Below are 115,343 nucleotides of genomic sequence, written 5' to 3' on the forward strand. Positions count from 1 at the left end.
TTGAGTACATTGAAGGCTTCTACAATCCAGTTCGACGTCACAAACATCTTGACCAACTCAGCCCCCTTGAGTTCGAGAGACGTCAAATTGCGCTATGAAGAGTGTCTACAAAATTGGGGGAATGCCAGTTTGCCATGTTTTTAGAGACCGCAGGTATTGCAGATGAGGCTGTAACTTATGGTCATAGACTTCCACCAGGCATCGATACAGTTGCAAAAGTTTTTCGACTATTTCCGCCAGTTAAAATTTACTGTGAAGAGCATTTTTTGAACGGCGGTGTTATTGGTGCACTCAAATACGGTGCCTCATATTCCCACGGTCATGAGGTCGTGGTACCTGCGTTGAAGTTAATCAACGAGTGAGTTGGTATCAGGATTGAATTTGAGTGAAGTTGAAGAAATGTGTGCATAAATATCTTATGCAAATGAGGTACAAACATGCAATTCAATTCTGATCTTTATTGGGCTTTGGCAGAGGTCTTTCCCAACATCACTGTGCGCTCACTAAGTAAAATGATGGGCAAGAGCGCAGGTTACTGGAGTAGCATAAATGCGCAGCAGCAATCCGTTGGCGCAAGTGCACTCGTCCATCTTCTGGACGCTTTGGAGTGTCAAAAGATCCTAGCACCTGAAGGCGGTGCTCGACGCCTACAGCTAGAGCAATTGAGTGTGATGATCACCCAAGAATTGATCTCACGCTTTAAAGCCCAAACCGGACTTGAGCCTCATGCTTTATCTGCTGCAAAATCAAAAGTTAGACTTGACAACTCAGGTGCCATGCCATTCTTGATGGCTAGTTATTACTAACGCCCACAATGTTTTGCTGATTATTTGCTTGCCAATAGTGCAAAAGAAAGTGCCTTTTCCAACTCAGACACAGCAGCAGCAGCGGCCATTTTGTTCTTGGGTGTTGCAAACTCTACGGCGACATTTTCTCCAGCCGTATTGGTGTGTACAGTGACCTTGCCAGCGGCGCCAGTAAACGTGAATGTATGTGTAACTCTTGGCAGGATCTCATAGGGTTCGCGCGCCATGCTCACATGCTGCCGACCAAGGTTTTGGACAGACTTGGGTAGATTCCACACAGCATCGAACTTGGCTTCGTTTTCCTTTATGGCCTGCTTGACCACTTCTACTGCGCCAGCACTACCCACCCGTGCGATTTCTGGAACTTCTGCGCTCAAGTCTTCTCCGCGTTCTAGTCGTGTGAGTAGACGGCGATAAAAACTCTGAGCCTGCTGACTTTCTTTCATGCCCGATATTGCCCGCTGCGCATGAGCGGTAAAGTAGTCGTGGATGTATTGAGTCATGCTGAGTATCTAGTCGTAGGTGGGCTAGGGCGCTGGTTGGGTTTATTGAGGTTGAGGTGTGTGAGATTTGAGGCGTTGCTCAAAATCTCTTACCAAGCCAGGGCTTTGCACGATCAGGGGTGTGGTCATCTCAGTGCCCAATTGCACCAGGCTCAGGATGTTGTGATTCACAGTCTGCGCTGCCATGATGGCCTTGATCTCTGCTGTCTCTGCACTACCGTCCGTAGACAGTGTGCCAGCAAACTGAGTGGCTTTCATCAGGGGTGTGAGGTGACTGTAGTGTTTACCAATCATCAGTACAGACGTGCCCATCTGTTGTGCCAAATCATGAATGGGGATCCCATCAAGCAGGCGTTGCGTAGCGTAATAGTGCCTCAGGCTGTAAAGGCTGCGTTCTTTGTCAGTGAAAGGGCAGTTCAGCAACTGCGTGTCTTCCAAGTACTGCCTAAATGGCTTGTTCCAGTTGTCCGGCTCAGTGCCATCAGCCAAACGGAACAGTTTCTTGGGGACTCGTTGACGCAGTACTTCTTCCAGAGGAATGTCTCTGAGGTCAGGACTGATCTGTCGCATGACTTCCAAAATGCGCCAGCAACTGTTGTGAGCTACGAAGTTGCGTGCTCCTAACTTGCCTTTTTGCAGGCGGATATGCAGGATGGGCTGTCCATCGCGTACTTCCACGTCAATGTGACGCCACTCAAGATTTTCTGACTCTGTGCCGGCTCGCATGCCCGTTGCAGCCAGGAAGGGCACATAGGCCTTGGCCAACACCTGCCGAATCATTCGGGTCTTATCCGTGCGCGAGTTCTCAATGAACTTGTCACCCTGAGACAGCAGCAGTTCCAGCTCTTCATGGCTGAACTCTGCACGGCGGTCACTTTCAACGCCGGTGTTCTTGGTGCTTGGACGGTTGTATTCGGTCAGGTATCCACGCTCGATGGCTTCATCCATCACAAGGTTGAAGGCGGAGTTGTGATTGTTTTGAGCGCTGCCCGACAGTTCGCGTCCCACTTTGATTTTGCGCCATGAATGAAACTCGCTGACAGTGGCTGGCTTGATACTGTCCACGTTGTAGTTGCCGTAGAAGGGTATCAAGTACAGGTTAATGGCTGACACATAGTCTTTGGCGATGGGACGGGCAGTGCCAGCTTGGATCTCTTCGTTCAGACGCCGCAGCACAACTTCCGCCACGGGCTTGAATTTTTTGCTGATGATTGGGCGACCTTCCTCATGATCGAAAGTGGCCTTCATCCACATGCGCTCTGCAAGTTGAATGGCTTTGTCTGCGTCAGTGGTCTGGACGCTTTTGCGAAACCATGTTTTAACGCCTTCTATCTTGTAATGAACTTGCCATTTGCGGCTGTTCTCGCGACGAACTATACGAATGAGTTCTGGCTTGACAACGATAGTTTGTAGGGCTGGTACGCGCATGTATGTATTTTAAGAGCGTCCAGAGTGGAAGGTCTACCGAATTTATGTGCAATATATGTGTAATTGACATAAAAAATAAAAACAAGCGCTAAGTGCTTGTTTTTATTGGGGTTCTGGCTCCTCGACCTGGGCTCGAACCAGGGACCTACGGATTAACAGTCCGGCGCTCTACCGACTGAGCTATCGAGGAATATTCGGTTTGTTAGCTTAAAAGTACACAGAAATTCAGAGTCTTTACGACTAAGAGCGACTGTGGCGTTTCGCTAAGCCTCGCATTGTAGCAAAAAATAATGCGAGTTTTCAAGGTGCAAAGGTTTTTTTCCGAAAGCGTTACAAATGATAGAGCGCTGAGGGACAGTTCATTGCGGTAGGCCTTCCTGGCGCCGTTTCTCACGAAGCATGAACAAATAAAGTCCTTCCACCTTTTCTCTTGCCCAAGGTGTTTTCCTTAAAAACTTTAAGCTGGAATTGACGCTTGGGTCATGCGTAAAGCATCTGATGGGAATCTGATGCCCAAGCTCTTCCCAGCCAAAGTACGCTTCAAGTTCGCGAACAATTGCCTCTAATGTCACACCGTGCAGTGGATTTCGAGGTTGATCATTCATACCCTTTGAAGCGTTCATGCATTCATTTTCGCTCAAATCAGAAGAGCGTTCTAACTGTCAGGCGCAAGTTTCTGGGTGCACCCGCATACAGGTAGTAATGGCCAAACTGCTTAGGTGACTCTCGCCAATAAGCGCGGTTTGTCACATTCTCCAAAGCCAGTGTCCAATCTGCATCTTGACCCGCCACCTTGGTGCTGTAATGAGCCGCCAAATCAGCTGTGGTCCAAGCTGGTAAGGTCATGACGCCGCCTTCCATCAAGTCGCGCTGGCCTTCATGGCTCAAGCGGACGGAGGTACGAAGACCTGGTATGTGGGCCCAGCGGTATTCGGCGGCAGCACGCACCACCAAGGAGGGCACGTTCAAAGGACGCTGACCGTTTTGGCTGGGGTCGATTACTGCATCCGCACGTTTGGCATTCAGCCATGTAGCGGCGGTGTCTAATTTCCATTGGGTGCTGCGATAGCCCATGCCCAATTCCACGCCTTTGTGTGCGGCCACACCATCCAATTTGCGTGTGCAAGAGTTGGCTTCCTCGCAAAGGCCTTGATCGCCCCACACAGGTCTTGTGATGTCAAACAAAGCGGCGTTCCAAAGCCATGCACCTTGTGCACCTTTGAAGCCCAATTCTTTTTGGGTGCTCTTAGCCGAGGGAAGTGCCACCCCCGCGTTGGTGTAACGGCTGCGGTTGGGTGTAACTTGTGCCTCTACGCCTTGGCCATAGCTTGCATAGCTTGTGGTGTTGAAAGGCAACTTGTGGCTAAAGGCTAACCAAGGCGTGGTGATGGTGCGATCGTCGTGCGTTGCGCGACTGCCATCTGTGCGCTGGCTGTCGCGTTGAATGTGACTAGCGCGCAAGCCAAGCCACAGGTCTGCAAACTGATTCACATGAATGCGGTCTTTGGCGCTGATCTCGGTTGAGTATTCTTGGCGGTTGGTGTTCAGGTCATAGGGCTCCGGTGCTGCTGCACTGTCGCTGACACCCGACAAGCTGCCGGTGCCGGCCCAGTTGTAGGCTTGCATGGGTGAGAGCTTGTCAATTTGACGCTGACGCAACCAAGAAAAACTCACGTCGTGTTGCAAACCAGCCAGCTGCACTTGGCCTGTCAATTCTGTTTGCAGAGCATCGTTGATGCGGCGTTCGTTCTCGCTGCGGTAGTCGTACAGGTCAAATGTTTTGTCGCTGCAAAAACGATCGTAATTGCCTTCTGCATAGCAGCCATAAGCGTAGCTGAGGCGGTCGTCTGTTTTCAAGCGCTGTGCGCCCACTTGGGTGGTCCACAACCAACCATTTTCAAGTTTCTGCTTCAGGCGCATGCTGCCTGTCAGCCCATCGAATACGCCAGGTACAGACCAGCTTTGTTTGGAGAAATTGTTTTGTCCGTAAACAGGCGAGGGCAATGTGTTGCCTGTGATGCTGGCGGCATTCACGCCCATTTGTTGACGGTTGCTGCTTTCAACTTCCCATTCAAGTCGGGTGTTGCTGCTGATACGCCAATCCATGGCCAAGGCCAAAAGTTGACGGTGACCTTTTGCGTTTTGAACATACGGGTTAAGGTCCTCGTAGGCTGCATTCACGCGATAGCCCAAAGCATTGTTGTCGCCAAATCGACCGCCTAAGTCCAAGGCAACAGAACTGTTGTTGCCATTGCCGTAACTGACTGTGAGACTTCTGCTGCCCGTTTCAGCGGCGTTGGGTGGACGCTTGACTACATAGTTGGCCAAACCACCCGGGGCACTGGTTCCCGCTTGAATGCCGCTGGTGCCTTTGAAGAGTTCGATGCGCTCTTTGTTGTCCATGGGGATCATGGTTTCAGCGCTGATTGGCAAGCCTTCGCGGCGGTAGTTGTAGCGGTTGTCCAAGGTGAAACCGCGCACGCTCAAAATGTCCCAATAAGCTGGCGAGTTGTAGCTGTCAGTGACGGAGGAATCCAAACGCAGTGCGTCTGAAATTCTTTGCGCACCCAAATCTCGCAGCGTAGCGTTGTCGATATTGGTGGCGCTGAACGGTGCTTCGCGCAGGCTGAGGTTTTCAAAGCCACTGACTTGTTGAGCGGCGGGGCTGGTTACCAAGACGGTGTTGTTTTGGGCGATGGCAGAGGCACTGGCAAGCAGCAGTGCGTGGCAAGTCAATTTTGGCAAATGGTGTGCCATTGCGTTTTCCTTCAACGAAATGGCAGGTCGGCTGGATCATTCAACGAATGTTGGCAATTGAGTGATTGCCTCGTTGTTTAGACAAGCTTCCCTGCGCGAGGATTACCTCAATCAGGTTCAAAGGGACTTTCTCAGTCTTGGCTGGTCAGCCAAAACACCCCTAGCGGATGTGGCAACAAACAAGGTTTGTTGCCACGGGTTGGATTCTACGACACGCCCAAGAGTTTGTGCAGGTGTGTGGACGTTGTGGTGTATTGAAGCAGGGTTTTTTGGTCTGGACGCAACAGAGCTGAGGCTCCAAAAGCGGCCAAAGTGGCCTCATGAAAGCCGCACAAAATCAGTTTCTTTTTACCGGGGTAGGTATTGATGTCGCCTATCGCAAAGATGCCGCGCGCTTCAGTGGCATAGGTCTCTGTATTGACCGGAAGTTGTTTGCGTTCCATGGCCAAGCCCCAATCGCTTAGAGGGCCCAGTTTGGGTGAGATACCCAGGCACAAAAGCAAAGCGTTGGCAGGCAATACCTCAGTGTCCCCTTGGGCATTCAGAATCTCAAGTCCTGTTAACTGATCATTGGCTTGAATGAGGCCCGACGGTTGGCCGGCTACAAATCGCATCGTTTTGTTGGCGCAGGCTTGACGCATGTCTTCAATGGCTTGATGCGCTGCCTGAAATTGGTCACGTCTGTGGACCAACGTGACGCTGGCTGCTGCATCAGTGCCTTCACGCCAATGTGCGCAAGCCTCTAGCGCCGCATCGTTGTCGCCTAGCACGATCAAGTGCTGGCCTTTGAAAGACGATGGGCTGGGGGCTGAGTGAAAAATTTGCTTGCCCAAAAGTTCGTCAAAGCCTGGCAAGTTGAGGCCGCGTTTGACGAAGGCGCCTACGCCGGCTGCAATGAACACGGTGGCTGCTTTGAACTGGGTGCCTTTGTCTGTTTGCACATGCCACTGACCGTCTTCAGTGGCTTTCAGATCACTGACCAATTCTTGAAGATGAAACTGCGGTGCAAAGGGTTTGACTTGCTGTTGCAGTTGGTCAATCAGCTCTTGACCCGTGCAAAGTGCAATGCCAGGAATGTCGTAGATGGGTTTGTTGGCGTAAAGTTTTACGCATTGCCCACCCACTTGGGGCAGAGCATCCACCACGTGGCAGCGGATGTCTTGAAGCCCTAGCTGAAACGCTTGGAACAGACCCACCGGGCCCGCCCCAATGATCAAGGCTTCGGTTTGAATCAACGTTGCAACTCGCTCAGTTTGCCTGTCTTGTCTTTCCAGTCGTCGGCATCAGGCATGGGCGCTTTGCGCTTGGTGATGCTTTTCCAAGTGGGCAACAAGGCCAACTCGGCGTTGAGCTTGGTCATGTGAACTTGGTCGGCGGGCAGGTCTTCTTCTGCATAGATGGCATTGACGGGGCATTCGGGAATGCACACGGCGCAGTCGATGCACTCGTCGGGGTCAATGGTCAAAAAGTTGGGGCCTTCGCGGAAGCAGTCGACTGGGCAGACATCCACGCAGTCGGTGTATTTGCAACGGATACAGGATTCGGAAACAACGTGGGTCATGTCAGTTTGAAGTGGCTAGAGCGTTAAAGAGCTCCATGGTCTTAGAGCCCGAAAATGGGGATTTTAAGGTACTTAAGGGCTTTGTCTCAATTCACCAACACTGCGCCTGAGGTCTTATGGCTGGCCGTATCGACCAAAATGAGGGCGCCCAAGATGCGAGACTTGGCAAATGGCAGGGTGATCAGGGGTTCTTGGAAGGCCAAAGTCACGTGGCCCACAGAATTTGCTGGCAATTCGGAGGCTTCTTCCTTAGCCAAGGTGTTGATGTTCAGCCGGTGCACCACGCGCTGAACCTTGGCCTTGACCCAGCGGTGCCCATGCAAAGCCCAATACAGACGACCTGCCACCAAGGGCTCGTCGTCCATCCAAGCAATGGTTGCATCAATTTGACGCTGAGCTTCTAGGCCAGCGTCTGCGGCCACAATCCAGTCGCCACGCGACACATCCACTTCGCGGTCTAGCACCAAGCCAGCACTTTGGCCCGTGACCTTGGACTTTTCTTGACGAGTGGCCGACAGCACCTGCGCCACGGTGGCTGTTTGACCACTTGGAAAGACTTTGACACTTTGACCCACGCTCAAAGTGCCCGTGGCCACACGGCCCCAGAAAACGCGGCGGCCTTGGTGCGTGACATTGGAGTCGTGGAATTTTTCAACCCATTGAACGGGGAAGCTCAAGGCCACATCGGCCTCAGCAGGCGTGCTGGGCAGTGTTTCCAAAATTTGCAGCAAACTAGGCCCAGCGTACCCACACCAATTGTCCTGCTTGTCCACCACGTTCCAGCCCTTGAGTGCAGAAACGGGAACCCAAGCTTTGACGTTGATGCCGGCTTCGGTGGCAAATTTGGCCAAGGCGCCTTGAATGTTTTGATAAGCCAAGGTGGCATCTTCAACGGCATCCAGCTTGTTGATGGCAAACACCACAGAGGGCACGCGGAGCAACTTCAAAAGCAGGCTGTGGCGTCGTGTTTGAGGCAACAGGGTGAGTTGAGCGTCGTGCCAATCGAGTTTGGTGGCATCGACCAACACCACGGCTGCATCGGCACTGGATGCCGCTGTCACCATGTTGCGGGTGTATTGCTCATGGCCTGGCGCATCGCCAATGATGAACTTGCGCGTTTCGGTACTGAAGTAACGGTAGGCCACATCAATGGTGATGCCTTGTTCGCGTTCGGCAGACAAACCATCGGTGAGCAAGGCCAAGTCTGTTTCGCCCTGGCGTTGAACACCGGCCAAGTGGTCTTGCAGCACGGCTTTCGTATCGACCAACAAGCGGCCAATGAGGGTGCTCTTGCCGTCGTCCACCGATCCGCACGTGATGAATTTCAAGGCGTTGGCATTGGGCGCGAAAAGGGGGGCTGCGTTGATCGCAGCGTCTAAGTTAGCAGTCGTGGTCATTAGAAATATCCGTCTTTTTTGCGTTTTTCCATGGAGGCGTCGGAGGTCTTGTCGTCCATGCGCGTGGCGCCGCGTTCGCTTACTTCGGCGGCCAATGTTTCAATCACAATTTCTTCTGGCGTGGCTGCGGTGCTTTCCACAGGGCAAGTGCAGGTGATGTCGCCCACGGTGCGAAAGCGCACGTCGCGCACTTCGATTTGCTCGCCATCTTTGGGCGGCGTGAGTTCTGTGACGGGCACTAGCAAACCGCGGCGGTCGACCACTTCGCGTTTGTGCGAGTAGTAGATGGACGGCAGAGCAATGTTCTCGCGGGCAATGTATTGCCATACATCGAGTTCAGTCCAGTTGGAAATGGGGAACACGCGGAAGTGCTCACCAGGTTGTAATTTGGTGTTGAACAAGGACCACAACTCGGGGCGCTGTGATTTGGGTTGCCATTGGCCAAAGCTGTCGCGGTGACTGAAGATGCGTTCTTTGGCGCGGGCTTTTTCTTCGTCGCGACGTGCACCGCCAATGAGGGCGTCAAACTTAAACTCCTCAATGGCTTCGAGCAAGGTGACCGATTGGTGCACGTTGCGTGATTCGCCAGGGTGTGCCAATCGCACGGTGCCACGCTTCATGGAGTCTTCAACGCTGCGCACAATCAGTTCAGCGCCCAGTTCATTGGCGCGAAAATCGCGGAAGTCTGTCACTTCTTTGAAGTTGTGGCCGGTGTCGATCATCAGCAAAGGGTAAGGAATGCGGCCGCCCTTTTGTTTGTCGACAAAAGCTTTTTCGGCACATTTGAGCATCACCAAAGAGTCTTTGCCGCCAGAGAACAACAGGGTGGGGCGTTCAAAAGCTGCAGCCACTTCGCGCAGGATGAAGATGGTTTCTTCTTCCAAAGCGTCAAGATGGGCATTGCTCAGGTGATGGAGCAGTTCGGGTTGCGTGCGTGCGTTCATGGTCTTCTTCAATGCATTATTTCTTGGCGTGCAAGCCACACTCTTTGGCAGCTTCGTCTTCCCACCACCAGCGTCCTGCGCGAAATTCTTCGCCTAAGCTGATAGCGCGCGTGCAGGGTGCGCAGCCGATGCTGGGGAAAAATTGATCGTGCAAGGGGTTGTAGTCCACTTGGTGGACGTCGATGTAATGCCAGACATCACCCCAAGTCCAATTGGCCAAAGGGTTGAGTTTGATCTGGCCTTTTGTGGCTTCATCTGCACGGTCAATCAACGGCACCTCTGCGCGGTTGTTGGATTGCTCACGACGCAAACCTGTAACCCACGCGCGCTGGCCTTTCAGTGCCTCGGCCAAAGGTTCGAGCTTGCGCACCTGGCAGCAGGCTTTGCGAAGTTCCAAACTTTCGTACATGGCGTCTTGGCCATGGGTTCTGACGAATGCAATGACTTTTTCAGTTGAAGGACGATAGACCTTAACGGGTGCGACCGAGTGTGCTTGTGTCCGTTCAAGCAAGGCCAATGTTTCGCGGTGCAACGCGCCTGTTTCCAAAACAAACACAGGAATGTTCAATGCGTTCTGATTGATCAGGTGCGTGATGACCACGTCTTCTGCACCCAAGCTGGAAGCTTGCGTCACCGGGCTGAATTCTGAAACAGCTTGTTTCAGCAACGCCAAAGTTTCTGTGACTTTGTCTTTAAAGTCGGCACTGGCCTTGGCATTCAAGGCGATGGCGTTGGGTGCCTTGGCGGCGTTGCCTGCGCTGATGGAGGATGTCGTCATGCTGCTGCTTTTGCAAACAAAGGCTGCGTTTCGACCGCGGAACCTTGGTAGAACGCGGGAAAGCGATCGAATTGACGTTGTGCTGCACTCGCATCCAAACCTTGGCGCAAAACAGCAACATCAAAACCCGTGCGGGCCATGGCTACCAATTGGTCAATGAGCACATCGCCAGTGGCGCGAATTTCACCTTGAAAACCCAGTCGGCGGCGAAGCAAAAAGGCTTGGCTGTAGGCTCGGCCATCCGTGAATTTGGGAAAATTCAAATCGATGCGTTTCACGCCATCTAGAGATACGGTGCGCGGATCGACATCATTTGCCAAGCTGATGGTGCTGCTGTCGAGACCCGTTGAGTGATCGTTGAAAGACAAAATTTTCATGACATTCAATCCGTTGTTCAGGCGAGCTCGGGCTCAGGATGACGCGCTGCATTGGCCACTTGCTTGAAAGGATCTTGGCCCACACGGCGCAAGGTTTCAATGAAGTGCTCGGCACGACCCTTCGCTTCTTGCGATGGCAAACGCAATTCGAGGTACTTGTTAAGGACGGCTTCAATCACGCCAGGCACTTCGGCTGCAGAGAATGAAGGGCCTACCACTTTGCCAGGACCGGCTGCGCCAGACAGATTGGACCCATCAGATCCACCCAAGGTCACTTGGTACCATTCCTTGCCATCTTTATCCACACCCAAGATGCCAATGTGGCCGCTGTGGTGGTGACCGCATGAATTGATGCAACCGCTGATGTGCAGGTCGATAGGTCCCAAGTCGTCCAACTCGTCCAAGTCTTGGTAGCGTTCTGAGATGGCTGCTGCAACAGGGATGGCTCGTGCATTGGCCAACGCGCAATAGTCACCGCCTGGGCAAGCAATCATGTCATTGAGCAAGCCAATGTTGGGGCTGGCCAAGCCCAAAGATTTGGCTTCTTGCCAAAGGTCAAACAATTGGTTTTCAGGCACCCAAGGCAGCACCAAGTTTTGAGAGTGCGTCACACGTGCTTCGCCTCGCGAGTATTTGGCCACCAATTGTGCTGACGCTTCAAGTTGCTCAGCTGTGGCATCACCAGGTGCCAAGCCCAAACGTTTAAAGGAAAGCGTCACTGCACGAAGAGATGGATTTTTGTGCGCCACCACGTTTTGATGGACCCAACGTTGGAACGCGGGATCTTCTGAATTGCTCTTAACAGCGGAATCGCTGCTGGCAGGAGCTGGCGGCTCGACAAAGCAAGCTGCAACGCGATCGAACTCGGCTTGCGTGATGGTGTGGGGGCCACCGTCTTTGTGAACGACGTCGTTGAACTCTGCTTCAACTTCATCGATGTAGCGCTGGCCTTCGGCTTTCACCAAAATTTTGATACGCGCTTTGTACAAGTTATCGCGTCGACCCCAGCGGTTGTAGACGCGAACAACCGCTTCGAGGTAGTTCATGATTTGTTGCCATGGCAGAAACTCGCGAACCAAGGTGCCGATGATGGGCGTTCTGCCCATGCCACCGCCCACCCAAACTTTGAAGCCAATTTCACCGGCAGCGTTTTTAACCAGTTGCAAGCCCACATCGTGCCAGCCAATGGCGGCGCGATCTTCCGTAGCGCCAGTGATGGCGATTTTGAATTTGCGTGGCAGAAAGGCAAACTCAGGATGCAGCGTGCTCCATTGACGCAAAATTTCTGCGTAAGGTCGTGGGTCCACCACTTCATCGACAGCAACGCCTGCCAATTCATCGGTGGTGATGTTCCGGATGCAATTGCCACTGGTTTGAATGCCATGCATGTCGACCGTGGCCAAGAGGTCCATCACATCGGCTGATTTGTCCAAGGGTATCCAATTGAACTGGACGTTTTGGCGTGTCGTGAAGTGACCATAGCCTTTGATCAGGCGAGGCGACTTGCCTGGCAACAAATCCTGTTGCGCTTGGGCTTTCGCAAAAAGTTCTGCATTGGGTTGGTCGTACTCTTTGGCAATTTGGGCCAAAACGCTCAGTTGTTTGCTTGAGATTTCGCCGTAAGGCACCGCTACGCGAAGCATGGGGGCGTAGCGCTGCACGTACCAGCCGTTTTGAAGACGGAGGGGGCGAAATTCGTCGTCGGCCAATTGGCCTTTTTGCCAACGCTCAAGCTGATCTCGGTGCTGTGCCGCGCGAAGTTTCACAAACTGGCGGTCAAATTCTGTGTATTGGTACATCTGAGGTAAGGGGGAATGCGGTCATTGCCGATTAAGTTGGGGACTTTAATGGCTCTTTATGACTAGACAAACTATTTATTCGTTTTACATATATGCTTATTGATCATAAGAGCTTGACCGTAAGGATTAAATTGTCTCCAAAGTGACTGGTTTTTAGCTTGCTGATACAGTTCCTTTTTTCAGGAGATAGGCATGAAGTCTTGGGCTCAGGTGGGAGTTGGCTTGGTTTATGTTTGGGCTGCGATGTCAGCAGGCGCGCAGACCCCCATTCGCATTGGCGAAATCAACAGTTATTCCGCAATGCCTCAATTCACCCAACCCTACAAACAGGGCTGGCAGCTGGCTGTCGAAGAAATCAATGTCGCCGGTGGCTTGTTAGGCCGCAAGGTTGAGGTGATTGCGCGCGATGACGCTGGCAAGCCAGAAGACGCCTTGCGCCATGCGATTGAATTGACAAGTCAAGAAAAAGTCGATGTATTGGCTGGTGGCTTTTTGTCCAATGTAGGTTTGGCTTTGGCTGACCATGCTGCCAAAAACAAACGTTTGTTTGTGGCCAGTGAACCTTTGACGGATGCCTTGGTCTGGGACAAAGGCAATCGATACACCTTCCGTTTACGCCCCAGCACTTACATGCAGTCTGCCATGTTGGTGGAAGAAGCAGCGAAGTTGCCCGCCAAACGTTGGGCGACGTTGGCCCCCAATTATGAATACGGCCAAAGTGCAGTTGCCAGTTTCAAAGAGCTCTTGAAAGCCAAGCGGCCTGATGTGGAATTCGTGGGTGAACAGTGGCCTGTGCTTGGGAAGATTGATGCGGGAAGCAGCTTGAGCGCACTGATGCAAAGCAAGCCGGATGCTATTTTCAATGTGACTTTTGGTGCCGACCTCGCCAAGCTGGTCCGCGAAGGCAATCAGCGTGGAATTTTTCCAAAAGTACCCGTGGTGTCCTTGCTGTCAGGTGAACCCGAGTATTTGGAAGTCTTGAAGGACGAAACGCCCAAGGGTTGGATTGTGACGGGCTATCCATGGGACCAGATTGACGCCAAAGAACATGCCGCATTCGCAGCCAACTACTACCGCAAATTCAAAGAAAACCCCAAAGTAGGTTCCGTGGTGGGCTATGCCACCATGCAAGCCATCTTTGCCGCCATTAAAAAGGCAGGCAGCACAGACAATGAAAAGTTGGTGCTGGCCATGCGGGGTTTGAAATTCAGCACACCTTTTGGCCCTGCAGAATTTCGCGCCATTGACCAACAGTCCACCATGGGTGCTTTTGTGGGCAAGTTGGAACTTCGCGGCAATCAGGGCAGCATGACGCAATGGCGATATGCCGATGGTAAAAACTACCAACCCACAGACGCGTACGTGAAGTCACGCCGACCTGCAGCAGCGCAGCAGTAATTAACCGAATCGCGAAGCGGCCATCAGCTTCGCCAGGGAAGCGGCCATAGGCAAGGGCTCGTGATTTAAATGCGCGGCCAACAGTTCTCCGCACAGCACAGACCAGCTGATGCCTCGGGCACCCATGCCGGTACAGACTTGCAAGCCCTTGAAGTCAGGGTGCTCAAATTCTCCAACGGCTGGGACTCGATCTGGTAGGGCAGATCGTATGCCGGCCCATGATCGGGTTTTAGAAAGCTCAATGCCTTGTTGGATTTCATCTGACAAGGCTGGCATCAGTTCTGCCCATTGTTGTATGTTGCTGAGCAGATCTTCATGTCGAGACGTGACGTCAAAATCATTGCGTTGAAAACTAGAGCCCACAATCCAATAGTCTTCTGCAGCTGTGCCTAGGCTTTGCAAAGTTTTGAGTTGGCTAATGTAACTGCCATGACCGTTGACCGGAAATGAGGGCAGTTTTTCCCGGAGTGTTGGCGGCAGCATGGCCATGCTGCCCAATGTGACTTGGCCCCGTAAGGCAGTGGCTGGCAGGTGAGGGCGCTTGTTGAAATTTCCGTGTGCAGTGCATTGCACTGTGTCCAGCAAAGCTTGGCACTGATGTGCATTGGCCAACACCATGTGCTTGGAGTTGGCCAAGCATTGGCCATGTGCATCGAGCGCTTGCCATTCAGAATCGATGCGTTGAAGTTGGGCCACATTGCAGCGACCTCGCCAGCTGATATTGGGATGGGACAGCTGCGCTTTGACAAACGCGGGTGTCTGAATCCAACCCGCCATGGCATGCCACAACGCGTCAGAATTTTCTTGCAACCCGCCAGCTAATTTTTGGAATGTTTCCGCCTCGGTGCTCCATTCGTGTCCCGCTTGAGGCCACAATGCCCCACTGGGCAATTGACGCTTGCCAGCATATCGGTGTTCAAGCAATTCAGACACTTGCCATTGTGTCCCTTCCAATCGCAATTGTTTTGCGCGATGCACTGTGGCGCGCACGCCATCGCGCGTTATTCGAGACAGCACGTTGTTGTCGGGAGATACGTGCGTAGCAAAGATGCCTGCAGGCAAGCCTGAAGCGCCTGCACCTAAGTTCTCGCCTTGGTCCAAGACCTCCACAGTCCAACCTCGGCTGGCCAAACTGTACGCCACGGCGGCACCTGACAAACCGGAACCGATGACCACAGCATGCCTGTTGGCAGCATCATCTTGCAGATGCGTCAGTGGCGAGAAACTTGGGCGCAATGACGTTTTGGGTGTCCATTGCGGTTGGTATACGCCGCTTTGAGGTGGGTCATTGATTTGGATGCCAAGCTGCTGCAAGTCCTTCACCATGGATTTTGTTGTTGGTGACCAGGCCAAGGCGGTGCCACGCTTGCACAGTCGCGCAATGCTTCTGGCACCCCATTCTTCAAGCGAGTCGGTATAAAAACTGTCTGCGGCAATGTCTATTTCACGCGCAACGAATGGCACTGTGCCTATGCACAATGTCAATTGGACTTTGTTGTTTTCCAGCGCAATGCGGTGAACTCCTGGTAACAAGCCAAAGAGGTGGCCTGCTATGAGTGGTTCAAAGTGGGATGGCGATTCATTTGCAAAGGCTGTGAAGAACAGCGTTGCAGGTGCATTGGCATCTTGCTGCCATGCTTGAAGGGTGTGGAGAAAGGATTCTCCACGTCCAAATGAAGTTTCAATTGCGTGCCAGGTGGTTTGCCACGCGGGTCGGTGTTGCCAATGACTCGCGTGAAAATTAGGCGCTGGGGGGTGGGACATAACCTTGGGCAGCGTCTGCACCTGTGCCAAAGAAATGGTTTTCCATTTGGCGAGCCAAATATTGACGCGCACGAGCGTCGGCCAAGTTCAGACGGTTTTCGTTGACCAACATGGTTTGGTGCTTGAGCCAAGCGGCCCATGCCTCTTTGCTGACACTTTCCCAAATGCGTTTGCCCAGTTCACCAGGGTAGGGAGGGAAGTCCAAACCTTCGGCTTCTTGTTCTAATTTGATGCATTTAACAGTACGCGCCATGATGTTCCTTGATGAAGCTTAAGATTGCTTGTCTATACAGATATAAAATTATTGTATTTCCAATACATGCGAATCAGGCCGAAAATAGCCTGTTTTGTTTTAATTCCCCTAGGTTTTATGAGTGCATTTTTAGAAGAAAAAGTCCTGAGTGTTCATCACTGGACTGATCGCTTGTTCAGCTTTACCACAACGCGTGACCAAGCGCTGCGCTTTTCAAACGGGCATTTCACCATGATTGGTTTGCGCGGCGACAACGGCAAACCTCTTTTGCGTGCTTACAGCATTGCCAGTGCCAATTACGAAGAACACTTGGAATTCTTGAGCATCAAAGTACAAGATGGCCCCTTAACCTCCAAGCTGCAACACATTCAAGTAGGCGACACGATTGTGGTGGGCCGCAAGCCCACAGGAACTTTGCTGATCGACTACCTCACACCGGCCAAACGTCTTTACCTGATTGGGACGGGCACGGGCTTAGCGCCTTTCATGAGCATCATTCGCGACCCAGATACCTACGAACGTTTTGAACAAGTGGTCTTGTTGCACGGGGTGCGTGAAGTGAAAGAGTTGGCGTACCACGACTACATCACCAAAGAGTTGCCTCAAAACGAATTTTTGGGCGAGATGGTCAGCAAGCAATTGCTGTATTACCCCACCGTCACCCGTGAGCCCTTCATTCACCAAGGTCGCGTGACAGATTTGCTCGAGAACGGCAAGATCAGCGCCGACCTGGGAATTCCTGCGCTGAATCCAGAAGAAGATCGCGTCATGATTTGCGGTAGCCCCGAGATGTTGCGTGACCTCAAAGCCTTGTGCGAAAAACGTGGCTTTGTTGAGGGCAACACCAGTACGCCGGCACAGTTTGTCATTGAACGTGCATTTGTCGAGAGCTGATCATTCAAAGCCTTGACTTCGAAAGACAACATGCCCATTACGCTTGAAGCATTGAAACAATTGCCCGCCCGCGCTTGGTTGGCCATTGTGGCGCTGGGTTGCACTTGTGTGCTCTCGTTTGGTATTTTTTACTTGCAAAATTTTTTAGGCATGGTGCCTTGTCCGATGTGCATCGTTCAGCGATACGCCATGATCGGTGTCATTGCGCTGTGTGTTGTCGGTGCACTGGGTGGCTCGGTCTTGCGAACCCTGTTGTCAACCTGGCTGGTTTTGTTTGCGGCAGGTTTTGGTGCATTTGTTGCAGCCCGTCAAACTTGGTTGCAATGGTATCCACCCGAAGTTGTTTCATGTGGCCGTGACTTCTACGGCATGATCGAGAACTTTCCTTTGCAGCGCCTTGTGCCCATGATCTTCAAAGGCAGTGGCGACTGCACCAAAGTCGATTGGACCTTCTTGGGAGGCTCCATTGCCAACTGGTCCTTCGTCGCGTTTGTCTGCATCGCGTTGTTGATGTTGGCCATTCGCTGGCGAGATGGTTGGTTCAAAACGACCGATACACATTCCAGCCCATTGGCTGATTGATGCTGCGTTGGCCTTCGGCCACTTAGCTCAGCTTTTTCATCAGCACTTGGCTGCGACGATCCCAGTTGTATTTGCGCTTACGAGCCTCTGGCAACCAGTCCGGGTCCATCTGGACAAAACCGCGTTTGATGAACCAGTGCATGGTGCGCGTGGTGAGCACAAAAATGCTTTGAAGGCCCATGGCCCGGGCACGCTGCTCAATGCGTTTCAAAATCTTTTCGCCATCCCCCTGGCCTTGTGATTGAGGTGAAACGGTGAGCGCTGCCATCTCGGCAGTTTTAGCTTCAGGGTAGGGGTACAGGGCAGCGCAGGCAAAGATCACGCCATCGTGTTCAATGATGGTGTAGTGATCCACATCGCGCTCAATCTCTGTGCGATCGCGTTTGACAAGGGTGCCATCGTTTTCAAAGGGCTCGATCAATTGCAAGATGCCGCCTACATCGTCGTGTGTGGCTTCGCGCAGCTCTTCCAGTTTTTCATCAATCACCATGGTGCCAATGCCATCGTGCACATAAATTTCCAGCAGCAGCGCGCCGTCCACAGCAAAGGGCAAGATGTGGCTGCGTTCCACGCCTTCTTTGCAGGCTTTGACGCAATGCTGCAAGTAGAAGGCATGGTCGGTTGGTAGCAAAGCTGCAGGCAATTCATTGAGCCACTTTTCGGCAGTGGCCAATGGCAACTCCGTATCGATGGGATTGTCTTCAGACTCAGGGGCTTCTGGGTTGATGCGCAGACCCGGAATTTCAGTCAAGAAAATAAGTTTGTCGGCTTGCATTTCGATGGCCACACTAGTGGCCACTTCTTCCATGGACAAGTTGAAAGCTTCCCCGGTGGGTGAAAAACCAAAGGGTGAGAGCAGCACCATGGCACCCATGTCCAGGGTTTGGGTAATGCCCGCCACATCAACTTTGCGGACCAAACCCGAATGTTTGAAATCGACCCCGTCCACAATGCCCACGGGTCGCGCAGTTAGAAAGTTGCCGCTGATGACGCGCACCGTTGAGCCTGCCATGGGCGTGTTGGGCAAGCCTTGGCTGAAGGCCGCTTCAATTTCGTAGCGCAGCTGGCCAGCAGCTTCTTGTGCGCAATCCAAGGCCACTTCGTCTGTGATCCGGATACCATGGGAATACTTGGGCTCATGGCCTTTGGCCAGCAACTGGTCGTTGACTTGCGGTCTGAAACCGTGAACCAACACAATTTTGACGCCCATGCTTTGAATCAAGGCCAAGTCTTGAGCCAAGTTTTGCAATTTGCCAGCGGCAATGGCTTCACCCGCGATGCCCACCACAAAGGTTTTTCCGCGGTGCATGTGAATGTAGGGCGCCACCGAGCGAAACCACGGTACGAAGGTGAAGTTAAAGACAGTGGACATGGGCTAGTGGTTCTCTTGAAAGGGGGCCAAGACAGCGGATAATTCAGGCCTTACGCCATCCCTGATTTTTACAGAAGTTTTGCCATTGTCCGCCACCCCCTTGAAAATCGAGTTTCCTGAGTCTTTGCCAGTGTCGGCAAAGCGCGACGAAATTGCGCAGGCCATGGCGGATCACCAGGTCATCATCGTCTGTGGCGAGACCGGATCAGGCAAAACCACCCAACTCCCCAAGATTGCCCTGGCTCTGGGCCGCGGCAAGCTCAATGCTGCCCCCGGCCAACGTGCAAAGTGGATTGGCCATACCCAACCCAGGCGAATTGCCGCCAGCAGTGTGGCCAAGCGCATTGCAGAGGAGTTGAAAACGCCCTTGGGCGATGTGGTGGGTTACAAGGTGCGGTTTCAAGACCGCTTGTCCAAGGATGCTTCAGTCAAATTGATGACCGACGGCATTTTGTTGGCCGAGACGCAAAACGACCCGTTGCTCGAAGCCTACGACACAATCATCATCGATGAAGCGCACGAACGCAGCCTGAACATTGATTTCTTGTTGGGCTACTTGCGCCAGATCTTGCCCCGTCGTCCCGACTTGAAAGTGGTCGTGACGTCGGCCACCATCGACGCAGATCGTTTTGCGCAGCACTTTGCTTCCAGCAAAGGTCCTGCCCCGGTCATCATGGTGTCGGGACGCACTTTCCCGGTTGAAATGCGGTGGCGTCCCTTTGAGGAATCGCGTGACCGCGATTTGAACGATGCCATTGCCGAGTCGGTGGATGAACTTTGGACCGGCCATGCTGCTGGCGACATTTTGGTATTTTTGCCAGGCGAGCGTGAGATTCGCGAGGCCAATGACCATCTTCGAAAGCATTTGTCGCACAGCGCTGTGACGCGTGGGGCAGAAGTCTTGCCTTTGTTTGCGCGTTTGTCTCAATCTGACCAAGAGCGCGTGTTTGAAAGTCACAACGGGCGCCGTATCGTATTGGCCACCAACGTGGCCGAAACATCTTTGACGGTGCCTGGCATTCGTTATGTGATCGATGTCGGCACTGCACGTGTCAAGCGGTACAGCCTGCGCAGCAAGGTGGAGCAATTGATGGTGGAGCCCATCAGCCAAGCGGCGGCCAATCAGCGCGCTGGCCGTTGCGGCCGTGTGGCCAATGGCATTTGCATCCGTTTGTACGACGAGAAAGATTTCAACAGTAGGCCACGTTTTACCGATCCGGAAATTTTGCGCTCCTCGTTGGCAGGCGTTATTTTGCGCATGAAGTCTTTGCACTTGGGTGTCGTGGACGATTTCCCTTTCATTGAAGCGCCGTCCAAGCGCGCCATTACCGATGGGTATCAGTTGCTGGCCGAGCTTGGCGCCGTGAACGATGCCAATGAGTTAACCCGCACAGGCGTAGAGTTGGCGAAGCTGCCACTAGACCCACGCGTTGGCCGCATGATCTTGGAAGCGCGTGACCGACAGGCTTTGGACGAAGTGTTGATCATTGCCAGTGCCTTGTCGGTGCAAGATGTGCGCGACAGACCCATGGATGCGCAAGCACAGGCCGATCAGGCGCATGTGAAGTTTGACGACGAAAAGAGTGAATTCACAGGCTATTTGAAATTATGGAAGTGGTTATCCGAGGCGCGTGGCGGCAAGTCCGCTGCAGGCTCTGAGCACAAGCTGAGCAATCGTCAATATGAACAACTCTTGCGTCAAAACTTTGTGAACGTTCGCAGAGTTCGTGAATGGCGCGATACGCATACGCAATTGCACACGACGGTTGCTGAGCATCGATGGGTCCTGAATGCCAAACCTGCGAGCTATGAACAAATCCACTTGTCGATGTTGGCGGGTTTGCTTGGCAATGTGGGCTGCAAGCTGGACGATGAAGACGTTTACTTGGGCGCACGTGGCATCAAGTTTTATCGTCACCCAGGTGCGCACTTGTCTAAAAAGCCTGGACGCTGGACGGTGGTCTCTGAATTGGTGGAGACCACACGCTTGTTTGGTCGTGGCATTGCCAACATTGAACCTACTTGGCTTGAGCAAGTGGGAGGTCATTTGCTGCGCAAGCAACTCTTAGATCCGCACTGGGAAAAGAAGTCTGGCGAGGTAATTGCACTAGAGCGGGCCACGCTTTATGGCCTGGTGGTGTACAGCGGTCGACGCGTGCCCTTTGGCAAAGTGGACCCTCAAACAGCACGTGAAATTTTCATTCGCGAGGCCTTGGTGCAAGGGCAGTGGGAAACACAACTGCCGTTCTTGGCGGCCAATCACAAGATGATTGCCAAGGTCGAAGAGTTAGAGCACAAGTCGAGACGCCAAGACGTTTTGGTGGACGATGAGCTGATTTATGCTTTTTACGATCAGCAAATTCCAGCCGATGTGTGTTCGGGGCGTTTGCTTGAAGCTTGGTATCGCAACGAAGTGAAGCGCCAACCTAAGTTGTTGGTGCTTAGCCGTGAAGAGTTGATGCGTCATGAGGCAGCAGGCATTACCACACAGGCTTTTCCCAAAACGATTCGCCTCGGTGGCACGGACTGCAATGCCACCTATCTGCACGAGCCGGGTGATGCGCGCGATGGCGTGACGGTGACCGTGCCTTTGTTTGTGCTGAACCAAGTGAGCGAAGAGCGTTGCGAATGGTTGGTGCCCGGTTTACTCAAAGACAAAATTCACGCATTGCTGAAAAGCTTGCCGCAAAAACCACGCTCTAGGTTTGTACCTTTGCCCGAGTCGGCCTCGAAGTTGGCTGAGGTATTGGGTGCTCCCGATGTTTTTGGCGCAGGCTCTTTAACCGACGCTTTATTGAAGAAGGTACGCGACATCACCAGTTTGGATGTGAAGCGCGCTGACTTTAAGCTGGACATGCTCAGCCCGCACTTGTTCATGAACTTGCGTGTGATCGATGAGCATGGCCGCCAATTGGGCATGGGGCGCAACTTGGGAGCGCTCAAGGCCGATTGGGGATCTCAAGCGCGAGGCGCATTTCAGGCACTGGCGCAGCTCAAGGTGCAACCCAGTGCGGGCCCAGTGGCAACTTCTCAGTCGGGTGCTGACAATGCGCAACAGCGTGCTTTGGGCGCGCCTGGTGCAGCTACTAAGGTCGCTGCTGCTGCTTCAACGAATCCATCCCAAAAGACACCTGCTGTCTCGCAGCAACGCTATACCGCTTGGTCTTTTGGTGACTTGCCTGAACTCATGGAGATCAACAAAGGCGGTCAAAGTCTGATTGGCTTTCCGGCATTGGTGGACTTGAACGATGCAGTGCAAATTGAAGTCTTTGACGAACCCGAGGTGGCAGCGCAAAAACACCGAGAAGGCTTGCGCCGTTTATTCGCATTGCAAATTAAAGATGCTTTGAAGTATTTGGAAAAAAACGTTCCTGATCTGCAAAAGATGGCCGTGGCCTTCATGCCTTTGGGCACGGCCGATGAATTGCGTCAACAAATCATTGAAGTTGCTTTGGACCGTGCATTTCTCATGGATCCTTTGCCTGCAGATGAATTCAGCTTCAAGAAACGCATTGAAGAAGGAAGAGGGCGCCTGACCCTGATTGCGAATGAAGTGGCGCGCTTGACCGGCATCATCTTGCTTGAATTTGCGGCTGCCACTCGCAAAATCAAAGATACCAAGAATGCACCCGACGCCACAGCCGATTGTTCGCAGCAATTGCAACGCCTGATGCCCAAACGTTTCATGGCACTCACACCGTGGACGCAACTGCAGCACTATGCCCGTTATCTAAAAGCCATCGTGTTGCGCTTGGACAAATATCGCGCTGATCCTGCGCGCGATGCAGCGAAGTTGTTGGAACTCAAGCCGCAAGAACAACGCTATTGGCGCTTGGTCGCCGAACGCAAAGGTGCTGTCGATGACCGAATGCTGGAATTTCGGTGGTTATTGGAAGAGTTGCGGGTGAGTTTCTTTGCGCAAGAGCTTCGCACACCTCAACCGGTCAGTGTGAAGCGCCTTGACAAAGCTTGGGCACAGTTGAACCACTGAGGCTTTTGCTTGAGTTCGCTTGCTGGCGTTTAATAGCGCTTTATGTCACTTTGGGCAAAGTCATCAGGGGGATGTCTTTGTCTGCTGCTAACTTCTCGAGTTGCTGTCTGGTTTTGCTGAGCAAAAATGCCGCGATGGCCTCATGGGTTGACTTTGCAAACAAGGCCTTCATGTCTTTCACCTCAATGCCTGCTGCATTGCAAAGTGACTTTGCAAAATGAGGCTCTAAGGCCGCCACTGCGACACGACCATTTTTACAGGCATACATTTTGTAGCCTGCATGGGCACCACCGACCGCACCCTTGGGCAAGGTCATGCCCCAATGTCTGGGCAACGCTAACCATGCCGCAGCATCGCTCAAGGCCACTTCGTGAAAGCTGCCTTTGCCGGAAGTGCGTTGGGTCAACGTAGCCTTGAGCACGGCTTCGCTGGCCATCATGGCGCCGCCCATGTCGGCAAACAAGCTGGCAGGCAAATCCATGCCAGGCACTAAATCGACTTCTGCTTGGTACGTTAAATCATGACCTGGAATTTCTGCCAATGGGCCAGGTGCACCCACCACGCTGACCAAGCTGAGGCCCGGGTATTGTTTGCGCAATGCTTTCCAGCCAAGCCCCAACTTATTGAGCGCGGAAGGTCTGAAAGAAGTGAGCAGCACATCGGTGCTTGCCAACAAAGCATGCAATGCTTGCTGACCTTTGGCATCTTTCAAGTCACAGGTGATTTGTTTGACACCTTTGTGCAAGGTGTCATAGCCCTGGGGTGTGTAATGCGCCATCGGATCGCCAGCAGGTGGGTTCACTTTGGTGCAGGTCGCTCCCATTTGCGCCAAGCGCATCAAGGCTGCAGGTCCTGGCAGGTTAAGTGCCAAGCTGACAACACGAACACCGCGCAACGTGGAATCTTTGGCCATGACTGAAAAGATGCTTGTTGAATGAATTAAACGCCCAAATGCTGAGCCATGATGTCGGGTTGCGATTGCAGCATCGCTGAACTGCCCTCAAACACCACTTCACCTTTGACCAAGATCACATTGCGATCGGTAATTTGAGTCACGTGTTTCCAGTTTTTGTCCACGATGATGCTGCTGATGCCGCTGTCTTTGATGACGCTGCAGATGCGCCAAATTTCGCGGGCAATGAGGGGCGCTAAACCTTCCGTGGCTTCATCCAAAATCAGCACGTCTGGGTTGGTCATCAAGGCCCGTCCAATGGTGAGCATTTGTTGTTCGCCGCCAGACAGTTGTTGACCGCCATGACCTAAGCGTTCCTTTAAGCGAGGAAAGGTTTCAAGCACCCGGTCGTACGTCCAATCGTTTTGGCCTTGTGTGCCAGGACGCGCAGCCATCTTCAAATTTTCGACCACACTCAGGTTGCCAAAAATGCCACGGCCTTCGGGCACATAGGCAATGCCTTGTTGTGCCACTTCGAAAATGGCGCGATCGTTGGTGCGAACCCCTTTGATGTGAACGTCGCCAGAGCGCGGCGTCACGATGCCCATGATGGATTTAAGCAGGGTGCTTTTGCCCATGCCATTGCGGCCCATCAGGCCAATGGTTTCGCCGCGCTTCACTTCAAAATCAATGTTGCGAAGAATGTGGCTGGCCCCGTAATAACTGTTCAGGCCCTTCACTTGAATCAATGTGTCGCTCATCTCAGTGATCCTCACCCAAGTACGCGGCTTGCACACCGGCGTCAGCACGAACGGCTGCGGGCAGACCGCTGGCAATCACAGTGCCATTGACCATCACGGTCAGTTGATCGGCCAAGGTAAAAATGGCATCGATGTCGTGTTCGACCAGCATCATGGCGTGCGATGGTTTCAGGCGCAATAGCAGCTGAACCATGCTGTCGGCTTCGGCAACACCCATGCCCGCCAAGGGTTCGTCTAGCAGCAACACTTGAGGCTCGGTGGCCAGTGTCATGGCGATTTCCAATTGGCGTTGCTCCCCATGGCTGGCGGCTCCGGCCAGGGCATGACGTCTGTTTTGCAGGCCAGCCAATTCAATGGCGCGTTCGGCACGTTCATTCACATCGTGCATGTGCTTTGCTAGCTGCAACCATGCAAATGGATTGAAGGGCATTGGTTGGCTTCGCGATTGCGCCGACAAACGCACGTTGTCCCATACCGTAAAGCTTCTAAAAATATTGGTCTTTTGATAGCTTCGGCCCAAGCCATGTCGCGAGATTTTTTCCGGCGTCCAGCCCGTGATGTCTTTGCCATTCAAAGCGACATGGCCAGAAGTGGCGGGCAGGTCGCCTGTGAGCAAGTTGGTCAGCGTTGATTTGCCTGCGCCATTGGGTCCAATGACGGCATGAATTTCACCCAGACGCAAATCGACTGACACTTCATTGACAGCCGTCAGACCTCCAAACTTTTTGGTGATCTTGTTGGAACGCAGTAACAAGTTGTGATTTGAATGTGTTTCAGTCATGCGCTTGCTCCTTGCCTTTGAACAAGGTGGCAAACAATCCCAAAATACCGCGGGGCGCCAATACCACCAGTGCCACAATGAAAAGGCCCATCCAAAGTTGCCAATGTTTGCCCAAGTTAAAACCGCCAAACTCAGGCAAGTCCTTGAACACATGCAACAAATACTCGAACGAGAAAGCGCCCACAATGGAGCCTGCAAAGTTGCCCATGCCGCCCAAGATCACCATCATGATGACGTGCGCACTCATGTGAAAACCCATCAGTTCAGGATTGACGTAGCCCGACTGTGCGCCCCATAAAAAGCCAGCCAAGCCAGCCAGTGCGCCCGCCAAGGTGAACGCGGCCAATTTATGGCTGAAGGTGCCGTAGCCCAAGGCGCGCATGCGGTGCTCGTTCACGCGGATGCCTGCCAGCGCACGGCCGAAAGGACTCCACAACAGGCGTCTTAAGAAAACATAGACCAAGACCATGAGTGCCAGTGTGAAAAAGTAAAAAATGGTTTTGTTCTCTAAATCAAACAGCATGGCATCTGGTTTGAAGTTGATGTACAAACCATCCGAGCCGCCCAAAGCCTTGTTGTCAAAGAAGGCGTAGAACACCATTTGCGCAAAGGCCATGGTGACCATGATGAAATAAATGCCATGGGTTCGGACCACCAGAAAACCGATGATCAGCGCCAGCAAGGCCGATGCACCAATGGCCACCGGCATCGCCACCCACAAGGCAATAGGCTCTCCAGGCGGCGTGATGAAGGCCAGTGCATAACCTGCCACACCAAAGTAGGCGGCGTGTCCCAGAGAGACCAATCCAGTGACGCCTTGCAGCAAATCAAGGCTCATGGCAAAGATGGCCAAGATCATCATGCGCGTGACCATTTGCAAGTAATAGTCAGAGCCTACAAATGGAAATGCCGCCAGGGCCAACAGCGCGGCACCTAGCAAGATGTTCAAACTGCGTGGCAGTGTTTCAAGTGGAGCGTGTGAGTTGCTCATGCCATCCACCTTAGTTCTTGAACAAGCCTTCAGGCTTGTAAAGTAAAACAAGGGCCATCAGCACGTAGACCAGCATGCCAGAAACTTGGGGCAGCAAGACTTTGCCGAATGTGTCGACCAATCCCACCAACAAGGCCGCAATGAGGGCGCCTTTGACAGAGCCAATGCCGCCAATCACCACCACCACAAAACACATGATCAGAACTTGCGAGCCCATGTTGGGGTAGACGCTGGAGACAGGCGCTGCCACCATGCCCGCAATGGTGGCCAGGCCAACACCGAGCGCGAATACCAGAGCATGAATCAGTTTGATGTTGACGCCCAGTGCTTCAGTCATTTCATGATTAAAAGCGCCCGCACGAATTTTCATGCCGAGGCGTGTTTTTGAAATGAGCAAGTAAAGGCCCAAAGCCAAGATCAAACAAACGCCCGACATGAACAAGCGATAAACGGGATACGACAAAGTGTCTGTGAGAGGAATCGAAGCGCTTAAGACATCGGGAATGGTGACACCATGCACATCGTCGCCCCACAAAATGGAACGCATTTCTTCAAAAATGTAGATCAAGCCAAAGGTCAGCAGCACTTGGTCAAGGTGGTCTCGTTTGTAAAAGTGTCTGAACAGCAGCCACTCCAATATCAAACCAAACAGCACGGACAGCAGGGTGCCCAACAAGATGGCCATCGTCAAGCTTTGTGTCAGAGCGGCCAGAGAATACGCGAGATAGGCGCCTAGCATGTAGAAGCTGCCATGGGCCAAATTGACCACGCCCATGATGCCAAAGATCAGCGTGAGGCCAGCAGCCAACATGAACAGCAACAACCCATACTGAACACTGTTCAGCAATTGGATGAGGAAATTGACGAAATCCATAAGGAGGAAAGAATCACACAGATGCGATGAGCATAGCGCGCCCATCTAGGCAGAAAAAAAGCGGCGGATCGCTCCACCGCTTTGGCATCGTGAGCTGCAATTAGCCCATTCGGCAGCCTGTACCAGGATCGGCCAAGGCTTTGGCTGCAACGCCGATCACTTTGTTTTCGCCTTTTTCCGCCACACGCAAGTAGATGTCTTGCACGGGGTTGTGGGATTTACTCATGGTCCACTTGCCACGTGGGCTGTCAATCACAGCGCCTTCCATGGCTTTGTAGAGCTCCGATTTCTTGGACAAATCGCCTTTGACAGCGTTGGCGCCTTGGAGCAATAACAAGCCAGTGTCGTAACCCTGAACGGCATACACGTCAGGTTGCATTTTGAAGGCTTTGGCGTATTCCAAGCGGAACTTGTTGTTGCGAGGTGTGTCCAATGAGTCGCTGTAATGCAGCGTGGTCATGACACCATCTGCTGCGGGGCCAGCGGCTTCCAGTACGCCTTCTGTCAAGAAGCCAGAACCGTACAAAGCGATCTTGCCTTTGAGGCCAGCTGCTGCAAAGTCTTTCATGAACTTTGCGCCAGAAGGACCCGCAAAGAAGCAAGCGACTGCATCAGGTTTGAGGGCCGCAATTTCGGTCAGCAAGGCCTGGAATTCAACGTTGGGGAAGGGCAAGCCCAACTCTTTGACGATGGTGCCGCCTGCTTTGGTGTAGCTCTCTTTGAAGCCTTCATAGGCTTCATCGCCCGCTGCGTATTTCCAAGTGATCCAAACAGCCTTCTTGTGACCTTTGGCGACCATGGCTTGACCCAAAGCCAATGTGGGTTGGCTGTTAGAAAAACTGGTGCGGAACACATTGGGTGCGCACAAAGCACGCGTAGCAGCATGGACACCTGCGTTGGGAATGAGGGTCAGCACGCCAGAGTCGCGTGCAACTTTTTGGATGCCCATCTGAACGCCAGAGTGAACCGTGCCGATCAACACATCCACTTTGTCGCGCTGAACCAATTTGTTGGCGTTTTCAATGCCTTTGGAAGGTTCTGATTCATCGTCAACTTTGAACCATTCGATTTCTCGACCTGCCAATTTGCCGCCTTGCTCATTGATGGCCATGCGCACACCATTTTCAATGGCCACGCCCAAGGGAGCGAAGGCGCCTGAATACGGCAACATCAAGCCAACGCGAATTTTGCCGGACTGGGCCAGCGCCCATTCAGGCAACAACAAACCAGAACTGGCAGCACCAACCAAAGCGGCACTGCGCGTTAAAACCAGGCGACGTGAGGGGGAATTAGTCATGAGAAATCTCCTTGTGAGATGCATTATGTTGCATATTGAGGAGGGGAAAAGCTAGGCAAAACCCTGATGCCTGCAATGGCATCATGAAAACAAAAGAGGGGAAAGTTTGTAGGTGGCCTGCCCGGAGGGACTCGAACCCCCGACCTACGGCTTAGAAGGCCGTTGCTCTATCCAGTTGAGCTACGGGCAGATAAAAAAGGCCCTAGAACCAAGAAGGTAGGGCCTTTAATTGAAATGAATGGTCGGAGCGAAAGGATTCGAACCTTCGACCCTCTGGTCCCAAACCAGATGCGCTACCAGACTGCGCTACGCTCCGACAAGCCTCATATTCTAATGCGGGATCGGGCCAAAACTTGAAATTGGATGAAAAAGTTCATGCATTTTTCAACATTCGCTCTGTTGCGGTAGGTAAGCGCATGGGATCACCTATCGCGTAAGTCGATCAGCTGCCGCGTGTGACAGGCATTTCAACTTCGCCTGGCATCAGCAAGTGTTTGGCCAATTCCAGCTTGGCCAAAGAGTTGCGGTGCACTTCGTCAGGACCATCGGCCAAACGCAAAGTACGCTGGTGCGCATAGGCATAAGCCAAGGGGAAGTCTTGTGAAACACCGCCGCCACCGTGCGCTTGAATAGCCCAGTCGATGATTTGGCAAGCCATTTGAGGCGCCACAATTTTGATCATGGCGATTTCAGCTTTGGCCACTTTGTTGCCGACCGTGTCCATCATGTAAGCCGCTTTGAGCGTGAGCAAGCGGGCTTGTTCAATCATGCAGCGTGATTCTGCAATGCGTTCTTGCCACACTGTTTGGCGTGCGACTTCGCGACCAAACGCTACACGTGAGTTAAGGCGCTTGCACATCAATTCCAAAGCACGTTCGGCAATGCCGATGGTGCGCATGCAGTGGTGAATGCGTCCTGGGCCTAAGCGGCCTTGGGCAATTTCAAAACCACGACCTTCGCCGAGCAGCAAGTTGCTCGCTGGCACGCGCACGTTTTTCAAAACCACTTCCATGTGACCGTGGGGTGCATCGTCGTAACCAAACACCGACAAGGCACGGACCACGGTAATGCCGGGCGCATTGGCAGGCACCACAATCATGGACTGTTGCTCGTGTCGACCCGCATCCGGATTTGTTTTGCCCATGACGATGTAAACCGCGCAACGTGGGTCACCCGCACCAGACGACCACCACTTGCGACCGTTGATCACGTACTCATCACCTTCACGGCGAATTTCACATTGAATGTTGGTGGCATCCGACGAGGCCACTTCAGGCTCTGTCATCAAGAAGGCGGAACGAATTTCGCCACGCAACAAAGGCTCAAGCCAAATGTCTTTGAGTTCTTCGCTGGCATAACGCTCTAGCGTTTCCATGTTGCCCGTATCGGGTGCAGAGCAATTGAAAATTTCTGCGGCAAATGGCACACGACCCATGATTTCGCACAAGGGCGCGTATTCCAAGTTGGACAGGCCTTGAGGTGCACGAGGCGACTTGGGCAAAAACAAGTTCCACAATCCTGCAGCCTGTGCTTTGGGTTTGAGTTCTTCCACAATTTTGGTAGGAACCCATGCATTGCCTTTGGCGCGGTTGTCCTCAATCTCCTTAAAGAAACGTGCCTCGTTGGGATAGATGTGCTCGTCCATGAAAGCCAGCAAGCGTGCTTGCATGGTTTTGACTTTGTCTGAGTATTCGAATTGCATTGAAGGTCTCCTGTTGAATTTCGATAGGGGGTGGGGTCAGACTTGGCTGGCGAAGTGCCATGCCATTTCCGCCATGGGTTTGGCGCCAGCGCCCGAAGCTTTTGCTTGTTCACTCGATGCCGTTCCGTCTTCCACGCGTTTGGCAATGCCTTGCAAAATGGCGGCGATGCGGAAGAGGTTGTAGGCCATGTAAAAGTTCCAGTCTGTGGCCAACTTTTCAGGGGTTGTAAAACCAGTGCGCTCGCAGTAACGTTTGATGTACTCGGCTTCTTCAGGAATACCCAAGGCTTTGTGATCCAAGCCGCCAATTCCGCGGAATGAACCTGGCTTGATGTGCCAAGCCATGCAGTGATAGCTGAAGTCGGCCAATGGGTGACCCAATGTTGACAGTTCCCAATCCAACACCGCCAACACTTTGGGCTCGGTGGGATGGAACATCAGATTGTCTAGGCGGTAGTCGCCATGAACGATGCTGACCAAAGATTCATCTTTGGCACTGCTGGGTATGTTGGCGGGCAACCACGCCATCAATTTGTCCATTTCAGGAATGGCTTGCGTGACCGAGGCGACGTATTGCTTGCTCCATCTTCCAATTTGGCGCTCGATGTAACTGCCAGGTTTGCCGTAGTTGGCCAAGCCTTGGTCCGCAAACTTCACGCTGTGCAGCGCGGCGATGACGCGGTTCATTTCGTCGTAAATTTCACCTCGCTGTGCGTTGGTCATGCCGGGTAAAGATTGATCCCACAACACACGACCCGCCACAAATTCCATGACATAAAAAGCGCGGCCAATGATGGCCTCGTCTTCACACAGTACATGCATTTTGGCAACTGGCACGGCTGTTCCGGCCAAACCTTTCATGACCGCAAATTCGCGCTCAATCGCGTGTGCTGAAGGCAGAAGTTTGGCCACAGGGCCAGGCTTTGCGCGCATGACATACGAACATGCGGGTGTGAGCAGTTTGTAGGTGGGGTTGGATTGGCCACCTTTGAACATTTCAACTGTTAAGGGGCCTTGAAATCCAGGCATGTTGGCTTGGAGCCATGCCTCAAGTGCTGGCATATCAAAGGCGTGTGTGCCGGTGACGGGGCGGGTGCCCACGAAATGATCAAACTGGCTCATGTGGGAGTACCGCCGTATGTAAACAAACTTGGTTTTTTGAAATCGCAGCTCAGTCGTCCGAATCCACGATTTTCAGAAGTGCTTCTCTGTCGAGAACCGTCAGGCCACCGGGCTCGATTTTGATGACATGTTCGCGCTCCATTTGCTTGAGCTCTTGGTTGACGCGCTGACGTGATGCGCCCAGCAGTTGCGCCAATTCTTCTTGCGCCAATTGCAAGCTGATGCGAATGGCTTTGGCATCCGACAGGCTGGGCACACCGTAGCTGCGCAGCAAGTGGTTCAATTGTTTGGCCAGTCTCGCGCGCAATGGCAAGGTGTTCAAGTCTTCGACCAAGCCAAACAGCTGGCGGATGCGCCGAGCATGCAGCCGAAGCATGGCGTCGTAAAGTTCGACATGCGAGGACAGAATTTTTTTGAAATCCGCTTTGGCCACGTTGAGCGTGGTGGTCTCGCCGTGTGCATACGCATCGTGCGTACGTCTGTCGCCATCGAATATCGACACGTCGCCAAACCAAATGCCTGGCTCGACGTAGGTGAGGGTGATCAGTTTTCCCGAGACCGATGTGGAACTGACGCGCACTGCGCCCTTGGCGCACGCGATCCATTGCTCCGGCGGCTCGCCGCGGGCTGCAATCAGTTCGCCGTCTTTGTAACGCTTGACGTAGGCACATCGAAGAATGTCGTGTCGGAGTGAAGGTGAAAGGGTAGAAAACCAACGCCCTGCGTTGATTGATTCTCTTTCCTCCATCGTAAGAATGGGTTCGTCCATAGTCTGTCTTTTGCGTGACTGGGTTGGTGAAAATTGTCGCCTGTGAGACCCGGTCTTATTCGTAGCGCGGTGTTTCTTTGTTCAAAAAGGCTGAAATGCCAATGCCAGCGTTGGCATGGTGCAAATTTTTCACGAAATGATCACGTTCTTGGGCCAATTGGTGGTTCAAGCTTGAACCATCCGCTTCGTTTAACAGTTCTTTGATGCTGGCCAATGCATTGGGTGCACGCTGGTTCAACTTGCTGGCCATGGTGAGTGCTGTGCCCAAGGCTTGCCCAGGCTCACACAATTTGTTCACAACGCCTAATTCGTGCAATCGCTCGGCGCCCACTCGATCACCCAACATCAAGAGCTCTGTGGCCAATTGACGGGGCATGACGCGCGACAAGCTCCATGTACCGCCGCCATCCGGCGACAAAGCGATGTTGCTGTAGGCCATGACAAAAATGCTGTTGCGTGCTGCCACAATCATGTCACAGGCCAATGCCAATGAAAAACCAGCGCCAGCAGCGGGTCCTTCAACGGCCGCAATGACGGGTTTGGGAAAAGTGCGAATGGCTTCGATCCAGTTGTGCAAACCCTCAATGCTTTGGGCTTGGTGCTCTGGCGGTTTTTGACGGTTGTCGTTCAGGCGCTGCAAATTGCCACCGGCACTGAACAAACCACCGTCACCCGTGATCACCACACTCTTAATCTCTGAGCTGGACTCGGCCACGCTAAGCGCTTCGACGCCGGCTGCATACATTTCTGGGCCCAGTGCATTCCTGTGTTCAGGATTGCTGAGGGTCAAAATGAGTGTGGCGCCTTCGCTGGTGCTGAGCAGTTGTGCTGACATGAGATCAGTCCTCGGTTTGCAAAAGAGACAAACCAATGGCACCACGGCGACGCAACCATGGACTCGGGCGATAACGTGGGTCGCCATAGACGGTTTGCAGGTTGAACAGCACTTCTAAAACATTGGTGGGGCCTAGCTTGTTACCCAGGGCCAGTGGGCCCACAGGGTAGCCCAGTCCTAAGGTGACAGCAATGTCCAAGTCTTGCGGTGTGCACACGCGTTGTTGGCACATGTCGGCTGCAATGTTCACAATGTTGGCCACCACACGTTGTGTGATGAAGCCACCGCTGTCGCGAACCACACTGACGGCTTTGCCATCCTTGGCAAACAAGGCATGGGCTGCGTCGCGCATGTCGCTGCGTGTGGCAGGATTGGTGGCCAAGACGCGGCGCTTGGTGGCTGCATCGTCAAACAACATGTCGATGCCAACCGTGCGGGCAGGGTCCAAACGCTCAACCACAGCCACGGTGGTGACATCAAAGCCCAATGGCGCTACAAGCGTCAGCGCTTGTGGAGAAGGCGATGCCCCTGTTTCAATGGTGGCACCCAAGTCCTTTAGCAGTTGAAGAAGCTCAAGCCTTCTGGAGGCGCGAGGCGAAACCCAGACAGGTGGGAATTCTTTAACCTCGGGTACTGGCGGTTCGGGCGCAATCACGGGCTTGCCTTCTACATAAGTGTAAAAACCTTCACCTACTTTTTTGCCAACGACACCGCCTGCAAGACGCTGGGCTGTGATGACGCTGGGTCTGTAGCGTGGTTCTTGGTAGTACTGGTTGTAGATGGATTCCATGACAGGATGTGAGACATCCAATGCCGTTAGATCGAACAGTTCGAAAGGGCCTAATTTGAAGCCGACTTGGTCTTTCAAAATTCGATCGATGGTGGCGAAATCGGCCACGCCCTCGGACACAATGCGCAGCGCTTCAGTGCCGTAACCACGGCCCGCATGGTTGACGATGAAACCAGGCGTGTCATTCGCTTGGACGGGTGTGTGGCCCATTTGCGTTGCAAATACAGTGAGACGTTCGCAAACTGATGGGTTGGTTTTCAAACCTGCGATGACTTCCACAACCTTCATCAAGGGAACAGGATTGAAGAAGTGATAACCCGCAAAATTGGCTGGTCGCTTTAAGGCGGCTGCAATGGCCGTGACGGACAGTGAAGAGGTGTTGGTGACCAGTACGGCCGTCTCAGGCAACAAGTTTTCAAGTTCAACGAACAAAGATTTTTTGATGTCTAAGCGTTCAACGATGGCTTCAACAACCAATTCACACGACTTCAAATCATTCAGGTTGCTGGCACCATGTAAACGTGATTTGTAGGCATTGACGGTGTCTGCATCCAGTCGCCCTTTGGTGGCCAGTGTGTCCCAGACTTGGAAGACGGCTTCTTTGGCTTTTTGAATGGCGTCTGCTTGCGTGTCATAAAGCCAGACTTGGCTACCTGCTTGTGCGGCAATTTGAGCAATACCGCGGCCCATAGCGCCTGCGCCAATGACGGCCACTTGATTGAATGCGATGGTCATTTGTTGAATTCGAATTTGTAAAAAAGTCACTGCATTCAAGCAGTCTGTTTTTCATCGACGAACTTGAAGTGCGCCGGGGTTGACGATGTTGGTCGGTGTGCCTTTGATGAAGTTCACGACGTTGTCAAACGCTGCACCAAAGTACAACTCGTAATTGTCTTTTTCGACGTAGCCAATGTGAGGTGTACAGATGCAATTCTCGAGACGCAGCAAAGCATGACCCTGCAAGATGGGTTCATGTTCAAAGACATCAATGGCAGCCAAGCCAGGACGACCACGGTTGAGTGAACTGATGAGTGCATCGGGTTCAATCAGTTCTGCGCGCGATGTATTCACAATCATGGCGCTGGTCTTCATGCGTGACAAGTCGTCGAGCGTGACGATGCCGCGTGTGGCATCGTTCAAACGCAAATGCAAAGAGATTACATCACTTTGTTCAAAAAAGGCTTCACGTGTGGTGGCTGGAATGTAGCCGTGCTGTGCTGCTTTTTCCCTTGAGGCTTCACTTCCCCAAACCACAACTTGCATGCCAAAGGCCTTGGCGTAACCTGCGACCAGCTGGCCAATCTTGCCGTAGCCCCAGATGCCCATGGTGCGGCCGCGCAAAACCGTTCCCATTCCAAAATTGACAGGCATGGATGCAGACTTGAGGCCTGATTGTTGCCAAGCACCATGTTTGAGGTTGCCAATGTATTGCGGCAATCTGCGTGCCGCAGCCATGATCAGTGCCCATGTGAGCTCGGCCGGTGCGTAAGGTGATCCGGTGCCTTGGGCCACAGCAATGCCTCGCTCGGTGCAAGCTTCTAAATCAATGTGAGAGCCTGCATGGCCAGTCTGTGAAATGAGTTTAAGTCGAGGCAACTTTTCAATCAGTTGTCTGCTGAGGTGTGTGCGTTCGCGAATCAAAACCAGAATGTCTGCGTCTTTAAGTCGCACAGACAATTGGCCCAAACCCTTGACGGTGTTGGTATAGACCTTGGCGCTGTAGGCATCCAATTTGGACGCGCAATCTAGTTTTCGGACGACATCTTGGTAGTCGTCAAGGATCACAATGTTCATAGGCACTATTGTGCCTTGCCCGAAGGCTTCTATGGACTTCTGAATTCAAATTTTGAGCACCAAAATGCACTGCATAAATGGCAGCAATGGTGCAGGGGGATTAATGGGGCAGGGAAGGCTTGCTTTTGGCTTCTAAAGCAACCAAACGGTCGAGTTCGGCGCAGACGTCGGCCATGCGGCCAGAAATGACCATTCGACCTGCGCAAGAGGCGGTTTCGCCTTGCTCTGACACGCGAAGGACGCGAAGTGCACGTTGTTGTGCTTGTCGAGGACCCAAGCTTGCACTTGGACTTGCACCAGAAATGCTGACTTTGTGACTTGGCTGGGCCTTTTCAAATGGGTTGTCCAAGTTCATTGAAGAGCTGAGGAACTTTTGAAAACCGTTGTAAATGCTTGTGATGCCGAGGAGTGCGATGGTCATATCTAACCTTTGAAAATGGATGAGCGATGCAAAAATGATGTTGACAATGCAATGAGCGATTTACATCAGCAGCGTGTTGCGGATGAGACCCACAGCCAAACCTTCAATGTCAAAGGGTTCGCCAGGTTGAACCAAAATGATAGGGTAGTCGGGGTTTTCGGGCAGCAGTTCAATGCGATCGGATTGGCGACGCAAGCGCTTGACGGTGACTTCTTCACCAAGGCGTGCAACCACAATTTGGCCATTTCGTACCTCTTTGGTGGCTTTCACGGCCAGCAAGTCGCCGTCCATGATGCCTGCATCGCGCATGGACATGCCACGGACACGAAGCAAATAATCGGGTTGCTCTTGGAACAGGTGAGTTTCGACGTGATAGGTGCGATCGACATGTTCTTGGGCCAAAATAGGTGAGCCGGCAGCAACACGTCCAATGAGTGGCAATGCCAATTGGGCAAAACCTGGCAATGGCAGGCTGAACAGGTCGCCAGAGTTGCGCAGGCTGTCTCGTGAGTTGCCTTTGAGACGAATACCGCGGGATGTACCGCTGACCAAATCGATGGCGCCTTTGCGTGCCAAAGCTTGCAGGTGTTCTTCGGCTGCATTGGCAGATTTGAAACCCAATACCTGTGCAATTTCTGCGCGTGTTGGCGGTGCGCCAGTTTCAGCGATGGTTTTTTGGATGAGCTCCAAAATTTGTTGCTGACGGGCTGTGAGCTTGGGTTGATCGATCATGGTGCGGTCCTTGAAAGGTGGCTGAGTTGACAGACAACTGTTTTCTTATCCAGTAACTGTATTTTTAACCAGTCTTTTTTGAAATGCAAGCAAAAAATCAAAAAATTGTTGTTTTAGGCACCGGCGGCACGATTGCGGGCGAGTCCAGTTCGGCTTCTGAGGGGCTCAGTTACAAGGCTGCTCAGAGGGGGATTGATGTCTTGCTCCAGTCTGTTGCAGAAATCGGACAGGGTCTTCCAGAGGCCTTGAGCGGCTACCAATTTGAATCTGAACAAGTGGCGCAGCTGGACAGCAAAGACATGGACTTTGCCACTTGGTATCACTTGGCTCAGCGTTGTGAGGCTTGGCTATCGCAGGATGATGTGGCGGCGGTGGTGATCACCCATGGCACGGATACGCTGGAGGAAACGGCTTATTTCTTGTCCCGTGTCATTGCCAATGAAAAACCCATTGTGCTGACTTGTGCCATGCGTCCTGCCAATTTCAAAGATGCCGATGGCCCCCAAAATTTGCGAGACGCATTGACGTTGGCATCAGTTGCCAAAGGCGCTGGTGTTTGGATGGTGGCAGCTGGCGAAATACACCACAGTCAGCATGTTCAAAAAGTACATCCCACGCGGTTGAATGCCTTTGACTCGGGCGAAGCTGGCTTGGCAGGCACAGTCATTCAGGACCAAGTGACATGGCGTTCAGAGTTTGCGCCAGTGGCTCAGCCCAACAAAATCAAGCTTTCTCACTTACCTGATCCCGCATCATGGCCATGGGTTGAAGTCATCATGAACCATGTGCAAGCCAGTTCTAAGCTGGTAGATCTGCTAATCAATGCCGGCGTACGAGGCATCGTGCTTGCAGGAACAGGCAACGGCTCTGTCAGTACCGATTTGAAGGAAGGGCTGCTGCGTGCGCAAGATGCGGGCGTGCAAATTCGTGTTGCCAGTCGGTGCAACCAAGGGCCTGTGATCGTGACGGCGTCACACATCTTCCCTGTGCTGTCAGGATTGAGCCCAGTCAAATCAAGAGTGGCTTTGATACTGGACATGGTGTCCAAGCCAACCGACTGATTTACCCAAAAAAAATCCGGCCTCAGCCGGATTTGGACATCGCACGTGCGCGTGATCAGGCAGCGCCCAAAGCTTGCATGGCGCGCTTGGTAATGTCCTCCACTGAGCCCATGCCGCTGATGGCGCGGTACTGAGGCGCAGCGTGTGCTTCAGCTTTAGCCCAATCGGAGTAATAGGCCACCAAGGGGCGTGTTTGTTGGCTGTAGACGTCCAAGCGCTTTTTGACGGTTTCCTCTTTGTCGTCTTCGCGTTGAACCAAGGGTTCGCCGGTGACATCGTCTTTGCCTTCCACTTTGGGTGGATTGAATTTGACGTGATAGGTGCGGCCAGACGCAGGGTGTGAGCGACGTCCGCTCATGCGCTCAATGATGGCATCAAAGGGCACATCAATTTCGAGCACGTAGTCGAGTTTGACGCCTGCGGCTTTCATGGCATCAGCTTGGGGAATGGTGCGAGGGAAGCCATCAAACAAGAAGCCATTGGCGCAATCTGCTTGCGCAATGCGTTCTTTGACCAAGTTGATGATGAGGTCGTCGCTGACCAGGCCGCCCGATTCCATGACGGCTTTGGCTTGAAGACCGAGCGGGGTGCCCGCTTTTACAGCGGCACGCAACATGTCGCCTGTGGAGATTTGCGGGATGGAAAATTTCTCGCAAATGAAGGCCGCTTGCGTACCTTTGCCCGCACCAGGTGCGCCTAAAAGAATCAGTCTCATGGAAGTTCCGAATAGTTGTTAAATCTTTCGCCACAGCCTGCATGGCTCTCACTGGAGAATAGCATGGGAATCCCAAATTTTCCTGACGCCAGCCCTTCGCGGGGATCAGGCCTTGAAAAGTTCACGAACGCGTGCCAGGTCTTCGGGTGTATCAACGCCTGGGCCTGGGGCTTTTTCTGTGACGTGGACTGCAATTTTGTGGCCATGCCACATGGCGCGCAACTGTTCCAGTGCTTCGCAGCTTTCAATGGGAGCAGGGGGCAACTGGGGGAAGGCTTTTAAAAAACCCACTCGGTAGCCATAAATGCCAATGTGCCTGAGTGGCGCGGGGGACGGCAGTTGTTGAATGCCTTGGGTGTTGCCATCGCGCCACCAAGGAATGGGCGCACGGCTGAAATACAAGGCCAGTTGCGCCTGATCCAGAACCACTTTCACCACGTTGGGGTTGGTAAATTCTGCAAGTTGGTGGATGGCATGGGCTGCGGTGCTCATGCTGGCCGAGGGGCGTTGAGCCAGCAAAGAGGCAACTTGGTCGATCAAATCTGGGTCGATCAGGGGTTCATCGCCTTGCACATTGACCACCACATCGTCGTCTGTCAATCCGAGCAAGGTGCTGGCTTCTGCCAACCGATCGCTGCCACTGGGATGATCAATGCGGGTGAGCAAAGCTTTAATGCCATGAGCTTCGCAAGCAGAAACAATGTCTGGACTGTCTGCTGCAACCACCACTTGCGATGCGTTGGACAATGCAGCACGCTGCGCAACCCTGACCACCATGGGCAAGCCTTGAATGTCTGCCAAGGGTTTGTTGGGTAGCCGTGTTGACGCTAATCGCGCGGGAACCAGGACTGTGAAAGAGCGACTCATGTCAGTGGTCGGGCTGTTTAGACCAAAGGCGTACGGGGTTTAAGTGATTCCAATTCTTCGTCACTGAGTGTGCGTGCTTCGTTTTCTAGCAAGATCGGAATGCCATTTCGAATGGGGTAAGCCAAACGCGCACTGCGCGACCACAGCTCTTGCAATTCGCGTTGCACATCCAAATGGCCCTTGGTGACTGGGCAAACCAACAGTTCGAGTAATTTCGTGTCCATGGCTTCAATGATAACGGTGACGGGTGTTGACGAGTGCATCGAATGCCTGCCAGAACGACAATTCTGGCTCAAACAGCAGAGGAACCGCAAAAGCTTCAGGGTGAGTTGCCCAAAGCTTGATGGCGTCTTTCTCTGTGCACAGCAATTTCAAATGGGGATGGGATGCGTGCCAGTTTGAAAAGTTGGCGTGATCGGGCAGGGCATGGAATTGTGCAATTTGAATGCCGCGCTCTTCCAGCATGTGGGCGAAAGCCTTTGGTTTCGCAATACCACACACCACTTCAACAGATTGATTTTGGAGCGCAGTCAATTCGATGGATTGACCCAAGCCATTGATGGCCTGCGCACTGAGTTGGCGAGTGGACTCGAAGCCTTCAGCCAAAGTTCTGCGCTGCGTGTGAAGCAACAAGTCGACAGTTCTGGGCCAAGACTCTCGCAAGGGGCCGGCCGGTAGCAGGTGCCCATTGCCGATGCCCATGCTGTCCATGACGCAAATTTCGATGTCCCTTTGAAGCGCTGCATGTTGCAAGCCATCATCGCAAACAATGAAGCGGATGTTGGGGTACTGATGCAAGAGCTGCTGTGCCGTAGCGACGCGATTGGCGCCTACTGCGACGGGGACTTGGCACTTCTGAAAAATCAACAAGGGCTCATCACCTACTTGATCGGCTGAACTTTGCGCGTTGACCAGCTGAATTTGATCTTGCGTGCGTCCGTAGCCTCTGGACACCACACCCACTTGATGACCTTGTTGTGTCAAGCGTTGCACGATGGCCATCGTGAGCGGGGTTTTGCCGCCGCCTCCCGCCACCACATTGCCCACCACAATGACAGTGGCATCAAGCTTGTGTGTTTGAATGAATCCCAAGGCGAACAATGAGCGCCGAACAAACCAGGCCAATTTGTAAAGCAGTTCGATGGGCCACAACAAATAGGTGATGACTGAAGTGGTTTGCCAATGGCGTGGCAGTTGATGAAGCCATTGCATGGTGCGTCGCTCAGCGAATAACGCTTATGGCTTGGTCAAGTTGTTGCCAGACGCATTTTGCGTGGCAAACGAAATTTTGGAAATGCCTTGCATGCGCGCTGCTTCAAGGACATTGACCACGGCTTGATGAGAAGCGGATGCATCGGCTTTGATCAACAAGGTGGCGTCGGATTTGTTCATGCTGCTGAGTGCCGTGCCAATGTCTTGCGGTGTTTTGCCTTCGAGTTTTGCACCATTGACTGCGTACATGCCTTGCGCATTGACTGACACCACCCAAGTTTGGGGTGTGCTTGAAGACTGTTGCGAATTGGCTGATGGCAAGCTCAAGTTCATTTCATTGAACTTGGACCACGTGGTGGTGAGCATCAGAAAAATGAGGATGACCAGCAAGACATCAATGAACGGGATCAAATTGATGTCGGGTTCGGCTGGTGCGGTGGTTTTGAATTTCAAGGCGGGCCTTTTGAAAAATCAATCGCGCATGGCGGCCAAATGTCTTGCAAAACGCTCGGATGCCCACTCCATTTGGAGCACCATGCGATCGACCTTGGCTTTGAAAAAACGCCATGCCATGAGGCAAGGAATAGCGACCAACAGGCCCAATGCCGTGTTGTACAGCGCCACCGAAATGCCGTGGGCCAGTTCAACGGGTTGTTGTTGTCCAGGCGATTGCAAACCAAACAATTCAATCATGCCAATGACGGTTCCCAACAAGCCAAGCAAGGGTGCCGCAGACGCCAATGTGGCCAAAGCGTTCAGGTAACGCTCAAGTCCTTGCGCCGCCATTCGGCCTTCCATTTCCATGCTTTCTCGCACGTCTTGGTGACTGGCGGAGGGATTGAGCGCCAATGTCTGAAGGCCCGCTGCAAAAATGGGTCCAACGGAACCCATTTGGGCCAATTCTTGAAGGCTTGCATCGGAGGGGAAGCCTTGTCGTGTGCTGTCGATGGCTTTGGTTAGCGCGTTTGCTGGCAGCACTTTGGACGTTCGCAAAGCAAAGATGCGCTCGAAAATGATAGCGAGTGCAAAAATGGAGCAGAGGATCAAAGGCCAAATGGGCCAACCTGCGGCTTGTATGATGCTTAACAAAATCAATCTTTCTACTTCTGGTTTCAGTTTTGATTATGGCTGATGGAATTGTTCCGTCATTCTGTGGATAACTTTGTGAAGAACATGGCCAGAACGGCCTTGTAAACCGCATGAATCCTGGGTTTCTTTTGACTGCTTATTATTTGATCAATATTTTTTTCAATGATATCAATGACTTACAAGAATGAATGCATTTGTTTGGCCGTTTATTCAGTGAACCGCCTTGCTAATCCGAAACTGTGGACTGTTTCGGATTGAAATTAAAGGCTTGGCTGTAGAAATGCTTCTAAAACCCGCCAAAAATAAGGCTTTTTTGTCATGCGCGTAGATTCTGAGCCACGTGTTTGGTCGGTTGGTGCTTTGTGCCTTGCAATTGCAGACACTTTGAATGCGCGCTTCAATCCTGTTGCGGTCAAGGGCGAAATTTCTGGCTTTGCGCGCGCAGCCAGTGGCCATTGTTATTTCAATCTCAAAGACGACAGCGGGCAAATACGCTGTGCCATGTTCAAAAGGGCCGCCAGTGCTTTGGGCTTTGTACCGCGCGATGGCGAGTTGGTTGAAGTTCGCGGCAAATTGGGCGTTTACGAAGCCAGAGGCGACTTGCAGTTGATTGTCGACAGCATGCAGCGGGCTGGGCAAGGCGATTTGTTCGCCCAGTTTCTCAAGCTCAAAGCCACGCTTGAGGCAGAAGGCTTGTTTGAACCATCTCGCAAGCAAGACATCCCCGCGCAACCTCGTGCCATCGGCTTGATCACATCTTTGGGGGCTGCGGCATTGCACGATGTGGCCTCAGCCTTGCAAAGGCGTGTCCCGCACATTCCTGTCATTTTGGCGCCGGCCTCAGTTCAAGGTGCCAACGCCCCCTTGGAGTTGCTGCGCAGTCTTCAGCAGTTGGTCGGCTGGCAAGGTCCGACAACAAACGCATCACCCCAAGGGCTGGCCGTGGATGTCATCTTGATGGTACGCGGTGGTGGTGCCATGGAGGATTTATGGGCCTTCAACGACGAGTCTTTGGTCCGAGCGATTGCCTCGTGCCCGATTCCCATTGTGTCGGGTGTCGGTCATGAAACTGATTTCACGCTCGCAGACTTCGCCGCTGATTTACGCGCGCCAACGCCCACAGCAGCTGCTGAAATGGTGGCCACTGAAAGAGCCCAGTTGTTGGGGGAACTGGATGCATTCCAAGAAGAACTCGCGTCTGCACTGAACCTCACTGTCGACAGAATGAATCAACGACTCGATTGGATAGCAGGGCGTCTAGGTCGTCCTTCTTCGCGCTTGAGTGACCAAACCCGCCGTTTGTCGAGAATTTCTCAGGCCATGATGTTTGGCCTGAAAGGCCAGGTTCAACGCAATCAGCAAAAATTGCAGCGACTGGCGGAGTCCATGCCCCGAGCGCGTCAACAAAACCTGAACGATGCGCATCGACAGCTTCAAAATTTCGAAACGCGCCTTGGGTTGCTAGACCCCCACTTGGTTTTGGACAGAGGCTATGCGTGGCTGACGGATGAGGCGGGACAGGCCTTGACCAAGGTGGGCAGTTTTCAAACTGACCAGCGTGTGACGGCCACCTTGGCTGATGGCGAGGTGCTACTGCAGGTTAAATCCCAAAGCTAGCACCCCGTTAGAGGCAACCCTTGAAGGCGTGAGCTTTTTGCGGGTCTGACGCAGACAAATGTGCCTGATCAACCTACAATAGTCTTTTGATTTTTATTGCACTTTTACGAGGACACCATGGAACATACCCTGCCAGCACTGCCTTATGCCATCGACGCATTGGCCCCTCACTACAGCCAAGAAACTTTGGAATTTCACCATGGCAAGCACCACAACGCTTACGTTGTGAATTTGAACAATTTGCAAAAAGGCACTGAATTTGAATCAATGTCTTTGGAAGAAATCATCAAGAAATCCAGCGGCGGTATCTACAACAATTCCGCTCAAATCTGGAACCACACCTTTTTCTGGAACTGCATGAAGCCCAACGGCGGTGGTGAACCTACAGGCGCTTTGGCTGCTGCCATTAACGCCAAATTTGGCTCCTACGCTGCGTTCAAAGAAGCTTTCGTCAAAAGCGCCGTGGGCAACTTCGGCTCTGGCTGGACATGGTTGGTTAAAAAGGCTGACGGTAGCGTCGACATCGTCAACATGGGCGCCGCAGGCACACCCCTGACAACAGCCGACAAAGCCTTGTTGACAGTGGACGTTTGGGAACACGCTTACTACATTGACTACCGCAACATGCGTCCTAAGTTTGTTGAAACATTCTTGGACAAGTTGGTCAACTGGTCTTTCGCAGAAGCCAATTTCGCTTAATTTGCGAATTGCCAAGCTGCAACAAAAAACAGCCCCTTGGGGCTGTTTTTTTTCGTACGCTGAAGCTCAGCGAATCATCATGCCACCATCGGCCACAATGGTTTGACCCGTGATGTATTTGCCCGCGGCACTGGCCAGCAAAACGGCAATGCCGCCAATGTCATCGGGTTCACCAATGCGGCGCAAGGGCGTTTCGTTTTCAACCATGCCCGCTTTCACGGGGTCGTCTGTTAAGGCTTTGGCAAAGTCAGTGCGAATGAGGCCTGGCGCGATGCAGTTGACGCGAATGTTGTCGGGACCCCATTCAACCGCCAAGTTGCGAGCCAGTTGCATGTCGGCTGCTTTGGAAATGTTGTAAGCCCCAATGACGGCGGAGCCGTGCAAACCACCGACCGATGACACCAAGACAATGGCGCCATCTTTGCGAGCCTTCATGTCTGGATAGACCATGTTGCAAAGCCAAGTGCTGGACAACACGTTGTTGTGCATCACTTTGTTGAAGATCTCATCGCTCATGCCGGTAGCAGGGCCGTAGTAGGGGTTGCTGGCGGCATTACAGACCAAGATGTCGATCGGTCCCCACGTTTCTTTGGTTTTTTGAATCATCGCCTGCAGTTGGTCCTTGACTGCAATGCTGGCGCTGATGGCCATGGCCGTGCCGCCTTCGGCTTGAATTTCCTTGACCACCGCTTCGCAGGCGTCCAATTTACGGCTCGACACCACCACTTTGGCGCCTGCGCGGGCCAATTGAAATGCGATGGATCGGCCAATGCCGCGGCTGGCGCCTGTGACGATGGCAACTTTGCCAGTGAGGTTGAACAGTTTCATAGGTCTCCTTGGATGTGAAGGGTTGATGTCCCAAACCAAAAGTGTGCCTTTAAATGGGCCATTGAACTGTCGTGCGTGTGTCAGCGACAATGGCGTTTGAACAAATGCAATGAGCAAACTAAACCATTTGAGCATGTCAATGGATCGAATACAAACAGTGGTGATCGGGGCTGGGGTGGTGGGCCTGGCGGTTGCGCGCAAGCTGGCGCTTGAAGGTCAAGAGGTCCTGCTGCTCGAGTCTGCAGATGCCTTTGGCACAGGCACCAGCTCGCGCAACAGTGAAGTGATTCACGCCGGTATCTATTACCCCCAAGGGTCCCTCAAGGCGCAACTTTGCGTGCAGGGTCGCCAACGTCTTTATGCCTACTGTCATGAGCGCAACATTGCGCACCAACAGTGTGGCAAATTGATTGTGGCGACTTCGCCCGAGCAAGTGGCGCAATTGAGTGCAATTCAAGCCAAAGCGACGGCCAATGGCGTTGTGGGGGCGGATGCGCTGCGGCTGTTGACTAAATCGGAAGCCTTGGCCAAGGAGCCGGCTTTGAATTGTGAAGCCGCCTTGTGGTCGCCTAGCACCGGCATTGTGGACAGCCATGCTTTGATGCTGAGCTACTTAGGTGATTTTGAAAATGCTGGCGGTTTGTTGGCACTGAATTCGCGCTTTGAATCCGCGCAAGTGTTGCAGCAAGAGGGTGCCACTCAGTTTTTAGTCCGCACCGTCGATGGCACTGAGTTGTTGGCGCAAAGTGTGGTCAACGCAGCTGGTTTATCAGCCCCCGATGTGGCTCGGAAATTCTTGGGCATGACCACCGCGCATTTGCCCAAGGCTTATTACGCCAAAGGCAATTATTTCAGTTTGTCTGGCAAGTCACCATTCAAGACGCTGATCTATCCGGTGCCCGAAGCAGCAGGCTTGGGTGTGCACTTAACTTTGGACTTGGCGGGCCAAGCGAAGTTTGGACCCGATGTGGAATGGGTGGACTCTCCTGATGATTTAGAGGTTGATCCGCGCAGAGGGGATGCGTTTTATGCCGAGGTGCGAAAGTACTGGCCTGGCTTGGCCGACGGCGCTTTGCAAGCTTCTTATGCCGGCATACGGCCCAAGATCAATGCGCCTCATGAAGCCGCGGCAGACTTTGCCATACTGGGCCCGCAAGCCTTAAAAGTGAATGGATTGGTTCACTTGATGGGCATTGAGTCACCCGGCCTGACAAGCTCATTGGCCATTGCTGAGCGGGTGTGTACTTTGCTTCAGCGGTGATGCTGGTTAAGACTTGCTCAATTGCTGCAAGGCCTTGGCCACTTCATGGACCAATGCAGGGCCTTTGTAGATGAGACCCGTGTAGATTTGCACCACATCGGCACCGGCTTCAATTTTACAGACGGCGTCGTAAGCGCTGAGAATGCCGCCCACGCCAATGATGGGAAATTGTGAGCCTAAGTGTTGCCTTAACAATCGAATGACACGGTTGCTGCCTGCCAACACAGGGGCGCCCGACAGGCCGCCCATTTCATCGCCGTGCGGCATGCCCTTGACGGCATCGCGCGACAAGGTGGTGTTGGTGGCAATGACGCCGTCAATTTGATGTTTGCGCAAACTGTTGGCGATAACGGCCACTTGTTCGTCGTCTAAATCGGGTGCGATTTTGAGGAACACGGGAACGCGTTTTTGATGCTTCTCGGCCAAGGCTTGTTTGCGTTCGTTGAGCGCCGACAAGAGTTGGTCCAAAGCCTCGTCGGTTTGCAATGAGCGCAAGTTTTTGGTGTTGGGACTGGAGATGTTGACCGTGACATAGTCGGCGTGTTCGTAAACGCCGCTGAGGCCAATGAGGTAATCGTCGGTGGCGCGTTCAATGGGCGTGGCGGCGTTTTTGCCAATGTTCAAGCCCAGCAGGCGACCTTGGCTTCTGAACCTGGACTTTTTGACGTTACTCACAAACGCGTCCAGACCTTCATTGTTGAAGCCAAGCCGGTTGATGAGGGCTTTGGCTTCGGGCAGTCGGAACATGCGCGGCTTGTCGTTGCCTGGCTGGGGGAGTGGGGTGACCGTGCCGACTTCGACAAAGCCAAAACCCATGGCACCCAGACCATCGATGCACCGGGCATTTTTGTCTAGACCTGCAGCCATGCCCACGCGGTTGGGAAATGTGAGACCCGCCAGTTGGACAGGGTCGGCAATCCATGGCTGGCGGTAGGCACGGTCTAGAAAAGTGTTTTGGGTTCGGGCCAACTGTTGCAACGTGAGGTCGTGCGCATCCTCGGGGTCGAGGTTGAATAAAATTGGGCGGGCGAGGGCGTAAAGGTTCAGGGACATTGGATAATCTCGTTCAATACAAGCATTGTCTCAAAAAAGCATATGACGCAAGACGAATTGAAAGCATTGGTAGGCCAAGCCGCATTGCAATACGTGGTCCCTGGTGAAATTGTGGGTGTGGGAACCGGCTCAACCGTGAACAAATTCATTGACGCATTGGCCTCCATGAAGGACCAAATTAAAGGTGCTGTGTCGAGTTCTGAGGCTTCTACGGTTCGCCTCAAAGCGCTGGGCATTCCCGTGTTTGACAGCAACGATGTGGCCGAGTTGGCGGTGTACATCGACGGTGCGGATGAAATCAATGGTCAAGGCCACATGGTCAAAGGCGGCGGCGCTGCGCTGACACGTGAAAAAATTGTGGCCGCGCAATCGAAGATGTTTGTGTGCATTGCCGACGAATCCAAATTGGTCGATCACTTGGGCACATTTCCATTGCCTGTTGAAGTAATCCCCATGTCCAGCGCCCGCATCATGGCGCAATTTGCCAAGATGGGCGGCCAAGCACAAGTTCGATTGAAAGATGGCCAGCCACTGGTGACAGACAACGGACAGCACATCATTGATGTGAAGGGTTTGACCATTTCAGACCCCGTGGCCTTTGAAGCTGAAGTCAGTCAGTGGCCAGGTGTTGTCACTGTCGGCGTGTTTGCCTATCAGAAGGCCCAGGTTTGTTTGCTAGGCACTTCAGCAGGCGTTAAAACACTCAAGTTTTAAGTTTTTAAACTTGAAGCTTGCGGTGCCATCATGCCTTGATGGCGAAGCAATGCATTCAAAGACGGTTCACGGCCTCTGAAGGCCACAAAAGAGGCCAATGCAGGTCGGCTGCCGCCAGCTTCCAAAATGGCTTCACGGTATCGTCTGCCTGTCTCCAAGCTAGGAGAGCCATCAGCTTGTGCCGTTTCCTCAAATGCTGCGTAGGCATCTGCTGAAAGAACCTCCGCCCATTTGTAGCTGTAATAACCGGCTGCATATCCACCGGCAAAAATATGGCTAAAAGTGTGTGCCATGCGGTTGAAATCGGGCGCTTGAATCACAGCCACTTCAGCACGAACCTTTTGCAACACGGGCATGAAATCGTCTTGCGGGCGGTGCTCGCTGTGCAAGAGCATGTCCATCAATGCAAATTCAATTTGACGCAAGGTCTGCAGACCACTTTGGAAGTTTTTGGAGGCCACCATTTTGTCGAACAATTCACGCGGTAAAGCTTCCCCTGTTTTGACATGGGCTGACATGTGCTTCAGTACATTCCATTCCCAGCAAAAGTTCTCCATGAATTGACTTGGTAGTTCCACGGCGTCCCATTCAACGCCACTGATGCCAGACACATCGCGCTCGTTCACTTGCGTCAACATGTGATGCAGGCCATGACCAAACTCATGGAACAGCGTGATGACATCATCGTGCGTTAGCAAGGGAGGCTGACCATCGACGCCCTCTGCAAAGTTACACACCAAGTGCGCCACGGGCGTTTGCAATTGTTGCGTGTCGGGCCTGAGCCAACGCGCACGAACATCGTCCATCCACGCACCGCCTCGTTTGCCTGCACGTGCAGGCGGATCTAGGTAGAACTGGCCTACCAATTGACCATTGCGTTCAAGGCGATAAAAGCCCACGGCAGGGTGCCATACTGGCGCTTGATCTTCTCGAATGCTGACTTCAAACAATGTCTCAATGATTTTGAAGAGACCTTGCAATACTTTGGGCGCTGTAAAGTATTGCTTCACTTCCTGCTCGCTGAAACTGTATCGGGCCTCTTTCAGTTTTTCCCCGATGTAAGGCCAATCCCAAGCTTGCGGATTTGGCATGCCCAAGTGGTCTGCGGCAAATTGACGCATGTCTGCCAAATCTTTTTCTGCGTAAGGACGCGCACGCTGAGCGAGATCGCGCAAAAAAGCAATGACTTTGGCAGGTGAGTCAGCCATCTTGGTGGCCACTGACACTTCCGCGTAATTTTGATAACCCAAAAGCTTTGCTTCTTCTTCGCGCAGTTGCAAAATTTCTTGAATGATGGCGCTGTTGTCTAGCGCTGCAAATTCTGCGGGTGCTTGGTCTGAAGCCCGGGTGACATAAGCGCGGTAAAGCTGATGACGCAAATCGCTGCTTTTGGCAAATTGCATCACTGGCAAATAACAAGGCATTTTGAGGGTTAACTTGTAACCTGCCTTGCCTTCTTTTTCTGCAGCTTCGCGTGCTGTATTTTGAACATCTTCCGGCACACCCTCTAATGCCTCTTTTTCGACATAAAGTGAGAATTTGTCGGTGGCATCCAAAGCGTTTTCACTGAATTTTTGGCTCAATTCCGCCATGCGCTCTTGGATGGCTGCATACCTGGTTTTAGCTTCACCCTGAAGCTCGGCACCGCCCAGAACGAAATTGCGCAATGCATTCTTCAGTGCTTGCTGTTGTGCCGCATCCAATGACGCTGGGTTGACTGCTTTGTATTTGGCATAAAGGCGTTCATCGGCGCCAAGCTTTGTCCAAAATTCAGTAACCTTGGGCAAGACTTCGTTGTAGGCCGCACGCAACTCGGGGGTATCGGCAACGCTTTTCAAATGGCTCACGGCGCCCCAGGCGCTGCTCAAGCGCTCGGTGCTGACATCCAAGACTTTGGCAATGGCTTGCCATTGCGCTGGAAACTCGGGGGCGGTCACTGTTTCAAGTGCTTCAGATGCAGCTGTCAATAAAACGTCGATGGCTGTGCTGACATGTTCGGGTTTGATTTGGTCAAACAAAGGCAAGCTGCCCAGTTGAAGCAATGGGTTGTTTGCGTGAGAAGAAGTTGTCATGGCGTGGTTAAATTTTGGTTCAATGCTCAAGCCGCAGTACGTTCAGCAGCTTCTAAAGTGTTCACCAACAACATGGTGATGGTCATCGGGCCAACACCGCCTGGCACAGGCGTGATGTAGCTGGCAACTTGCTCAACGTCTGCAAAGTCCACATCGCCACACAACTTGCCTTCGTCATTGCGGTTCATGCCAACGTCCAACACCACGGCACCCGGTTTGACCATGTCAGCGGTTAAGACGTTTCGTTTTCCAACGGCAGCCACAATGACATCAGCCTGAAGCGTCATGGCTTTGAGGTCCTTGGTTGCACTGTGGCAAATGGTCACGGTGGCATTTTTTTGCAAGAGCATCATGGCCATGGGTTTGCCCACAATGTTGCTACGGCCAATGACCACGGCATGTTTGCCCTTCAAGTCGTAGCCAATGCTTTCTAACATTTTCATGCAGCCGTAAGGCGTGCAGGGCCAAAAGCCTGGCATGCCTGTCATCAGAGCGCCGGCACTTGCAATGTGAAAGCCATCGACATCTTTGGCGGGTGAAATGGCCTCAATGACCTTCTGTGCATCAATGTGCGCAGGTAAGGGTAATTGCACCAAAATGCCGTGAATGCTGGGGTCGTTGTTTAGAGCTTGAACACGTGCCAATAAATCGGCTTCGCTCATGCTGTCTGGGTATTTTTCTAAAACTGAATGCAGGCCGCTGTCGTGACAGGCCTTCACCTTGTTGCGCACATAGACCTGGCTGGCAGGGTTCTCGCCAACCAACACCACGGCTAGACCTGGTGTGATGCCTTTGGCTTTCAGCGCTGTTGTGCGCGTAGCAACTTCTGCACGCAGTTGTTGGGAGAGGGCGTTGCCATCAATGCGTTGTGCGGTCATGTTGTGTCTCTCAAAAATTGAAATACCGAGTTTGAAGTAAAAACGCCCGCGATTTGAAAATTCACGGGCGTTGTAAAAGCGCTGAAGCCTTTAAGCTTTGGGTGCGTTTTGTCCCAATGCAATTTTGAGCAGATCTGCCACTGTGTTGGCATTCAATTTTTCCATGATGTTGGCGCGATGTGCCTCAACTGTTTTGATGCTGATGCCTAAGTCGTCGGCGATCTGTTTGTTCAAACGACCCGCCACAATGCGCTCAAGGACTTGGGCTTCACGACCGGTCAGTTTAGACAGCAGCGCATCACGATTGGCAGCGTTTTGATACTCCGAGAAAGACTCACGCGCGCTGTCCAGCATGCGTTCAACCAAACTCACCAATTCGTCTTCTTTGAATGGCTTTTGAATAAAGTCCATCGCACCTTTTTTCATGGTGTTGACTGCCATGGGCACGTCGCCGTGGCCAGTGATGAACACAATGGGCAAAGGAGAGCGACGCTCGACCAGCTTGTCTTGCAATTCAAGACCCGTCATGCCGCCCATGCGGATGTCAACGATCAGGCAAGCAACCTCACGCGGGTCGTAGCGGCTGAGAAATGATTCAGCAGAGTCAAAGCATCGAACACGGTAATCTTTGCCTTCTAACAGCCACTGAAGTGAATCGCGAACGGCCTCGTCGTCGTCGACAACGTAAACAGTTCCTTTTTTGGGTATCAAACTCATGTGGGGTCCCAATGTTACTAAATCAAATCAAAGTCGTTCCGCCGGATGGGATCCAAAAGGAAAAACAACATCCAACTACCTCGTCGGCATTGTAGAGGTTCTCGGCGGCAATTCTGCCTTTGTGAGATTCCACAATGGTCCGGCATAAATTCAGGCCAATGCCCATGCCTTCCGATTTGGTTGAGAAAAAGGCCTCGTAAAGCCTGTCCATGACCTCAGGTGGCAGGCCTTTTCCGGTGTCGGTGACAGAAAAATAAACCGTATTTTGTTGGTCTACTACCTTGGGAACCACACGTAGCTCAACATGGCGCTGTCCAACGGGGCGTTCAGCATTGTCAATGGACTCTGCTGCATTTTTCATCAAGTTGACCAACACCTGTTCAATCAGGATGGGGTCGACTTGAAGCTTGGGCAAGCGGGACGCGACGTAATGCGAAAGTCGCACATTACGGCGTCTCAATTCAATTTCAGCCAACTCAACGGCTTCATTGACCATGGTTAGGACGTCAGATTCAGTCCTGTTCGGTTCGCTGCGTTTGACGAAGGATCGAATGCGATGAATGATTTGACCCGCACGTTGGGCTTGGTGTGCTGTCTTTTCTAGGGCCCAAACCAGGTCTTTCTCTTCAATTTGCTGGCCTTTGATGCGTGACAACATGCCATTGCAATAGTTTGTGATGGCCGTCAGGGGTTGATTGAGTTCATGGGCCACACTGGAGGCCATTTCGCCCATGGTGATCAGTCGGCTAGCATTTTGCGCGCGTTCAGCTTGTTGTGCCGCCAATTCTTCGGCTTGCCTGCGTGTGGTGATGTCCGTTGCGATGACCAATTGCGCCAGTCGGCCATCAGCCCAGTTAATGTATCGCGTGCGAATTTCAAGCCATTTGCTGAGGTGCGAAACATAAATTTCGGCCCGTTCAGCTGGGGCGACCGTCAAGCTTTCAGTGGGTAATCCCGCCAAAGCGTCAACATCATCCAATTCGAGTTCGGCATTGCGAATGTCTAACATGCCTGCTTTTTCAACCAAACTCAAATGGCCATTCGTGTCTGTGCCAAACCACTGGCGGTAAAGTTTGTTGGCAAACAATAATTCTGCACTGCCAAGAGGTGCAACAGAGACAGACGCATCCAAAGCCTCCAACACAATTGTGAAGCGTTCGTAGGAAGCTGCCAATTGCTCTCGGACTCGGTTGGGTTCCGTGATGTCGGTCATGGAAGTCATCCAACCGGTTTGTTGGCCCATGGCATCAATCAATGGAGAGACGTAAAGACGGGCATCAAAAATGCTGTTGTTTTTGCGTTTGACGCGAACTTGAAAACCACCGGCAATTTGTTTGCCACTCATCTCCTCTTCCAATCGGGCCATCAGTTGGTCGCGGTCTTCATCGGGCCAGTACGGAAAGGGCGCCACGGCGCCAATGAGTTCGTTTTCTTGCCATCCGGTCATTTGACAAAAAGCCAAATTGACATACGTGATGCGACCTTCCATGTCGAGGGCACGCATGCCCGTCAGCATGGAGTTTTCCATGGCGCGGCGGAAGTTGGTTTCTGCCATCAATTCTTTTTGTGTTTGCTGACGCTTTCGTGTGTGACGCCAGTTACCGATCAACATCCAAGCCGTGAGCAAGCTCAATGAACTGACCAGCCAGAACAAGCCACTGCCCACCAAATCTTGCGAAGTTTTCCAAGTCTGCGCACGCAAGATCAACCCATTGCCAACAGGTGAGACAGGCACTTCAAACTCGTTGTTTTGGTTCACGATGCCTGGCACGAAATTCCAGATGCTTGTGCGCTTTGGAATGGTCTGACCTGCAATCAAATTGCCTTCGCTGTCGAGCAATGAGACGGCGTACTTCGCCAAAATTTCCGTTGGCACGCCATAGCGCAGCAAACTTTCAACGGCATATTCCGCCATCACGACACCATTGAATCGGCCTTGTGAATTGGTCAAAGGCGTGTGAAGTTGCAACACCACGTTGCGCGCATAATTTTCTTGTCCGGCTCCGGGGCTTCCGATGGACAAGCTCCCGTCATCTTCTTGCGAATAAACAGGCTGCATCAAATCTCGAGCCAAGCTGTAGCTGTTTTCGGACTCACCCCATTTCAGGACTTCGCCAACGCGCCACTTTTGACTGACCAAAACGCTGGGGGCGGTTTGACTGGCCAAAATTTTTCGTTTGTCATCGACCCACGCCACAGTTTGCAATTCAGGGTTTTTCATCACCAAGGATTCAGCCCTTCGGGTGAATTCTTTGATGTCGATGTCTTTGTTGGATGCGTCTCTGGCCAAACGCATGATTTGTTCTTGGCGTTCTAGCAAACGCAAACGCAAGCGTTGTTGGCTGTATTCCACATCGCGCTTGACGGCTTCTTGTTCGCGGTCAATTTCCTCTACACGCAAGTACCAAAAAGAAAAAACGATGGCACTCAAGAACAGCAGAACAGAAGCAATAGGGGCCAAACTGGCAAAACGGTCTTGGCGAACTGGATTCTGGCGTTTCCACCATCGACGCCACCAGTTGGTAGGTTTCATCGCCTTTAAGGTTATTGCTGCGTTTTGCGACTTCATCCCCTAGAGTTTAGGGGAAACCCTTTTTAGTAAATTTCATAATACAAAATATAAAAGCACAATTTGAAATTTATAAAACTTTGTGCGAGAATTCCGAAAAAATAGATCAACCACGGCCTACAAAGGAGACAAACATGTCAGCCGTTCAGCCTAATAACGTCCTCAATGACTTGGACGCCATTGAAACCCGTGAATGGATGGACGCACTGTCCGCCGTGATTGAAAAAGAAGGTGGTGAACGCGCCCACTTCTTGTTGGAACAACTCCTTGAACATGCCCGCGAAAACAGCATTGACATGCCGTTTTCTGCCAATACGGGTTATGTGAACACCATCGAGCCTGATCAAGAAGCCCATTGCCCGGGCAACATTGAAATTGAAGAGCGTCTGCGTGCTTACATGCGATGGAACGCCATGGCCATGGTGGTCAAGGCCAATCGCCACAACCCTGAAGATGGTGGTGATTTGGGCGGCCACATTGGCTCTTTTGCTTCATTGGCCCACATGTTCGGTGCTGGTTTCAATCACTTCTGGCATGCTGAAAGTGAAAACCATGGCGGTGATTGCTTGTACATCCAAGGCCACGTGTCACCAGGCGTTTATGCCCGTGCCTATTTGGAAGGCCGCTTGACCGAAGAGCAGTTGCTCAACTTCCGTCAAGAAGTAGACGGCAAGGGTTTGTCGAGCTACCCACATCCCAAGTTGATGCCTGAGTTCTGGCAGTTCCCGACAGTGTCGATGGGCCTTGGCCCTTTGATGGCCATTTACCAAGCGCGCTTCTTGAAGTATTTGCATGCACGTGGCATTGCAAACACTGAAAACCGCAAGGTGTGGGTGTTCTGTGGCGACGGTGAAATGGACGAAGTGGAATCCTTAGGTGCCATTGGTTTGGCTGCGCGTGAAAAGCTGGACAACTTGATCTTCGTGGTCAATTGTAACTTGCAGCGTTTGGACGGTCCTGTGCGCGGCAACGGCAAAATTGTTCAGGAGCTGGAAGGCGAATTCCGCGGTTCTGGCTGGAACGTGATCAAGCTCCTGTGGGGCAGCGAGTGGGACAAACTCTTGGCGCGCGACAAAGATGGCGCACTTCGCAAAATCATGATGGACACCTTGGATGGCGACTTCCAAGCTTTCAAAGCCAACGATGGCGCCTATGTTCGCAAGCATTTCTTTGGTCGTGATCCCCGTACCTTAGAGATGGTGGCGCACATGAGTGACGACGAAATTTGGGCGTTGAAACGTGGCGGCCATGATCCACAGAAGGTTTATGCGGCCTACCACCAGGCTGTGAACCATGAAGGCCAGCCCACCGTGTTGTTGATCAAAACGGTGAAAGGTTTTGGCATGGGCAAAGCCGGTGAAGGCAAGAACAACGTTCACCAAACCAAGAAACTGACAGACGAAGACATTCGCTACATGCGAGATCGCTTCAACATTCCTGTGCCTGACAGCGAATTGTCCAAGGTACCTTTCTACAAGCCAGCCGATGACACACCCGAGATGCGCTATTTGCATGAGCGCCGCAAAGCATTGGGTGGCTACTTGCCACATCGTCGTACCAAGGCGGACGAAAGCTTCACAGTGCCTTCTTTGGATGTGTTCAAGTCGGTGATGGAGCCCACCGCCGAAGGTCGCGAAATTTCCACGACACAAGCCTACGTGCGCTTCCTCACGCAACTGTTGCGTGATCAAGCATTGGGCCCACGTGTGGTGCCTATTTTGGTGGACGAAGCCCGTACCTTTGGTATGGAAGGTTTGTTCCGTCAGGTCGGTATTTACAACCCTGCGGGTCAGCAATACACACCGGTCGACAAAGACCAAGTGATGTACTACAAAGAAGACAAAGCAGGCCAGATTTTGCAAGAGGGCATCAATGAAGCGGGCGGTATGTCTAGCTGGATTGCTGCGGCGACCAGCTACTCCACCAGCAACCGCATCATGGTGCCGTTCTATGTGTACTACTCGATGTTTGGATTCCAGCGAATTGGCGATTTGGCCTGGGCAGCTGGTGACATGCAAGCTCGCGGTTTCTTGTTAGGCGGCACATCAGGCCGTACAACTTTGAACGGCGAAGGCTTGCAACACGAAGATGGTCACAGCCACATCTTGGCGGGCACCATCCCCAATTGCATTAGCTACGACCCCACCTTCGCGCATGAAGTGGGCGTGATCTTGCACCATGGCTTGAAGCGCATGGTGGAAAAGCAAGACAACGTTTTCTATTACCTCACTTTGTTGAATGAAAACTACGCCATGCCAGGCCTCACGCCCGGCACGGAAGAGCAAATCATCAAGGGCATGTACTTGTGCAAAGCGGGTGGCAAGAACAAGACACGTGTTCAATTGATGGGCTCGGGCACCATCTTGCGTGAGTCATTGGCTGCGCAAGAATTGCTGGTCAAAGATTGGGGCATTGCAGCCGATGTTTGGAGCTGCCCAAGCTTCAACGAGTTGACGCGTGATGGCCAAGACGCTGAGCGTTTTAACATGTTGCATCCCTTGGAAACACCCCGTGTGCCTTTCGTCGCACAACAGTTGGCAAAGCATGACGGCCCCGTCATTGCCTCCACTGACTACATGAAAAACTACGCTGAACAAATTCGCCCGTTCATTCCCAAAGGCCGCACATACAAAGTGTTGGGCACCGATGGTTTTGGCCGCAGCGATTTCCGCAGCAAATTGCGTGAGCACTTTGAAATCAATCGCCACTATATCGTTGTGGCTGCACTCAAAGCCTTGAGCGAAGAGGGCGCAGTGCCAGTTGCCAAAGTTGCAGAAGCTTTGAAGCAATATGGCATCAAGACCGACAAGGTCAATCCTTTGTACGCTTAATCACAAGACTTGGAGACACACATGGCATTGGTAGAAGTCAAAGTTCCAGACATCGGTGATTTCGATGAAGTGGCCGTCATTGAACTGTTGGTCAAGGTGGGGGACACCGTGAAAGCTGAACAGTCCTTGATCACCGTTGAATCCGACAAAGCGTCGATGGAAATTCCATCCTCAACGGCAGGCGTGGTGAAAGAACTGCGCGTGAAGTTGGGCGATAAGGTTAAACAAGGCTCGGTGGTGTTGATGGTGGAAGCCAGTGGCGATGTCGCTGCGTCCTCAAGCGCATCTTCAGCAGCACCTGTCGCCGCACCAGTGGCTGCGACGCATCCAGCTGCGCCTGCCGCTGTTGCCGCTGCATCTGCAGTCAGTGGCCCCATCGAAGTTCATGTGCCTGATATCGGCGATTTCAAGGACGTTGCCGTCATTGAAATTTTCGTCAAGCCCGGTGATGCCATCAAGATGGAGCAATCGCTCATCACGGTGGAATCGGACAAAGCTGCGATGGAGATTCCATCCTCAGCGGCCGGCGTGTTGAAAGAACTGAAGGTCAAGATTGGCGACAAAGTCAACATTGGTGACTTGTTGGCTATTTTGGAAGGCAGCGTTGCGGCTGCAGCACCTGCTGCTGTTTCTGCTGTTGCTACCAGTTCAGCTGCACCTGCCGCAGTTTCAGTGCATGTCGCTGCACCTGCCACTTCAGCTGCCTCAGTGTCTGCTCCAGCGCACAATCCTGGCGCATCCACCTTGGGCTTGCCACACGCATCGCCTTCCGTGCGCAAATTTGCGCGCGAATTGGGTGTGCCTTTGGAAGAAGTCAAAGGCAATGGCCCCAAAGGTCGCATCACACAAGACGACGTTCAGGCTTTCACCAAAGCAGTCATGGCAGGCGCCACGCAAACCAAAGCACAAGCTGCCAAAGCACCAGCGGGTGGCGATGGCGCTGCATTGGGCTTGATCCCTTGGCCGAAGGTTGACTTCGCCAAGTTCGGCCCCATTGAGCGCAAAGAAATGGGCCGCATCAAGAAGATCAGTGGCGCCAACTTGTTGCGCAATGCCATCATGATTCCTGCGGTGACCAACCACGACGATGCCGACATCACTGAGTTGGAAGCCTTCCGCGTGTCGACCAACAAAGAGAACGAAAAGTCTGGCGTCAAAGTCACCATGTTGGCTTTCTTGATCAAAGCTTGTGTGGCTGCACTCAAGAAGTACCCCGAGTTCAACAGCTCCTTGGACGGTGACGCCTTGGTCTACAAAAACTACTGGCACATTGGCTTTGCGGCCGATACGCCCAATGGTCTGATGGTGCCCGTGATCAAAGACGCCGACAAAAAAGGTATTTTGCAAATCAGCCAAGAAATGGGCGAGTTGGCAAAGAAAGCTCGCGATGGCAAGTTGAGCCCTGCAGAAATGACAGGCGCAACCTTCACCATCTCCAGTTTGGGTGGCATTGGCGGCAAGTATTTCACGCCCATCATCAACGCGCCTGAAGTGGCCATCTTGGGTGTGTGCAAAAGCACACATGAACCCGTTTGGGATGGCAAACAATTTGTACCGCGCTTGATGTTGCCTTTGTCATTGACATGGGATCACCGTGTGATTGACGGCGCAGCAGCAGCCCGCTTCAACGCGTACTTGGGTCAAATCCTTGGCGACTTCCGCCGTGTCTTGCTTTGAGAGGCTGAACCATGGCATTAGTTGATATCAAAGTACCAGACATTGGCGACTTCGACGAAGTGGCGGTCATTGAGTTATTGGTCAAGGTGGGCGATACCGTGAAGGCCGAACAAAGCTTGATCACAGTAGAGTCTGACAAAGCTTCAATGGAGATTCCTTGCTCACAAGCTGGTGTGGTCAAAGAACTCAAAGTGAAGTTGGGCGACAAGGTCAAACAAGGCTCTGTGGTGTTGGTGTTAGAAGGTGAGGCTTCATCTGCCGCAGCAAGCGCTCCAGCTGCTGCGCCTTCACAAGTCAGTGCACCTGCTGACAAGCCCGCAGCACCTGCAGCAGTTCCTGTTGTTGCCAACATCCCCAATGCATCTTCCTACAGCGGTGCGGTCGACATTGAATGTGACTTGCTCGTTTTGGGTGCTGGCCCTGGCGGTTATTCTGCAGCTTTCCGCGCGGCCGATTTGGGCCTCAAAGTGGTCATCGTTGAACGCTACGCGACATTGGGTGGCGTGTGCTTGAACGTGGGTTGTATTCCCTCAAAAGCTTTACTTCACGTTGCAGCCGTCATGGACGAAGTCAGTCACATGGCCGATTTGGGCGTCGACTTTGGAGCCCCCAAGGTCGATATTGCCAAGCTTCGCACGCACAAAGAAAAAGTCATTGGCAAATTGACTGGTGGCTTGGCTGCCATGGCCAAGATGCGCAAAGTGACCACAGTGCGTGGTGTGGGTGAATTCGTCAGCGCCAACCATGTGGTGGTGGAAGAAACAACGGGCACTGGTCAAGAAAAAACTGGCGCGAAAAAAGTCGTGTCTTTCAAGAACTGCATCATTGCAGCGGGCAGCCAAGCGGTGCGCTTGCCTTTCATGCCCAACGATCCCCGCGTGGTGGACAGCACCGGTGCACTGGCACTCAAAGAAGTGCCCAAGCGCATGCTGATTTTGGGCGGTGGCATCATTGGTTTGGAAATGGGCACGGTCTACAGCACGCTGGGCGCACGCTTGGATGTGGTGGAAATGATGGACGGTTTGATGCAAGGTGCTGACCGCGATTTGGTCAAGATCTGGCAAAAAATGAATGCGCATCGTTTTGACAACATCATGCTCAAAACCAAAACTGTGGGTGCCAAAGCCACTAAGGCTGGCATTGAAGTGACCTTTGAGTCTGCAGAGGAGGGCGTTGCGGCCCCAGCACCTCAAGTTTATGACCTGGTTTTGCAAGCTGTGGGGCGCACACCCAACGGCAAAAAAATTGCAGCTGACAAAGCGGGCGTGAACGTTACCGACCGTGGCTTCATTCCTGTTGACATTCAAATGCGCACCAACGTGCCCCACATTTTTGCCATTGGCGACATCGTGGGTCAGCCCATGTTGGCGCACAAGGCGGTGCACGAAGCGCACGTAGCAGCAGAAGTCATTGCGGGTGAAATTCAAGGCAACAAAGAATTGGCGGCCAGTGCCTTCAATGCGCGTGTCATTCCAAGTGTTGCTTACACGGATCCCGAAGTGGCATGGGTCGGCCTCACAGAAGACCAAGCCAAGGCTCAAGGCATCAAGGTCAAGAAGGGCTTGTTCCCTTGGACGGCTTCGGGTCGCGCCATTGCCAACGGACGCGACGAAGGCGTGACCAAGTTGTTGTTCGATGATTCACCCGAGGCGCATGGCCATGGCAAGATCTTGGGCGGTGGCATGGTGGGTACACATGCAGGCGACATGATTGGCGAGATTGCACTGGCCATTGAGATGGGCGCAGATGCGGTGGACATTGGTAAGACAATTCATCCGCACCCCACATTGGGAGAAAGCATTGGCATGGCTGCCGAAGTGGCCCATGGCAGTTGTACTGATTTGCCACCTTCAAAGAAATAAGCTTTGAACAGGTCTACAAAAAAACCGCCTGCGGGCGGTTTTTTCATGCACTAGATTTCTGTCAATTCTGTGCGGGTTCAGCTTGAAGCTTGTCGGATTGAACCCTGCGAGCACCATTGAAACGCTTTTGCCAATAAGCTTCGCGCATGTCGTCGACACGCACGGCTTTACCAGGTCTGGGGGCGTGAATGAACTTGCCGTCGCCAACGTAGATGCCGACGTGGCTGAAGGTGCGTTTCATGGTGTTGAAGAACACCAAGTCACCTGGCTTGAGTTCACTGCGATTGATTTCTTCGGTCACTTTCGCTTGTTCTTCGGCCCTGCGAGGTAAGACCAAGCCGACAGACTTTTCAAACATGTGTCTCACAAAGCCGCTGCAATCAAAACCTTTTTCTTCGGACATGCCGCCGCGCTTGTACGGGACACCCAGTAAACCCATGGCTTGAATGACCAATTCAGAAGCTTTACCGCCAAAGGTGCTGCGGGCTGTTTGTAAGGGGCCGCTAAATTGATTTGAGATTTGTTGAGACAATTGATCGGTGATCTGATTGATCAAACCGCGTTCTTTGAGCATGCGGTCGAGGTCGTCTTCAACGGGCGCCGAAACGGCGACTGTTGTCCAGATTACCAATCCACATAGAATCCATCTCATAGTTGCTCAGTTTAATGCCTTCAAACGGTATTCGCGAGTGAACCCGTTTTTCCTAAGAAAGTTGCACCATGTTGCTAGAAGTCGAAGCTTCCCAATTGGTTTTGGTGGATTACCAGATCAAACTGATGCCTGCCATGAAAGACGCACAAGCTGTGTGGCAGCGTGCAGAGTTACTGGCCAAAACAGCCAAACACCTGCAAGTTCCGGTTTGGGCCACAGAGCAAAACCCATCAGGTTTGGGTGAGACAAGCCCTGAAATCAGACAACATTGCAAACGTGTGCTTTCAAAAATGGCTTTCAGCGCCGTTGAAGAAGGGCTTGGTGAATGGCTGAGCCCGCCCGCGCCGGCTGTTCCCAAAGGCAATGCCAGAAGTTTGCCAAGACATTTGCAAAAGCCCGTTGAGCCTGAGGTCGGTCCCTCTGTTGTCATCGCCGGTTGCGAAGCCCATATTTGTTTGTTGCAAACCGCTTTGGATTTGCTAGAAGATGAGTTTGATGTGTGGGTGGTGACCGATGCTTGTGCGTCTCGTTCAGACCGAGACCGTGACGCAGCGTTTGACCGCTTGGCAGGCGCAGGCGCTGAGCTGCTCACCACCGAGATGGTGATCTTCGAATGGCTTCGTTCTGCAGAAAATCCTGACTTCAAAGAAGTTCAGTCTTGGGTCAAAGCGCTGACTTAAAGTCAGTTTGCCGCAAGTCCCTCATGAATAATTATGAATTCAGAAGGCGAGACCGGCTGACTTAAAGTGTGTCCAAAGCTCGCCAGCAATGTATTGCAGCTTGCTGCGATTGAGCGGCTTTAGGAGACACCATGGGTCAATATGCAGAGTTTCACAAACGTTCCATTCAGGACCGTGATGCGTTTTGGGCTGAACAAGCCAAGCAAATCGATTGGCACAAACCGCCTCAAGAAATTTGCGATTACAGCAATCCACCCTTTGCCAAATGGTTCAAGGGGGGCGAAACCAATCTCTGCCATAACGCAATTGACCGGCATTTAAAAGACCGTGGCGATCAAGCTGCTTTGATCTTTATTTCTACCGAAACAGATCAAGAAGTCACCTACACCTACAAGCAATTGCATGCCGAAGTTCAGCGCATGGCTGCTTCGCTCTTGTCATTGGGCGTCAAAAAAGGTGATCGTGTTTTGATTTATATGCCCATGATTGCAGAGGCTTCCTTTGCCATGTTGGCTTGTGCGCGCATTGGCGCCATTCACTCCGTGGTATTCGGTGGCTTTGCGTCGGGTTCTTTGGCTTCTCGCATTGAAGATGCCAGCCCCAAAGTCATTGTGAGTGCCGATGCAGGCTCACGTGGGGGCAAAGTGGTTGAATACAAGCCCTTGTTGGACGAAGCCATTCGTTTGTCTGCTCACAAACCCAACTCTGTTTTATTGGTAGACCGTGGCCTTGCCAAAATGGCCATGACAGAGGGTCGTGACTTGCTTTGGGCGAACTTGCGCGACCAACATTTGAATGATGTGGTGCCTTGTGAATGGGTGGATTCGACGCACCCAAGCTACACCTTGTACACATCGGGTACAACCGGCAAGCCCAAAGGTGTGCAGCGTGACACAGGTGGTTACACGATCGCATTGGCTTCCAGCATTCCCAATATTTTCTGCGGCAAACCCGGCGAAACCTTTTTCTGCACCAGCGACATTGGTTGGGTGGTCGGCCACAGCTACATCATCTATGGTCCCTTGATTGGAGGCATGGCCACCATCATGTACGAAGGTCTGCCCACAAGACCCGACGGCGGCATTTGGTGGAGCTTGGTTGAGAAATACAAAGTGACCGTGATGTTCAGTGCACCCACAGCCATTCGCGTTTTGAAAAAGCAAGATCCTGCGCTGCTGAGCAAATACGACTTGTCCAGCTTGAAGGCATTGTTCTTGGCAGGCGAGCCCTTGGATGAACCGACGGCCAAATGGATTTCAGAAGGTCTGGGCAAACCCATCATCGACAATTACTGGCAAACCGAAACGGGCTGGCCCATTTTGACGGTCTGTAACGGCATTGAAAAAACGCCCAGCAAGTTTGGATCACCTGGCAAAGCGGTCTATGGCTATGACGTCAAACTGCTGGACGATCAAACGGGTGAAGAACTCACGCAGCCCAACCAAAAAGGTGTGGTTGCCATTGAAGGTCCCTTGCCACCCGGGTGCTTGCAAACCGTGTGGGGTGACGATGATCGTTTCGTCAAAACCTACTGGACCACAGTACCCGGCAAGATGGTTTACTCCACTTTTGACTGGGGTATCAAAGACGAAGACGGTTACTTTTTCATCTTGGGCCGTACTGACGATGTGATCAATGTGGCGGGTCACCGCTTGGGCACACGAGAAATTGAAGAGAGTATTTCTGGCCATGCTGCTGTGGCTGAAGTGGCTGTAGTGGGTGTGGCCGACAACCTCAAGGGTCAAGTGGCCATGGCGTTTGCGGTGCTCAAAGATGGCTCTCTGTTGAGCGATGCCTCGGCATTGTTGAAGCTCGAAGGCGAGATCATGAAGGTGGTTGACAACTCATTGGGCGCGGTTGCAAGGCCCGCTCGAGTTAGGTTTGTGTCTGTGCTGCCCAAGACGCGTAGCGGCAAACTGTTGCGACGTGCGATTCAGGCGGTTTGTGAAGGTCGTGATCCCGGCGACCTGACGACCATGGACGACCCAACGGCCTTGCTTCAAATTTCTGATTTGGTCAAAACCTAAGAAGACTTTTGAAATCGTGGCTGACATATGACTGACGGGGAGGATGCAAATTTTCCCCGTTTTCACATAAAAACCACCCGCGGACCAAGAATCAATGTGATAATCCGCGAGTTACTTAGGCCCTTCCCATGCCACAGTCGCATCCGCCAACCGGTTCAGCCGTGTCGCGGAAGGTAATTCAACCAACTAATGTTCCCTGAAGGGGAGCGAAGGTCAGCGAAATATGAGTGAGACTAAATCCGTCTACACCGCCTACCAAGGCAATACCTATCTCTTCGGAGGCAATGCGCCTTACGTTGAGGAAATGTACGAGAACTACCTGGCCAATCCAGGCAGCGTTCCCGACAGCTGGCGCGAATACTTCGACGCCTTGCAACACGTTCCTGCAGTCGATGGTTCATCTGCCAAAGACGTTCCCCATTTGCCAGTCATCAATGCTTTTGCCGAACGCGCCAAACAAGGTGGCACCAAAGTCGTCATGGCCAGTGCCGATGCCGAAATGGGTCGCAAGCGGACCGCTGCACAGCAGTTGATTGCGGCTTATCGCAATGTGGGCCAACGCTGGGCCGATCTTGACCCCTTGAAGCGCACTGAGCGCCCCAACATTCCCGACCTCGATCCAGCCTTCTATGGCTTTACCGATGCCGACCAAGAAACCGTGTTTGACACCAGCAACACTTTCTTTGGTAAAAATTCCATGCCCCTGCGCGAATTGCTCAATGCTTTGCGCGAAACATATTGCGGCACTTTGGGCGCCGAATTCATGTACACCACCGAGCAAGCTGAAAAGCGCTGGTGGCAACAAAAGTTGGAGAGCATTCGCAGCAAGCCCAACTTCAATGCAGACCAGAAAAAACACATCCTCGAACGCTTGACAGCGGCAGAAGGTTTGGAGCGTTTCCTCCACACCAAATATGTAGGTCAAAAACGCTTCTCATTGGAAGGTGGAGAAACTTTCATCGCCGCCATGGATGAACTGATTCAAGCCGCTGGTGAAAAAGGCGTTCAAGAAATCGTCATTGGCATGGCCCACCGTGGCCGCTTGAACGTGTTGGTCAACACCATGGGCAAGTTGCCCAAGGATTTGTTCGCTGAGTTTGACCACACAGCCCCCGAAGATTTGCCAGCAGGTGACGTGAAGTACCACCAGGGTTTCAGTTCTGACATCAGCACACGCGGTGGCCCTGTTCACTTGTCATTGGCGTTCAACCCTTCACACCTTGAAATTGTGAACCCTGTAGTTGAAGGTTCTGTGCGTGCCCGTATGGACCGCCGTGCCGACCCACTGGGCAAGCAAGTGCTGCCCGTGTTGGTACACGGTGATGCTGCGTTTGCAGGTCAAGGCGTGAACCAAGAAACATTGGCGCTGGCCCAAACCCGTGGTTACTCTACAGGTGGTACGGTTCACATCATCATCAACAACCAAATTGGTTTCACCACATCTGATCCACGCGACATGCGCTCTACGGTGTATTGCACGGACATCGTGAAGATGGTGGAAGCGCCTGTGTTGCACGTCAATGCAGACGATCCAGAAACCGTTGTGCTGGCCACACAAATTGCGCTCGAGTACCGCATGACCTTCAAAAAAGACGTGGTGCTCGACATCATCTGCTTCCGCAAACTGGGTCACAACGAGCAAGATACGCCTAGCCTCACACAGCCGTTGATGTACAAGAAAATTGCAGCACATCCCGGTACGCGCAAGTTGTTTGCCGATCGTTTGGCGGCACAAGGCTTGGGTGACACATTGGGTGATGACATGGTCAAAGCCTGCCGGGCAGCTTTGGATGCGGGCAAGCACACCGACGAAGACGTTGTGTTGACCAACTTCAAAACAAAGTTCTCTGTGGACTGGGCGCCTTTCTTGAATCAGAAATGGACTGATGCTGGAAATACGGCAATTCCATTGGCTGAATGGAAACGCATTGCCGAAAAAATCACCACCTTGCCTAGCACTGTGACACCTCATCAATTGGTGAAAAATGTGTATGACAACCGCGCCGCCATGGGCCGTGGCGACATCCCAGTCGATTGGGGCATGGGCGAACACATGGCCTTCGCCTCATTGGTGGCCAGCGGTTACCCCGTTCGTTTGTCTGGAGAAGATTGCGGCCGCGGTACCTTTACGCACCGTCATGCTGTGATTCATGATCAGAACCGTGAAAAGTGGGACACAGGTACTTATGTGCCTTTGCAAAACGTCACAGAAAACCAAGCGCCCTTTGTTGTGATCGATTCGATCTTGTCTGAAGAAGCGGTGCTCGGTTTTGAATACGGTTACGCCTCCAACGACCCCAACACCTTGGTGATCTGGGAAGCCCAGTTCGGCGACTTCGCCAACGGCGCGCAAGTGGTGATCGACCAGTTCATTGCATCAGGTGAAGTAAAGTGGGGCCGTGTGAATGGCCTGACACTGATGTTGCCTCACGGTTATGAAGGTCAAGGCCCAGAGCACAGCTCTGCACGCTTGGAGCGATTCATGCAGTTGGCGGCCGACACCAACATGCAAATCGTTCAGCCCACCACCGCCAGCCAAATCTTCCACGTGTTGCGTCGCCAAATGGTTCGCAATTTGCGCAAGCCACTGATCATCTTCACACCGAAGTCTTTGCTGCGCAACAAAGATGCCACATCACCTTTGTCTGAGTTCACCAAGGGTGGCTTCCAAACCGTGATCCCCGAAAACAAAGCACTCAAGGCCGACAAGGTCAAACGTGTGTTGGTGTGTTCAGGCAAGGTCTACTATGACTTGGTGAAAAAGCGTGAAGAATTGGGCACTGACGACACGGCCATTTTGCGTGTCGAACAGTTGTACCCATTCCCACACAAGGCTTTTGCTGCCGAAATGAAAAAGTACCCCAACGCCACAGAATTGGTGTGGACGCAAGACGAGCCACAAAACCAAGGTGCATGGTTCTTTGTTCAACATTACATCCACGAGAACATGACAGAAGGTCAGCGTCTGGGTTACTCCGGTCGCGCGGCTTCCGCATCGCCTGCTGTGGGTTATTCACACCTCCACCAAGAGCAGCAAAAAGCCTTGGTCGACGGCGCATTCGGCAAACTCAAAGGCTTTGTGTTGACCAAATAAGGTCTGACGCAAACATCGATTGAACCTATTTAGAAAGAATTGAAATGGCTATCGTAGAAGTTAAAGTTCCGCAGTTGTCTGAGTCCGTGGCTGAAGCCACCATGCTGCAATGGAAAAAGAAAGTGGGCGACAGTGTTGCTGCCGACGAAATTTTGATCGAGATTGAAACCGACAAAGTGGTACTGGAAGTGCCAGCACCTTCTGCTGGTGTGTTGTCTGAAATCTTGGTGGGCGACGGCGGTACCGTCACCGCTGAGCAACTCATTGCACGCATTGATACAGACGGCAAAGTGGCTGCTGCGGCACCTGCCGCCGCAGCTGCGCCAACACCTGCCGCCAGCGCACCTGCCGCCAGCGCACCTGCTGCAGCACCCGCTGCTCAAAGCACCAGCATGGCGGGTGTGGCAATGCCTGCCGCTGCCAAGCTGATGGCCGACAACAACTTGGCCGCTGGCTCTGTTGCCGGTTCTGGTAAAGATGGCCGCGTCACCAAGGGTGATGTGTTGTCCGCAGTTGCCGGCGGTGCTAAGCCTGCTGCGCAAGTTTCTATTCCTACTGGCGTGCCCACATCGTCATTGCCACAAGTGGCGGCACCTGCAGTCAACTTGGGTGATCGCCCAGAGCAGCGCGTGCCCATGACACGTTTGCGTGCCCGTGTGGCCGAGCGTTTGTTGCAATCGCAATCGACCAATGCCATCTTGACGACATTCAACGAAATCAACATGGCGCCCGTTATGGAAATGCGCAAGCGCTTCCAAGACAAGTTTGAAAAAGAACACGGCATTAAGTTGGGCTTCATGAGCTTCTTCGTCAAAGCTGCGGTTCATGCTTTGAAGAAGTTCCCTGTGCTCAATGCATCCGTTGACGGCAACGACATCGTTTACCACGGCTACTTCGACATTGGTATTGCTGTAGGTTCACCCCGCGGTTTGGTGGTACCTATTTTGCGCAACGCCGATCAAATGAGCTTTGCCGACATCGAAAAGAAAATTGCTGAATTTGGCGCCAAGGCCAAAGACGGTAAGTTGGGCATTGAAGACATGACCGGCGGTACGTTCTCCATCTCCAATGGCGGCACCTTCGGCTCCATGATGTCCACCCCCATCATCAACCCACCCCAGTCTGCCATCTTGGGTGTGCACGCCACAAAAGATCGCGCCATGGTTGAAAACGGTCAAGTCGTGGTTCGCCCCATGAACTATTTCGCCATGTCTTACGACCACCGCATCATTGACGGCCGTGAAGCTGTCTTGGGCTTGGTGGCCATGAAAGAAGCGTTGGAAGATCCATCACGCTTGTTGTTTGACATCTAAGAACTGATTAGGAATTAGCATGAGCAAACAATTTGATGTGGTCGTCATCGGTGGCGGCCCCGGCGGTTACATCGCCGCCATTCGTGCAGCCCAATTGGGTTTCCAAGTGGCGTGCGTCGACGAATGGAAAAACGCCGCAGGGGGCCCGGCCCCTGGCGGTACGTGCACCAACGTTGGTTGCATTCCCTCCAAAGCATTGCTGCAGTCTTCTGAGCACTTCGAGCAAGCCAACCATCACTTTGCCGATCACGGCATTGAGATGAAGGGCGTCAGCATGGACGTGGCCAAGATGATTGCCCGCAAAGACAACGTTGTGAAGCAAAACAACGACGGCATTTTGTACTTGTTCAAAAAGAACAAAGTGTCTTTCTTCCACGGCCGCGCCGCGTTCAGCAAAGCCGTTGAAGGTGGCTATGAAGTGAATGTCACGGGTGCAGCCAACGAAACTTTGGTGGGCAAGAACATCATTGTGGCCACAGGTTCCAATGCGCGCGCTTTGCCAGGCACACCCTTTGACGAAGTCAATGTGTTGTCCAACGACGGTGCTTTGAAAGTTGGTGCAGTTCCCAAGAAATTGGTGCTCATCGGATCTGGCGTGATCGGTTTGGAAATGGGTTCTGTCTGGCGTCGTCTGGGCTCAGAAGTCACCATCCTCGAAGGTTTGCCAACCTTCTTGGGCGCAGTGGACGAGCAGATTGCCAAAGAAGCCAAAAAAGCATTCGACAAGCAAGGCCTGAAAATTGAACTCGGCGTCAAAGTCGGGGAAATTCAAAACGGCAAGAAGGGCGTCAAAGTGGCCTACACCAATGCCAAGGGCGAAGCCCAGAGCATTGATGCAGACAAGCTGATTGTCTCCATTGGCCGTGTGCCCAACACCATTGGTTTGAACGCCGAAGCGGTGGGCCTCCAATTGGACGAGCGCGGTGCCATTGTGGTTGACGCAGATTGCAAAACCAATTTGCCAGGCGTTTGGGCTGTGGGCGACGTGGTGCGTGGTCCCATGTTGGCGCACAAAGCTGAAGAAGAGGGCGTTGCTGTGGCCGAGCGAATTGCGGGTCAACACGGTCACGTCAACTTCAACACCATTCCTTGGGTTATTTACACCAGCCCCGAGATTGCTTGGGTGGGCCGAACAGAGCAGCAACTCAAGGCGGATGGCGTGGCTTACAAAGCGGGTACGTTCCCATTCCTGGCCAATGGCCGCGCACGCGCCTTGGGCGACACCACCGGTATGGTCAAGTTCTTGGCTGATGCTAAGACCGACGAAATTTTGGGTGTTCACATCGTCGGCCCCATGGCCAGCGAATTGATCTCTGAAGCCGTTGTGGCCATGGAATTCCGTGCCAGCGCAGAAGACATTGCCCGTATTTGCCATGCGCACCCCTCCTTGAGTGAAGCCACCAAAGAAGCTGCTTTGGCAGTGGACAAACGGACCTTGAACTTCTAAGTTTTTGAAGTCTCGTTAAACTACGAAGCCCGGGCCAGTCCCGGGTTTTCTCATTCCAAAGAACCCTTCAAACAAAGCATTTGCCCATGTCCGTTCGCTCAGCCTATGACCAAGAACTTCTGAACAGAGGTTATCAGGCGGACCCTGCACAACTCCGTGCCGTTGAGGCTTTAGAGCGTTGCGCACAGGAATGGGCGGCTTATCAAGAAAGCATCAAAAGCCCGCTGAGGTTTTTAAAGAAAAAACCTGAGCTGCCTCGTGGCGTTTACATGTTTGGTGGTGTAGGTCGTGGCAAAAGTTTTTTGATGGACTGCTTCTACAACGCGGTGCCCGTCAAAGATAAAACGCGCTTGCATTTTCACGAGTTCATGCGCGAAGTTCACCGTGAGTTGGCCTTGATGCAAGGCACGGTAAACCCCTTAGACGAATTAGGTCGCAGAATGGCAAAGCGGTATCAACTGGTTTGCTTTGATGAGTTTCACGTGGCCGACATTACCGATGCCATGATCTTGCATCGGTTGTTGGTATCACTTTTCGAAAATGGCGTGAGCTTTGTCACCACCTCCAATTTCAAACCCGACAACTTGTACCCCGATGGTTTGCACCGCGATCGATTGCTGCCAGCCATTGCGCTCTTGAATCAGCGCATGGAAGTGCTGAATGTCGACAATGGCACCGACTATCGTCGCCGTACCCTAGAGATGGTGAAGCTTTACCACTGTCCATTGGGCTCAGAGGCTGATGCTGAAATGGCGGAAGCTTTTACAAGACTGGCCAGTGGCCCTGATGAAGATCCGATTCTTCACATTGAAGCGCGAGAAATCACCAGCAAACGACGCGCCGGTGGCGTGGTTTGGTTTGACTTCAGAGCTTTGTGTGGCGGACCACGTTCTCAAAACGATTATTTGGAAATTGCCACCCAGTTTCATACCGTTCTTTTGAGTAACGTGCCCATGATGCCGCCCCGCTTGGCATCAGAAGCAAGAAGATTTACATGGTTGATCGACGTTCTTTACGACCGTCGTGTTAAATTGATCCTTTCCGCCGAGGTAGAGCCTGAAGCGCTCTACACCGAAGGACCTTTGGCCCACGAGTTCCCGCGAACCATTTCACGCTTGCATGAAATGCAGTCTTCTGAATTTTTGGCACTGGAACACCGAACCGTCGATACGCACATCACATGACATTGACATTTCCACTGCGTCACCTGATTGGCATGCTGGCCTTGTTTGGCGGTGTTGCTGTGTGTGCACAGTCAATCAATGTCACAGCACCAGAGCTTGGTGACATTCAAGCGCAGCGGGCTGCCATTGAGCAAGAGAAAAAGCAAGTTCTCGATCTATTTCAAAGCACATCAAAAGCCTGCTGGCAAAAGTTTGCGGTGAACGACTGCTTGGCGCTCGCCAGACGCCAAAAATACCAAGCCTTGGCGCCTTTGAATCAACGCGAGATTCAACTCAATGCCAAAGAGCGAGAGTTGAAAGAACTAGACCGTCAACAACGCTTGTCGGACAAGGCCAGCAGCAAAGGCGCTAATTGATTTCTTACTTTGAATCAGTTGCCAGTGCCTTCACGCCAACAGGCGTTTTGGCGAATGCCAATTCGCAATTCAAACCGAGGGCAGGGCAAACAGAGATGGCCTTGGCTGTGGCTGAAACCATCGCCGCAGGGGGCGAGTTGGTTGTTGAAGCAGGTACCGGCGTCGGTAAAACTTATGCTTACTTGGTACCAGTTCTTTTAAGTGGTCAGCGTGCCTTGGTGTCCACGGCCACCAAAGCACTTCAGGATCAACTGTTTTCACGTGACATTCCCAGACTGATTGATGCATTCAACCTGCCCATCCGAGTGGCCTTGCTCAAAGGTCGTGGCAGTTATTTGTGCACACAGCGCTTGTCGCAGGCGCGGCAAAGCAGCGATGCCTCCTTGCGCGTTCATGCGCATGCACTCAGCAAAATTGAAACGTGGGCTCAGTCCACGCGCACGGGCGATTTGTCAGAACTGTCTGGCCTAGACGATCGATCACCTGTTATTCCACTGGTCACCTCCAATCGCGATAACTGTCTGGGTTCGCCGTGCCCTCAATTCAAATCTTGCCATGTGAACCTTGCCCGCAAAGAAGCAATGGCAGCCGACGTGGTGGTCATCAACCACCATTTGTTTTTTGCAGATTTGAACGTTCGCGAAACCGGTATGGCTGAACTGCTGCCTTCTGTTCAAGCTGTGGTGTTTGACGAAGCACATCAACTCAACGAAATTGGCATCAATTTTTTAGGCAGGCATCTCAGCACCAGCCAACTGCTGGAGTTGACACGCGATATTTTGGGTGCGGGTGTGCAATTGGCCAGAGGTTTGGTCGATTGGAATCTCATTTGCAGTGTGCTGGAAAAGTCCACTCGCGATCTGCGCCTGACGGCGCAACACGCCAGACCCGGCTCTCGCTTGCGATGGGCAGAGCCCATTCCCGATGAGATTGAAACGGCAGACTGGCTCACAGCCATGGCGCAATTGGAGGTGGCCTTCAATGCCGCACAAGCAGCCTTGGACACTGTCAGCGAAATGGCCCCCGACTTTGTGCGCTTGCATGAACGGGTTGGTTTGCAATTGAAGTTGTTACAAGATTTCCAAGCGCCTTGTGCTGAAGGTTCAGTTCGCTGGGTGGAGGTCGGTACTCAGATGCGCTTGGTCGAGTCTCCACTGGACATTTCGCGGGCGGTTCAGACGCACATGATTCAGCGTGTTGAGCAGGCTCCAAACCTTGAAGAAACGCAAGATGCAGCCTCACCAACTCAAGCGCAACGTGCATGGGTCTTCACGTCGGCTACTTTGGGTGAAGATGCGCAAATGCGCTGGTTCACCGAGCCTTGCGGACTTGGGGATGCGCGCAAGCTTCGAGTGGCCAGTCCGTTTGATTATGAGTTGATGTCTGCACTTTATGTGCCGCAGGGCATGCCCAAACCCAACGATTTCAACCACATGCGCAGCGTGGCCAGTTGGGTCGAAAAATACGCCAGACAATTGGGCGGCCGCACCTTGGTCCTCACCACCACCTTGAATGCCATGCGCAATATTGGTGAAGCCCTCACTGCTTCTTTAGGGCACAGTGGTGAATTGGAAATTTTGGTGCAAGGCCAAGGCCCTAAACGACGCTTGATGGAGCGATTCAGGGAGGGCGCCAGCCAAGGCGGCTTGGGTTGTGTGTTGGTCGCTTCAGCCTCTTTTTGGGAAGGCTTTGATGTGCCAGGAGACGCACTTCAATTGGTGGTCATTGACAAACTGCCGTTTCCACCGCCCAACGACCCTTTGGTTGAGGCGCGTTCACAGCGCCTTGAACTGATGGGGAAAAGCTCGTTTTCAGATTACAGCGTGCCAGAGGCTGCAGTGGCATTGAAGCAGGGTGCTGGTCGTTTAATTCGAAGTGAAACCGACACAGGTTTGCTGGTGGTGTGTGACCCCCGCCTGACGGGCATGTCCTATGGCAAACGACTGTTGGCTTGTTTGCCACCCATGCGCAAAATCAGCAACGAAGCAGATTTTGAATTGGCATTGACTCAACTTACCAAAATTTCCACCACGATCCCGACTTCTGATTCACAGGTGTAGGAGGCGTGGGGAAATTTTTGTCCAACACACGTTGTGCATCTTCCTTGAGGTTTTGCATTCCCAATGCGTCATAAGACTTGATCAAAATTTCCAAGGCTTCTTTGATCGCAGGAACGCCCGGGTAATCTGTGATGGCCAATTGCGCACGGTTCACGGCGGCCACATAAGCACCTTTGCTGTAGTAGTAGCGCGCCACATGAACTTCGTAGGATGCCAGTGAATTGACGATGTAGGTCATTCGCTGGCGTGCATCAGGGCTGTATTTGGAATCAGGAAAGCGCGTGATCAATTCTTTGAAAGACTCAAAGGAATCTTTGGCAGCCTTTTGGTCACGCTCGGACAAGTCTTGTTTGGTAATGAAAGAGAACAGTCCCAAGTTGTCGTTGAAATTAACCAAGCCTTTGAGGTACAAGGCGTAATCGACGGCGGGGCTGGCGGGATGCAATTTGAGAAACCGATCCAGTGTGGCAATGGCCTGCACTTTTTCTGTGGCGCGGTATTGCGCATAAGCTTTTTCAATTTGAGCTTGCTGCGCCAATGGCGTACCTGCAGCGCGGCCTTCCAATTTATCGAATAACATGGCTGCGCGGTCCCATGCTCCGGCATTGACCTCATCACGGGCCTCGCTGTAAATCTTTTCGGGGGCCCAAGCCGCCGTGGGATCAGCAGGCGTGCTTGAACATCCTGTCAGGAATGTGGCGGCCAAGCCAACAAGCGTAAGCGCAAGCACCGATAATCTGATCTTCAACATCTGGCAACCTTGGAAATAAACCAAATTGATTATATCGAGCCCCTCAGATCTAGACGAGACTGATGATCTTGTGGACGAAGCCTTGGCGGAGCAGGGTGCTCATATGCCGCAAGTCGAGATTCGCGACATCGTGGTGGGCCCTGATTTCCATGGGCAGCGGATCGACCGCCTGTTGGTTTCTGCTGTGCCTGAGTTTTCCAGAAGTTATTTGCAGCAGCTATTAGAGGATGGTGCCGTCACCCGTGCTGGCCAGACCGCCCTGAAATCATCGCTGAAGGTCAAAGCCGGCGAGGCTTGGACCATCGAACTCAGGGCCACGCCCCAGTCTCAGGCCTTCAAGCCAGAGCAAATGGATCTGAAAGTTGTCTATGAAGATGCCCACCTCCGGATCATTGACAAGCCTGTGGGCATGGTGGTTCACCCAGCGCCTGGGCATTGGTCAGGGACATTGATGAATGGGCTTTTGGGTCTTGATTCCCAATTGATGGATTTGCCCAGAGCGGGCATCGTGCACAGGTTAGACAAAGACACCAGTGGTCTGATGGTGGTGGCCAGGACGCGCCAAGCCATGGATGCCTTGGTTAAAAAAATAGCGGCACGGGAGGTGAAACGTCAGTACTTGGCCATCAGTGACAAAGCTTGGTCAGGTTCTAAACAAAAAACTGTGGATTTGCCCATCGGGCGCGATCCTGCGCAGCGCCTTCGCATGGCGGTGGTGGATTTGGCCAAAAACTCGGGAAAAACTGCCACCACCCATTTCCATGTGCTGGCCCAAAGTGAGCAGGGCGTCTTGGTGCGTTGCATTTTGGAGACGGGGCGTACGCACCAAATTCGGGTCCACATGGCCTCTCTTCAATTGCCTTTGGTCGGCGACAGCCTTTATGGCGGTAGCGCAGAGTCCTTGATGCCAAGGCAGGCCTTGCATGCAGAGCAACTGGCCTTTGAACACCCCATCACTGCTGAAAAGCTGAGTTTCCAGTCCGCCTTGCCCCCTGATTTTCAAGATTTGCTGAAGGCTTGGTCGCTCAGTTACAATGAAAAAACCTGATTCCAGGCCCGAGTGGTTCTTCTGAATGGCTCGAATTCTTTTGATGTCTCGCACCGAGTGGCCTTGTGCCCTTGTAGGTTTAAAACCTCTCACCGTGTGCGTTTCAGTTCGCGCTCTATGCGCATTTATCCCGGAAGACTGACACCATGAATACGGCTCAGGCCAAGCGTGTCCTTGAAACAGCGTTGCTTTGCTCAACCCAGCCTGTCACAGTTCGTGACATGCGCGTGTTGTTTGAAGACGCTCTAGGCGCTGACACCCTTAAAGTTCTTTTAGAAGAGTTGCAACTTGACTGGGCCGAGCGTGGCTTGGAACTGGTTTCAGTTGCGACCGGATGGCGCTTTCAAAGTCGCCCCGAACTTCGCATGTATCTGGACAGGCTCAATCCTGAGAAGCCCCCTAAGTACACCCGCGCCGTCATGGAAACTCTGGCCATCATTGCCTACAGACAGCCAGTGACACGTGGCGACATGGAAGACATTCGCGGTGTCACCATCAACACCCAAATCCTGAAGCAGTTGGAAGATCGCGGATGGGTTGAAGTCATCGGTCACCGAGAGTCTGTTGGACGGCCTGGTCTCTATGCAACCACGCGTCAATTCCTTGACGATTTGGGCTTGTCATCTTTGGACCAATTGCCTTTGTTGAGCAGTGTCGAAGGACAAGCTGCTGTGTTGGCCACTTTAAATCCAGCAGACGAAGACGGTACCCAAACTTCCTTGTCTTTGGATGAGGCCTTGGTTGCAGTTGAGACGACAGCAGATACGGTTGTGGATACGGTTTCCCTCATCCATGACGCAGCCGAAGCCATTGATCCCACCGACACCCATTCGCCATCTGCGGATGCGCCAGAAAGCCCACCCAATGACTGAGTTGCCTGAGTCACCGGATTCCCCTACAAAGCCAGACAGTTCTGAAGCGCTCAATTCGGCAGCGCAATCTCAGGATGTCGATCACGACATCTTTCGGCCGATCGCCATTGAAGACGTGGTGTCTGGACAATTTGACCAAGCGGCTGAAGGCCATGTCTCCCCCCTCTTAACCAAGCGAGTCTTGGCGCCCCAAGCCGAGTCGCCCAAGCTCCACAAAGTATTGGCACAAGCCGGTTTAGGTTCTCGCTTAGAGATGGAACAGTTGATCTTAGAGGGCCGCATTTCTGTGAACAATGAGCCAGCGCACATTGGTCAACGCATACAGTTTGGCGATCAGGTCAAAGTCAATGGCCGTCCCATTCGTGTCCGCATTGATCCGCCGCCACCCCGGGTCATTGCTTATCACAAGCCTGCGGGTGAAATCGTGTCGCACGATGACCCTAAAAACCGACCCACCGTGTTTCGCAAGTTACCGCGTTTGCAGCAAGGCAAATGGCAGTCTGTGGGGCGCCTTGACTTGAACACAGAAGGTTTGTTGCTGTTTACCAATTCAGGTGAGTTGGCCAACCGTTTAATGCATCCACGTTTTGGTTTAGAGCGCGAATATGCAGTGCGCGTTTTGGGAGCACTGAGCAACGAGGAAAAGCAAAAATTGTTAGACGGTGTCATGTTGGAAGACGGCATGGCCCAATTTGGCTCGATTGAAAACGGCGGGGGTGAAGGCTCCAACTGTTGGTACCGAGTCACCATTTCCGAAGGCCGCAACCGAGAAGTGCGCCGCATGATGGAGGCTGTTGGACATGCGGTCAGTCGCTTGATCCGCATTCGCTACGGCGCCATGGTCCTGCCTCACGGCTTGCGCCGGAGCACCTTCATGGAACTGGACGAAGCAGACATTCGTGCGCTAACGCATGCCGCCAACAAAGCGGGTACTGCGCGCGATGTGGAGGACGCCCTACCGGCCAAACCTGCACGTCCTGAGGGTCGGCGAACCCAAAATCCGCGCAATCGTGCATTTGGCGCCAAAAAACCTGGCCAAGGCGCAGGAGGCCAACGACGTGGTCAAGCCCAAGGCGGACAACCTGACCCCATGAAAACATCTGTTGGCTACATTGGTGCCGACAGTTTCAGCCGGCAGCGCAAGGAACAAGGACCTGGCGGCCGCTCTGGGGGGCCACGCCGCAACGGTGGACGCAGCCGCTAAGCTTTTTGAAGTCGGCTTTTCAAAGGGCAGCCCACATTGGCTGACAAATCCTTTTCACCTATGGGGAAACCCCTAGGTCGGGTTAGAATAGTGGGCTTGCTTTAGTGCAACCCCGCTTTAAAAACACAGTTTTTAAGATCCATTTTTAAAATAAATTTGAGGAATCTCATCATGGCAATCGAACGCACACTGTCCATCATCAAGCCTGACGCAGTCGCTAAAAACGTCATCGGTCAAATCTACGCTCGTTTCGAAGCTGCTGGCCTCAAAGTTGTCGCCGCCAAAATGGCACATTTGTCACGCGGTGAAGCTGAAGCCTTCTACGCTGTTCACAAAGAGCGTCCTTTCTTCAAAGATTTGGTTGACTTCATGATTTCCGGTCCTGTGATGATTCAGGCTTTGGAAGGCGAAGGCGCCATCTTGAAAAACCGCGACCTGATGGGCGCTACAGATCCTAAGAAGGCTGCTCCTGGCACCATTCGCGCTGACTTCGCTGACAGCATCGATGCCAATGCCGTTCACGGTTCTGACGCCGCAGAAACTGCTGCTGTTGAAATCAGCTTCTTCTTCCCAGGCATGAACGTTTACTCACGTTAATAGCTGCTGAGTTTTTTCAGCCCTTTCCCAGCGGCATAGAAACTTCATTCTTCCGCGATGACGGCCAACCTTCTTGATTTTGACCTTGAAGGCTTGGCCGTTTTTTGTGAAGGGCTGGGCGAAAAACGTTTTCGCGCCACCCAACTCTTTCGCTGGATTCACCAGCGCGGCATGTCCCAGTTTGACGACATGTCCGACCTTGCCAAGTCCCTCCGAGAAAAGCTCAAAGTACATGCCCATGTGGCGGCTTTGCCCATTCTTTCTCAACAAATTTCCAAAGACGGCACCATCAAATGGTTGTTTGATGTGGGCAATGGTGATGCTGTCGAAACCGTTTTCATCCCTGAAGATGACCGTGGTACTTTGTGTGTCTCTTCGCAAGCGGGGTGTGCGGTAGGCTGTCGGTTTTGCTCAACGGGACATCAAGGCTTCAGCCGCAATCTCACCACTGCAGAAATACTGGCGCAACTTTGGTTTGCCGAACATTTTCTGCGCAATTATCTGAAGCAAACCGACCGTGTCATCTCCAATGTTGTCATGATGGGCATGGGCGAGCCTTTGCAAAATTATGCTGCCCTTGTTCCCGCATTGAAAGCCATGCTCGACGATCACGGCTATGGCTTGTCAAGGCGTCGCGTCACCGTGTCGACCTCGGGCGTGGTGCCCATGATGACGCGTTTGTCTCAGGATTGTCCTGTGGCATTGGCCGTTTCTTTGCACGCACCCAACAACGTGCTACGCGACAATTTGGTCCCTCTCAATCGCAAATATCCTTTGGATGAATTGCTTTCCGAGTGCACGCTTTATTTGGCCAAAGCACCACGCGATTTCATCACGTTTGAATATTGCATGTTGAAGGGCGTGAACGATCAACCTGTACACGCACAAGAATTGGTGCAGTTGATCAAACGCCATGCCGCGCAGGGTTTGCGTTGTAAATTCAACTTGATTCCCTTCAATCCCTTCAAAGAATCTGGATTGTTGCGGTCAGACGATGCTACTGTCGCCAAGTTTGCTGAAGTCCTCATCCAAGCAGGTTTTGTCACCACAGTTCGAAAGACGCGGGGCGATGACATTGATGCGGCTTGCGGTCAACTGGCGGGTGATGTCAAAGATCGAACCGACGTGGCCAGCCGGATTGCCCAGCAACGTGCAGTGCCGGTTCAGTGGGTTTCAAAACCCACAACCCCAAAACCCGATCTGTCTTGATGCCTTACAGCTTGCCAACCCCCTCATTGAAGGGGGGTTTTGGCATTGGGCTCTTGCATTTGCTTTCAAACTGTTTGCTTTCTCTGTCATTGAGCCTCCTTCTGGCGATCCCTGCAAAAGCCCAGACAGACGCCCAAATTCAAGCGCGTTTGGCTTTGGCAACGGCTTATTTGCATGCAGAACTGTTCTCGCTGGCCATGCTGGAAACAGACCAAGTCTTGACACTTTCGCCTCAACTTCCCGAGGCTTTTGGGCTGAAAGCGGTTATTTATCAAAAACAAGGTCGTTTGGCCTTGGCTGGCAGTTTTTTCCAGAAAGCCAGTCATTTAGCGCCTCGAAGTGCTCAAATTGCCCATAACTGGGGCGTTTTTGAATGCGAACAGGGGCTTTTTGAGTCTGCTTTTTTGAAATTTGAGCTGGCGCAACGCCATTCTGAGGGTTTGGAAAGAGACAAAAGCTTGTGGATGTGGGGCATTTGTTTGCTTCAAAACCAGCAATGGGAAGCGGCGCATTTGAAAATGAATGAGTCGTTCCAACGTCAGCCCAGCTTTATTTCTGAAGCGCTTGTTTTGGCCAGTCTCAAAATTCAGCTAGGAAGAGACGCAGAAGCTGAGAAAATTCTAGACAAAGTGAACGATTCTCCCTCTGTCAGTGCACAATCGCTATGGTTGTCTGTGCAACTCGCACAACGGCAAAATCAAGCAGTTAAAAAGAACCATTGGGGCAAGATGTTAGGACTTCTATTTTCAAATTCAGTGCAATGGCGCGCATACCAAGTGGAGGCATCTTATGACTGAATCCTTGAAAGACGTTGTCATGCCGCTGATGCCCGCTTCGCCAGGTGCATTGATCAAAGCGGGTCGTGAGCGTGCAGGAGTGCACATGGCTGTGTTGTCAGTCAATTTGAAAGTCTCGATCAAACAGCTTGAGGCGCTTGAAGCTGACCAGTTTGAATTGTTGTCGGGCCCCGTTTTTGCCCGTGCCTTGGCTGCCAAGGTGTGTCGTTTTGTCAAAATTGATCCTGATCCCGTGTTGGCCCTGATGCCAGCCGCCACCAATGGTTTGAAGCCATTGCATATTTTGGGGGCAGACACTTCGCCTTCGTATCAGTCAGGTCCCAGCGCTTCCAATCCCAATTCCATGGGAATGGGCTTGAAACTGGGGCTATTGGCTTTGCTCTTGATTCTCTCAAGTTTGGTCTTTGGCACGCGTTGGATTGTGACTTCATTCAACCTGGACAGTCTGTTTGTAACCAACGAGGTGGTGCCAACCATGCCGCCGGTTCAAGAGCCCGTTTCAACGGATGCGGCACAAACAGATTTGCCCAAAGCCATGGTGTACGACAGCGCAACGCCGTCGGCTGTTGCGCCGCCTGTTGCGACATCCCCCTCAGTTGCAACGCCCACGGCTGGATCTACGTCAACTGCAAGCCCATCTTCTTCCAACCCGCCATCAGAGACAAACAAATGAAAGAGCCCGTCGCTATTCCAGCCGCCTCACCTTTGCCTCGACGCAGTTTGCAAGCCATTGTCCAATGGGGGCAACGCATTGTCACGGTGGGTGGCAATGCACCGGTACGTGTGCAATCGATGACCAACACAGACACGGTGGATGTCATTGGCTCAGCCATTCAAGTCAAGGAATTGGCTCTGGCGGGATCTGAAATGGTGCGCTTGACCGTCAACACACCTGAAGCTGCTGAGGCCGTACCGCACATTCGCGATCAACTCGACAAGATGGGCATTGATGTGCCCCTCATTGGCGACTTCCATTACAACGGACATCGCTTGTTGAACGATCATCCTGCGTGCGCAGAAGCCTTGTCCAAATACCGCATCAACCCAGGCAACGTGGGCAAGGGCGACAAGCACGACTTGCAATTTGGCCAAATGATTGAAGCGGCCATGAAGTGGAACAAGCCCGTTCGCATTGGCGTCAATTGGGGTAGCTTGGACCAAGAATTGCTTGCTTCGTTGATGGACCAAAACAGCCAACGCGCAACGCCCTGGGAATCTCGCCAAGTGATGTACGAGGCGCTCATCACTTCGGCCATCACCTCTGCCAACAAAGCCCATGAAATGGGCATGGCACGTTCGCAAATCATCTTGTCTTGCAAAGTTTCAGGCGTGCAAGATTTGATTGCTGTATATAGAGAGTTGGCCCGACGCACAGACTATTCTTTGCATTTGGGTTTGACCGAAGCCGGTATGGGCACCAAAGGCACCGTGGCTTCTGCCACAGCCTTGTCCATTTTGCTGCAAGAAGGCATTGGTGACACCATCCGTGTGTCACTGACGCCCCAGCCCGGAGAAGCCCGCACGCAAGAGGTGGTCATCGCCTCTGAAATTTTGCAGTCCCTGGGCCTGCGAATTTTCGTGCCCAGTGTGACCGCCTGTCCTGGTTGCGGCCGCACCACCAGCAGCACCTTCCAAGAGTTGGCCAAACAAATCGACGATTTTTTACGTGCACAAATGCCGGTGTGGCGTTCGCAATACCCGGGCGTTGAGAACTTAAAATTGGCCGTCATGGGTTGCATCGTGAATGGCCCCGGCGAAAGCAAGCATGCCGACATCGGCATCAGTTTGCCTGGCACAGGCGAAGCACCCGCTGCACCGGTCTTCATTGATGGCGAAAAGAAACTCACCTTGCGGGGTGACAACATTGCCCAAGAATTTCAAGAACTGGTGTCTAAGTACATCGAGCAAAGGTTTGGCAACACCACAAGCACTGCCCATTGAATTTTATGTCTGACAAGAAATCGATCGAGGCCAGCCCCAAGGCTGCAGCTTTCAAAAAACTCACTGCCGTCAAAGGCATGAACGACATCCTTCCAGGTGAGTCTGGCAAGTGGGAATGGTTAGAAGGCACCGTACGAGATTTGATGGCGCGCTATGCCTATCGGAACATTCGCACGCCCATCGTCGAGCCTACCGCCTTGTTTGTGCGTGGCCTGGGTGAGGTCACTGACATTGTCGAAAAAGAGATGTACTCTTTTGAAGACAGGCTCAACGGTGAGGCCCTCACATTAAGGCCCGAAAGTACAGCGGGTGTGGTACGTGCGGTTGTTGAGCACAACATGCTCTACGAAGGCGGTAAGCGCCTCTACTACATGGGCCCCATGTTTCGTCACGAACGTCCCCAGCGCGGGCGCTACCGACAGTTCCATCAAATTGGCGCAGAAGTCTTGGGCTTTCAGGGTCCTGAAATTGATGCCGAAGTGATTTTGCTGGCCCACGATTTGTGGAAAGCCATTGGCTTGAAAGATGTTCGCCTTGAGCTCAACAGTTTGGGTCAACCGCCCGAGCGCTTGGCTCACCGCGCAGCGCTCATTGCACATTTCGAAAAACACCAAGAAGTGTTGGACGAGGATGCCAAGCGCCGTCTGTATTCCAACCCATTGCGAATTTTGGACACCAAAAATCCAGCCATGAAGGATGTGGTTGAAGCCGCGCCTCGCTTGATGGACTTTTTGGGTGAGCAGTCTTTGGCGCATTTCAATGCCTTGCGGCAAATCTTGGACGCCAATGGCGTTCAATATTCTTTGAACCCCCGCTTGGTGCGGGGTATGGACTATTACAACCTGACGGTGTTTGAATTCATCACCGATCAACTCGGTTCTCAAGGCACGGTTTGTGGCGGTGGTCGATACGACTATCTCATCGAGCAAGTCGGTGGTAAGCCTGCGCCAGCCGTGGGTTGGGCATTGGGCATCGAGCGGGTTTTGGCTTTGCTGGAAGAGCAGGGGGCAGCAGTGCCCACGGCCGTACCACACGCCTATGCCATCGTGCCTGATGCGCAAAGCTTGCCAGTTGTCTTGAAGCACTTGCGTCAATTGCGCGCCTTGGGTGTCCACGTTCAAATGCATGCGGGATCGGGTGAGGGAATTGGCAGCATGAAGAGCCAGTTCAAAAAAGCCGATACCAGTGGCGCACATTTCGCCCTCATTTTTGGGACCGATGAACTGGCTCAAAACACGGTTTCTGTGAAGTCACTGCGGGACGGCGGTGGCGCACAAAGAACAGAATCATTGGAAAACCTGGGTGCTTGGGCACACAGCCTACAATTGACCACTTGATACAAAGCTGAATATGTCCTCACATCTCGACCTCGAAGAACAAGAACAACTTGACGAACTCAAGCACTTTTGGAAGCAATACGGCAATGCCATAACCTGGGTGCTGATTGCCGTGATGGGTTCCTATGTCGGCTGGAATGGTTACCAGTATTGGCAACGCCAGCAGGCGACTAAGGCATCCGCTTTATTTGATGAAGTCGAACGTACAGCTGCATCAGGTGACGTTGCCAAACTGGAGCGCTCTTGGGGGGACATGAAAGAGCGTTTCCCACAAACCACCTTTGCAGCCCAGTCAGCACTTTTGGCGGCCAAAGTATTTCAACAAAATGAAAAGATGGAAGCAGCTCAGTCTGCTTTGAAATGGGCCAGCGAGAATGCAGCCGATGAGGCCAGCGCTCAATTGGCTCGCATTCGATTGGCCAATTTGCAAGCGCAGCAAAAAGCCTACGATGAAGCACTCAAAACATTGTCCAAGCCTTTCACACCAGCTTTTGCAGGCTTGGCGGCTGATGTCCAGGGTGACATTGGTGTTGCTCAAAACAAACCTGCAGAAGCAGTCAAAGCTTATTCGGACGCATGGACGCAGCTTGCAGACAATGCTGAATACCGCCGTTTGGTTGCGGCCAAATTGAATGCTTTGGGAGTTGATCCAACCCTCGCCAAGGGTGCGACGAAATGACCATGTCACTTCACAAACGATTTGTCGCTTTCGCAGCTTTTGCCGCCATGGCATTGCTCTTGGGTGCTTGTTCAAGCACGCCAGACAAACCGACGCCCACAGCCTTGGGCGATTTCAAGGAGCAGCTTAGCGTCAGCAAGCTTTGGTCAACTCAGATCGGACCCGTCTCTGCGCCTCTCACAGCTCAATTGAACGGCACTCAATTGGCCCTTGCAAGCGCAAATGGTTTGCTGAGTTTGGTGAATGCTGAAACAGGCACCGAGGCATGGCGCTTCGCATTGAACACATCACTGTCTGCGGGTGTTGGAACCGATGGCAATCGCCTGTCTGTCATCACCAAGTCCAACGAGTTGGTGACAGTTGCCGATGCCAAAGTTTTGTGGAAAGTGAAGTTGCCAGCTTTGTCCTTCACTGCGCCCTTGGTGGCAGGTGGCCGTGTTTTTGTACTCACAGCCGATCGAACTGTGATCGCTTTTGATGGCGCTTCGGGTCAAAAACTTTGGAGTCAGCAGCGCACGGGTGATGCCCTGGTCCTGAAGCAAGCGGGCATCTTGACCAGTTATCAAGACAACTTGCTGGTGGGTCTTTCAGGTCGACTGGTGGCCATGAACCCAAGCAATGGCGTCACACGTTGGGAGGTCACCATTGGTTCATCCCGCGGTACGAACGAAGTTGAACGTTTGGTTGACTTGGTCTCGGGTGTTTCGCGTGTGAACAACGTCGTTTGCGCTCGTGCTTTCCAAACTTCAGTGACCTGCGTTGACGCACAAAGAGGAAGCAACCTTTGGACCCGTGCTTCACAAGGTCATGTCGGTGTGAGTGGTTCACAGGCAGCTCTTTTTGGCGCTGAGTCCGACGGCAAATTGGTGGCTTGGAACCGAGCAGGCGGTCAAGTCTTGTGGCAATCTGAAGCCTTGCGCTTTCGTGGCCTGACTGCACCAGCGGCAGCCGATGGACAGTTGGTGGTGGGCGATGATTTGGGGTGGTTGCATTGGATGGATGCAGGCAATGGTCAAACGCTTGCGCGGATTCAAATTGATGCTTCTGGCATTGCCATGCCGCCCGTTCCTCATGGAAAAACTTGGGTTGTGATCACGAAGAGTGGCTTGGTTCAAGCCCTGCGTGCCAACTAACACCCAACTGAAAGATTGATTTGAAACCCGTACTGGCTTTGGTCGGACGCCCCAATGTAGGCAAGTCCACGCTCTTTAACCGTCTTACCAAAAGTCGCGATGCCATCGTCGCCGATTTTGCAGGACTGACCCGCGATCGTCATTACGGCCAAGGCCGGCAGGGCCGCTACGAGTACATCGTCATTGACACAGGCGGTTTCGAGCCCGACGCCAGTTCTGGTATCTACAAAGAAATGGCCAAACAAACGCAACAAGCTGTCGCAGAGGCTGACGTGGTTGTGTTTGTGGTGGATGCTCGCGCTGGTGTGTCAGCGCAAGATCACGACATCGCCAAATACCTTCGAAGAATTGGCAAGCCCTGTTTGTTGGTGGCCAACAAAGCCGAAGGCATGCGAGAAGGCGTCCAAATCAGTGAGTTTTACGAATTGGGTCTGGGTGACGTGATTCCTGTATCGGCCGCACATGGTCAAGGCGTCAGAAGCCTGGTCGAGCTGGCACTGGACCCGCTCATGTTGCCTGAAGACGATGAAGATTCAGAAGTTGACACGACGGTCGTGAAACTGGCAGTGGCGGGGCGCCCCAACGTTGGCAAATCAACGCTCATCAACACTTGGTTGGGCGAAGAGCGCTTGGTCGCTTTTGACATGCCTGGCACCACGCGAGACGCTATCACGGTTCCATTTGAGCGCGATGGTCAAAAATTTGAACTGATTGATACGGCGGGTCTGAGGCGCAAGGGCAAAGTTTTTGAAGCCATTGAAAAGTTTTCGGTGGTGAAGACTTTGCAAGCCATTGAATCTGCCAATGTTGTCTTGCTGTTACTCGATGCCACACAGGGTGTGACCGAGCAAGACGCCCACATTGCCGGATTTATTTTGGAAAGCGGTCGAGCCGTTGTCTTGGCAGTGAACAAGTGGGATGCCGTGGATGAGTACCAACGTGAGTTGGTGCACCGTTCCATTGAGAACCGATTGCCATTCCTCAAATTTGCGAACCTTCACACCATATCTGCCAAAAAGCGCCAAGGTCTGGGCCCCGTATGGAAGTCCATTTCCCAGGCGCACAAATCTGCCATGGTCAAAATGACCACACCGGTTTTGACACGATTGCTGTTGGAGTCAGTGCAGTTCCAAAGTCCACAGCGTGGCGGCATGTTCCGACCCAAGCTGCGATATGCCCATCAAGGCGGGATGAATCCGCCTGTCATTGTGATTCATGGCAATTCACTGGAGCATGTGACAGAAACCTACAAGCGTTATTTGGAAGGGCGCTTCAGGAAGCACTTTGACCTCTCGGGTACACCCCTTCGAATTGAGATGAAAACGTCGCAAAATCCCTACGCCGACAAAGATTCGGACTGATTTGTAAGGTTTTTAAAGATTGCATTTCTCAATGCCTTCCAAGCTTGTGTTAAGGTAAAACCCTTAATTTATTTCAGAACACGGAGAATATCGTGAACAACAAAGGGCAACTTTTGCAAGATCCCTTCCTCAACGCCTTGCGCCGCGAGCATGTGCCAGTGTCCATTTATTTGGTCAATGGCATCAAGCTTCAAGGCCAAATTGAGTCTTTTGACCAGTACGTCGTTTTGCTTCGCAACACCGTCACTCAAATGGTCTACAAGCACGCTATTTCCACCATCGTCCCTGGTCGCGCAGTGAACCTTTCCGGTACTGACGCTGCTGAAGACACGCCTGCTTAAATTTTCTTTTGAGCAAAGAACCGGTGGATTCAACGCCGGCCTTGTTGGTCGGTGTTGATTTTGGTTTGCCACATTTCGATGGTGAACTGGATGAACTTAGCCAATTGGCCCTCACTGCGGGCATGCAGCCCGTGGCCAAAATAACCTGCAAGCGCAAAGCCCCCGATGCGGCATTGTTTGTGGGTTCAGGTAAGGCAGACGAAATTAAATTCATGGCCGAGCAAATGGGTGCTCGTGAAATTCTGTTCGATCAATCGCTCAGCCCAGCGCAACAGCGCAACCTAGAGCGTCACATGGGTCTTCCAGTCAACGATAGAACACTCCTTATTTTGGAGATTTTTGCGCAACGCGCGCGCAGCCATGAAGGTAAATTGCAGGTTGAGTTGGCCCGCCTGCAGTACCTCAGCACGCGCTTGGTTCGACGTTGGTCGCACTTGGAGCGGCAGCGTGGTGGCATTGGCACACGGGGTGGTCCTGGCGAGACTCAAATCGAATTGGACCGGCGCATGATCAGTGACGCCATCAAGCGCACCAAAGAGCGCTTGACCAAAGTCAAAAAACAAAGGTCGACGCAAAGGCGTCAGCGAGATCGTCGTAACGCTTTCAATGTTTCTTTGGTGGGTTACACCAACGCGGGAAAATCAACTTTGTTCAATGCCTTGGTCAAGGCAAGAGCTTATGCCGCTGATCAGTTGTTTGCCACCCTCGACACCACCACACGTCAGCTGTATCTGGGTGAGGCGGCCCGCAGTGCTTCGGTCTCAGACACGGTGGGTTTCATTCGTGATTTGCCTCATGGTTTGATCGATGCGTTTCAAGCCACCCTGCAAGAGGCTGCTGATGCCGACTTGTTGATTCACGTGGTGGATGCGTCCAATCCCAATTTCCCAGAACAAATGACGGAAGTTCAGCGTGTTTTGCATGAAATCGGGGCCGATCACGTGCCTCAATGGCTTTTATTTAACAAAATAGACAACCTTCCCCCAGAGCGTCGTCCTTTGGCTTTTCAAGACGAATACGACGTGGATGGCCAGGCACTGACCCGCATTTTTGTCAGTGCGCAGTCTGGCGAAGGCTTGCCGTTGTTGCGTCAATGGCTGGCCCAAGAAGTCATGAAGGACTCGGCAGAGCACACGCCAGCAACAGATCCACGTTTTGCCCTTGATAATTTCGGGGAAAATTCAGATGACCTCCCATAATTCACACTGGGATTGGGCACAATGAGTGCAAGCAGATCAATCAGCTAGAAAACAAATGAACTTTAATCCCCGTGCTTTAGGCTGGACAGCCATTCCGCAACGCATTCGCGGCATGTTCAATTTGAACGACCCGCGCTGGGGTCGTGGAGACGACAAGCCATCCCAAGAGGGGCAAGACAGCTCGCATCCTTCCGCGCCGCCCTCTGGCCAGTCTCAACAACCCCATGGCAATCCTTCGGGTTCATCTTCCAACAAACCGGGTGCCCAATCGGGTCCCCCTGATTTGGACGAACTTTGGCGTGATCTGAATCGCAAGCTGTCTCAGTTCTTGGGTGGCAAAAATGGCGGACCACCCCACAAAGGTCCACCCAACGGCGCTTCTCCCAATGGCATTCCCCCTGTCTTCAGGAATTTAGGTGTTGGCGTTATTTTGGGCGCTTTGTTGCTGATCTGGATGGGCACTGGCTTCTTCATTGTGCAAGAGGGTCAACAAGCTGTGATCACGCAGTTTGGCAAGTACAAAGCCACTGTTGGTGCTGGTTTTAATTGGCGCTTGCCTTATCCCATTCAAAAGCATGAGTTGGTGTTTGTGACTCAAATTCGTTCAGTTGACATTGGCCGCGACAATGTCATCAAGGCCACCGGTTTGCGTGAATCCGCCATGCTGACGGAAGACGAGAACATCGTCGAAATTAAATTTGCAGTGCAGTACCGTTTGAACGATGCACGCGCCTATTTGTTTGAAAGCAAAAATCCCACCGAAGCCGTCGTTCAAGCTGCTGAAACAGCTGTGCGTGAAGTGGTCGGCAAAATGAAAATGGACTCAGCCCTTGCAGAAGAGCGAGATCAAATTGCACCGCGCGTTCGTGCGCTGATGCAAAACATTCTGGACCGTTACAAGGTGGGCATTGAAGTAGTTGGCATCAACTTGCAGCAAGGTGGCGTGCGTCCACCCGAGCAAGTGCAGGCTGCATTCGACGATGTGCTCAAAGCGGGGCAAGAACGTGAACGCGCTAAAAACGAAGCGCAAGCTTACGCCAACGATGTGGTACCACGTGCAGTGGGTGCAGCGTCTCGTTTGAAAGAAGAGTCGCAGGCCTATCGCGAGCGAATTGTGGCGCAGGCCGAAGGTGACGCACAACGCTTCAAAGCGGTGTTGCCCGAGTACCAAAAAGCCCCTCAGGTGACGCGTGATCGCATGTACCTTGACGCCATGCAGCAGATTTACACCAACGTCACCAAGGTGGTGGTGGACAGCAAACAGGGTTCCAACCTGATGTATTTGCCCTTGGACAAATTGATGCAAGTCACCAGTTCACCCTTGGCCCCAGGCGCTACCCCGGAGGTTAATGCCAACGGCAATGCCGCGTCAGCTGCCCCTGCGCAAGTCGCGCCACCTGTTGACCCCAGATCTCGAGACAGCCTTCGCTCTCGTGACCGTGATATTCGTTAAGGACTCAGCAAAATGAATCGTATTGGAATGTGGGCCACGTCCCTGTTGCTGGTCTTGGCTTTGGCCAGTTCAATGTTGTTCGTGGTGGATCAACGCCAATTTGGCGTGGTTTATGCACTCGGTCAAATCAAAGAAGTGATTACCGAGCCAGGTCTGAACATCAAGTTGCCGCCGCCCCTTCAAAATGTCACCTACATCGACAAACGTTTGTTGACTTTGGACAGCCCAGACACCGAACCCATGTTGACTGCAGAAAAGCAGCGTGTGGTCATTGACTGGTACGTGCGTTGGCGCATCACCGATCCAATGGCCTACATTCGTAACGTTGGCTTGGACGAAAAGTCAGGGGCCAATCAATTGAACCGTGTCGTTCGCAACGCTTTTCAAGAGGAAATTAACAAACGCACGGTCAAGGATTTGTTGTCTTTGAGCCGCGATGTTCTGATGAACGACGTCAAACGTGAAGTCTTGGAAAAGGTGCGGGGCGACAAGCCTTGGGGTGTTGATGTGGTGGATGTGCGCATCACGCGCGCTGACTATGTCGATGCCATCACTGAGTCTGTTTACCGACGAATGGAGGCCGAACGCAAACGCGTTGCCAATGAGCTTCGTTCAACCGGTGCGGCCGAAGGTGAAAAAATCCGAGCCGATGCGGATCGTCAACGCGAAGTGACGATTGCCAATGCATACCGCGAAGCCCAAAAAATCAAAGGGCAGGGCGATTCTCAGGCAGCACGCATTTACAACGAAGCTTTTGGACGTGATCCTCAGTTCGCACAGTTTTATCGCAGCTTAGATGCTTACAAAGCCAGCTTTGCCAAGAAGAGCGATGTCATGGTCTTGGACCCTAGCAATTCAGACTTTTTCAAAACCATGCGGGGCAACGTAGCACCTGCACCCGTTGCAGCACCTGCTAAGAAATAAGTGGACTTTGGGGCCTCCATCCTGGCGGCAATTGCCCTGGTTTTGATTTTTGAGGGGCTTTTGCCCCTCATTTCACCCACCCGATGGCGTGAAATGTTCACTCAGTTGTTGCAACTCCAAGACGGTCAAATTCGATTTTTTGGCCTGGCCGTTGTCTTGCTTGGCTTCTTTCTTTTAATTTGGCTCATTTAGACCCTGTTTGAACCGGTAAAATCCCTGTTTTAACAGCCCCCTTATTTGCCATGTCCGCTTGGGTCCTCCCGGATCACATCGCCGATGTCTTGCCTTCAGAAGCCAGACACATCGAAGAACTCCGAAGATTGCTTTTAGACACAGCCCGAAGCTATGGCTTTGAGTTGGTGTCGCCGCCCCTGCTGGAGCACATTGAGTCTTTGCTCACTGGCACAGGCAAGGCCCTTGACCTTCAAACCTTCAAACTGGTCGATCAAATATCAGGTCGCATGATGGGTTTGCGTGCCGACACCACGCCACAAGTTGCGCGCATTGATGCGCATTTGCTCAACCGCCAAGGCGTCACTCGCCTTTGCTACTGTGGCCCCGTTTTACACACCCAACCCGACCGTCCGCACGCCACGCGCGAGCCTTTGCAATTGGGCGCCGAAATTTTTGGTCACGCAGGCCTAGAGGCCGATTTAGAAGTCTTGCAATTGGCCCTTGACTGTTTGCATGCAGCGCAAATGGGTGAGGTGCTGGTGGACTTGGCCGATGCGCGAATTGTCAGCAGCTTGCTTGAAGGCTTGTCTTTGAATGAAGCCACGCGGGGCGATGTGTATGCCGCCTTGGCGTCCAAAAATTCTTCTGCCCTTGCTGAATTGACTCAAAAATTTCCAACGGACATTCAAGCTGGATTGATGAGTCTCATTGATTTGTACGGCGATGCATCTGTCTTGAACCGTGCACTGGCCATATTGCCCGCCAAGCCCAAAATCCAATTGGCCATTGAACAGTTGAAATGGCTCAGTGAACAACTGCCGCAAGTTCAATTTAAATTTGATTTAGCCGACGCTCGTGGCTATGCGTATTACAGCGGACTGCGATTTGCAATTTATGCCAAAGGCGCCAGTGACGCAGTGGTTCGCGGTGGTCGTTATGACGGTGTGGGTGCTGTGTTCGGCCACGAAATCAGCCGAGATCGGCCAGCTGTCGGTTTCAGTTTGGATCTGAAGCAGTGGGTCGGTGCAGTGCCTCAACTCACGCTCAAGGCGGCCATTCGCGCACCTTGGGGAATGTCGCCTGATTTGCGTTTGGCGATTGCCAAACTTCGCCATCAAGGCGAAACAGTTGTCTGTATCTTGCCGGGACACGACAGCGAAATTGATGAATTCCAATGTGATCGCCAACTCATCGAAGTGGCGGGGCAGTGGGTAGTTAAAGCCATTGAAAACAAAGCAAAATGAACATGACCAAAGGACGTAACGTTGTCGTTGTGGGCACCCAGTGGGGTGACGAGGGCAAGGGTAAATTAGTGGACTGGCTGACTGAAAGTGCACAAGGTGTTGTGCGCTTTCAAGGCGGTCACAACGCAGGCCACACCTTGGTGATCAATGGCGTCAAAACAGCGCTGCATTTGATTCCCAGTGGCATCATGCGCCCTGGCGTGAAGTGTTACATCGGCAATGGTGTGGTGCTGTCCGCTGGGAAGTTGTTTGAAGAAATTGCGGGCCTGGAAAAAGCGGGTGTTGAAGTGCGCTCGCGTTTGCGCATCAGCGAAGCCTGTCCTTTGATCTTGCCATTCCATGCGGCCATTGATGTGGCACGCGAAGCGGCGCGCGAACAGGGTGGCGCTGAGAAAATTGGCACGACAGGTCGTGGCATTGGCCCTGCCTACGAAGACAAAATTGCGCGTCGTGCACTGCGTGTTCAAGACTTGAAATATCCAGAACGATTTGCAGGCAAGCTTAAAGAGTTGTTGGACTTGCACAACCATGTGCTAACCACTTTCTTGGGTTCAGAGAAATTCACTTTTGGTGATGCCCTCAAGCCATACATTCAAAATGGCCAAGTTCAGTTTGACGTGGTTTACAAAGAGGCGATGGAACACGCAGCGCTGCTCAAACCCATGATGGCCGACGTGTCTCGCGAACTCAATGATGCACATCGTTTAGGTGCCAACTTGCTGTTTGAAGGTGCACAAGGTACTTTGCTCGACATCGATCACGGCACTTATCCTTATGTCACTTCCAGCAATTGCGTGGCAGGCAATGCCGCAGCGGGCTCAGGTGTCGGCCCTGGCATGTTGCACTACGTGTTGGGCATTACCAAAGCATATTGCACACGCGTCGGCGGCGGTCCTTTCCCGACCGAACTAGAATGGGAAAAAGAAGGCACACCCGGTTGGCACATGAGCACGGTGGGCGCTGAAAAAGGTGTGACCACTGGCCGCAGCCGCCGCTGTGGTTGGTTCGATGCCGCTTTGCTCAAGCGCAGCGCACAAGTCAATGGCTTGTCGGGCTTGTGCATTACCAAGCTGGATGTGTTGGATGGCTTGAAAGAGTTGCAACTCTGCACAGGTTACGAACTCGATGGCGAAGTTGTCGACATTCTGCCGATGGGGGCCGATGACATTGCCCGTTGCAAACCCATTTATGAAACCATTCAAGGCTGGACTGACAGCACGGTCGGTGTGACGCAGTTGGACAAATTGCCAGTCAATGCCCGTTTGTATTTGCAACGCATTGAAGAGGTTACGGGTGTACCCATTCACATGGTCTCCACCAGCCCAGACCGTGATCACACCATCTTGATGCACAACCCCTTTGCGGCCACTCATTAATTCATTTTCAACACCTCATTGCACTTTGGTGTGCAGTGAAAAAACCATCGGAGAAAATTCATGCTGACTGAAGACGGCAAACACCTGTACGTAAGCTACGACGAGTACCACAACCTGATTGAAAAGCTGGCCATCAAGGTGCACCAATCCGGCTGGGAATTTGACACCATCTTGTGCTTGGCCCGTGGCGGCATGCGTCCAGGCGACATTTTGTCGCGTATTTTTGACAAGCCTTTGGCCATCATGTCGACCAGCTCTTATCGCGCAGATGCAGGCACTGTTCAAGGTCACTTGGACATCGCCCGTTTCATCACAACCCCTAAAGGCGAGATCGCTGGCCGTGTTTTGTTGGTGGACGATTTGGCCGACTCGGGTCACACCTTGAACGCGGTGGTCAATATGCTCAAAACCAACTACAAGCCCATCACTGAATTGCGCAGTGCCGTGATTTGGACAAAGGGTGTTTCCGGTTTTCAGCCTGATTACTCGGTTGACTTTTTGCCTACCAACCCTTGGATTCATCAACCATTTGAAGGCTATGACAGCCTCAATCCAGAAAAATTGATGGAAAAGTGGAAAGTCTGAAGGTAGGATGTTGGGATGTCTGAAAAAAACACATCCCACACGTCAACCCAACTGATACACCACGGCTACACGCCACCGGCTGAGTTCCAAGCGCCTCAGCCGGGTATTTTCAAAGCCTCAACGGTTTTCTTTCCCAATGTGGCCGCCATGCGCCAGCGAGAGTGGAAAGACAAATCTGCCTACACCTACGGCACACACGGTACCCCCTCATCCTTCACCTTAGAAGAACGCCTTTGCACCTTAGAAGGTGGCAAACATTGCGTCCTCACGCCCAGTGGTTTGTCCGCATTGGCGGTGGCGGCATTTGCCGTTCTGAAAACTGGCGACCACGTGCTCCTGCCAGACAATTCGTATGGCCCCAACAAAACCTTGGCGGAAGGTGAATTGCAGTCCTTTGGCATCACGCACACGTACTACGATGCCATGAATCCCAAAGACCTGGCTGACAAAATTCAAGCCAACACCAAGCTGGTTTGGCTGGAGGCGCCAGGCTCTGTCAGCATGGAGTTTCCTGACCTCATTGCGTTGGTTCAAACATGCAAAACGCACTCGGTGATCACGGCCTTGGACAACACTTGGGGCGCAGGCTTGGCTTTCAAGCCCTTTGATTTGTTAGGCGACGGCAGTCTGTCTGTTGACATGACAGCCCATGCCTTGACCAAGTACCCCAGTGGGGGTGGCGATGTCCTGATGGGCAGCGTCATGACCTGTGACGATGGTTTGGCCATGAAGCTCAAACTGACCATGATGCGATTGGGCATTTGTGTGGGGCCCAACGATGTCGAGTCGATTTTGCGTTCACTGCCCACCATCACATTGCGCTACGAGGCTCAAGATCAAACAGCTCGAAAATTGGCCACTTGGTGGCAATCCCAAACGGCGTGTGTGCAAGTGATGCATCCTGCCATTGAAGGCTCGCCTGGCCACGCTCACTGGAAAGCTTTGTGTGCCCCTCATGGGGGGGCCGGTCATGCGGCGGGTCTGTTCAGTGTCATGCTAAGCCCCAAACTGACGCAAACTCAAGTGGATGCGTTTTGCGACACTTTGAAGCTCTTCAAAATTGGCTACAGTTGGGGCGGCCCTGTGAGTTTGGTGGTGCCTTACAACATCGCCAGCATGCGCTCCGATTGGCCTGCACAGTTGCAGCCAGGCTTCTTGGTTCGATTCTCTACGGGATTTGAATCTGCCGATGATTTGATGGCTGATTTGTCACAAGCCGCAACGCGCTGCTTGAATATTTGATCAATTTGCCAAGAGATGGATGGCAAGCTGATACAGTGGATCCCATTCATTAGAAAGAAACATCTTGGCAACTCCCAATTACGGCTACGAAAAACGTCAAAAAGAATTGGCGAAGAAGCGCAAGAAAGAAGACAAACTGAAAGCCAAAGCTGAGCGCAAATTGGACTCGCCCGACGGTGAGTCCAATGACCCAGAACTGGGTCAAGATTCAGATTCGAATTCAGAGCCCCATACTTCTCAGTCCAATTTGCAACAGCCCTGAATTGCTTTTCTTTTAAGGCTTTGCCTGTAGCATTTTTTTCAATTGCGGCCACACATTTTTCATCATCAAGGGCTGTGCTTTTTCGTTTGGATGAATGCGGTCGGCCTGAAACCACTTCAAGGGATCGGGGTCGTCTGCAACGCCTTTGAGAAACTGCTGGTTCAAGGCTGCTCCCGTCGACTTGCTGACCTTTTCATAAGCCGTTGACATTTGCTTCAGGTAATTGGCGCCGTAGTTGGGCGGGACTTGCATCGCAATCACCAACACCTTGGCACCCGTTGCTTGACTGGCTTTGATCATCGTCAACAAATTGCTTTGGGTCAGGTTCATGTCCAAGCCTCGCAATGCGTCGTTGCCCCCCAGCTCAATGATGACCACATGGGGTTGGTGAAGTTTGAGCAGCGAGGGCAGTCGCGTGACGCCCCCTGAAGTTGTGTCACCACTGATGCTGGCATTGATCAATTGAACGGGCGTTGATTCGCGCTGGGCTTGTTGGGCCATGTGATCGACCCAGCCTGTGCCACGCGTCAGTCCATACTCGGCACTCAGTGAATCTCCCACGATCAAGACTTTGGGGGCTTGTGTGGGTGTCTGTGTTGAGGTGTTTTGCGCAAAGCTCGTCGCAACAGATAAACCCATGGCCAACAAGCCCACAACAAGGCGGTTAAAGTGTCGAAATCGCAATAAAGGTAGGTGCATGTCAGAAACAATCATTTCAATCCAGCACGTCAGCAAAGCCGTACAGGATGTCAGCGGAACGCTGTCTATTTTGCGTGATATTGATTTCACCGTAAAAGCTGGGGAGACTGTGGCCATTTTGGGCGCATCCGGCTCGGGCAAAAGTACATTGTTGTCATTGATGGCGGGCCTTGATACGCCTACAGAGGGTCGTGTCATGTTGGCGGGCAAATCTTTGTTTGACATGTCAGAAGACGAACGTGCAGCATGGCGCGGTCAGCAATTGGGATTTGTCTTTCAGAATTTTCAACTCATGGGGCATTTGACCGCGCTGGAAAACGTCATGTTGCCACTAGAGCTGGCGGGTCATCGAGATGCATCTCGTTTGGCCAAGGACATACTGACCCAGGTTGGCTTGTCGCAGCGTTTGACGCATTTCCCCAAAGTGTTGAGTGGTGGGGAGCAACAACGGGTGGCATTGGCCAGGGCTTTTGTGGTTCAGCCTCAGCTTTTGTTGGCGGATGAGCCGACAGGCAGTCTCGATGCGCAAACCGGTGAAAGCATCATGGATTTGATGCTCTCCATGAATCAAGCCCGAGGGACCACCCTCATTTTGGTCACACACGACCACAAATTGGCCCAGCGTTGCCATAGAACGCTCACTTTGCAAGCTGGACAGCTCATATCCCAAGGATAATCGGGGCATGTCTTCTCCCAAAGTTCTGTTTGGCTTTCATGCCGTGGGTGTCCGTTTGAAAACGGCACCGCAATCCATTGTTGAAATTTATTTCGAGTCCACCCGCCGCGATGCTCGCATGCGCCAATTCATTGAACGCGCTCAAGAGGCCGGTGTTCGACTCATTGAAGCAGACAGCATGCGTTTGGCCAAGTTGGCCGGCAGCCACGGCCACCAAGGCGTGGCTGCGCGCGTAGAAACACTGCCCCAAGCGCATTCCCTCGACGATTTGTTAGATCAAGTTCAAGGGCCACCTTTGCTGTTGGTTTTGGATGGCATCACGGACCCCCATAACTTAGGTGCATGCTTGCGTGTGGCCGATGGCGCCGGTGCGCATGCCGTCATTGCCCCAAAGGACCATGCTGCTGGCATCAATGCCACAGTGGCCAAGGTGGCCAGTGGTGCTGCTGAAACAGTCCCTTATTTCATGGTGACCAATTTGGCGCGCACTTTGGGTGAATTGAAAGAACGCGCCATTTGGGTGATTGGTACCAGTGGTGACGCGTCCAAAAATATTTACCAGGTGGACCTCAAAGCGCCTGTTGCGTTGGTGCTGGGTGCAGAAGGTCCAGGCATGCGTCAATTAACGCGCAAGACCTGCGATGAGTTGGTTAGCATCCCGATGCAAGGCGCTGTTGAAAGCCTGAATGTGTCTGTGGCCAGTGGTGTTTGCTTGTTTGAAGCCGTGCGGCAACGTCTGGCTTAAAGCAGGCCAGCACCACCCAAAACGCCACCAATGGCAATCATCCACAGCAGATGCAAATTGGTTCTCAGCATCAATACCGTTGCAGCCGCCGTGACCAACCAAAGCTTCCAGTCTTGCTGAAAGTCTCGGTGAGCGGCTGACAGCAACCATCCGGTCGACACCAACAGGCCAATGACAATAGGGGCCATGCCAGATTTGAAGGCGCGCACAGAGCGTAAATTTCGATTTTTATGGGTCCATTGAGTGGCTTGGTACGTCAAGATGGAGGAGGGCAGCATGATGCCCACCATGGTGATGAATACACCCATCATGCCTAACGCCCATGCATGCGGACCTGCAGACAATCCGCCACCCGCATTGAGGCCAATGTTCCATCCCATCAAAGCCACAAACAACACATTGGGGCCAGGGGCTGACTGAGCCAATGCGATTGATGAGGAGAATGAGGCATCGGTCAGCCAATTTTTCTCGTCCACCAAATACCGATGCATTTCAGGCGCGGTGGTGATGGCACCTCCCACGCCAAGCACTGACAGCAGGGCAAAGTGCGTGAACAGACTCAGCCAATCCTGAGGACTTAAATTCAAGACCTCATTCATTTGGTGTCACCCTCTTGCAGCTTGGATGTGATCCCCAAAGCACGGTAAGTGAGTAGGCAAGCGAGCAGCCCTAAGCCGAGCAAGACCCAAATCAAAGAAATGCGAAAAATACCAACCGCCGCGAAAGTGATAAGGGCAAAGGTAATGGCCAGCCAAAGCCCGAGCGGGTTTTGAGGCATTGTCTTGGAGAGTTTCAAGCCTGTTGCAATGATCAAGCCGCCCGACACAGCCCCCATGCCTTTGAGCGCACCTTGTGCCACAGCACTGTCTGACACGCCACCGAACAAAATGGCCAAGGTCAAGACCAGCAGCATGGGCGCCATGATCAGGCCACTGACTGCAGCCAGTGCACCCGCGAGACCAAAATATTTTCCGCCCAACATCAAGCAAAGGTTGACCACATTGGGGCCTGGCATGACTTGCGCTACCGACCATTCCTCCACAAATTGCGCTTGTGTGAGCCACTTTCGACGGTTGACCAATTCGTGTTGAACGATGACCAAGACGCCGCCAACACCCTGAAGAGCCATCAGGGTGAAAGCAACGAAGAGTTCGGTCTTTGATTGGGGTTGTCGAATTTCAGATTCTTCAGAAGTCATGCGTCAATTATCCTTGAGACGCAGAACCGGTATTTGCATCTGCCCAGACCAATTTGCCTTGGCCCAGATCGTTCAGTGCCTGTTGCCACTTCACTGACTGAGCTTTGGGAATTTCCAGTACAAATTGAACCAAACTTTCATGGCTGACACTCAAAATACTGACTTCCGCCATTTGAGCTTGCCGTCGAAGCCAGCCCTCCATGTCATAGGGGACCCAACAGATCAGTTCAATTCTGGGGACGATGGGTGACTTTTCAGCGAACAGAAGCGCTTGTGCAACAGCATCGGTATAGGCTCTGACCAAGCCGCCCGCACCCAGTTTGATACCCCCAAAATATCGAACCACGGTGGCCACCACACCGTCCAAATCTTGATGCCGCAAGACTTCCAGCATCGGTCTTCCTGCAGTGCCGCTGGGTTCGCCATCGTCTTGGGCCGCAGAATCACCTCCGGCCAGCATGGCCCAACAAACATGAACGGCATCGGGGTGGGCTTGCTTGAGGTGCAAAACGAGTGCTTGCGCCTCTGCACGATTCTTGACCGGCTGAACACGGGCCAAAAAGCGGCTTTTTTTAATGACCAACTCATGGTCGACCGGCGCTAGCAAAGTCATGGGCATGGCTCAATTATCGGATGAGAAAGACCTTTCAACCGACACAGACCTTGTAGAGGCTCTAAACTCGGGGGATTCCTCTCCAGGTTGGTTCATGAACGCCTTCGTCGATGTCTCCTTTTTTCCGCGTGAAGCGAAACCCCTGACCAGTTATCGCAAGTTCTGGGCAGCGCGCTTTGGCACGGCCCCGTTTTTGCCCATGAGCCGTTCAGAAATGACCCAGCTGGGTTGGGACAGTTGCGACATCATTTTGGTCACAGGCGATGCCTATGTTGATCACCCAAGCTTCGGCATGGCTGTCATTGGCCGCATGCTTGAGGCGCAAGGTTTCAGGGTCGGCATCATTGCCCAGCCAGACTGGCAAAGCGCTGAACCATTCAAAGCCTTGGGCAAACCCAATTTGTTTTGGGGCGTTACAGCTGGCAACATGGATTCCATGATTAACCGGTACACGGCGGATCGCAAAATTCGTTCTGATGATGCCTACACCCCCGGCGATATCGGTGGAAAACGCCCCGACCGTGCTGCCATTGTCTACAGCCAACGATGCCGTGAAGCGTTTCCAGATGTGCCCATTGTTCTGGGTGGCATCGAGGGTTCTCTGCGCCGCATTGCACACTACGATTACTGGTCAGACAAGGTTCGACGCTCCATCGTGGTCGATAGCAAATGTGATTTGTTGCTGTATGGCAATGCCGAGCGTGCTGTGGTTGAAATTGCGCACCGTTTGGCCGCCAAAGTCCCTGTGCAAGAAATTACGGATGTTCGAGGTACTGCGTTTGTGCGCCGTCAAACGCCTGAAGGCTGGTTTGAAATTGACTCAACCACCGTTGATACTCCAGGGCATGTCGAAGCCCATATCAATCCGTATTTGATGATTTCGGAGCAAGCCAAAAGCAATGGCGCCAGTTGTGCCCGTGAGGATGAAGCACAGGCTGTGGCAAATCAAGAGAATGCCAAAGCCAGCCTTTCGAATTTGAAAACAGAACAAACCCTTCAGTTTGTGTCTAATCCCAACATGCCAGCGCTCAAAGGCAAAGGCTTGCACAAGGTGCCTCCCCGCGATCGAAGTGTGATTCGCTTGCCCAGTTATGAGCAAGTTAAAAGCGATCCCGTCCTGTATGCGCACGCCAATCGTGTGTTGCATTTGGAGACCAATCCAGGCAATGCACGTTGTTTGGTTCAAGCCCATGGCGAAGACCATACAGCGCGTGATGTGTGGATGACGCCACCCCCCATTCCTTTGACAACGGCTGAAATGGATGCGGTGTTTGACTTGCCCTATGCGCGCAGTCCTCATCCCAGCTATGCAGACGAAAATGGTTCGCACGATGGTGCAACCAAAATTCCTGCATGGGAGATGATTCGCTTCTCGGTCAACATCATGCGAGGTTGCTTTGGCGGGTGTACTTTCTGTTCAATCACCGAACACGAAGGTCGCATCATTCAAAGTCGAAGTGAAGCCTCCGTGCTGCGAGAAATTGAAGACATTCGCGACAAAGTCAAAGGCTTCACCGGTGTCATTTCAGACTTGGGCGGTCCTACGGCCAACATGTACCGTTTGGGATGCAAAAGTCCCGAGATTGAAGCGGCGTGTCGCAAACCCAGTTGTGTGTTCCCCGGCATTTGCAGCAACCTCACCACCGACCACGGTCCTTTGGTTCAGATGTATCGCAAAGCCCGCAGTATCAAGGGCATCAAGAAAATTCTGATCGGTTCTGGTTTGCGTTATGACTTGGCCGTTCAGAGTCCAGAGTACGTCAAAGAGTTGGTCACGCACCATGTCGGTGGCTATCTGAAAATTGCGCCTGAGCACACCGAGAAGGGTCCGCTGTCCAAAATGATGAAGCCCGGCATTGGTACTTACGATCGCTTCAAAAGCATGTTTGACAAGTTCAGCGCAGAAGCGGGCAAGAAACAATTTTTGGTGCCTTATTTCATTGCGGCTCATCCAGGCACCAGCGACGAAGACATGATGAATTTGGCCATCTGGCTCAAGAAAAACGGTTTCAGAGCAGACCAAGTTCAAACTTTCTACCCCAGTCCCATGGCCAGCGCCACGGCCATGTACCACACCACACGCAATCCGCTGCGCAAAGTGACACGCGACAGTGAAAAAGTGGATGTTGTGAAAGGGGAGAAGCGTCGTCGTTTGCACAAGGCTTTCTTGCGTTACCACGATGCCAATCACTGGCCCTTGTTGAGGGACGCCTTGAAAGCAATGGGCCGTGCTGATTTGATTGGCAATGGCAAACACCACCTCATTCCTACGTGGCAACCTTTGTCGGATGAGTATCAGAGCGCGCGCCGCAAGAACAGCACCCCCACGGGTTCACCCCGCAAGGGCCAAGTGCTGACGCAGCATACCGGATTGCCACCGCGCAAAAAGCGCTAAGCAAGGCCTGATCCGATGCGGCGACTAGGCAGCTTCAAGCCTGCAAGACTTGCAACAACTCGGTCTCAATTTCAATTTGCTCACGGTTGTGTTGCAATGCAGAGCCTTCAATTAAGAAGGTGTCTTCTACACGTTCACCCAAGGTACTGATCTTGGCCAACTTGAGGCTGATACCGTGCTTTGCCAAAACGGTGGCCACGCTGTAAAGCAAACCCAATCGATCGCTTGCCGAAATACCCAAGAGCCAGCTTTGGGCTTTTTCGTCGGGGTGCAAGGTGATGCGGGGTGCAATGGGGAAATTTTTCACACGCCGAGAGACACGTCCTTTTGTAGGTGCGGGCAGTGTTCCTTGACTGTCAATGGTGCTGCACAACCCAGACTCCACCATGGTGATCAACTCACGGTAATGCTCCGGGAGCAAAGACGTCACTACTTGGAATGTATCGAGGGCGTAGCCATTGTTGGCGGTGTGAATTTTGGCATCCAAAATGCTAAATCCGGCTTGATCAAAATAGCCGCAAATGCGCGCAAACAAATCGGGTTGATCGGCGGTGTAAACCAAAATCTGCAAGCCTTCGCCGATGGGGGAGATGCGTGCGCGAACGATGCTTTTGCCATCTAAGTTGGCTATGGCGGTTTCACCAGGTTTGGCAACGTAGCGCGAAAGTTGGCGTGCATGCCAAGCAATTTCGCTGGCGTCATGACGCATGAAGTAGCCCACGTCCAAGGTATCCCATAATGCCTTTTGGCCATCGTGCGGTTCGGAGTGACGTGCCAATTCAATCAAGGCATCACGTTTACGGGCTTCAATTTCGGCATTGGCATCAGGCGCACGACCGCCCAACACGCGCAAGGTGTATCTGTACAAATCTTCGAGTAACTTGCCTTTCCAGGCATTCCACACTTTGGGACTGGTGCCACGAATGTCGGCCACTGTCAACAGGTACAGGGCCGTTAAATGACGTTCGTTGCCCACACGTTTGGCAAACGCTGCAACGACGTCCGGATCGCTCAAGTCTTCCTTTTGAGCCACATGGCTCATGGTCAAGTGCTCCCCGACCAAGAAAGCAATCAGCTTGGCATCTTCTTTGGGGATACCGTGATGCCTGCAAAATTGTTGAACTTCAGCCACACCCAACTTCGAGTGATCGCCACCGCGCCCTTTGGCGATGTCGTGAAACAGGGCGGCTGTGTAGAGGATGTAGGGCTTGTCCCATCCTGCTGCAAGTTGAGAGCAAAATGGGTACTCGTGCGCATGGTCTGCAATGAAAAAACGGCGGACGTTGCGCAAGACCATCATGATGTGCTGGTCCACGGTATAGACGTGAAACAGATCGTGCTGCATCTGACCCACAATGTTTCTGAACACCCACAGGTATCGACCCAACACGGAAGTTTGGTTCATCAAGCGAAGTGCATGCGTGATGCCTTGACTTTCCTGCAAAATTTTCAGAAATGTAGCGCGGTTGACAGGATCGCGCCGAAACTTGGCATCCATGACGTTGCGAACGTTGTAGAGCGCACGCAAGGTTTTGGCTGACAGGCCCTTCACGCCGTGCGTTTGCTGGTACATCAAGAATGTCTCAAGAATGGCGTGTGGGTGCTTTTGGTACAAGTCATCTTGTGCCACTTCCAACAAACCATTGCGTTCGTCAAAATGATCGTTCAAACGCCTCACTTCAATGCGAATGTCGCCGCGTTGCGCTTGCAGATACGCTTCGATGTTGAGCATCAAAATTTGGTTCAACTGCGTCACAGCCTTGGCAGCCCAGTAGTATTGACGCATCAGCACTTCACTGGCGCGCTGGGTGTGTTTGCCCTCTGGTGTACTTTTGGCTTGATACCCAAAACTTTCGGCCAGTGCATGTTGCAAATCAAAAACCAAGCGATCTTCTCGACGTTTGGCCAGCAAATGAAGCCTTGCGCGGATGAGGCTTAAAACGGCTTCGTTGCGTTTGATCTGCTTAACTTCTAAAGGAGTGGCCAAACCTTTGATTGCCAAATCGTCCCAAGTACTTCCCAAGCCTGCAGCCCGTGTGACCCACAAGATGATTTGCAAATCGCGCAAACCACCAGGTGATTCTTTGCAATTGGGCTCAAGAGAATAGGGCGTGTTTTCAAATTTGTTGTGGCGCTGCTGAAGTTCCAGTGATTTGGCTACAAAAAAAGCATGGGGGTCCATGGCGGCTTGGTAGCTACTTTGAAACTTCGCAAACAAAGATTTGCTGCCGGTGATGTAGCGGCTCTCGAGCAGCGAAGTTTGCACCGTGATGTCTTTGGCAGACTCCTCTAGGCAATCCTTGAGGGTACGGACACTCGACCCAATTTCCAAGCCGCTGTCCCAGCAACTGCCGATGAAATTCTCAAGTTTGGTTTTGAGTTCTTCTGACGCATCAGGATTGGCGTGGTCGGGCAACAAGACCAGCACATCCAAGTCGGAGGAGGGGAACAACTCGCCCCGTCCAAAACCGCCGACGGCAATGAGGCTTTCACCATTGTCAAAGCCAGCTTGGTTCCACAGTTGGATCAATAATTTGTCGGCCAGCGTGGCCAATCGCATCAGGCTGCGTTTCAAACCACGGCCATTGGCTGCGCTGTTGGCAATGTTGGCCCACAACGCTTGCTTTTCTTGACGATAGGAGTCTCGAAATGCCGACAAGTCAGCCATGGTCTTAGCCCTTGATGAAAGCGGGAACGGGTGGGCTTCCTGCTGACAAAGTCAGGACTTCGTAGCCCGTATCCGTCACCAAGATGGTGTGTTCCCACTGGGCTGACAAAGAGCGGTCTTTGGTGACGATGGTCCAACCATCGCCCATTTCCTTGATCTCGCGTTTGCCTGCGTTGATCATGGGTTCAATGGTGAAGGTCATGCCGGGCTTGAGCTCTTCTAGGGTGCCAGGTTTTCCATAATGCAAAACTTGAGGCTCCTCATGAAACACGCGCCCAATGCCATGACCGCAAAACTCACGAACAATGGAAAAGCCCATGTTCTCTGCGAATTTTTGAATGGCCCAACCAATGTCGCCTAAGCGAGCGCCCGGTTTGACTTGCGCAATGCCATGCCACATGGCTTCGTAGGTGGCGTTGCAAAGTCTTTTGGCCGCAATGGAAACGTCGCCCACCATGAACATGCGGCTGGTGTCGCCATGCCACCCATCTTTGATGACAGTGATGTCAATGTTGACGATGTCACCTTTTTTCAAGGCTTTCTCATTGGGGATGCCGTGGCAAACCTGATGGTTAATGGAAGTGCAAATGGATTTGGGATAGGGCGAATAACCTGGGGGCTGGTAGTTCAGTGGGGCTGGAATGGTGCCTTGAACATTGACCATGTAATCGTGGGCCAATTTGTCCAGTTCGTTGGTGGTGACACCTGGCACCACAAAGGGTGTCAAATAATCGAGTACTTCGGAAGCCAGTCGGCCGGCGACTCGCATGCCTTCTGCGCCTTGGGGGTCTTTGGGGGTGATCGTCATGGGGGGTGATTATCCCATCCAACGGGTAACTTTGCTCAAAATGGACTTGTCAGCGGTTAAAATAAGCACTCGTTCAATGCCCCAGTCAGCGGCATTTGAGACACTTTCCCTACTGCCCTCAAGGCCACCCTGTGACCCTGCAAACTCTCATTTTGGACGGCGGCAACGCCCTCAGCGAATTCCGTATTCAGCAACTTCTGCCGCGCCTGCAGGTCATTTGCCCCGATGTGACGGGTCTGTCTGGCCACTTCCTCCACCTCGTTGCCAGCGAGTCGCCCCTCTCAGACGATGCGCAGAAGGTTCTAGCTTCCCTGCTGACTTACGGTGACCCTGCAGTGCCCACGGCCAACAGCAAATTGGATTGGCACCTTTGTGTATCGCCTCGTTTAGGGACAGTGTCACCATGGGCATCCAAAGCCACGGACATTGCACACAACTGTGGCCTGACGGTTCGCCGCATCGAACGCTTGGTTGAATACCGCCTGCAAATGCGTTCTGCATCTCAGGTGCAAAACCTGCAGCCACAAATTCAGTTGGCTTTGGCCGATTTGTTGCACGACCGCATGACAGAGTCCATCCTTGCAAAACGCGAAGATGCATTGGCCCTGTTCACAGAACTTCAAGCGCAAGCCCTTTTGCATGTGGATGTTTTGAAGGATGGACGCACAGCATTGGTCAAGGCCAATCAAGAATTTGGCTTGGCCTTGGCCGAAGATGAAATTGATTATTTGCTGAGCTCATTTCAGCACTTGGGCCGCAACCCTACGGACGTTGAGTTGATGATGTTTGCGCAGGCCAACAGCGAGCACTGCCGTCATAAAATTTTCAACGCCCAATTCACCATCGATGGACAAGCCCAATCTCATAGCTTGTTTGGCATGATTCGCCATACCCATCAGCAAAACCCTCAACACACTGTTGTGGCGTATTCAGACAACGCGTCCATCATGACTGGCCATGAAGTTGAACGTTTTGTCGCGAAAAATGGTGGCGCCTATGCCAAAGAAAAAGCGCTTCACCATGTGTTGATGAAAGTTGAGACGCACAACCATCCCACCGCCATTTCGCCTTTCCCTGGCGCTTCAACCGGGGCAGGTGGTGAGATTCGTGACGAAGGTGCGACAGGACGAGGCTCCAAACCCAAAGCCGGTTTAACAGGATTTACAGTCTCCAAATTGTGGAACAGTCCACACGGTAAACCTGATCACATGGCCAGTCCGTTGCAGATCATGACCGAAGGCCCATTGGGGGGCGCAGCGTTCAACAATGAATTTGGCCGTCCTAACTTGTTGGGTTACTTTCGTGAGTATGAACAAGAAGTGGACGGTGTTTTGCGGGGTTATCACAAGCCCATCATGATTGCGGGAGGCTTGGGCGTCATCGACGACATTCAAACCCAAAAGATCCAATTTCCTGCGGGCACGCTGCTGATTCAATTGGGCGGCCCAGGCATGCTGATTGGCATGGGTGGCAGTGCGGCCAGTTCCATGGCATCCGGCACCAACGCAGCCAACTTGGATTTCGATTCTGTTCAACGTGGCAATCCTGAAATTGAACGTCGCGCGCAAGAGGTCATCAACCATTGCTGGGTGATGGGCAAAGACAATCCTATTTTGGCGATTCACGATGTGGGGGCCGGCGGTTTGTCCAATGCCTTCCCAGAACTCACCAACGACGCAGGTCGTGGGGCGCGTTTTGATTTGCGCGCAGTGCCTTTGGAAGCCTCTGGCTTGTCCCCCAAAGAAATTTGGTCCAACGAAAGTCAAGAGCGCTACGTTTTGGCCATCGCACCTGAATCTTTGCCTCAATTCAAAGCCTTTTGCGAGCGCGAGCGTTGCCCATTTGCCGTCGTAGGTGTTGCCACTGAAGAGCGTCAATTGATTTTGGCCGATGGCCAAGCCACATCACCTGAAACCGAAAATCCCGTCAACATGCCGATGAATGTGCTGTTGGGAAAGCCACCCAAAATGCACCGTGATGTGAAGTCGCTCAAGCGCAATATCACGCCGCTCAATCTCACCGGTGTTGATTTGCAAGACGCAGTGGTTCAAGTCTTGAGCCATCCTACTGTGGCTTCCAAACGTTTCCTCATCACCATTGGTGACCGCACAGTGGGCGGCTTGACGCACAGAGATCAAATGGTCGGTCCATGGCAAGTACCCGTGGCCGATTGCGCAGTCACCTTGGCCGACTATCAAAGTTTCCAAGGTGAGGCCATGAGCATGGGCGAACGCACGCCATTGGCCAGCGTTGACGCAGCGGCATCGGGTCGTATGGCCGTGGCTGAAGCCATTACCAATTTGTTGGCGGCACCCATTGAACTCGACCGCGTCAAACTCAGCGCCAATTGGATGGCTGCTTGCGGCGAACCTGGTGAAGATGCTGCGTTGTATGAAACCGTCAAAGCGGTTGGTCTTGAACTGTGCCCCGCACTGGGTGTGTCAATTCCCGTGGGCAAAGACAGTTTGTCGATGAAAACCCAGTGGGCCGTGGATGGTCAAACACGCAAAGTGACGTCGCCAGTCAGTTTGATTGTCAGTGCCTTCGCCAGTTTGCCGGATGTGCGTAGAACGCTCACGCCTCAATTGAATGCCACCTTGGATGACACGTCGCTCATTCTGATTGATCTCAGCCATGGCCAATCACGCATGGGGGGCAGCATCTTGAGTCAGGTGCTCAATCAATCGGGCGATCAGGTACCTGATTTGGAAACGCCCGCCAATTTGGTCAACTTGGTCAAAGTGATTAATCAATTGCGCACCCAAGACAAACTGCTGGCGTATCACGATCGCAGTGATGGCGGCTTGTTCTGTGCCGTGGCTGAAATGTGTTTTGCCGGACAAGTGGGCGTAGCGCTTAATTTGGACATGCTGGTGACAGAGGGCGATGGCATCTCAGACAGCCGTGCCGACCATGGCGATGCCAAAAACTGGGCTCAACAAGTCAGCGCCCGTCGTCATGAATTGACACTCAAAGCCTTGTTCAATGAAGAACTGGGCGTGGTGATTCAAATCAACACCCAAGATCGCGGGGAAGTGATGCAAGCCTTGCGTGATCATGGCTTGTCCAAACACAGCCACGTCATTGGTAAAACTCGCCCTGTGCAAGCAGCGGTTCAAAAAGGTGTTGGCGAGATCAGCATTTGGCGTGACACCCAAGAGATATTTTCTGCCAAATTAGAAGACCTCCACCAAGTTTGGGACAGCGTCAGTTGGAAAATTTGCCAACAGCGTGACAACCCCGTTTGCGCAGACAGCGAACACGCTTCAGCAGGTAACCCTGCCAATCCTGGTTTGCACGTCGCTTTGACATTCAAGCCAGAGGAGAATGTAGCGGCACCCTGGTTGAATTTGGCCAAACCCAAAGTGGCCATTCTGCGCGAGCAGGGCGTCAACTCGCATGTGGAAATGGCCTATGCATTCGCAGAAGCCGGTTTTGAATCGCACGATGTTCACATGACCGATTTGCAAAGTGGTCGGGTCAGCTTGAAAGACTTTCAAGGCTTGGTGGCTTGCGGTGGTTTCAGTTACGGTGACACCTTGGGCGCAGGCATTGGTTGGGCCCGCAGCATCACATTCAATCCCGCCTTGTCAGAACAATTTAAATCTTACTTTGCGCGCCAAGATACCTTTGGCTTGGGTGTTTGCAATGGTTGCCAGATGTTTGCTGAGTTGGCAGACATCATTCCCGGCGCACAAGATTGGCCACGCTTCACCACCAACCAAAGTGAACGTTTTGAAGCGCGTCTCTCCATGGTGGAAGTCTTGCCGTCGCCCAGTCTGTTTTTCCAAGACATGACCGGTAGTCGTTTGCCCATCGCAGTGGCGCACGGTGAAGGCTATGCAAATTTCAAATACCGCGGCAATGCGAACAAAGCGATTGGCGCCATGCGTTTCGTGGACAACTGGGGTGCCGCCACAGAAGCCTACCCCGCCAATCCCAATGGCAGTCCTGCTGGCTTGACGGCAGTGACAACGGCCGACGGTCGCTTTACGGCCATGATGCCGCATCCTGAGCGTGTGTTCCGCAACGTTCAAATGAGTTTCACCACGGGTGATATTTCATCGCACAGCCCATGGTTGCGCATGTGGCAAAACGCGCGTCGCTGGCTGAAATAAAAAAAGCACTGACACCTTCCGGTGTTCAGTGCTTTCTTCCGAGAAGAACCGCGTCGCGGATGCGTTGCAGTTCTGCTTGTCTTACTGAACCTTGGCTTTAGCGCGCAAGTCTTCTTGGAATTTACCCAGCTTAGATTGCGTCAATTGCTGGGTGATTTGGGGTTTCACTTCATCCAATTTAGGCAATTGAGCTTCGCGCACATCGTCCACACGAATGATGTGAAAACCAAACTGGCTTTTCACTGGCGCATCTGTCATCTGACCTTTGTCAAGTTTCACCATGGCATTTGAAAACTCGGGTACATAGCTGGCCGCATTGGCCCAATCGAGGTCACCGCCATTGGCACCAGAACCTGGATCTTTAGAAGCCTTTTTGGCCAGATCTTCAAATTTGCCACCTTTTTTGATCTCGGCAATCAGGGCCTTGGCTTCATCTTCTTTCTCAACCAAGATGTGACGCGCACGGTATTCCTTGCCGCCATTGGCTGCCACGAACTTGTCGTATTCAGCTTTGATTTCGGCGTCAGTGACTGGGTTCTTTTTCTGGAAGTTGGCAAAGAGTTCACGAATCAACAGGCTTTGGCGTGCCAATTCAAGTTGTGCTTTGTAATCTTCGCTGGCATCGAGACCGCGCTTACGGGCTTCTTGCATGAAAATTTCGCGGGCAATCAGCTCTTCTTTGATCTGGGCCAAGATTTCAGGGGTGACAGGTCGGCCAGAGCGTTCAACTTGCTGCTTCAGGGCTTCTACGCGTGAGCTGGGAACAGGCTTGCCATTCACCACAGCCAAGTTTTGTGCCCAGGCAGACATGCTGAATGCCGCCACCAAGCTCAGGGCCAATTTAGAAATTTTCATCGGGATCCTCAAATCAATTAAAAGTTATCGAAATTCTATGGCCAGGGCATGAAGACCGTTGTCTAAGAATTCTTGGAGCGAATCATACACAAGACGATGGCGCTGAACGCGGCTGATATTCTCAAAATGAGAAGAAGCGATGCGAACCCTAAAATGACTGTTCATGCCGCTGTCGGTGGCACCTGAATGGCCCGCATGCTGTGAACTTTCATCGATGACTTCGAGAAAAGTCGGCTGAAATTGCTGCCGCAAAACCTGTTCGATCAGGGGTTGCCAAGGCTCATTGTTTTGTAAAGTTAAGGGCTTGTTCATGGCGAAGGAGGCGTGTCACCAGGCTTAACAGAAGTCTCAGCCTCTTCAGAAGGAATGTGCTTTGCAATGTAAATGCCTGTTCCAACGATGAACATCAATGGAAAGACATAACCCCAAATTTTAAAATTAACCCACTCTTCGGTCGTAAATTCAATGGCGACGTAAGCGTTCAATGCGGCCATGAAAAAGCAATACATCGTCCAAGCCACACTGAGGGTTTGCCAATTGGCATGAGGCAAGTTAACTTGCGCACCCAACATGGTCTTCAGAAAGTTCTTTTTGAACACAAACTGCGACACCAATAATCCGAGGCCCAAGCAGCCATAAAGCAGGGTGGGTTTGAATTTGATGAAGCGCTCATCGTGCAAGAAAAGGGTGAGGCTCCCAAAAACCAGAATCAAGCCCAGCGTTGCTTTTTGCATGGTGGCCAACTTGCCTTCTAGCTTGTACATCCACAAACTTTGAATGACGGTGGCGGCCATCAAGACAGCCGTGGCCGCGTAGATGTCCGCAAATTTGTAAGCCCCAAAAAATAACAAGATGGGAAATAAATCGAGTGCAATTTTCATCTTATTTTTTTTCGAAATTCAAAGAAGCTGAATTCATGCAGTAACGCAAACCTGTGGGTTCGGGACCGTCTTCAAACACATGGCCAAGGTGTGCGCCACATTGGGCGCAAACACTTTCAACGCGCACCATGCCGTGACTTCGGTCGACCTTTTGTGCAATTGCATTTTCATTGGCGGCTTGGTAGAACGAGGGCCAGCCGCATCCTGCATCAAACTTGGTTGTGGCATCGAACAATACCGCATCGCAGCAGATACAGGTGTATTGACCTGGTTCCCAATGTGTTTCGTATTTGCCTGTGAAGGGGCGCTCTGTTGCCGCTTTGCGCGTCACTTCGAAAGCCAATGGCTCTGCATTGCGCGCGCGCAGCCAAGCGCGCCATTCATCGTCGGTTTTGGGTAAGTTGGAACTTGTCATGTTCATTCACTCCATGTCACATTAAGAAGAGCAACTGATTTCGATCTCAGAGGCCCAAGAGGGGGGCAAGTTGGCATAGGCTTCAAACTCGGGTTGTTCGTCAAACGGTGACTGCAACAATTTGAAGAGTTTAGCCACCTCAGAATGGTCGCCTAACTTGGATTTTTGGATGGCCAATTCCACCAAGTGGTTGCGCAGCACGAACTTGGGATTGACAGAGAGCATGCCTTGCACGGCTTCGATATCGCCTTGGTGCTGCAAATGCGCCATGTAGTTGTTTTGCCAATCTTGAAACTTGCCTGTGTCTAAGAATAAATCCTTCACAGCTTGCCATGCGTCGTGCGACTGCTGGGTCTGAGATGCCGCATGACTGAGACGGCGCCAAAGCAGCGTGAAGTCTGTTCTTTCTGTCGCCATCATTTGTAGCAAGGATTGAATCAGGGCCATGTTGGCGGCATCGTCTTCTTCATTGACTTGTGACAAGCCCAGTTTCATAGAGAAGTTGTGTGTCCAGTGGGCTGTGTAAGCTTCTTTGTAGGGCTCTAATGCCTTCATGGCCAATTCTTGATCGTCGATCAGAGGCATCAACGCTTGACCTAAACAAAACAGATTCCAGTAGGCGATTTGCGGTTGCTTGTCGTAAGCGTAGCGGCCTGAATGGTCAGAATGATTGCAGATGTGGTGCGGATGAAAACCGTCCATGAACTGGAAGGGGCCATAGTCCAAAGTCAGCCCCAAAATGCTCATGTTGTCGGTGTTCAAAACACCATGACAAAACCCTATGGCTTGCCATTGCGCCACCAATTGCGCTGTTTTCAAACTCACTTCATGTAGCAAGTCTGCATAAGGATTTCCCAAGCTGGTTTCTTGACCTTCAAAATGATGTTCAATGACGAAATCGGCCAATTGCTTTAAGGCGTTTGGATGGGCCGATTGATTTGCAAAATGTTCAAAGTGACCAAAGCGGATGAAGCTGGGCGCAACGCGCGTCACAATGGCCGCTGTTTCAAGTTCTTCTCGGAGTACGGGCAATGAAGTGCCGGTTAAGCACAGTGCCCGTGTGGTGGGTACGCCCAAGCCAGCCATGGCTTCACTGCACAAGTACTCTCGAATGCTAGACCTTAAAACGGCGCGCCCATCCCCCATTCTGGAAAACGGTGTTTGACCAGCGCCTTTGAGCTGAATTTCAAATGAGCCTTGAGGCGTTGCAAACTCCCCTAGGCTCAAGGCACGGCCATCACCCAATTGTCCAGCCCAATGGCCGAATTGGTGCCCGCTGTAAACACTGGCGCGCGGCGCCATGCCTTCCCATAACCCATTCCCACTGAAAACCGCCAAGGCTTCTTCGGTGTCAAGCCATGCGTCTGGCAAGCCACAAGCCTTCAAAAAGCTTGGATTTTGGGCCACCCAGTAGGGGGTTGGTACAGGTGTGGGCAAGACTTCTGCTGTGAAGGCAGGTCCCAAGGCAGCATATTGGTTGATCCAGGTCATTTTCTGATTGTCGGTGTCTTTGGATGAACCCATCGAGATACAGGGTATACACCAAGTACCAAGGTCTCATGCTAAAAAGCGATTTGTTGTTCATTTTGAGATGTAAAGGCAGATATGTTCGGACTCATGCAGCAGCAATCTTTGCTGATTTCTTCTTTGATTGATTTTGCTGAACGCCACCATGGCGACGGTGAAGTAGTTTCTCGACGTGTTGAAGGCGATGTGCATCGCTATACCTGGGCTGATGTGGCGAATCGATCTCGGCAATTGGCCAATGCCTTAGACGGCTTGAAGCTGGGGCAGGGCGATCGTGTTGCCACGTTGGCATGGAATGGCTACCGTCACCTTGAGATGTATTTTGGGGTGAGCGGCTCTGGACGCGTTCTGCATACGCTGAACCCCCGATTGCATCCAGATCAGGTGGTGTGGATTGTCAACCATGCAGAGGATCAAATTCTCTGCTTTGACATGACATTCTTACCTTTGGTGCAAGCGGTTCATGCGCGTTGCACGACCGTGAAGCACTGGGTTGCTCTTTGCGATGCCGATAAATTGCCAGCGGACACAGGCATCCCGAATCTGACCAGTTATGAAACTCTGATTGGACAACAAGCAAAGACTTATGTTTGGCCGCAATTGGATGAAAACTCTGCGTCTAGCATGTGCTACACCAGCGGCACCACAGGCAACCCCAAGGCGGCTTTGTACAGTCACCGATCGACTTTGCTCCATGCCTATGCAGCTGCCTTGCCTGATGTCATGTGCATTTCAGCGCGCGATGCGATCTTGCCTGTCGTGCCCATGTTCCATGTGAACGCATGGGGTATTCCCTATAGCGCAGCCATGACAGGCGCTAAATTGGTCTTTCCTGGCCCTGCCTTGGATGGCAAGTCGGTCTATGAATTGATTGAAGCAGAGAAGGTGACCTTTGCTGCGGGCGTACCCACCGTTTGGCAAATGCTGCTGGGTCACATGAAACCTGCCCATTTGAAATTCAGTTCATTGAAGCGAACTGTGATTGGGGGTTCAGCTTGCCCGCCCGCCATGATCGATGCTTTCCGTGATGACTATGGCGTTGACGTTTTGCACGCATGGGGCATGACTGAAATGAGCCCCTTGGGCACGCTTTGCACATTGAAAAACAAACACCTCAGTTTGCCTGCAGAAGCACAAATGAAATTGCGCTTGAAGCAAGGCCGTGCCATCTTTGGTGTTGACATGAAAATCGTCAACGATGCTGGTGAGACATTGCCGCACGACGGAAAAACATACGGTGATTTGCTCGTCAAAGGACCTTGGATCATTCGTGAATATTTCAAGCAAGAAGGCCCACCCCCATTGATCGATGGATGGTTCCCAACCGGTGATGTGGCCACCATCGATGAAGATGGCTTTATGCAAATCACAGACCGAAGCAAGGATGTGATCAAGTCCGGCGGAGAATGGATCAGCTCCATTGACATTGAAAACATTGCCATGGCCCATCCCGACGTCGCCATGGCGGCTTGCATTGGCATGCCGCATCCGAAGTGGGACGAAAGACCTGTGGTGTGCGTGGTCAAAAAACCCGGCAGCGCCTTGAGCTCGGCAGAAATGCTCAAATTTTATGAGGGCAAAACTGCGAAATGGCAAATACCAGATGACGCCATTTTTGTCGAAGCAATCCCTTTGGGCGCAACGGGAAAAATGCTGAAAACAAAACTACGTGAACAACTTTCAGGTTACAAATTGCCTGGCCTTTGATGGACGTCAAGCTTGGTGCTTTTGTGTGAGTCACGTGGGCGATACCGCCTAGGGCAAACCCCGACCAGTAAAACTTACAAAAGCGTTACGCTGACACCCGTTAGAGTTTTTCATAACAGTTGGAGCTAAATATGAAATTTGCAGTTCGTTCTATCGCTGTTGCCTCTTTGGCAATGTGTGCTTTCGGTGCTTTTGCTCAAAAGGGCGAAACCGTCAAAATCGCATGGATTGACCCCTTGTCTGGCCTCATGGCACCTGTGGGCAACAATCAACTCAAAAGCTTCCAGTTCTTTGCTGAGAAATACAGCAAGATCAATCCTGCAGGGGTGAAGTTCGAAGTGGTTGGCTTTGACAACAAGCTGAGCCCCGCTGAGAGCTTGAACGTTTTGAAGGCAGCCACCGACCAAGGTATTCGCTACATCACGCAGGGCAATGGCTCAGGCGTTGCAGGTGCTTTGATTGAAGCCGTTAACAAACACAATGAACGCAACCCCGGTAAAGAAATTATTTTCTTGAATCACTCAGCTGTGGACCCCGATTTCACCAACAGCAAGTGCAGCTACTGGCACTTCCGTTTCGATGCAGACACCTCCATGAAGATGGAAGCTCTGACAACGTTCATGAAGGACAGACCCGAAACTAAAAAGGTCTTCTTGTTGAACCAGAACTATTCACACGGCCATCAAGTGGCCAAGTTCTTCAAAGAAGGTATCAGCCGCAAGCGTCCTGATGTACAAATCGTGGGTGAAGACTTGCACCCCTTGGCGCAAGTTCGCGACTTTGCACCCTACATTGCCAAAATCAAAGCATCTGGCGCCGACTCCGTCGTCACCGGTAACTGGGGTTCAGATTTGGCCCTGTTGGTCAAAGCTGCCAACGAAGGTGGTTACACAGGCAACTTCTACACTTACTACACTGGTGTTACAGGTACACCCACAGCATTGGGCAAGAGCGGTGAAGGTCGCGTGTTCCAAATTGCTTACGGCCACTACAAAATGGGCGGCCAGATGGACAAATGGCAAGACGAGTTCAAGGCCAAGTTCAACGACGACTTCTACACGGGTTCTGTTCATAGCATCTTCGCGGTTTTGGGCGATGCCATGGCCAAAGCCAAATCCACTGATCCAGTCAAAGTAGCTGCAGCCATGTCAGGCATCAAGACCACCAGCGTATTCAATGGTGAAGTCGAAATGCGCAAGAGCGATCACCAGTTGCAACAACCTTTGTACCTGACCGTTTGGAGCAAGGTCGACAAGAAGTACAACTACAGTGTCGAGAACACTGGCATGACGTTGGTGCCTGTGAAGGAATTCCCTTCCTACATTTCAAGCACACCAACCAGCTGCCAGATGAAGCGTCCTGCTTAATTGCTGTGAGTCTTCGGATGGGCCCGCTCCTCAGGGGGTCGG

At 52.4% G+C, this 115,343-nt stretch carries 103 protein-coding genes, 3 tRNA genes and 1 riboswitch; of the genes, 50 read left to right on the plus strand and 56 right to left on the minus strand.

Going from position 1 to position 115,343, the window contains the following annotated elements; translation table 11 throughout:
- The first annotated feature begins 134 nt into the window (after positions 1-134).
- Both B9Z46_RS15025 and B9Z46_RS00005 read left to right on the plus strand, forming a co-directional pair.
- Positions 135-362: a hypothetical protein gene (locus tag B9Z46_RS15025; RefSeq protein ID WP_146179208.1), complete on the plus strand. Its 228-nt coding sequence runs from the start codon at positions 135-137 to the stop codon at positions 360-362.
- A 75-nt stretch (positions 363-437) separates the two neighbouring features.
- A complete protein-coding gene (locus tag B9Z46_RS00005) occupies positions 438-806 on the plus strand; it encodes a hypothetical protein (protein ID WP_108254101.1) in 369 nt (122 codons plus the stop codon).
- A gap of 20 nt (positions 807-826) precedes the next feature.
- Here the strand turns inward: B9Z46_RS00005 and B9Z46_RS00010 are convergent, their stop codons facing one another.
- The 12 genes from B9Z46_RS00010 to B9Z46_RS00065 all read right to left on the minus strand — a co-directional run bounded on the left by B9Z46_RS00010 (position 827) and on the right by B9Z46_RS00065 (position 12,350).
- Positions 827-1,309: a hypothetical protein gene (locus B9Z46_RS00010; RefSeq protein WP_146179209.1), complete on the minus strand. Its 483-nt coding sequence runs from the start codon at positions 1,307-1,309 to the stop codon at positions 827-829.
- Between the two features lie 42 nt (positions 1,310-1,351).
- Complete coding sequence (locus tag B9Z46_RS00015; protein ID WP_108254103.1) at positions 1,352-2,737, minus strand: hypothetical protein; 1,386 nt, start codon at positions 2,735-2,737, stop codon at positions 1,352-1,354.
- Positions 2,738-2,851: 114 nt separating this feature from the next.
- Positions 2,852-2,927: transfer RNA gene (locus B9Z46_RS00020), tRNA-Asn, on the minus strand.
- A gap of 169 nt (positions 2,928-3,096) precedes the next feature.
- Entirely contained in the window at positions 3,097-3,360 is a 264-nt protein-coding gene (locus B9Z46_RS00025; protein WP_108254104.1) for a VF530 family DNA-binding protein, read from the minus strand.
- A gap of 19 nt (positions 3,361-3,379) precedes the next feature.
- Positions 3,380-5,494: a TonB-dependent siderophore receptor gene (locus B9Z46_RS00030; protein ID WP_108254105.1), complete on the minus strand. Its 2,115-nt coding sequence runs from the start codon at positions 5,492-5,494 to the stop codon at positions 3,380-3,382.
- 71 nt (positions 5,495-5,565) lie between these two features.
- A riboswitch (TPP riboswitch) is annotated at positions 5,566-5,666 on the minus strand.
- A gap of 34 nt (positions 5,667-5,700) precedes the next feature.
- On the minus strand, positions 5,701-6,729 hold the full coding sequence (locus B9Z46_RS00035) for an NAD(P)/FAD-dependent oxidoreductase (protein WP_233245859.1): 1,029 nt from the start codon (positions 6,727-6,729) through the stop codon (positions 5,701-5,703).
- Complete coding sequence (gene fdxA / locus B9Z46_RS00040) at positions 6,726-7,055, minus strand: ferredoxin FdxA (RefSeq protein ID WP_055360865.1); 330 nt, start codon at positions 7,053-7,055, stop codon at positions 6,726-6,728. The genes B9Z46_RS00035 and fdxA overlap by 4 nt, the downstream gene beginning before the upstream one ends.
- A gap of 86 nt (positions 7,056-7,141) precedes the next feature.
- The gene (locus B9Z46_RS00045; RefSeq protein ID WP_108254107.1) at positions 7,142-8,452 is read right to left on the minus strand and encodes a sulfate adenylyltransferase subunit 1; all 1,311 of its coding nucleotides are present in this window, start codon (positions 8,450-8,452) and stop codon (positions 7,142-7,144) included.
- Positions 8,452-9,396: a sulfate adenylyltransferase subunit CysD gene (cysD, locus tag B9Z46_RS00050; protein ID WP_108254108.1), complete on the minus strand. Its 945-nt coding sequence runs from the start codon at positions 9,394-9,396 to the stop codon at positions 8,452-8,454. Before cysD ends, B9Z46_RS00045 begins: the two co-directional genes overlap by 1 nt.
- A gap of 16 nt (positions 9,397-9,412) precedes the next feature.
- The gene (locus B9Z46_RS00055) at positions 9,413-10,174 is read right to left on the minus strand and encodes a phosphoadenylyl-sulfate reductase (protein ID WP_108254109.1); all 762 of its coding nucleotides are present in this window, start codon (positions 10,172-10,174) and stop codon (positions 9,413-9,415) included.
- Complete coding sequence (locus tag B9Z46_RS00060; protein WP_055360861.1) at positions 10,171-10,551, minus strand: DUF934 domain-containing protein; 381 nt, start codon at positions 10,549-10,551, stop codon at positions 10,171-10,173. The genes B9Z46_RS00055 and B9Z46_RS00060 overlap by 4 nt, the downstream gene beginning before the upstream one ends.
- Before the next feature lie 17 nt (positions 10,552-10,568).
- On the minus strand, positions 10,569-12,350 hold the full coding sequence (locus B9Z46_RS00065; protein WP_108254110.1) for a nitrite/sulfite reductase: 1,782 nt from the start codon (positions 12,348-12,350) through the stop codon (positions 10,569-10,571).
- Positions 12,351-12,542: 192 nt separating this feature from the next.
- Between B9Z46_RS00065 and B9Z46_RS00070 the strand changes: the two genes are divergently transcribed.
- On the plus strand, positions 12,543-13,748 hold the full coding sequence (locus tag B9Z46_RS00070) for an ABC transporter substrate-binding protein (RefSeq protein WP_108254111.1): 1,206 nt from the start codon (positions 12,543-12,545) through the stop codon (positions 13,746-13,748).
- On the opposite strand, the gene mnmC is transcribed toward B9Z46_RS00070, so the two are convergent.
- Both mnmC and B9Z46_RS00080 read right to left on the minus strand, forming a co-directional pair.
- Positions 13,749-15,233: an FAD-dependent 5-carboxymethylaminomethyl-2-thiouridine(34) oxidoreductase MnmC gene (gene mnmC, locus B9Z46_RS00075; protein WP_146179210.1), complete on the minus strand. Its 1,485-nt coding sequence runs from the start codon at positions 15,231-15,233 to the stop codon at positions 13,749-13,751.
- Positions 15,234-15,489: 256 nt separating this feature from the next.
- Positions 15,490-15,765: an oxidative damage protection protein gene (locus B9Z46_RS00080; RefSeq protein WP_055360857.1), complete on the minus strand. Its 276-nt coding sequence runs from the start codon at positions 15,763-15,765 to the stop codon at positions 15,490-15,492.
- A gap of 117 nt (positions 15,766-15,882) precedes the next feature.
- On the opposite strand from B9Z46_RS00080, the gene B9Z46_RS00085 reads away from it, so the two are divergent.
- Both B9Z46_RS00085 and B9Z46_RS00090 read left to right on the plus strand, forming a co-directional pair.
- Positions 15,883-16,659, plus strand: coding sequence for a ferredoxin--NADP reductase (locus B9Z46_RS00085; protein ID WP_055360856.1), 777 nt, complete (start codon positions 15,883-15,885; stop codon positions 16,657-16,659).
- Positions 16,660-16,689: 30 nt separating this feature from the next.
- The gene (locus tag B9Z46_RS00090) at positions 16,690-17,241 is read left to right on the plus strand and encodes a disulfide bond formation protein B (RefSeq protein WP_108254786.1); all 552 of its coding nucleotides are present in this window, start codon (positions 16,690-16,692) and stop codon (positions 17,239-17,241) included.
- Between the two features lie 22 nt (positions 17,242-17,263).
- On the opposite strand, the gene argA is transcribed toward B9Z46_RS00090, so the two are convergent.
- Positions 17,264-18,613 (minus strand): amino-acid N-acetyltransferase, encoded by a 1,350-nt coding sequence (argA, locus tag B9Z46_RS00095; RefSeq protein WP_055360854.1) that lies wholly within the window; start codon positions 18,611-18,613, stop codon positions 17,264-17,266.
- A gap of 163 nt (positions 18,614-18,776) precedes the next feature.
- On the opposite strand from argA, the gene hrpA reads away from it, so the two are divergent.
- The gene (gene hrpA, locus B9Z46_RS00100; protein ID WP_233245919.1) at positions 18,777-22,604 is read left to right on the plus strand and encodes an ATP-dependent RNA helicase HrpA; all 3,828 of its coding nucleotides are present in this window, start codon (positions 18,777-18,779) and stop codon (positions 22,602-22,604) included.
- A 40-nt stretch (positions 22,605-22,644) separates the two neighbouring features.
- On the opposite strand, the gene B9Z46_RS00105 is transcribed toward hrpA, so the two are convergent.
- The 16 genes from B9Z46_RS00105 to lexA form a co-directional block, all read right to left on the minus strand.
- Complete coding sequence (locus B9Z46_RS00105; RefSeq protein ID WP_108254113.1) at positions 22,645-23,517, minus strand: CoA transferase; 873 nt, start codon at positions 23,515-23,517, stop codon at positions 22,645-22,647.
- A gap of 26 nt (positions 23,518-23,543) precedes the next feature.
- Positions 23,544-24,257, minus strand: coding sequence for an ABC transporter ATP-binding protein (locus tag B9Z46_RS00110; protein WP_055360852.1), 714 nt, complete (start codon positions 24,255-24,257; stop codon positions 23,544-23,546).
- Position 24,258: 1 nt separating this feature from the next.
- Positions 24,259-25,038, minus strand: a complete 780-nt coding sequence (locus tag B9Z46_RS00115) for an ABC transporter ATP-binding protein (protein ID WP_108254114.1) — start codon at positions 25,036-25,038, stop codon at positions 24,259-24,261.
- Positions 25,031-26,029 (minus strand): branched-chain amino acid ABC transporter permease, encoded by a 999-nt coding sequence (locus tag B9Z46_RS00120; protein WP_108254788.1) that lies wholly within the window; start codon positions 26,027-26,029, stop codon positions 25,031-25,033. The genes B9Z46_RS00115 and B9Z46_RS00120 overlap by 8 nt, the downstream gene beginning before the upstream one ends.
- Positions 26,030-26,039: 10 nt before the next feature.
- On the minus strand, positions 26,040-26,903 hold the full coding sequence (locus tag B9Z46_RS00125; protein WP_055360850.1) for a branched-chain amino acid ABC transporter permease: 864 nt from the start codon (positions 26,901-26,903) through the stop codon (positions 26,040-26,042).
- 100 nt (positions 26,904-27,003) lie between these two features.
- Positions 27,004-28,200 carry an ABC transporter substrate-binding protein gene (locus tag B9Z46_RS00130; protein ID WP_055360849.1) on the minus strand — a complete coding sequence of 399 codons (1,197 nt, stop codon included), beginning with the start codon at positions 28,198-28,200 and terminating at the stop codon, positions 27,004-27,006.
- A 113-nt stretch (positions 28,201-28,313) separates the two neighbouring features.
- A tRNA-Arg gene (locus B9Z46_RS00135) sits at positions 28,314-28,390 on the minus strand.
- 49 nt (positions 28,391-28,439) lie between these two features.
- Positions 28,440-28,516, minus strand: a tRNA-Pro gene (locus B9Z46_RS00140).
- Positions 28,517-28,642: 126 nt separating this feature from the next.
- A complete protein-coding gene (locus B9Z46_RS00145; RefSeq protein ID WP_108254115.1) occupies positions 28,643-29,902 on the minus strand; it encodes an acyl-CoA dehydrogenase family protein in 1,260 nt (419 codons plus the stop codon).
- Positions 29,903-29,938: 36 nt separating this feature from the next.
- Positions 29,939-31,024 carry a phosphotransferase gene (locus tag B9Z46_RS00150; protein WP_108254116.1) on the minus strand — a complete coding sequence of 362 codons (1,086 nt, stop codon included), beginning with the start codon at positions 31,022-31,024 and terminating at the stop codon, positions 29,939-29,941.
- 49 nt (positions 31,025-31,073) lie between these two features.
- Positions 31,074-31,793: a Crp/Fnr family transcriptional regulator gene (locus B9Z46_RS00155; protein WP_055360846.1), complete on the minus strand. Its 720-nt coding sequence runs from the start codon at positions 31,791-31,793 to the stop codon at positions 31,074-31,076.
- Between the two features lie 55 nt (positions 31,794-31,848).
- Positions 31,849-32,628 (minus strand): oxepin-CoA hydrolase, alternative type, encoded by a 780-nt coding sequence (locus B9Z46_RS00160; protein ID WP_108254117.1) that lies wholly within the window; start codon positions 32,626-32,628, stop codon positions 31,849-31,851.
- Positions 32,629-32,632: 4 nt separating this feature from the next.
- Positions 32,633-34,153 carry a 3-hydroxyacyl-CoA dehydrogenase gene (locus B9Z46_RS00165; protein ID WP_108254789.1) on the minus strand — a complete coding sequence of 507 codons (1,521 nt, stop codon included), beginning with the start codon at positions 34,151-34,153 and terminating at the stop codon, positions 32,633-32,635.
- Between the two features lie 51 nt (positions 34,154-34,204).
- Positions 34,205-35,212, minus strand: a complete 1,008-nt coding sequence (locus B9Z46_RS00170) for a D-2-hydroxyacid dehydrogenase family protein (protein ID WP_055360843.1) — start codon at positions 35,210-35,212, stop codon at positions 34,205-34,207.
- A gap of 100 nt (positions 35,213-35,312) precedes the next feature.
- Positions 35,313-35,633, minus strand: coding sequence for a hypothetical protein (locus B9Z46_RS00175; RefSeq protein ID WP_108254118.1), 321 nt, complete (start codon positions 35,631-35,633; stop codon positions 35,313-35,315).
- A 60-nt stretch (positions 35,634-35,693) separates the two neighbouring features.
- A complete protein-coding gene (lexA, locus tag B9Z46_RS00180; protein ID WP_055360841.1) occupies positions 35,694-36,365 on the minus strand; it encodes a transcriptional repressor LexA in 672 nt (223 codons plus the stop codon).
- A gap of 83 nt (positions 36,366-36,448) precedes the next feature.
- Here lexA and B9Z46_RS00185 point away from each other — a divergent pair, with 83 nt between their 5' ends.
- Positions 36,449-37,426 (plus strand): asparaginase, encoded by a 978-nt coding sequence (locus B9Z46_RS00185; protein WP_108254119.1) that lies wholly within the window; start codon positions 36,449-36,451, stop codon positions 37,424-37,426.
- Positions 37,427-37,481: 55 nt separating this feature from the next.
- Here the strand turns inward: B9Z46_RS00185 and adk are convergent, their stop codons facing one another.
- The 6 genes from adk to B9Z46_RS00215 form a co-directional block, all read right to left on the minus strand.
- Positions 37,482-38,141, minus strand: coding sequence for an adenylate kinase (gene adk, locus B9Z46_RS00190; protein ID WP_108254120.1), 660 nt, complete (start codon positions 38,139-38,141; stop codon positions 37,482-37,484).
- A 105-nt stretch (positions 38,142-38,246) separates the two neighbouring features.
- Positions 38,247-39,008 carry a 3-deoxy-manno-octulosonate cytidylyltransferase gene (kdsB, locus tag B9Z46_RS00195; RefSeq protein WP_055360838.1) on the minus strand — a complete coding sequence of 254 codons (762 nt, stop codon included), beginning with the start codon at positions 39,006-39,008 and terminating at the stop codon, positions 38,247-38,249.
- A gap of 17 nt (positions 39,009-39,025) precedes the next feature.
- On the minus strand, positions 39,026-39,232 hold the full coding sequence (locus tag B9Z46_RS00200; RefSeq protein WP_055360837.1) for a Trm112 family protein: 207 nt from the start codon (positions 39,230-39,232) through the stop codon (positions 39,026-39,028).
- Positions 39,233-39,236: 4 nt separating this feature from the next.
- Positions 39,237-40,220: a tetraacyldisaccharide 4'-kinase gene (gene lpxK, locus B9Z46_RS00205; protein ID WP_055360836.1), complete on the minus strand. Its 984-nt coding sequence runs from the start codon at positions 40,218-40,220 to the stop codon at positions 39,237-39,239.
- 24 nt (positions 40,221-40,244) lie between these two features.
- A complete protein-coding gene (locus B9Z46_RS00210) occupies positions 40,245-40,673 on the minus strand; it encodes a biopolymer transporter ExbD (protein ID WP_108254121.1) in 429 nt (142 codons plus the stop codon).
- An 18-nt stretch (positions 40,674-40,691) separates the two neighbouring features.
- Positions 40,692-41,309, minus strand: a complete 618-nt coding sequence (locus B9Z46_RS00215) for a MotA/TolQ/ExbB proton channel family protein (RefSeq protein ID WP_055361961.1) — start codon at positions 41,307-41,309, stop codon at positions 40,692-40,694.
- Between the two features lie 318 nt (positions 41,310-41,627).
- On the opposite strand from B9Z46_RS00215, the gene xseA reads away from it, so the two are divergent.
- Positions 41,628-42,926: an exodeoxyribonuclease VII large subunit gene (xseA, locus tag B9Z46_RS00220; RefSeq protein ID WP_108254122.1), complete on the plus strand. Its 1,299-nt coding sequence runs from the start codon at positions 41,628-41,630 to the stop codon at positions 42,924-42,926.
- A gap of 117 nt (positions 42,927-43,043) precedes the next feature.
- A complete protein-coding gene (locus B9Z46_RS00225) occupies positions 43,044-43,625 on the plus strand; it encodes a superoxide dismutase (protein ID WP_055360833.1) in 582 nt (193 codons plus the stop codon).
- A 66-nt stretch (positions 43,626-43,691) separates the two neighbouring features.
- Here B9Z46_RS00225 and B9Z46_RS00230 read toward each other — a convergent pair whose 3' ends face one another.
- Positions 43,692-44,453: an SDR family NAD(P)-dependent oxidoreductase gene (locus B9Z46_RS00230; protein WP_055361960.1), complete on the minus strand. Its 762-nt coding sequence runs from the start codon at positions 44,451-44,453 to the stop codon at positions 43,692-43,694.
- Between the two features lie 139 nt (positions 44,454-44,592).
- Here B9Z46_RS00230 and B9Z46_RS00235 point away from each other — a divergent pair, with 139 nt between their 5' ends.
- Positions 44,593-45,714: an NAD(P)/FAD-dependent oxidoreductase gene (locus tag B9Z46_RS00235; protein ID WP_108254790.1), complete on the plus strand. Its 1,122-nt coding sequence runs from the start codon at positions 44,593-44,595 to the stop codon at positions 45,712-45,714.
- Between the two features lie 6 nt (positions 45,715-45,720).
- Here the strand turns inward: B9Z46_RS00235 and B9Z46_RS00240 are convergent, their stop codons facing one another.
- Positions 45,721-46,767: a quinone-dependent dihydroorotate dehydrogenase gene (locus B9Z46_RS00240; RefSeq protein ID WP_108254123.1), complete on the minus strand. Its 1,047-nt coding sequence runs from the start codon at positions 46,765-46,767 to the stop codon at positions 45,721-45,723.
- A 42-nt stretch (positions 46,768-46,809) separates the two neighbouring features.
- Between B9Z46_RS00240 and rpiA the strand changes: the two genes are divergently transcribed.
- The gene (rpiA, locus tag B9Z46_RS00245) at positions 46,810-47,481 is read left to right on the plus strand and encodes a ribose-5-phosphate isomerase RpiA (protein ID WP_108254124.1); all 672 of its coding nucleotides are present in this window, start codon (positions 46,810-46,812) and stop codon (positions 47,479-47,481) included.
- Here rpiA and B9Z46_RS00250 read toward each other — a convergent pair.
- The 4 genes from B9Z46_RS00250 to B9Z46_RS00265 form a co-directional block, all read right to left on the minus strand.
- On the minus strand, positions 47,478-49,553 hold the full coding sequence (locus tag B9Z46_RS00250) for a M3 family metallopeptidase (protein ID WP_108254125.1): 2,076 nt from the start codon (positions 49,551-49,553) through the stop codon (positions 47,478-47,480). The two genes, rpiA and B9Z46_RS00250, sit on opposite strands and share 4 nt — an antisense overlap.
- 26 nt (positions 49,554-49,579) lie before the next feature.
- Entirely contained in the window at positions 49,580-50,431 is an 852-nt protein-coding gene (gene folD / locus B9Z46_RS00255) for a bifunctional methylenetetrahydrofolate dehydrogenase/methenyltetrahydrofolate cyclohydrolase FolD (protein WP_055360829.1), read from the minus strand.
- Positions 50,432-50,521: 90 nt separating this feature from the next.
- Positions 50,522-51,148 carry a response regulator transcription factor gene (locus tag B9Z46_RS00260; protein WP_055360828.1) on the minus strand — a complete coding sequence of 209 codons (627 nt, stop codon included), beginning with the start codon at positions 51,146-51,148 and terminating at the stop codon, positions 50,522-50,524.
- A gap of 22 nt (positions 51,149-51,170) precedes the next feature.
- Positions 51,171-53,681: a PAS domain-containing sensor histidine kinase gene (locus tag B9Z46_RS00265; RefSeq protein WP_233245860.1), complete on the minus strand. Its 2,511-nt coding sequence runs from the start codon at positions 53,679-53,681 to the stop codon at positions 51,171-51,173.
- Positions 53,682-53,851: 170 nt separating this feature from the next.
- On the opposite strand from B9Z46_RS00265, the gene aceE reads away from it, so the two are divergent.
- From aceE to lpdA (B9Z46_RS00280), 3 genes are read left to right on the plus strand one after another with little or no spacing between them, the layout of a single operon-like run.
- On the plus strand, positions 53,852-56,548 hold the full coding sequence (gene aceE, locus B9Z46_RS00270) for a pyruvate dehydrogenase (acetyl-transferring), homodimeric type (RefSeq protein ID WP_108254127.1): 2,697 nt from the start codon (positions 53,852-53,854) through the stop codon (positions 56,546-56,548).
- A 21-nt stretch (positions 56,549-56,569) separates the two neighbouring features.
- Complete coding sequence (gene aceF / locus B9Z46_RS00275; RefSeq protein ID WP_108254128.1) at positions 56,570-58,225, plus strand: dihydrolipoyllysine-residue acetyltransferase; 1,656 nt, start codon at positions 56,570-56,572, stop codon at positions 58,223-58,225.
- An 11-nt stretch (positions 58,226-58,236) separates the two neighbouring features.
- Entirely contained in the window at positions 58,237-60,087 is a 1,851-nt protein-coding gene (gene lpdA / locus B9Z46_RS00280; protein WP_108254129.1) for a dihydrolipoyl dehydrogenase, read from the plus strand.
- Positions 60,088-60,148: 61 nt separating this feature from the next.
- On the opposite strand, the gene B9Z46_RS00285 is transcribed toward lpdA (B9Z46_RS00280), so the two are convergent.
- Positions 60,149-60,739, minus strand: coding sequence for a C40 family peptidase (locus B9Z46_RS00285; protein ID WP_055360823.1), 591 nt, complete (start codon positions 60,737-60,739; stop codon positions 60,149-60,151).
- A gap of 68 nt (positions 60,740-60,807) precedes the next feature.
- On the opposite strand from B9Z46_RS00285, the gene B9Z46_RS00290 reads away from it, so the two are divergent.
- The 8 genes from B9Z46_RS00290 (at position 60,808) to B9Z46_RS00325 (ending at position 72,900) form a co-directional block, all read left to right on the plus strand.
- Positions 60,808-61,419 carry an isochorismatase family protein gene (locus B9Z46_RS00290; protein WP_108254130.1) on the plus strand — a complete coding sequence of 204 codons (612 nt, stop codon included), beginning with the start codon at positions 60,808-60,810 and terminating at the stop codon, positions 61,417-61,419.
- Positions 61,420-61,550: 131 nt separating this feature from the next.
- Positions 61,551-63,446, plus strand: a complete 1,896-nt coding sequence (locus B9Z46_RS00295; RefSeq protein ID WP_108254131.1) for a propionate--CoA ligase — start codon at positions 61,551-61,553, stop codon at positions 63,444-63,446.
- A 223-nt stretch (positions 63,447-63,669) separates the two neighbouring features.
- The gene (locus B9Z46_RS00300; protein WP_108254132.1) at positions 63,670-66,540 is read left to right on the plus strand and encodes a 2-oxoglutarate dehydrogenase E1 component; all 2,871 of its coding nucleotides are present in this window, start codon (positions 63,670-63,672) and stop codon (positions 66,538-66,540) included.
- 44 nt (positions 66,541-66,584) lie between these two features.
- Entirely contained in the window at positions 66,585-67,853 is a 1,269-nt protein-coding gene (gene odhB, locus B9Z46_RS00305) for a 2-oxoglutarate dehydrogenase complex dihydrolipoyllysine-residue succinyltransferase (RefSeq protein WP_108254133.1), read from the plus strand.
- Between the two features lie 19 nt (positions 67,854-67,872).
- Positions 67,873-69,300, plus strand: a complete 1,428-nt coding sequence (gene lpdA, locus B9Z46_RS00310; RefSeq protein WP_108254134.1) for a dihydrolipoyl dehydrogenase — start codon at positions 67,873-67,875, stop codon at positions 69,298-69,300.
- An 86-nt stretch (positions 69,301-69,386) separates the two neighbouring features.
- Entirely contained in the window at positions 69,387-70,484 is a 1,098-nt protein-coding gene (zapE, locus tag B9Z46_RS00315; protein ID WP_108254135.1) for a cell division protein ZapE, read from the plus strand.
- The gene (locus tag B9Z46_RS00320; RefSeq protein ID WP_108254136.1) at positions 70,481-70,840 is read left to right on the plus strand and encodes a hypothetical protein; all 360 of its coding nucleotides are present in this window, start codon (positions 70,481-70,483) and stop codon (positions 70,838-70,840) included. Before zapE ends, B9Z46_RS00320 begins: the two co-directional genes overlap by 4 nt.
- The gene (locus B9Z46_RS00325; protein ID WP_369907411.1) at positions 70,840-72,900 is read left to right on the plus strand and encodes an ATP-dependent DNA helicase; all 2,061 of its coding nucleotides are present in this window, start codon (positions 70,840-70,842) and stop codon (positions 72,898-72,900) included. The genes B9Z46_RS00320 and B9Z46_RS00325 overlap by 1 nt, the downstream gene beginning before the upstream one ends.
- Here B9Z46_RS00325 and B9Z46_RS00330 read toward each other — a convergent pair.
- On the minus strand, positions 72,854-73,651 hold the full coding sequence (locus tag B9Z46_RS00330) for an outer membrane protein assembly factor BamD (RefSeq protein ID WP_108254137.1): 798 nt from the start codon (positions 73,649-73,651) through the stop codon (positions 72,854-72,856). The genes B9Z46_RS00325 and B9Z46_RS00330 overlap by 47 nt on opposite strands.
- A 103-nt stretch (positions 73,652-73,754) precedes the next feature.
- Between B9Z46_RS00330 and B9Z46_RS00335 the strand changes: the two genes are divergently transcribed.
- From B9Z46_RS00335 to B9Z46_RS00440, 22 genes are all read left to right on the plus strand, one after another.
- Positions 73,755-74,699, plus strand: coding sequence for an RluA family pseudouridine synthase (locus B9Z46_RS00335; protein WP_108254138.1), 945 nt, complete (start codon positions 73,755-73,757; stop codon positions 74,697-74,699).
- A gap of 146 nt (positions 74,700-74,845) precedes the next feature.
- A complete protein-coding gene (gene scpB / locus B9Z46_RS00340) occupies positions 74,846-75,571 on the plus strand; it encodes an SMC-Scp complex subunit ScpB (RefSeq protein ID WP_108254139.1) in 726 nt (241 codons plus the stop codon).
- Positions 75,543-76,775 carry a pseudouridine synthase gene (locus B9Z46_RS00345; protein WP_108254140.1) on the plus strand — a complete coding sequence of 411 codons (1,233 nt, stop codon included), beginning with the start codon at positions 75,543-75,545 and terminating at the stop codon, positions 76,773-76,775. The genes scpB and B9Z46_RS00345 overlap by 29 nt, the downstream gene beginning before the upstream one ends.
- Positions 76,776-76,946: 171 nt before the next feature.
- Positions 76,947-77,372, plus strand: a complete 426-nt coding sequence (ndk, locus tag B9Z46_RS00350; protein WP_055360813.1) for a nucleoside-diphosphate kinase — start codon at positions 76,947-76,949, stop codon at positions 77,370-77,372.
- A gap of 57 nt (positions 77,373-77,429) precedes the next feature.
- The gene (rlmN, locus tag B9Z46_RS00355) at positions 77,430-78,581 is read left to right on the plus strand and encodes a 23S rRNA (adenine(2503)-C(2))-methyltransferase RlmN (protein WP_108254141.1); all 1,152 of its coding nucleotides are present in this window, start codon (positions 77,430-77,432) and stop codon (positions 78,579-78,581) included.
- Positions 78,582-78,670: 89 nt separating this feature from the next.
- Positions 78,671-79,378 carry a hypothetical protein gene (locus B9Z46_RS00360; protein WP_146179211.1) on the plus strand — a complete coding sequence of 236 codons (708 nt, stop codon included), beginning with the start codon at positions 78,671-78,673 and terminating at the stop codon, positions 79,376-79,378.
- Positions 79,371-80,051, plus strand: coding sequence for a RodZ family helix-turn-helix domain-containing protein (locus B9Z46_RS00365; protein WP_108254143.1), 681 nt, complete (start codon positions 79,371-79,373; stop codon positions 80,049-80,051). The genes B9Z46_RS00360 and B9Z46_RS00365 overlap by 8 nt, the downstream gene beginning before the upstream one ends.
- Positions 80,048-81,319 (plus strand): flavodoxin-dependent (E)-4-hydroxy-3-methylbut-2-enyl-diphosphate synthase, encoded by a 1,272-nt coding sequence (gene ispG, locus B9Z46_RS00370; protein WP_055360809.1) that lies wholly within the window; start codon positions 80,048-80,050, stop codon positions 81,317-81,319. Before B9Z46_RS00365 ends, ispG begins: the two co-directional genes overlap by 4 nt.
- Positions 81,320-81,324: 5 nt before the next feature.
- Positions 81,325-82,656 (plus strand): histidine--tRNA ligase, encoded by a 1,332-nt coding sequence (gene hisS, locus B9Z46_RS00375; protein WP_108254144.1) that lies wholly within the window; start codon positions 81,325-81,327, stop codon positions 82,654-82,656.
- A gap of 13 nt (positions 82,657-82,669) precedes the next feature.
- Positions 82,670-83,335, plus strand: a complete 666-nt coding sequence (locus tag B9Z46_RS00380; protein WP_108254145.1) for a tetratricopeptide repeat protein — start codon at positions 82,670-82,672, stop codon at positions 83,333-83,335.
- A 2-nt stretch (positions 83,336-83,337) separates the two neighbouring features.
- Positions 83,338-84,468 carry an outer membrane protein assembly factor BamB gene (gene bamB, locus B9Z46_RS00385; protein WP_108254792.1) on the plus strand — a complete coding sequence of 377 codons (1,131 nt, stop codon included), beginning with the start codon at positions 83,338-83,340 and terminating at the stop codon, positions 84,466-84,468.
- Positions 84,469-84,488: 20 nt separating this feature from the next.
- Positions 84,489-85,829: a ribosome biogenesis GTPase Der gene (gene der / locus B9Z46_RS00390; RefSeq protein WP_108254146.1), complete on the plus strand. Its 1,341-nt coding sequence runs from the start codon at positions 84,489-84,491 to the stop codon at positions 85,827-85,829.
- 92 nt (positions 85,830-85,921) lie between these two features.
- Positions 85,922-86,170 (plus strand): RNA chaperone Hfq, encoded by a 249-nt coding sequence (hfq, locus tag B9Z46_RS00395; protein ID WP_055360805.1) that lies wholly within the window; start codon positions 85,922-85,924, stop codon positions 86,168-86,170.
- Between the two features lie 8 nt (positions 86,171-86,178).
- Complete coding sequence (gene hflX, locus B9Z46_RS00400; protein ID WP_108254147.1) at positions 86,179-87,369, plus strand: GTPase HflX; 1,191 nt, start codon at positions 86,179-86,181, stop codon at positions 87,367-87,369.
- Between the two features lie 55 nt (positions 87,370-87,424).
- On the plus strand, positions 87,425-88,822 hold the full coding sequence (gene hflK, locus B9Z46_RS00405; RefSeq protein ID WP_108254793.1) for an FtsH protease activity modulator HflK: 1,398 nt from the start codon (positions 87,425-87,427) through the stop codon (positions 88,820-88,822).
- Between the two features lie 12 nt (positions 88,823-88,834).
- A complete protein-coding gene (gene hflC / locus B9Z46_RS00410) occupies positions 88,835-89,746 on the plus strand; it encodes a protease modulator HflC (protein WP_108254148.1) in 912 nt (303 codons plus the stop codon).
- Entirely contained in the window at positions 89,747-89,938 is a 192-nt protein-coding gene (locus tag B9Z46_RS00415; RefSeq protein ID WP_199220514.1) for a DUF2065 domain-containing protein, read from the plus strand.
- A 50-nt stretch (positions 89,939-89,988) separates the two neighbouring features.
- Complete coding sequence (locus B9Z46_RS00420; protein WP_108254149.1) at positions 89,989-91,164, plus strand: ATP phosphoribosyltransferase regulatory subunit; 1,176 nt, start codon at positions 89,989-89,991, stop codon at positions 91,162-91,164.
- The gene (locus B9Z46_RS00425) at positions 91,161-92,540 is read left to right on the plus strand and encodes an adenylosuccinate synthase (protein ID WP_108254150.1); all 1,380 of its coding nucleotides are present in this window, start codon (positions 91,161-91,163) and stop codon (positions 92,538-92,540) included. Before B9Z46_RS00420 ends, B9Z46_RS00425 begins: the two co-directional genes overlap by 4 nt.
- A gap of 60 nt (positions 92,541-92,600) precedes the next feature.
- The gene (locus tag B9Z46_RS00430; RefSeq protein ID WP_055360798.1) at positions 92,601-93,125 is read left to right on the plus strand and encodes a phosphoribosyltransferase; all 525 of its coding nucleotides are present in this window, start codon (positions 92,601-92,603) and stop codon (positions 93,123-93,125) included.
- A gap of 15 nt (positions 93,126-93,140) precedes the next feature.
- Positions 93,141-94,367: a PLP-dependent transferase gene (locus tag B9Z46_RS00435; protein WP_108254151.1), complete on the plus strand. Its 1,227-nt coding sequence runs from the start codon at positions 93,141-93,143 to the stop codon at positions 94,365-94,367.
- 64 nt (positions 94,368-94,431) lie between these two features.
- The gene (locus B9Z46_RS00440) at positions 94,432-94,629 is read left to right on the plus strand and encodes a hypothetical protein (RefSeq protein ID WP_108254152.1); all 198 of its coding nucleotides are present in this window, start codon (positions 94,432-94,434) and stop codon (positions 94,627-94,629) included.
- Positions 94,630-94,641: 12 nt separating this feature from the next.
- On the opposite strand, the gene B9Z46_RS00445 is transcribed toward B9Z46_RS00440, so the two are convergent.
- Complete coding sequence (locus B9Z46_RS00445; RefSeq protein ID WP_055361955.1) at positions 94,642-95,328, minus strand: arylesterase; 687 nt, start codon at positions 95,326-95,328, stop codon at positions 94,642-94,644.
- Between B9Z46_RS00445 and B9Z46_RS00450 the strand changes: the two genes are divergently transcribed.
- On the plus strand, positions 95,327-96,004 hold the full coding sequence (locus B9Z46_RS00450; protein WP_055360795.1) for an ABC transporter ATP-binding protein: 678 nt from the start codon (positions 95,327-95,329) through the stop codon (positions 96,002-96,004). The genes B9Z46_RS00445 and B9Z46_RS00450 overlap by 2 nt on opposite strands.
- 7 nt (positions 96,005-96,011) lie before the next feature.
- On the plus strand, positions 96,012-96,749 hold the full coding sequence (rlmB, locus tag B9Z46_RS00455; protein ID WP_055360794.1) for a 23S rRNA (guanosine(2251)-2'-O)-methyltransferase RlmB: 738 nt from the start codon (positions 96,012-96,014) through the stop codon (positions 96,747-96,749).
- Here rlmB and B9Z46_RS00460 read toward each other — a convergent pair.
- Genes B9Z46_RS00460 through B9Z46_RS00470 form a run of 3 tightly spaced genes read right to left on the minus strand, consistent with a single transcriptional unit; the run spans position 96,746 to position 98,566 of the window.
- A complete protein-coding gene (locus tag B9Z46_RS00460; protein WP_108254153.1) occupies positions 96,746-97,348 on the minus strand; it encodes a chromate transporter in 603 nt (200 codons plus the stop codon). The two genes, rlmB and B9Z46_RS00460, sit on opposite strands and share 4 nt — an antisense overlap.
- Positions 97,345-97,947, minus strand: a complete 603-nt coding sequence (locus B9Z46_RS00465; RefSeq protein ID WP_108254154.1) for a chromate transporter — start codon at positions 97,945-97,947, stop codon at positions 97,345-97,347. The genes B9Z46_RS00460 and B9Z46_RS00465 overlap by 4 nt, the downstream gene beginning before the upstream one ends.
- A 7-nt stretch (positions 97,948-97,954) precedes the next feature.
- Entirely contained in the window at positions 97,955-98,566 is a 612-nt protein-coding gene (locus tag B9Z46_RS00470) for a YigZ family protein (protein WP_108254155.1), read from the minus strand.
- A gap of 88 nt (positions 98,567-98,654) precedes the next feature.
- Here B9Z46_RS00470 and B9Z46_RS00475 point away from each other — a divergent pair, with 88 nt between their 5' ends.
- Positions 98,655-100,955, plus strand: coding sequence for a YgiQ family radical SAM protein (locus tag B9Z46_RS00475; protein ID WP_108254156.1), 2,301 nt, complete (start codon positions 98,655-98,657; stop codon positions 100,953-100,955).
- A 34-nt stretch (positions 100,956-100,989) separates the two neighbouring features.
- On the opposite strand, the gene B9Z46_RS00480 is transcribed toward B9Z46_RS00475, so the two are convergent.
- Together B9Z46_RS00480 and map are read right to left on the minus strand one after the other, a co-directional pair.
- Complete coding sequence (locus tag B9Z46_RS00480; protein ID WP_108254157.1) at positions 100,990-103,623, minus strand: [protein-PII] uridylyltransferase; 2,634 nt, start codon at positions 103,621-103,623, stop codon at positions 100,990-100,992.
- 4 nt (positions 103,624-103,627) lie between these two features.
- A complete protein-coding gene (gene map, locus B9Z46_RS00485) occupies positions 103,628-104,431 on the minus strand; it encodes a type I methionyl aminopeptidase (protein WP_108254158.1) in 804 nt (267 codons plus the stop codon).
- A 131-nt stretch (positions 104,432-104,562) separates the two neighbouring features.
- Between map and purL the strand changes: the two genes are divergently transcribed.
- A complete protein-coding gene (gene purL, locus B9Z46_RS00490) occupies positions 104,563-108,549 on the plus strand; it encodes a phosphoribosylformylglycinamidine synthase (RefSeq protein WP_233245861.1) in 3,987 nt (1,328 codons plus the stop codon).
- 81 nt (positions 108,550-108,630) lie between these two features.
- Here the strand turns inward: purL and B9Z46_RS00495 are convergent, their stop codons facing one another.
- From B9Z46_RS00495 to B9Z46_RS00515, 5 genes are read right to left on the minus strand one after another with little or no spacing between them, the layout of a single operon-like run.
- Entirely contained in the window at positions 108,631-109,404 is a 774-nt protein-coding gene (locus tag B9Z46_RS00495; RefSeq protein WP_055360786.1) for a peptidylprolyl isomerase, read from the minus strand.
- A 24-nt stretch (positions 109,405-109,428) separates the two neighbouring features.
- Complete coding sequence (locus tag B9Z46_RS00500; RefSeq protein WP_108254159.1) at positions 109,429-109,716, minus strand: BolA family transcriptional regulator; 288 nt, start codon at positions 109,714-109,716, stop codon at positions 109,429-109,431.
- Positions 109,713-110,285 carry a septation protein A gene (locus B9Z46_RS00505; RefSeq protein ID WP_108254160.1) on the minus strand — a complete coding sequence of 191 codons (573 nt, stop codon included), beginning with the start codon at positions 110,283-110,285 and terminating at the stop codon, positions 109,713-109,715. Before B9Z46_RS00505 ends, B9Z46_RS00500 begins: the two co-directional genes overlap by 4 nt.
- A 1-nt stretch (position 110,286) precedes the next feature.
- On the minus strand, positions 110,287-110,700 hold the full coding sequence (msrB, locus tag B9Z46_RS00510) for a peptide-methionine (R)-S-oxide reductase MsrB (RefSeq protein ID WP_055361954.1): 414 nt from the start codon (positions 110,698-110,700) through the stop codon (positions 110,287-110,289).
- A 21-nt stretch (positions 110,701-110,721) separates the two neighbouring features.
- Positions 110,722-112,191: a YdiU family protein gene (locus B9Z46_RS00515; protein ID WP_233245862.1), complete on the minus strand. Its 1,470-nt coding sequence runs from the start codon at positions 112,189-112,191 to the stop codon at positions 110,722-110,724.
- A 114-nt stretch (positions 112,192-112,305) separates the two neighbouring features.
- On the opposite strand from B9Z46_RS00515, the gene B9Z46_RS00520 reads away from it, so the two are divergent.
- Both B9Z46_RS00520 and B9Z46_RS00525 read left to right on the plus strand, forming a co-directional pair.
- The gene (locus tag B9Z46_RS00520; protein WP_108254162.1) at positions 112,306-113,934 is read left to right on the plus strand and encodes a 3-(methylthio)propionyl-CoA ligase; all 1,629 of its coding nucleotides are present in this window, start codon (positions 112,306-112,308) and stop codon (positions 113,932-113,934) included.
- A gap of 131 nt (positions 113,935-114,065) precedes the next feature.
- Positions 114,066-115,301: a branched-chain amino acid ABC transporter substrate-binding protein gene (locus B9Z46_RS00525; protein WP_108254163.1), complete on the plus strand. Its 1,236-nt coding sequence runs from the start codon at positions 114,066-114,068 to the stop codon at positions 115,299-115,301.
- The last annotated feature ends 42 nt before the right edge of the window (positions 115,302-115,343 follow it).

Source organism: Limnohabitans sp. Hippo4 (assembly GCF_003063605.1).
GTDB lineage: Bacteria > Pseudomonadota > Gammaproteobacteria > Burkholderiales > Burkholderiaceae_C > Limnohabitans_A.

Excerpts from the sequence above, each read along its gene's own strand:
- B9Z46_RS15025 (WP_146179208.1), top strand. The coding sequence starts at position 135 with ATGTTTTTAGAGACCGCAGGTATTGCAGATGAGGCTGTAACTTATGGT.
- B9Z46_RS00005 (WP_108254101.1), top strand. The coding sequence starts at position 438 with ATGCAATTCAATTCTGATCTTTATTGGGCTTTGGCAGAGGTCTTTCCC.
- B9Z46_RS00010 (WP_146179209.1), bottom strand. The coding sequence starts at position 1,309 with ATGACTCAATACATCCACGACTACTTTACCGCTCATGCGCAGCGGGCA.
- B9Z46_RS00015 (WP_108254103.1), bottom strand. The coding sequence starts at position 2,737 with ATGCGCGTACCAGCCCTACAAACTATCGTTGTCAAGCCAGAACTCATT.
- B9Z46_RS00025 (WP_108254104.1), bottom strand. The coding sequence starts at position 3,360 with ATGAACGCTTCAAAGGGTATGAATGATCAACCTCGAAATCCACTGCAC.
- B9Z46_RS00030 (WP_108254105.1), bottom strand. The coding sequence starts at position 5,494 with ATGGCACACCATTTGCCAAAATTGACTTGCCACGCACTGCTGCTTGCC.
- fdxA (WP_055360865.1), bottom strand. The coding sequence starts at position 7,055 with ATGACCCACGTTGTTTCCGAATCCTGTATCCGTTGCAAATACACCGAC.
- B9Z46_RS00045 (WP_108254107.1), bottom strand. The coding sequence starts at position 8,452 with ATGACCACGACTGCTAACTTAGACGCTGCGATCAACGCAGCCCCCCTT.
- cysD (WP_108254108.1), bottom strand. The coding sequence starts at position 9,396 with ATGAACGCACGCACGCAACCCGAACTGCTCCATCACCTGAGCAATGCC.
- B9Z46_RS00055 (WP_108254109.1), bottom strand. The coding sequence starts at position 10,174 with ATGACGACATCCTCCATCAGCGCAGGCAACGCCGCCAAGGCACCCAAC.
- B9Z46_RS00060 (WP_055360861.1), bottom strand. The coding sequence starts at position 10,551 with ATGAAAATTTTGTCTTTCAACGATCACTCAACGGGTCTCGACAGCAGC.
- B9Z46_RS00065 (WP_108254110.1), bottom strand. The coding sequence starts at position 12,350 with ATGTACCAATACACAGAATTTGACCGCCAGTTTGTGAAACTTCGCGCG.
- B9Z46_RS00070 (WP_108254111.1), top strand. The coding sequence starts at position 12,543 with ATGAAGTCTTGGGCTCAGGTGGGAGTTGGCTTGGTTTATGTTTGGGCT.
- B9Z46_RS00080 (WP_055360857.1), bottom strand. The coding sequence starts at position 15,765 with ATGGCGCGTACTGTTAAATGCATCAAATTAGAACAAGAAGCCGAAGGT.
- B9Z46_RS00085 (WP_055360856.1), top strand. The coding sequence starts at position 15,883 with ATGAGTGCATTTTTAGAAGAAAAAGTCCTGAGTGTTCATCACTGGACT.
- B9Z46_RS00090 (WP_108254786.1), top strand. The coding sequence starts at position 16,690 with ATGCCCATTACGCTTGAAGCATTGAAACAATTGCCCGCCCGCGCTTGG.
- argA (WP_055360854.1), bottom strand. The coding sequence starts at position 18,613 with ATGTCCACTGTCTTTAACTTCACCTTCGTACCGTGGTTTCGCTCGGTG.
- hrpA (WP_233245919.1), top strand. The coding sequence starts at position 18,777 with ATGGCGGATCACCAGGTCATCATCGTCTGTGGCGAGACCGGATCAGGC.
- B9Z46_RS00105 (WP_108254113.1), bottom strand. The coding sequence starts at position 23,517 with ATGGCCAAAGATTCCACGTTGCGCGGTGTTCGTGTTGTCAGCTTGGCA.
- B9Z46_RS00110 (WP_055360852.1), bottom strand. The coding sequence starts at position 24,257 with ATGAGCGACACATTGATTCAAGTGAAGGGCCTGAACAGTTATTACGGG.
- B9Z46_RS00115 (WP_108254114.1), bottom strand. The coding sequence starts at position 25,038 with ATGACTGAAACACATTCAAATCACAACTTGTTACTGCGTTCCAACAAG.
- B9Z46_RS00120 (WP_108254788.1), bottom strand. The coding sequence starts at position 26,029 with ATGAGCAACTCACACGCTCCACTTGAAACACTGCCACGCAGTTTGAAC.
- B9Z46_RS00125 (WP_055360850.1), bottom strand. The coding sequence starts at position 26,903 with ATGGATTTCGTCAATTTCCTCATCCAATTGCTGAACAGTGTTCAGTAT.
- B9Z46_RS00130 (WP_055360849.1), bottom strand. The coding sequence starts at position 28,200 with ATGACTAATTCCCCCTCACGTCGCCTGGTTTTAACGCGCAGTGCCGCT.
- B9Z46_RS00145 (WP_108254115.1), bottom strand. The coding sequence starts at position 29,902 with ATGCAATTCGAATACTCAGACAAAGTCAAAACCATGCAAGCACGCTTG.
- B9Z46_RS00150 (WP_108254116.1), bottom strand. The coding sequence starts at position 31,024 with ATGAGCCAGTTTGATCATTTCGTGGGCACCCGCCCCGTCACCGGCACA.
- B9Z46_RS00155 (WP_055360846.1), bottom strand. The coding sequence starts at position 31,793 with ATGGACGAACCCATTCTTACGATGGAGGAAAGAGAATCAATCAACGCA.
- B9Z46_RS00160 (WP_108254117.1), bottom strand. The coding sequence starts at position 32,628 with ATGTCAGCACAACTGCTCAGCACCAGCGAAGGCGCCACACTCATTTTG.
- B9Z46_RS00165 (WP_108254789.1), bottom strand. The coding sequence starts at position 34,153 with ATGACCATCGCATTCAATCAAGTGGCCGTCATTGGCGCAGGCGCTATG.
- B9Z46_RS00170 (WP_055360843.1), bottom strand. The coding sequence starts at position 35,212 with ATGAACATTGTGATCCTTGACGACTACCAAGATGTCGTCCGAAAACTA.
- B9Z46_RS00175 (WP_108254118.1), bottom strand. The coding sequence starts at position 35,633 with ATGACCATCGCACTCCTCGGCATCACAAGCATTTACAACGGTTTTCAA.
- lexA (WP_055360841.1), bottom strand. The coding sequence starts at position 36,365 with ATGATCGATCAACCCAAGCTCACAGCCCGTCAGCAACAAATTTTGGAG.
- B9Z46_RS00185 (WP_108254119.1), top strand. The coding sequence starts at position 36,449 with ATGCAAGCAAAAAATCAAAAAATTGTTGTTTTAGGCACCGGCGGCACG.
- adk (WP_108254120.1), bottom strand. The coding sequence starts at position 38,141 with ATGAGACTGATTCTTTTAGGCGCACCTGGTGCGGGCAAAGGTACGCAA.
- kdsB (WP_055360838.1), bottom strand. The coding sequence starts at position 39,008 with ATGAGTCGCTCTTTCACAGTCCTGGTTCCCGCGCGATTAGCGTCAACA.
- B9Z46_RS00200 (WP_055360837.1), bottom strand. The coding sequence starts at position 39,232 with ATGGACACGAAATTACTCGAACTGTTGGTTTGCCCAGTCACCAAGGGC.
- lpxK (WP_055360836.1), bottom strand. The coding sequence starts at position 40,220 with ATGCAATGGCTTCATCAACTGCCACGCCATTGGCAAACCACTTCAGTC.
- xseA (WP_108254122.1), top strand. The coding sequence starts at position 41,628 with ATGCGCGTAGATTCTGAGCCACGTGTTTGGTCGGTTGGTGCTTTGTGC.
- B9Z46_RS00225 (WP_055360833.1), top strand. The coding sequence starts at position 43,044 with ATGGAACATACCCTGCCAGCACTGCCTTATGCCATCGACGCATTGGCC.
- B9Z46_RS00230 (WP_055361960.1), bottom strand. The coding sequence starts at position 44,453 with ATGAAACTGTTCAACCTCACTGGCAAAGTTGCCATCGTCACAGGCGCC.
- B9Z46_RS00235 (WP_108254790.1), top strand. The coding sequence starts at position 44,593 with ATGGATCGAATACAAACAGTGGTGATCGGGGCTGGGGTGGTGGGCCTG.
- B9Z46_RS00240 (WP_108254123.1), bottom strand. The coding sequence starts at position 46,767 with ATGTCCCTGAACCTTTACGCCCTCGCCCGCCCAATTTTATTCAACCTC.
- rpiA (WP_108254124.1), top strand. The coding sequence starts at position 46,810 with ATGACGCAAGACGAATTGAAAGCATTGGTAGGCCAAGCCGCATTGCAA.
- B9Z46_RS00250 (WP_108254125.1), bottom strand. The coding sequence starts at position 49,553 with ATGACAACTTCTTCTCACGCAAACAACCCATTGCTTCAACTGGGCAGC.
- folD (WP_055360829.1), bottom strand. The coding sequence starts at position 50,431 with ATGACCGCACAACGCATTGATGGCAACGCCCTCTCCCAACAACTGCGT.
- B9Z46_RS00260 (WP_055360828.1), bottom strand. The coding sequence starts at position 51,148 with ATGAGTTTGATACCCAAAAAAGGAACTGTTTACGTTGTCGACGACGAC.
- B9Z46_RS00265 (WP_233245860.1), bottom strand. The coding sequence starts at position 53,681 with ATGAAACCTACCAACTGGTGGCGTCGATGGTGGAAACGCCAGAATCCA.
- aceE (WP_108254127.1), top strand. The coding sequence starts at position 53,852 with ATGTCAGCCGTTCAGCCTAATAACGTCCTCAATGACTTGGACGCCATT.
- aceF (WP_108254128.1), top strand. The coding sequence starts at position 56,570 with ATGGCATTGGTAGAAGTCAAAGTTCCAGACATCGGTGATTTCGATGAA.
- lpdA (WP_108254129.1), top strand. The coding sequence starts at position 58,237 with ATGGCATTAGTTGATATCAAAGTACCAGACATTGGCGACTTCGACGAA.
- B9Z46_RS00285 (WP_055360823.1), bottom strand. The coding sequence starts at position 60,739 with ATGAGATGGATTCTATGTGGATTGGTAATCTGGACAACAGTCGCCGTT.
- B9Z46_RS00290 (WP_108254130.1), top strand. The coding sequence starts at position 60,808 with ATGTTGCTAGAAGTCGAAGCTTCCCAATTGGTTTTGGTGGATTACCAG.
- B9Z46_RS00295 (WP_108254131.1), top strand. The coding sequence starts at position 61,551 with ATGGGTCAATATGCAGAGTTTCACAAACGTTCCATTCAGGACCGTGAT.
- B9Z46_RS00300 (WP_108254132.1), top strand. The coding sequence starts at position 63,670 with ATGAGTGAGACTAAATCCGTCTACACCGCCTACCAAGGCAATACCTAT.
- odhB (WP_108254133.1), top strand. The coding sequence starts at position 66,585 with ATGGCTATCGTAGAAGTTAAAGTTCCGCAGTTGTCTGAGTCCGTGGCT.
- lpdA (WP_108254134.1), top strand. The coding sequence starts at position 67,873 with ATGAGCAAACAATTTGATGTGGTCGTCATCGGTGGCGGCCCCGGCGGT.
- zapE (WP_108254135.1), top strand. The coding sequence starts at position 69,387 with ATGTCCGTTCGCTCAGCCTATGACCAAGAACTTCTGAACAGAGGTTAT.
- B9Z46_RS00320 (WP_108254136.1), top strand. The coding sequence starts at position 70,481 with ATGACATTGACATTTCCACTGCGTCACCTGATTGGCATGCTGGCCTTG.
- B9Z46_RS00330 (WP_108254137.1), bottom strand. The coding sequence starts at position 73,651 with ATGTTGAAGATCAGATTATCGGTGCTTGCGCTTACGCTTGTTGGCTTG.
- B9Z46_RS00335 (WP_108254138.1), top strand. The coding sequence starts at position 73,755 with ATGCCGCAAGTCGAGATTCGCGACATCGTGGTGGGCCCTGATTTCCAT.
- scpB (WP_108254139.1), top strand. The coding sequence starts at position 74,846 with ATGAATACGGCTCAGGCCAAGCGTGTCCTTGAAACAGCGTTGCTTTGC.
- B9Z46_RS00345 (WP_108254140.1), top strand. The coding sequence starts at position 75,543 with ATGCGCCAGAAAGCCCACCCAATGACTGAGTTGCCTGAGTCACCGGAT.
- ndk (WP_055360813.1), top strand. The coding sequence starts at position 76,947 with ATGGCAATCGAACGCACACTGTCCATCATCAAGCCTGACGCAGTCGCT.
- rlmN (WP_108254141.1), top strand. The coding sequence starts at position 77,430 with ATGACGGCCAACCTTCTTGATTTTGACCTTGAAGGCTTGGCCGTTTTT.
- B9Z46_RS00365 (WP_108254143.1), top strand. The coding sequence starts at position 79,371 with ATGACTGAATCCTTGAAAGACGTTGTCATGCCGCTGATGCCCGCTTCG.
- ispG (WP_055360809.1), top strand. The coding sequence starts at position 80,048 with ATGAAAGAGCCCGTCGCTATTCCAGCCGCCTCACCTTTGCCTCGACGC.
- hisS (WP_108254144.1), top strand. The coding sequence starts at position 81,325 with ATGTCTGACAAGAAATCGATCGAGGCCAGCCCCAAGGCTGCAGCTTTC.
- B9Z46_RS00380 (WP_108254145.1), top strand. The coding sequence starts at position 82,670 with ATGTCCTCACATCTCGACCTCGAAGAACAAGAACAACTTGACGAACTC.
- bamB (WP_108254792.1), top strand. The coding sequence starts at position 83,338 with ATGTCACTTCACAAACGATTTGTCGCTTTCGCAGCTTTTGCCGCCATG.
- hflK (WP_108254793.1), top strand. The coding sequence starts at position 87,425 with ATGAACTTTAATCCCCGTGCTTTAGGCTGGACAGCCATTCCGCAACGC.
- hflC (WP_108254148.1), top strand. The coding sequence starts at position 88,835 with ATGAATCGTATTGGAATGTGGGCCACGTCCCTGTTGCTGGTCTTGGCT.
- B9Z46_RS00420 (WP_108254149.1), top strand. The coding sequence starts at position 89,989 with ATGTCCGCTTGGGTCCTCCCGGATCACATCGCCGATGTCTTGCCTTCA.
- B9Z46_RS00425 (WP_108254150.1), top strand. The coding sequence starts at position 91,161 with ATGAACATGACCAAAGGACGTAACGTTGTCGTTGTGGGCACCCAGTGG.
- B9Z46_RS00430 (WP_055360798.1), top strand. The coding sequence starts at position 92,601 with ATGCTGACTGAAGACGGCAAACACCTGTACGTAAGCTACGACGAGTAC.
- B9Z46_RS00435 (WP_108254151.1), top strand. The coding sequence starts at position 93,141 with ATGTCTGAAAAAAACACATCCCACACGTCAACCCAACTGATACACCAC.
- B9Z46_RS00450 (WP_055360795.1), top strand. The coding sequence starts at position 95,327 with ATGTCAGAAACAATCATTTCAATCCAGCACGTCAGCAAAGCCGTACAG.
- B9Z46_RS00445 (WP_055361955.1), bottom strand. The coding sequence starts at position 95,328 with ATGCACCTACCTTTATTGCGATTTCGACACTTTAACCGCCTTGTTGTG.
- rlmB (WP_055360794.1), top strand. The coding sequence starts at position 96,012 with ATGTCTTCTCCCAAAGTTCTGTTTGGCTTTCATGCCGTGGGTGTCCGT.
- B9Z46_RS00460 (WP_108254153.1), bottom strand. The coding sequence starts at position 97,348 with ATGAATGAGGTCTTGAATTTAAGTCCTCAGGATTGGCTGAGTCTGTTC.
- B9Z46_RS00465 (WP_108254154.1), bottom strand. The coding sequence starts at position 97,947 with ATGACTTCTGAAGAATCTGAAATTCGACAACCCCAATCAAAGACCGAA.
- B9Z46_RS00470 (WP_108254155.1), bottom strand. The coding sequence starts at position 98,566 with ATGCCCATGACTTTGCTAGCGCCGGTCGACCATGAGTTGGTCATTAAA.
- B9Z46_RS00475 (WP_108254156.1), top strand. The coding sequence starts at position 98,655 with ATGAACGCCTTCGTCGATGTCTCCTTTTTTCCGCGTGAAGCGAAACCC.
- B9Z46_RS00480 (WP_108254157.1), bottom strand. The coding sequence starts at position 103,623 with ATGGCTGACTTGTCGGCATTTCGAGACTCCTATCGTCAAGAAAAGCAA.
- map (WP_108254158.1), bottom strand. The coding sequence starts at position 104,431 with ATGACGATCACCCCCAAAGACCCCCAAGGCGCAGAAGGCATGCGAGTC.
- B9Z46_RS00495 (WP_055360786.1), bottom strand. The coding sequence starts at position 109,404 with ATGAAAATTTCTAAATTGGCCCTGAGCTTGGTGGCGGCATTCAGCATG.
- B9Z46_RS00500 (WP_108254159.1), bottom strand. The coding sequence starts at position 109,716 with ATGAACAAGCCCTTAACTTTACAAAACAATGAGCCTTGGCAACCCCTG.
- B9Z46_RS00505 (WP_108254160.1), bottom strand. The coding sequence starts at position 110,285 with ATGAAAATTGCACTCGATTTATTTCCCATCTTGTTATTTTTTGGGGCT.
- msrB (WP_055361954.1), bottom strand. The coding sequence starts at position 110,700 with ATGACAAGTTCCAACTTACCCAAAACCGACGATGAATGGCGCGCTTGG.
- B9Z46_RS00515 (WP_233245862.1), bottom strand. The coding sequence starts at position 112,191 with ATGACCTGGATCAACCAATATGCTGCCTTGGGACCTGCCTTCACAGCA.
- B9Z46_RS00520 (WP_108254162.1), top strand. The coding sequence starts at position 112,306 with ATGTTCGGACTCATGCAGCAGCAATCTTTGCTGATTTCTTCTTTGATT.
- B9Z46_RS00525 (WP_108254163.1), top strand. The coding sequence starts at position 114,066 with ATGAAATTTGCAGTTCGTTCTATCGCTGTTGCCTCTTTGGCAATGTGT.